The following is a 107,706-nucleotide window of genomic DNA, read 5'->3' as shown; positions in this document are numbered from 1 at the left end:
CATCCGCATGGCCTACGGCTTCCACCACGTCACCAACCTCATCAGCCTCGTCATGCTCAGATGCGGCGGACTCAACATCCAACTACCAACACCAGCAACCTAACCCACGAAAACAGCAGAAGCCTCGAAAATATCCAAGCGTATCCGGATTGAAGCGCAGCACGTCTGGCATTGGATTGGCGACAACATCTATGATTTGTGGGACTAGCAGGAATTGGTGCCATATAAATTAAGAGGCATTCGCCGGTATACATGTCAGCGAATGCCTCTTATTATCGTTGGGCTGGTTTGAGAAGCGGAGGCTGCGCCATGCCGTCGATGAGCTTGGCGAACATTGGGCATTGCGCACGCTTGAGATCTGAAACCATGCACGAATACGGTGTCTCATTGGGCTGTGCGTATTGCTCGAACCTGCTTGAATCGGAGTTCAGTATTTTGGACGGTATTGAGTCATCTTCCGTGAGTGAGTATGAGATTGTGCCGTGTTCGCAAAAACAAACTGTTGCGGACACGACACAATCTCATCCGATAATCCAGCGCCGGCGTCGCTGATAGGCGATGGGATCATCCCAGTCACGCATGTCATAGCCGTTGTTGGCGGCGATGGTTGCGGCATTGAGTGCTTCACGGACGCGATGATTGGCTCCATAGTCGGGAATCCAGTCATCTTCAATCCAGCGATAATCTCTCATGTGATGTGCGGGAATGTGTGCGTCGTAACCGACTGCGTAGGCGTATGCCGTTACATCAGGTACGAGTCTTATCTCCGATGCGTTACAGCAGGGGAGTGGCCAGTATCTGTTGCGCATATACCCGGCATGTTCGGCCTCGGCCTCCATGACTCGGTATGGTCGGTCCTTCCATGTTCTGGACATGGCGATGTTCCTTTCGAACTAGGCAGTGATTACCTAGTGGAAAGGTGCGGTGAGTTCATTGGTCATAAATGCTTCTGCCGTGTTCGATGAGGTTTCAATTGTTGAATATGAACTGCCGCTAGTTGTCTGCTAATGGCTTTTCCGAAGATGTTGCTCGTGGGAGCTCTTCGCTGATGATCGGATAACCGTCTTCGTCCACTTGGGGCTCCTCGGTGGGAAGGTGCGGTGCGGGCGCTACTTCACGTTCGTCTTGCTTTACTTTCCGCTGTTCCTCAAGTTCCCTCATGGCGGCGTTGTATGGCTTGAGATAGCGTTGTTTGTCGATATAGAGAAGACGATTGCTGTGTTCTTCCATGCATTCATCGCAGATGAGGGCGGCTACTTGTGTCCCATCGCAGGGATCGAAGAACGTGGTGCCGTAATGTCCGTATGAGCATAGCTCCATGGCTCCATTGGGTAAGAAGCTTCTATCGGTCAGATCCTGGGCAAATAGATCCGCTTCAATAAGACTGATTGTTTTGCCGCAGATCAGACATGTGAGCTCGAATGGTGCGGTCGTATCGTTCATCATCGTCCTCCGAGTGATGTGCTGGGTCGTCAATGGCCCGCTCAAGCCAACCGACTTGGGAGAACCGCACCAGAATACACCAGTGGCGGGCGAAGTACTAATTGTTGATTCGCTCGCTTTCGGACCATGATTTGATTACAAGACATATCCTTGCGATTGTCGTCGGCCTTTCGTTGCAGTGACGACGTTTTGGCGATGTTTGCGAGATTCGCTGAGTGTCTCTGATTTCACTGTTCTCAGGGGCATCGTGTTTGAATCATGTCTGGGCTACGGACACGATGACGAGCATCATTCCAACGGTTGAAGCTACCAGACGACTGGAAACACCTATTATGTCTGTTCCGCTTTGACATACATGGATAATGCATCATCGGTGCATAAGATCAAGCTATCAGGATCCCACCAGTTTTCAGTGACAATGCTGAATTTGGTCATCTCGTAACACTGGAATTGTGCACCGGAACTACCGGCAGAAAACGTCACACTTACCGATCGGGAGTAGGGCGTTTGGTCGGGCCGGCTGAAAATGGCTCACCGTGATGGTTGTCATTGCGGGGAAACGTGCCAGGTGAGACTATACAAGCCATATGCAGTCGATATATCACGGCAGGCATCGTTGCTCGGCTACAAGACGCATCGGCGGACGCTTCCGGGAAACCTTATGTACGGATACATGCGCCAATGCAAGTGTTTTCATTAATTCAGCGTCGAATGATGAGGGCGCAGTTTGCGCAGCCCGGGCACCCGTGACTGGCCGCGAATCCAGTCAGCGGCCTTCGGTTCGATGGTTCGAGCAATCCAATCCAGATTGGCATACTGTTCATCCAGATACTGGTTCTCGGCATCAAGATTATCGAGCACAATATGTTCCTGATGGGACAGACGATTGCGTAGGTCGCGCATCATCTTGACGTGGCTTTCAAACATGGCGCGTTTACGGGATGGGTAGTTCGGCATGCCGCCGTTCGCCGGGTCGCGCAGCGCTTTCCATACGGTTTGCTCCAATCTGGATGAAAGTAGGAAGCACCACGAGCCAAGTGACATGTCGGCGATCACACGTCCTGGTGTGACTGGCTTGCCCGCATGCCGTATCTGACGTTCTATCTCGTCAACCGAGTTCTCGAAGCGCCTTGTCCTGGATGAGTTGAACCGGAATCGTGTGTCATCCTTGTACCAATCGTCATGTCCGCAGGCTTTGGCGAGACGAACGGACATGAAGTTGCGTAACAGCACCTCCACGTGCGCGATGTCCTCAAGCAGCGCCTTGGAAGTTCGTCCGTTCCACACGTACAGGTCGACCGCATCGCAGCCGGTGGCTTTCGCAGAACGTACATAGGTGTCCATGCGCTCGGTGGAAAACCAGTGTTGCAATTCGTTGAGCGAGACGGATTGACTCTCGAGCCTCATGATGGCTATACTACTAGCGAATGCCCCGGAAAGTCACTCATGCGAAACATCATGAAACCCCGGGGATTTTCTTTTCGCGGTGTCGATGCGGGGAACGGGCGTCCGGACAGACTATCGTAAGTGATGAAGGCATTCCCTCATCACAAAGGAGTTATGACAATGTCCGAAACCACCGAACCAACCATCCCCGCTGAGGGCCGCGTTGCCGTTCTGACGGAGCCGAGGCACATTGACGTGCGCGCGCTGCCGTTGCCGGAGATCAATGACGACGAGGTGCTCGTCCGGGTCGAGGGCTGCGGCATCTGCGGCACCGACCAGTCCGAATACCGCTCCGACCCGTTCGGCTACGCGCCCATCGTGCTCGGCCATGAGGCCACCGGCGAGGTCGTCAAGATCGGCAAGAACGTCACCACGGATTACTCCGGCAAGCCGCTCAAGGTGGGCGACAAGATCGTCACCGGTCTGCGCCCGTGCGGCCACTGTGCCATCTGCAAGCGCCGCGCCGACATGATCCACCTGTGCGAGAACGGCGAGATCCACGGCCTGATGCCCGGCGAGGACCACTTCTTCAACGGCTGGTATTCCGACTATATGAAGTGCAATCCGGGCGCGGTGATCTTCAATGTCAACGACATGCCCGACCGTGACCTGCGCATTCTCATCGAACCGGCGGCCGTGATCGTGCACGCCGTGGAGGAGGCCAAGAAGATCTACGACTTCAAGCACGGCTCCCATGTGCTGGTCCAGGGTTGCGGCCCGATCGGACTGCTGTTGGTCGCGCTCCTCAAGACCTACGGCATCCGCAACATCGTGGCCGTGGACGCCAAGGAGGCCCGACTGGAGATGGCCAAGAGGCTCGGTGCAACCGCCACCGTGAACTTCTCCGACTACGATTCGGTCGATGCCGCGGCCGACGCCGTACGTGAGGTCACCGAAGGCCTCGGCGCGGAGATGGGCTTCCAGTGCACCGGCTCGCCCGCCGCGGCCGCCGCCCTGTTCAAGTACATCCGCCGCGGTGGTTCCTACTGCGAGGTCGGCTTCTTCACCAACACCGGCGACGCCACCTACAACCCGCATCTGGACGTGTGCCAGAAGGAGATCAAGCTCACCGGTTCCTGGACCTACCAGGCCGGCGACTGGCTCGAGGCGCAGGAATTCCTCAAGGAGTCCAAGGACCGCGGCCTGCCCGTCATGGATCTGGTCACCAACGTGTTCCCGCTCGACCAGATCAACGAGGCCATGGAATACGCGCTGAGCATGCAGGGTCTCAAGATCGAGGTCGTGCCCGAGCTGTGAGCGTGGATGCGGGTGCCTGTGATGTCCGCGGGTACCCGCACGGGCGATGAACCCGTATAAACCCGGCAGCGATTCAATCAAGCTTGGGCATGAACATGTCGTTTCCGGTTCCCGCAACAAAGGGGGCCGGAAACCGTCAATGTTGTTTGCGACCGACATGGTTCATTTAGGTTCGGCTGACCAAGGTTGATATGAATCGTACCGGTTTGCCCCTCAGTCGGCTTCGCCATCAATTCCTATGGCAGGGGGGCGAGAAAAAGACCGTATCGATTTGGTTGAACAGAGCCGAATCCATCGAAACAAAAGGAGTGATGATGACCGTACCGCAGCAGGTGCTTGACGTACTGCATTCCGGCGACGTATATCTCTGGGACGGCGAGCTGATGGACGCCGCGCAGCAGGAGCAGCGGGACATCATGCGCAAGACCAACGAGCTGCCCGCCGCCGACCCCGAACGGGCCGCGCTGCTGCGCGAATACTTCGCCGAAATGGGCAAGGACACGTGGATCGAACCGCCATTCCACGCCAACTGGGGCTGCTCGACCCATCTGGGCGATTACGTGTACGTGAACTTCAATCTGACGCTTGTGGACGACGGCGAGGTCTTCATCGGCGACCACACCATGATCGGCCCCAACGTCACGCTCGTGACCACCGGCCATCCGATCCGGCCGGACCTGCGCGTACGGCTCGCCCAGTTCTCCGAACCCATCCATATCGGACGCAACGTGTGGATCGGCGCGAACGTGACCGTGCTGCCGGGAGTCAGCATCGGTGACAATTCCGTCATCGGCGCATGCAGCCTGGTCACCAAGGACATCCCCGCGAACTCGGTGGCGGTCGGCAGCCCCTGCCGCGTCATGCGCGAGATCAACGAGCACGACAACGAGTACTACTGGCGAGACCGCCGCATTTCCGAGGATCTGTAGCCCCCGCCCACAGCTGGCCATCACCAGCAATAGTGCCGATGTGTGACCCGATCGATTGGTCTTCACCAATAGCTCTGTTAGACCAAAAATGACATGAATTCCACTGGACTACCCCTCAGTCGGCTTCGCCGACAGCTCATCCTGCAATTGAGGACGAACTTCGTTCGCAGTCCACTGGCTCGACTGTCGTCTCGCACATCGCCTGCAAACAGCTCTGCTGTTTGCATCACGGCGATGTCCTGACAAGGGGAGCCAAGAATAAGGGTCACGCCAATCATGGTTTAACAGAGCCTAGCCAATCGCCCTCAGTACGGTCGGGTAACGGCGGCGGCAGGAGACCACGGTCGCACCCATGACGGCCAGTCCGAAGACGAGCAGCACCACCAGCGACCACAGTCGGGAAACCGTGAACGTGAGCACCGTGAAGACCAGCATGGGCGCGGACGTCAGTATCGTCGCCAACGAGAGCGAGCCCATCGAACCGGCATGCAGGGCGAGGTACAGCTGTTCGGCGGCGAAGGCCAGCAAGGCCGGGGACGCCACGACATAGGTCACCTGCATCACGTTGGTCGAGGCGTCGAGCCCAGCCCAAACCAGATACCCCACATTGGTGAGGGTCATGAACTCCGCGATGATCACCGGCAACAGGCTCTTGGCCACGCAGTACGGCAGCATCGGACGGCCGGAGCCTCGCCAGTTCTCCAACGTGCCATCGGACCGCGGCACGGCACTGAAATCCATGGTGGCGGAATTGGAAAACAGCGTGCCGAACGCCAGTATCGAGGCGACGTATCCGTACCAACCGGCCAGTGCTTCCCCAAAGGACCATGCGCCGTCGGCCGTGGCGGCATCCTGCGGGGAACCGACGGCCAACACGGCGACCACAATCGGTACGAACAGCCACATTCCCACGGCAAACGCCATATACAGCCGGCTTTTGCGCAACAGCGTCCAGTCTTTCCACAATATCGCTCTCATGGCAACCTCCTATCTGCCGGGTTTCGCCCAGTCACCTGCTCAGTCCGAAATCGACGTGAGCGCGGCCGCGGCCAAGCGTGGCGGCCTGCTTGAAATCGTCGATGTCGGCGAAATCCACGATCCTGCAGTCCTTGATGAGATGCCTGTCGTCCAGGATGACCACGCGGTCGGTCACCTCCCAGCAGTAGTCGAGGTCATGCGTGATGGTCAGGATCGTGCGGCCGTCCGCCTTGAGCTGCTTCATCAGTTCGATGAGCAGCTGGCGGGTAATCGGGTCCACCGCATTGGTCGGCTCATCCAGCAGGATGAGACGCGGATCGAACAGCATGCCCGCCACGATGCCCGCCCGCTTCTTGAGCCCGCTGGAGAGGTCCCTGACCTTCTTGTCGAGATGCTCGCCGAGTTCGAAGGCTTGGATCATCGGCAGCTGGTCGAGATGCCGCAGGTCGATGGGGTGAGGGTCGTCGTGCGTGGCGTAGAGCATCGCACGGAACTTCAGGTTTTCGCGGATGGTCATCGTGGGGGAGAGGTTGCCTGAATCGGTGAGCTGGAACACCTCGCGCATGGAATGGAACACGTCGGCGTTGATGGCGGCGGAGCCTCCCTGCGGTCGCAGCAAGCCGGTGATGACGCCGAACAGGGTGGTCTTGCCCACGCCGTTGTAGCCGAGGATACCCAGCGACTGGCCCGCCGGTACGTCGAGATTGATGTGTTCGAGCACGGGCTTGTCACGTTTGTATCCGAAGGTCATGTCGGTGACTCGGATGGCGAGCGGCTGGTGCGAGGACGATGCGGCCGAATCGATAGTGGTGCCGGACGTGTCGGTGCCTATGGTTCCGGTCCGAGTATCGGCAGGGCCGTCGGCGCGCACGCCGGGAACGAGTGTGGTTGTGGTCATGATCAGTGCCTTTCCTTTGATGACAATCGACCAGCAATACAGGGCCAGTGCGGCCAGCGTCGGCGTGAAGGCCAGTACGACTCCCCGCGGTCCCGCGATGTTCGTGCGCAGTACGGGGACGTCGAAATACGCGAACGTCATCAATGCCAGCGAGAGCGCGGTGATGGGGATGATCGCGTACGCCAGTTGCGCCGTAAGATACTGCCGGAGCGGACGTCCGCAGGTATGCACCGCAACGATGGTGCCGTTGCCCAGGTCATCGCGGATCGCATCGAGTGACAACGTTGGCGCAAGCCCCATCGTGAGCGACAGGATGGCGAATCGCAGCATGGTGCCGCCCGTTTTCGCATCCAGTCCCATCGGCGCGATGATGGCGATGAGCAGCAGGGGCATCGCGATGCCGATGATGACGACGGCGAGCATCGCCCAGTTATGACGGACCTGTTGCAGGTCCTTGTAGAGTACGGCTTTCATGTCAAGCCTCGATTCGGGTAAGCTCGCGCCAGGTCATGCGCGAAAACACGATTTCGGGCATGGCTTACGCAAGGGGTGTGTGGTTGTGGGATTCCGGAGCGTCCGAAACTATCCAGAGTGGACGCGCCTCTAGCGAATTCCGGACGTCGAATGGTGAATTGGCGTCGGTTTGGTGCTAGAACAAGCTCTGTCCTAGCACCAAGCGGACGCAAAATGGCTTCTTCACGTCGGTTTGCTGCTAGGAAGAGCCGGTAACTAGCGTCAAACGGACGCTATCAGGCTGCCTGGCCGGCGACGATCTGCCGCAGCGCGGCCACATGCGACTGGAACGCGGCCTTGCCCTCACGGGTCAGCCTGACCCAAGTGACCTTATACGCCTTGCCGCCGTCGCAGGCCTTCTTGTCGAGTCGGACGTAATCGTGATCGGCGAGGGTCTTGAGATGCTTGGAACAGGTGGCGTCGCTGACGCCGAGCGTATCGCGCAGCACGTCGAACCGCACCGTGCCATAGGTGTCCAGCAACCCGCAGATACGAAGTCGCACCGGAGCGTGGATGACCTCGTCGAACACCGGTTCCGGACTATCCGATGCCATGGCGCACCTCCTCGTGTCCGGCGGGAACCGTGCGTTGCCTGAGTGCGCGAACCGTCGCATCAAGCTCCCAGTACTCCGCCAGCCCGTTGATCGCGGTGCCGATTGCGGTGACGGCCAGTGCGGACCACCATGCGTCGGTGACGTATCCCACGACCAGGGCGAGGACGGGCGGAATGAAGTTGAGGACGAACCGCACGGCAAGGATGGTCCGGTACCGACGGTTTGCGGCCACGGGCGCAGGCGGCAGCCATTGCACGGCGATGCCCTGCGCGTGGGCGGTGAGCGTCATCGCGGCGCACATCAACAGCATGGACGCCGCCAGCAACGCGAATATGATCCACGCGGAATTCCAAGGCAGGTGGAATCGGCCGAGATAGGCCTGCGGGATCATCCAATACGTCAGGGTGAGCAGACCGTATACCACGGCCACCCAGATGACGGTCGTGGCGCGCATCCGGTCATAGGAGCCGGCGAGCTTCGAACGGTCCGAGTCCAATGCGGTCAGGGCATCCAGCGCATCCAAGGCATCCGCCGTGTCCGCCATACCGAACCTGTCCTGCGCGTCCGAGACACCTTGCTTTCGCAGGGCGTCGACGTCGAGCCGGTACGACCCATGTGCTTCCTCGCCGGTGCCCGGCTGCGTAACCCGCATATCCGTCACGATGGCCTCCTTCGCCGGGTTCATGGCCGGAGTGCGGCACATGCCGCAACCAAACCTCTTTCCGTTACGGAAAACAATACCACTTTCCGAAGTGGAAACAAGTTACGTGACGGTGAATTCCTCACGGCACTACCGGATGCGCCAGTTGGAGCCGCGCTGGGTCATGATGAGACCGGCGCGGGTGAGCTTCTGATCGAGCGTGTACAGCGCGTTGCGCAGCAATCCCTGCTGCTCGAAATACGGGCCGCCCACCAGTTTGACCAGCTCGCGGGTGTTCACGAACGCGCCATTGGCCTTCACCAACGCCTCCAGCAGACTGAACTCCAGCCGCGAAAGCGTGATCGGACTGTGCGTGGAGGCGTAGTACGACCTGCGGTTGGTGGTGTCCAGCGTGAGATTGCCGCGGATGATCAATTCGGGGGAGTCGGCGGCCAGCGCCGCCACATAGGAAAGCAGTTCGGTGTCGGAGAACGGCTTCCTGAGCACCGCATCCGGCAGTCGGTCGTCATGGTTCGAAGGCCGGGCCGACGATTGGCTCGTTTCGCAGACATTCGTGCCTGTGCCCGGAGCGTCTGCGGCACCCGGATCGTCCGGGGAAGAAGCCGGGCCGTCATCCGTCGCCGTGCCGCGGACGGCCGGCACCGCATGCTCGATGGGCGCGTACTCGTCCGGCAGCGCCCGCCATCGATTGCCTTCGCCGGTCGCCTTGCTCATCGGCGTCGAGGTGAGCAGCAGGATCCTGATGTCCGGCCGCGCGTCACGCATCGATTCGATGACCTGCGCGATTGGTTCGCCCAGCAGTCCCTCGTCCAGCACGACAGCGTCGAACGCCTCGTCCTCGATGGCGTCCAGCGCCGCGCCGCCCGTGCCAGCCGACTCCACCTCATGGCCCGCGCCAAGCAGCGTGCCTCGAATCGCGCGGGACAATGGGTCATTGGATACGGCGACCAACAGCTTCATCACGCACCTCCTCAACGCTTCAAGTGTAGGCCGGGGCATGATGAAAGCCGGAGTCCATGTTGAAGATGGACTCCGGCTTCAGTCGATTGTCGTCGGCGGCTCCCGGCAGAAACGGCAGACCTATTAGCCGATGAAGGCGATGGGAGAGGCGAGATCCACGCCGGAACCATCGCGGCGCATATCCGGCTTGGGCAGCTCCACCGGACTGCCGGAGGAGGTCGAGGCACGCAGCGGGTAGAGGCCCACCCACGCCAGAATCAGCGTGTTCTGGCCCTTGAGGAAGCGCTGCGAGCGCACGCCGCCCGTGGCGCGGCCCTTGGTGGGGTACATCTCCAACGGCGTCACCTTGGCGGCGCCGTTCTCGGTGCCGGGCAGGGCGTCGGAGTCGCCGGCCACGGTGAGCACCACCGCGCCCGAAGCCGCGGACATGCCGTTTTCGCCCTCCTCGTAGGTCCATGCCACCTTGCCGGCGGGCACCACGTTGAACGCCATCACGCGGGCGCCGTCGGCGAGCTTGATGCCGGCCATGCCGCCCGCGGTACGGCCCTGCGGACGCACGTTCTTCGCGTCGAAGGTGAGCAGCGAGGAATCGGAGGAGACGAACACCAGACGGTCGTCGTCCTCGGCCACGGCCGCGAACACCACCTCGTCGCCGTCCTTCAGGTCGATGACCGACCAGGAGTCCATCGTGGTGGGCGCCTCGCGGTTCCAGCGCTTGACCACGCCGTTGCGGGTGCCGATGGCCAGCGACGGCAGCGGCAAGGCATCGCCGGAATCGCGCTCGCCATCCGCATCGGAGCCGTTCGGCTGTTCCATGGCGATCGCCGTGACCACATGCTCGCCCGGAATCGGGTCGGTCGATTCGGTCATGCCGATCAGTTCGTCGGCGGAAACCCCGCCCTTGGCGGACAGGATGTCGGAGGCGGGCAGCGCCGGCAGGTCGACCACATGGGCCAACACCAGTCGGCCCGCCGACGTGATCAGCGCGTACGTGGCCTGCGTGGACGTGGGGAAGATCGTGATGATCTGGTCGTCCGACTGGCGCTTGTCGGACGCGGACCGGGCATGGTACACGTCCATCGCGCTCGGCGTGGTGCGGGCGATCAGACCGGTGGCGCTCATCACCACCACGCACGGCTCGTCCTCGATCTTCAACGCGCCGGCCAGGGCATTCTCCTCGCCGCTCTTCTTCGCGGCCTTGGTGGCGGCCTCCACATCGGCCTGGGCGGAGGAGATCGTGGTGGCGGCCTTGACGGCCTCGAGCGCGGACTGGGAGACGCCGGAAGCGCCGGCACCGTGCGCGGCCACCGGGGTGAGCGTGCCATCCGGATCCACGTCCAGCAACACCGTGCGACGCGGCGAACCCCACTTGGCCACTGCCTGGTCCATCTCGTCGGTGACCACCTGATCCAGCGCCTCGGCGGAGGCAAGGATGCGGGTGAGCTCCTCGATGCTCTTTTTCAGGTCGTCGCGTTCGGCCTCGAGCTCGATGCGGTTCATCTTGGTCAGTCGGCGCAGACGCAGATCCAGGATGTACTGGGACTGGACCTCATCCAGGTCGAACACGGCCATCAGTCGGGTCTTGGCGGCGTCCGCATCATCCGAGGTGCGGATCACCTGGATCACCTCGTCGATGTCCAGCATGGCCAGCAGCAGGCCCTCGACCAGGTGCAGACGCTCCTGCGCCTTCTTCTTGCGGTATTCGCTGCGACGACGGATCACCACGCGGCGGTGGTCGACCCACACCTGCAGCATCTCCTTCAAGCCCATGGTGTGCGGTCGGCCGCCCACCAGCGCCACGTTGTTCATGGCGAAGTTATCCTGCAGCGGCGTGTGCTTGAACAGCTGCACCAGCACGGCGTGCGGGTCGAAACCGGTCTTGATCTCGATGACCAGTCGCGTGCCGTTATGACGGTCCGTCAGATCGAACGCGCCCGAAATGCCCTCCAGCTTGCGGTTCTTCACGCCGTCCGAGATGCGTTCGATCACCTTCTCCGGACCCACCATGTACGGCAGCTCGGTCACCACGATCGCCTGCTTGCGTGCGGTGATGTGCTCCACATGCGTGGCCGCGCGCGTGGTGAGCGTGCCGCGGCCCGTCTCATAGGCCTCGCGGATGCCGTCACGGCCGATGATCGTACCGCCGGTGGGCCAGTCCGGGCCCGGCACGTAGCGCATGAGCTGTTCGAGCGTGGCCTCGGGGTGCGCCATGAGGAACTTCGCGGCGTTGACCACCTCGCCGAGGTTGTGCGTGGCAAGGTTCGTGGCCATGCCCACGGCGATGCCCGAGCCGCCGTTGACCAGGAGATTCGGGATGGCGGCCGGCAGCACGGTCGGCTCCTTGAGCTTGTTGTCGTAGTTCGGCGTGAAATCGACCGTATCCTCGTCGATGTCCGCGTTCATGCCGAGCGCCGCCGGGGCCAGACGGGCCTCGGTGTAACGGGAGGCGGCCGGACCGTCGTCCAACGAACCGAAGTTGCCATGGCCGTCCACCAGCGGCAGGCGCATCGCGAACGGCTGGGCCAGGCGCACCATGGCCTCGTAGATCGCGGAATCGCCGTGCGGGTGGAGCTTGCCCATCACCTCGCCCACCACGCGGGCGGACTTCATGTACGGGCGGTCCGGATTCAGGTTCATCTGGCCCATCTGATAGACGATGCGTCGCTGCACCGGCTTCAGGCCGTCGCGCGCATCCGGCAGGGCTCGCGCGTAGATCACCGAATAGGCGTATTCGAGGAAGGACTTGCTCATCTCCTCGTTCAACGGCGTCTCGACGATATGCTCCTTGACCGTACGCGGGTCATAGGTCTGCACGGACGGTTTGCGGTGTGATGCCATGAAACTCCCTTTCGAACGCGCCCCAGTTTAGCGTGCCGCATGGAATGGGACGCACGGCCGCCGCCGTCACGTCGTTCGCGTGCGCGGAACCCAAGGTTGGGGGGTGCGACTTGAATAGCAGACTATGAGTGTTGAGACGCCGGATATGGACGAACTGCTGCGACTGGTGCCCACCGCGACCTACGGGGACGGCATCCCCGACCGTGCCGCCGATGGGCGTGGGGGAGCGCTGCACCTGTCCGCCGTGCTGCCCGCACTGTCCGCCGCCATCGGCCATCCGACGCCCACCAAGGTCCATACCGACCCCAAAGCCTGCCAGACCGCGCTCGGCCTGCCCTCCGTGACCTCCGCCATCGTGGTGCTCGTGGACGGGCTCGGCTACTGGAACCTCGCCATGCGCCTCGGCCATGCGCCCTACCTGCGCTCGCTCATGAACGAGACCGCCAACCAGCGCCCCATCACCACCTGCGCGCCCAGCACCACCGTGGCCGCCATGGCCGCATTCGGCACCGGCACCTGCCCGGGCCTGACCGGCATGGCCGGATACACGCAGCTCGAACCAGCCAGCCACAAGCTCATCCAGCTCATCCAATTCAAGGACGCGCTCGCCCCCAAACCCGCCAACCCGCACATCCCCGTGCCCGCCATGATCGACCCGCGCTCCCTGCAACAGGAGGAGACGGTGTTCGAGAAGCTCGCCGCCCAGGGCGTGCGCGTCACCAGTTCGGGCCTGCCCAAGTTCGCCGGCTCGCCCCTGACCGAAGCGGCGTTGCGCGGCACCGACTACCAGCCCAACGTGACCCCGCGCGACCGTGTGCTCGCAGCCGCCCGCGCCGCCCGCCAGCCGGGCCTGACCTACCTCTACATCCGCGACGCGGACAAGGTGGGCCACAACTACGGCTGGGATTCCGAGAACTGGGTGGCCACGTTCGAACACATCGACGCGCAGCTCGCCCTCCTGCACCGCAGCGCCCCCGCCGGCACGCTCATCGTGATCATCGCCGACCACGGCATGGTCCAGACCGACCCGGACGGCCGCGTGGACATCGCCGCCGAACCCGAACTCGCCCAAGGCGTGGAACTGGTCGGCGGGGAGCCGCGCTCGCTGATGCTGTACGCTTCGCCCGGTGAGAGTGCCGAGGCGATCGCCGGACGTTGGCGGAACCGTCTGGGGGATATGGCCTTGGTCCGCACGCGCGAGCAGGCGTTCGCGGATGGTCTGTTCGGTCCGGTGGCCGACCGCGTGAGGCCGATGATCGGCGACGTGATCGTGCAGGCCGCCGGTGCCGCGACGCTCGTGGATTCGCGCACGCAGAGCGACAAGGCCACCCGTCTGCCGAGCGTGCACGGATCGCAGACCATGCTGGAGATGGATATTCCCTGCCTGATCGATCTGGTGTGATCGGGCAGGAGGAATAGGACGGGATTCAGTCGCCGAAGAGGATTTCGTCCCAGCTGGGGACGGCGGAACGGCCGGAGCGGCGCTTGGCGGGTTTGGCCGGAGTCGTGTTCTCAGCCGTCTTGGTCTCGTCGGTGCTGGTCGCCGGGGCGGCGGTGATGCCTTCCACGGCGCCGGGCGCTGCCGGAGATCCTTCGTTGGCGGCCCCCACGGTGGTGGGGGAGATGGCGGGCATCGAACCGGTCGTGGCGAAATCGATGGGCGGCATCGAACCGGTGGGCGAGGACGGAACCGCACCGCCCGCGGCGCCACCGGCGACAGGCGTCGCGTTGCCGGCGGCTCCCGGAACTGCCGTGGCGCCGGCCTGAGCGTCCGTCGGATGGGAGGCGGGCGCCGAACCGATCGGCGCGGCCCATGCGGACACGGCCCGTTCGATGCGTGCCGAGCGCACCGAATCACCGGGCAGCTCGGCCGTCACGGGGCGCAGACCGGAATCGGCGGCGGGGGAACCGGGGTTCTGCTCGCCCAGAAGCTTGCGTGCCGCGTTGTTGAGGCACACCACGGAATTGTCGTGCATGTTCCACGTCCATTCGGCGTGGATCTCACGGCCCGCGGACGTGAAGATTGCCACGATGCGCCAGGGCTCCAAACCACGTCGCGTGGATTTCCACGTCACCGACTCCATGCCGATCGACGCGGACGCCAGCGTGCGCTCCACCAGTTCGCTGATCGTACGCACACGGCTGTCCTTCGGCGCGGGCACGGTGAGGAACTGCTCGATGGCATACTGCTTCTCGGTCTCCACGGCCGCGGAGAATCGGCGCACCAGCGTTTCGCTCAGATGGTAGCGTTCGGCCACGCGCGCGGGATCCGCACCGGCGCGGATCAGCGACTGGATCTGGGAGATGGGCAGCGTCGCCTGCTGATGCGGCTGCGGCGCGCGCTGCTTCTCGCTCCTGACCTGCTTGGCCTCCAGGATCGCACGTTCGAGCGTGTCGTCCACGCTGATGGAGAACTGTCGTCCGCCCACGGAAAACACGAGGTCTCCGGAGTCGCTGACGCGCACGAAACCGGCCTTTTCGGGCTGCTCACCAGGCATAGTCACACCGCTTTCCGTACCAAAACCAATACTTCTTTCAAGTATGCCCCACGTGTCGAACTTTACATGTATTTCAAATCGTGTACCCTATGGGCGAGTACGGGCGCTACCTTAGCGTCGCGACAATTGCGAACACCTACGAAAGGACCATCATGGCTCAGGATTATGATTCCCCCCGCAACAAGGACGAGGACGAGGAATCGCTGCAGGCTCTGGGCAAGTCCGCGCAGAACTCCTCAAGCGACATCGATGATGATGAGAACGCCATCGCCGAGGACTACGAGCTGCCGGGCGCCGATCTGAGCAACGAGGACTCCTCCGTCACCGTGATTCCGATGCAGGGCGACGAGTTCGTCTGCTCCCAGTGCTTCCTGGTCAAGCACCGCAGCCAGCTCGCCTACACGGACGAGGACGGCCAGCCGGTGTGCGAGGAGTGCGCCGCCTGATGGCGTTCGACGAGACCTACAACGAGCCCGAGTCCACCGAGGTCCTGGTCAAGTCCCTGGACCCCGACCACCCCGCCCAGCTGCACTACGCCCACGCGGGTGACGCCGGCGCCGACCTGATCACCACAGTCGACGTGACCTTGAAGCCCTTCGAACGGGCGCTCGTGCCCACCGGCGTGGCCATCGCCCTGCCCGCGGGCTACGTGGCGCTGGTCCACCCGCGTTCCGGTCTGGCCGTCAAGCAGGGCGTCACCGTGCTCAATGCGCCCGGCACCGTCGATGCCGGATACCGCGGCGAGATCAAGGTGCCGCTGATCAACCTCGACCCCGAGCACACCGCCGTCTTCCACGCGGGCGACCGCATCGCCCAGATGGTGATCCAGCGGTACGTCGAGGCCCGGTTCGTGCCGGCCGAGACGTTGCCCGGCTCCGACCGCGCCGAACGCGGGTTCGGATCGACCGGCGTCGCGTCCTGAGCCGCAGGATGTCCGCGAGGTTGCGTGCGGCCGGGTGATGACCGGCCGCGGACAGTCGCGCGCGCAATGCGCCGGTTCGCGGTTACAATGAACTTCACATGAGGGAGGTGACTGGCATGTCAGAGATTGATGGCGAGCAGTATGCCGCCCGCAAGCTGGGTTGTGAGATCAGCGCAGATCCTATCAATCCGCTCGAGCCGATCAAGAAGGTATGTGAGGCGCATCATCCGGGGGAGGACCTGTCCATCCTCGACCGTGCCTACCGTCGCGCTGTGATCCAGCATTCCGCGCAACGCCGCAAGTCGGGCGAGCCGTACATCATCCATCCGCTGGCCGTGTCCCAGATCCTCGCGGACCTGGGCATGGGCCCGGTGGTGGTGGCCGCGGGTCTCCTGCACGACACGGTGGAGGACACCGACTACACCCTCGACCAGTGCCGCGCCGAATTCGGCGACACCGTGGCCGGCCTGGTGGACGGCGTGACCAAGCTGAGCCAGCTGGAAGTGGGCGACTCGGCGCAGGCCGAGACCATCCGCAAGCTCGTGGTGGCCATGAGCCGCGACGTGCGCACCCTGGTGGTCAAACTCGCCGACCGCGTGCACAACGCCCGCACCTGGCGTTACGTGAAGACCTCCTCCGCCCAGAAGAAGGCGCGCGAGACGCTCGACGTGTACGCGCCGCTGGCCAACCGCCTCGGCATGAACGCCATCAAGACCGAGCTGGAAGAGCTCAGCTTCAAGGTGCTCTATCCGAAGATCTACAACGAGATCGTGGTGCTGGTGGCCCGTCGCGCCGGCCAGCGGGACGTGTACCTCAAGCAGATCCTGGCCGAGATCAACGAGGACCTCGACGAGCAGCACATCAAGGCGTACGTGACCGGACGCCCGAAGGACTACTTCTCCATCTACCAGAAGATGATCGTGCGCGGCCACGATTTCGCCAACATCTACGATCTGGTCGGCGTGCGCATCATCGTGGACACCATCCAGGACTGCTATGCGGCGCTCGGCGCCGTGCATGCGCGGTGGAACCCGGTCCCCGGCCGGTTCAAGGACTACATCGCCATGCCCAAGCTCAACATGTACCAGTCGCTGCACACCACGGTGGTGGGCCCCGGCGGCAAGCCCGTGGAGATCCAGATCCGCACGTGGGACATGCATCGCCGCGCGGAATTCGGCATCGCCGCACACTGGAAGTACAAGGAGAACGGCCAGGCCGGCCGTGCCCTGAGCTCCCCGGACAAGTCCGACCGTAAGCGCGATTCCGGCAACCAGGAACTGAGCGAGGCGGACAACCTCAAGTGGATCCAGCAGCTCGCCGACTGGACCTCCGAGACCCCGGACTCCAACGAGTTCCTCGGCTCCCTCAAGGAGGATCTGGGCTCGGCCGAGGTGTACGTGTTCACCCCGAAGGGCAAGATCGTCTCCCTGCCCGCCCATGCCACGCCCGTGGACTTCGCCTATGCCGTGCACACCGAGGTGGGCCATCGCACGATGGGCGCGCGTGTCAACGGCCGTCTCGTGCCGCTCGACACCACGCTCGACAACGGCGACACCGTGGAGATCCTGACCTCCAAGTCGGACACCGCCGGCCCCTCGCGCGACTGGCTGAGCTTCGTCAAGAGCCCGAAGGCTCGCAACAAGATCCGCCAGTGGTTCTCCAAGGAACGCCGCACCGAGGCCATCGAGGAGGGCCGCGACGAACTGACCCGCGCCATGCGCAAGCGCAACCTGCCGGTCAACTCGCTGCTGACCCCCGAGGCGCTGGTCGGCGTGGCGGACGACCTCAACTTCCCCAACGCGGACGCCGTGTTCGCCGCCATCGGCGACGGCCAGATCTCCACGCAGAACGTCATCTCGCATCTGGTCAAGGATGCGGGCGCCGACGAGGTGGACGAGGAGGTGGAGCAGGAGGTCCTGCCCCTCAAGCCCGCCGAACGCAAGTCGCCGAGCAGCTCCACCGGCATCGCCGTCAAGGGCGTGGGTGACGTGTGGGTCAAGCTGGCGCGTTGCTGCATGCCGGTGCCGGGCGATTCGATCATCGGCTTCATCACGCGCAACCAGGGCGTCTCCGTGCACCGCACCGACTGCCAGAACATGATCGATCTGAAGGCCAAGCAGCCCGAACGTGTGGTGGACGTCCAGTGGACCAGCACCAAGGGCCTGTTCATGGTCAAGATCCAGGTCGAGGCGCTGGACCGCCGCAACCTGCTCTCGGACGTGACGCGCGTACTCTCCGATCATGGCGTGAACATCATCTCCGGCAACATCGCCACCGGTTCCGACCGTGTGGCCACCAGCCAGTTCAGCTTCGAGATGGCCGATCCGCAGCACCTCAACACGCTGCTGGCCGCCGTACGCAAGATCGACGGCGTCTTCGACGTCTACCGCATCACCGGCGCCAAGGAATCCGCCGAACCGCGCCTCCGGAAGATGAAGTAACCGAGGCATTGGAGCGCGGTACCTGCCGGTAATTTTGGCTCCCCTCCCTGAGGGGAGCTGTCGCCAAAGGCGACTGAGGGGAGCGCTACTTGGAGTGCGTTGTTCCTCGGATATTCCCAAACGAACAAGGGGCTTCCGATGTCAGCCATCAGAAGCCCCTTAATTATCGTGAAAGAACCTTACTCGGCCACGTCCACGGACAGGATCACGGCCGGCTCGAGCGGACGGTCCATCGGATCGGTGGCCACGGACTCGAGCTTGTCCACGACCTTCTTGGAGGCGTCGTCGGCCACCTCGCCGAAGATGGTGTGGTGGCCGTCCAGCCACGGGGTCGGCACGGTGGTGATGAAGAACTGGGAGCCGTTGGTGCCGTGGATCTGGCCGTCGCGGCCGCGACGCAGGCCGGCGTTCGCCATGGCCAGCAGGTACGGGCGGTCGAACTTCAGGCTCGGATCGATCTCGTCGTCGAACTCGTAGCCCGGGCCGCCGGTGCCGGTGCCGAGCGGGCAGCCGCCCTGGATCATGAAGTCCTTGATGATGCGGTGGAAGGTCAGGCCGTTGTAGAACTTGCCGTGGGAGGGCTGGCCGGTGTACGGGTCCGCCCATTCCTTCTCGCCGGTGGCGAGGCCCAGGAAGTTGGCCACGGTGTTCGGGGCCTTGTCGTCGAACAGGTTGATGGTGATGTCACCTTCGGAGGTGCGCATGATGATAGTGCTCATAGTGCTCCAGTCTCTCATTGCCCCACGTCAAATCATGCGCGGCTATGACATTGAGGCCACGATTGACATGAATCTGGTATAACTACCCCTCAGTCGACTACGCCGACAGCTCCCCTGACAAGGGGAGCCCGAGATAGGAGAGCATGCCAATTTGGCTTGATAAAGCCAATGGAAAAGCCCGCCGGATCATTGGATCCGACGGGCCTGATGAGTGCCGTATCGTTTGGCTTCCGCGGCGTCTCAGCCGATGGCCTTGATGCCGGTGCCGCTGTCGCTGCCGGTGTTCGAGGACGTGCCGGAACCGGAACCCGTGCTGCCGGACGTGGAGCCGGTCGAGGAATCGGTGGATCCCGTGGTGCCGGAGTTCGTGCCGGAATCGGTGGTGCCCGAATCGGTCGAGCCGCTGTCCGTACCCGTGGATCCGCTGTTGGTGCCGGAATCGGTCGACCCGTTCGTTCCGGTGGATCCGCTGTTCGTGCCGGAGTTCGTGCCGTTGGACTCGGTCGAGCCGTCGGTGTTGGTCGACTCGGAGGAGTCGGTGCCGTCGGTCGAATCGGTGGATGTGGAATCCTTGGAGCTGTCCGTGCCCTGCTGGTTCGTGGAATCGTTGGGCGGGGTGGGCAGGTTCGTCTGCGTGTCGGTATCGGTGTTCGTGTCGGTCGGCGTGGTGACGGTCGGCGTGCTCCAGTCGCGCACCACGCTGTCCGTGCCTTGGCCGCGGGTGAGCAGCATCACGATGCCGGCGCTGATCGCGACGGCCAGCAGGCCGGAGACCAGCGTGACGATGACGGCCATGCGCTTGGGATTGCGCGGCTTGCGCGCGCGACGCAGCTCGGCCACCGAATAGGTGCGTCCGGATTCGCGGTTGGAGATGATCTCACGCGGCTTGCGCGCGGCGGCCTCGATGCCGGAGACCGTACGGGTCCGGTCGTCGGCATCCTTGGATTCGTCCGAATCGGCGCCGGCCTTGCCGTCTTCGCCGGATTCGTTGTGCTGTCCGGCATCTTCGGTGGATTCGCCGGACTTATCGGACGCCTGCTCGGCGGGTTCGTCGGCCGTTTGCTCATCGGACTGGCCGGAGTCGTCGGCATTGCCGACGCCGCTGACGGCCTGCAGCTTCTCGCCGGACGCCGTCAACACGTTCTTGTAGATGTTCGTGGCCACGGAGGACACGATGTAACTGATTGCAGCGCCGATCACGGAACCGGCGAGACCGATCTTCGCTGACAACAGGAACGAGGTGACGGCCGCAAGGGTGCCTGCCACGATCGAGGAGAGGGAAAGACCTTGGAAAAACTTCTTCACAATGATGAACCTAGACGTTTCCGCTCCAAAGTTCCTGAAGGCTCGATGAAAGCAACGGAATGCTTACACGAGACCTTCAAAACCTTCACAATCGGTATGAAAATGCCCGGATGAGCGGGGCTCATGCCCACACGAAATCGGCGTCGGCTGCCGCGAGCTCGAAATGCAGCTTGGCGATGCCCAGACCGATTTCGGCCTGCACGCCCTCCAATGCCTCGGCCTTCACCGTATGCCCGTCGGCCAGCAGCGTGAAACGGAACGGCTGCTTGCCCAAGGCGCTCGGAGCCAGCATCGCGGCCTCGATGCCATGACGGAACCAGGCGGGGGAGTCGGCGTACGTCCCCTGTTCCACGGCGGCCAGCTCATCGGCGGGCTTGCTGCGATGAGGCCGCCCCGGACGGGTGCCATGGCCGAGGGCGATGGCCGCGGGCATGCGTTCGCCTTCGCCGAGCGTCCACTTGCCGTCATGCGCATCCGTCTCATGCAGAACCACCCAGGAGGTGTCCAACCCGAGCGTCACGGCCGTGAGCGCCAGCAGCTCGCCGGCATGGCCCGCGCGTTCGTCCAGGTCGGCGGTGCCGTCGGCCTCATCCCTGCCGATCAGGGCGATGAGATTGCGCACGTTCCTGAATCGCCCGTAATGGGTCGGGCATCCGCCGAACGCATCCGGCACGTCGTGAATCAGCTGGATGTTCAGGCCGTGCGCCGCGTTCGCCTCGCCGATGGCGGTTTTGAGCGCGGCGATCTGATCGGCGGTCAGCGGCTCGTCGGTGTAGTCGCGCACCGCATGGCGCTCTTCCATGGCCTCAAGCAGATTCATGACAGTCCTTTTCATACATTGCCTATACGGATGCCCTCATGCGGGCGGATTCGTGCGGTTCCATACTAGCCGCGACCGGCCATGCGATGACGGCCGGCAATCAGTTGCGGTGCAGCGAGTGCTTCGTCGGTTTGATCACGGACATGAGCACGGCCGCGAAGATCAACGCGAAGCCCACCAGCGAGCTCCACATGATGCGTTCGCCCCAGAACAGCGCGGAGAACGAGACCGCGAACAGGCTTTCCGTGCACATGATGATCGAGGCCTGGGAGGCCGGCACATGCGCCAATCCGATGTTCTGCATGATCTGCGCGCTCATCGTGGCGCCGAGGAACAGGTACAGCACGCTGGCCACCACCGAGGGCGCCAGCCAGCCGGCGTTCGGCATCGGCTCGGTGAGCAGCGCGCCGACCAGGAACAGGACGCCCGCCACGCCGAACTGCACGAACGTCACGGCGATCGGGTCGAACCGCTTGGTGTACACGCCCAGGCATGTCAGGTTGAAGGAGAAGATGATGGCGGTGGCGATGGTCAGCCAGTCGCCGGTGCTCAGGGACAGCGACCCGCCGGGTTTCAGGGAGACGAAACCCACGCCGACCAGACAGATCACGCCGGCCACCAGGTTGATGGCCTTCGGGCGCGTCTTCGAGACGATCCATGTGGCGAACGGCGTCAGCACGCAATAGGCGGCGGTCAGGAACGCGCTGCGGCCCGGTTCGATGGTCTGCAGGCCGATGGTCTGCGTGACCATCGTGCCCCAATACGTCAGGCCCACCACCAGCGCCGGCACGATGATCTTCGGCGTCAGATACGGCACGATGTGCTTGTGGAACAGGGCCAGCATGCACAGGCATGCGCCGATCATACGCAGTCCCATGAGCCACTGCGGGGGAATCGCCTCCATGGCGAACTTGGCCAGCAGATAGCTGCCGCCCCACAGCGCCGCGCAAGCCAGCAGCATCAGACGGGCGAGATTCGGCGGAAACGAGCGTGACCAACGGCTGCGCAACGAGCTGAAACGGTCGGTCAATCCCATAATGCACCTCAAGATCTCTCGGATTTCTCGCCTCATAAGGGTACGGTGACGGCCGGTCAAAAACCGGTAGGACGCGCGGGCGTACGTGAGCATACTCACAGCGAACATCCGGCCGTGTCCGGCGGTATTCGACTAGGCTGGTACCGTCGGCAAAACGTTGCAAGAAAGGACCTGCACCATGGCAGTCATCACCCCGGAAATCAAGGAATTCATCGAGAACAACCTCGGCTGGGTCTCCACCATCTCCAAGGACGGCGAGCTGGACCTCGGCCCGAAGATGTCCCTGTTCGTGCTGGACGACACGCATATCGCCTACCATGAGCGCACCGCCGGCCAGGCTTACGAGAACCTCAAGAACGGCTCCCCGCTGGTCGTGGCCTTCGCCAACCTCGCCGAGAAGAAGGGCTACCGCTTCCGCGGCACCGTGACCCTGCACTCCGACGACGCCATCTACGAGGCCCAGGTCAAGGTGGCCGAGGAGAAGGGCACCAAGAAGCCGGCCGTGATCCCGGTCCTCGAGGTCACCGAGATCCAGGATCTCGCCTCCGGCCCGAACGCCGGCAAGACCATCGCCAAGGACTGATTGATTGAAAGGCATTCGGCGGTTGGCTCGTCGAATGTTCGTGGCTCTGCCGCATCGGCATTGGGTATCTGTTCCTGAGGGACTACCCCTCAGTCGGCTTCGCCGCCAGCTCCCCTGACAAGGGGAGCCGAGAAAGGAACGGATGGCACCGGTGTCAACGCGGCAGAGCCTTATTCGTTTCGTCAGGCCTTGACCGTGCGGAGGACGATGTGGCGGCCGGATCGGTCCGTGGTGGCGAACAGGTAGGCGTCGCCGCCGTCCTTGAGCTTGAGCTTCCTGCGCAGTTGGGCCACGGGTATCGGGAAGTTGCGCACGGCGATGTTAGCGTGCGTGAGCCCCTCCAGCAGCGACTTCAGTTCGCGCTTGTTCATGGTGCCCGTCCCCTCGATGCGGAACGAACGGCCCGGGAATCCTTTCACCGGCTCCGCCGAGACGAACAGGTGGCTGTTCGGGCCGACGGCCGTGACGCCGAACCGTCGCGCCAGCACGTCGAAGCAGCCGGCCTTCATGATCGAGGCGTTCGGTTCGTACAGATAGCGGCCCTGATCGGCGGCGATACCATCATCGTCGCCGGAAAAGTGCTGCGATACCACGGACGGGCCCGTCGCCATGGCGTCATCATCACTGGCGTTCCCGTCGTCCCCGTCCCGGTACGCCAGCTCCTGACCGTCGTTCACGCAGACCACCAGCGGATCGTCGCACCGGTCGCGCGTGAGCACCAGCAGCAGCTCCTTGCATTCGTTGCCCGTGGAGACGATATGCACCTCGGCCACCGCGCCCGCGAAATCGGCCACGGTCTTATGCCAGTCGAGCATGGGGGAGAGCTTGACCATCACCACCGGGGCCTTGCCCAGCAATCGCTCCCTGAGTGCGAGCACGTCCGGGGTGCAGTCGGCTATCGCATAGGTGCGCGCGCCGTGATCGTCGCGCCGGGCCGGATCGAGGAAGATCATCGAGGCCGTCGGCAGCGAATCCAGGACCTCGGCGGAATCACCGTTGACGACATCGGCATGGGCGAGCCCGAGCAGCGGAAGGTTATGTCGGGCGATATCGCAGAGGTTCGGCTGCCGTTCCACATAGGTGGCCCGGTCGAACACGCGGGCCATATACGAGAAGTCCACGCCGAACCCGCCGGTCAGGTCGATGAGCGAGGTCCGACACGATGCAATGGTGAAACGGGAGTCGTCGGCCTGGGCGGGGGAGACGGTGCCATCGCCCGCGGCCGGCCGCTCGCCATGGCCGCCGACGAGACGGGCGGCCAGTCGCGCCTTGTACCCCGCGGTGAACTGCGACGAGCACTGCTCCATCGGCACCTGCGGCGGGAAGACGAGCCCGTCGACCGCCGCCCAGTCGGGCAGCTTCACACGCGCCCGCTGCCATCCGGCGATCTGCTCCAGCGCGAACGTCACATCCACGCCGTCCCCGCGCCTGGCATGCAGGGCCAGGTCGCGCACGTCCTCGGTACGGTGGGCGGCGATGAACGCCCAGGTCTGCTCGTTGATTTCCACGTACGCCATTGTAGGGTACGCCATTGCGGGGGAGGGCGCGTCTCCATGGCTCGTGGTGAGATGGAACGAGCGTTACCATCCCGGCAACCGGAAGGCAGGGAACATGATCGACGAAGTGATGATGCTGCGCCACGGACGTACGCAATACAACCTCGAACACCGTCTGCAGGGGCAGATCGACGTGCCGCTCGACATCGTGGGCCAATGGCAGGCCGACCAGACCGGATACGCGCTCGCCTCGCGCTACTACTGGGCCAAGGTGAGCCGGCTGGCCGCCGATCCCGAAGCCATCGCCCAGCCGGGTCCCGAGGCCGCCGAACGCAGCGACGTACGCCAATGGCAGGAGGCGCCCGCCGCCGCCCGGCGCATGGTCATCCACTCCTCGGACCTGTTCCGCGCCCAGCAGACCGCCCATGCCTTCGCCGACCTGATGGGTCTCGACGTCACGCTCGACCCGCGGCTGCGCGAACGCAGCTTCGGGCAATGGGAGGGCCTGACCCGCGCCGAAATCAAGGCGCAGGACGCCGAAGCCTACGCCTCATGGAAACGGCACACCGGAGGGGAGACCCGGTACGGCGTGGAAAGCCGCGCGCAGGTGGGCGAACGCGGGGCCCGGGCGGTGCGCGACATCATCGCCACGGAGGACGCGACCTCGGGCGACACCCCCACCACGCTGATGATCGTGGGCCACGGCTCGTGGATCACCGCCACCGTCGGCACGCTGCTGGGGCTCGACCCGGACGACATGAACGCGCTCGGCGGCATGCGCAACGCCTGCTGGTGCCGGCTCAAGGTGCGCCACACCGTCAACGGACGAACCGTGGACGAGCCATTGTTCGAACTGGAGGAATACAACAAGGCGCCCGCCATCGCGGACACCGCAGACTGGGAAAACGGCCCGGCGGACCTGCGCGGCCCCCACACGCCCGACTGGCGGCCCATCGTCTGGTAGCCATCCCGGCGGCCGCGCCATGCCGAACCGCAAATTCGCCCGGTGGGTCTAGACTTATCTCGGTTTGACACCGTACAGCGATAGAACACTGGAAAGCGCGAAAGGCGGGTGAGCAACGTCATGCTGAGAATCTTCAGCTCGATCAACGGCCAAGTGGAGCAAATCGAAAAACCGGAGAACGGTTCCTGGCTCTGCCTGAGCGAACCCACCGACGTGGAACTCGCCACCGTGGCCTCCCAGACCGGCATCGACCTGGCCGACCTGCGTGCCCCCCTGGATGACGAGGAACGTTCGCGCGTGGACGTCGAGGACGACTACACGATGATCATCGTCGACATCCCCACCGTGGAGGAGCGCGGCGGCCGCGACTGGTACGAGACCATCCCGTTGTCGATCATCGTGACCGAGAACCTCATCATCACCGTCTGCATGCAGGACACGCCCGTGCTCCACCCGTTCATGGAAGGCACGATCCGCGGCTTCAACACGTACATGCGATCCCGCTTCATCCTGCAGATCCTCTACCGCAACGCCACGATGTACCTGCGCTACCTGCGCATCATCGACCGCGAAAGCGACAAGCTCGAACTCAAACTCCGCCACTCCATGCAGAACCGCGAGATCGTGATGCTCATGGAGCTGAGCAAGACCTTGGTGTACTTCACCACCTCATTGAAATCGAACGAAATCGTGATGGAGAAGCTCACCACCCTGCAGCGCATCAAGCAGTACCCGGACGACGAGGACCTGCTCGACGACGTCATCACCGAGAACAAGCAGGCCATCGAGATGGCCAACATCTACAGCGGCGTTCTCGCGAACATGACCGACGCCTTCGCCTCGATCGTGTCCAACAACCTGAACAACGTGATGCGCATCTTCACCATCATCTCCATCACGCTGTCGATCCCCACGCTCATCTTCTCCATGTACGGCATGAACTTCCAGGAAGGCATGCTCGGCATGCCCCTGAGCGACAAGCCGTGGGGATTCGTGGCCATCATCCTGATCTCCGTGGCGCTGTCCGCGGTGGTCACCTGGTTCCTCACCCGCTCCCGCATGTTCAAGTAGGACGCGCCCATGCCGCAGTACGTTCCCGACCGCCGCGCATCCACGCCGCCGGAACCATCCGCGTCGCCCGTGCGGCGGGCCCGTCGGCTCAAGCGTGCGACGGCCGCCGTCATCGCCGCGCTCGCCCCGGCACTGGCGCTCGCCGGCTGCGGTCAGGTGCGCGTGACCACGGTGTCCGGCGCCCCCGAAGGGCCGACCATCGCCATCGGCGTGGCGGCCGACGAGCCGGCCATCGGCGCATGGCATGACGGCGCATACGAGGGATTCGACGTGACCGTGGCCAAATACGTGGCCGCCAAGCTCGGCTACGCGAACAAGCAGATCGTCTTCAAACAGGTCCGCCCCGAGAACCGCGCCTCCATGCTGGACAACGGCCAGGTGGACATGGTGGTGGCCTCCTGGCCTGTGACCGATGAGTCCAGACAGCAGGCCGACTTCGCCGGGCCATACCTGGAGACCGGCGTGGGACTGCTGGTCAGGGCCAACGAACGCGCCACGTTCGGCACGGGGACCGGCGATGCGGGCGACGGCATCGCAGACGATCTCGCCGACCGCACCATCTGCACCGTCAAAGGCGACGAGACCGCGGCGATTTTCCGCTCCAGCCATCCCCAGGCCACACTGCAGGAGCGCGAAAGCTACGCGCAATGCGTCACCGCACTGCAGGTGGGATCCGCCGACGCCATCGCCTCCGACATGGCCGTGCTCTCCGGACTGCGTTCCGCGAACGGCCCGCAATACATGGCCGTGCTCGAGGATCGCGGCACGGTGCGCTACGGCATCGCCGTGGGCAAAGGCACCCCGCAGCTCGCGCAGAAGATCGCCGAAGCCCTCGAGGACATGGTCGAGGACGGCTCCATGGCCGCCGCGCAGGACACGCTCAGGGAGCGCACCGGGCTGGAAGCGACCCTCGTGGGCGATCCCGAAGCCATCGTCTCGGATGCTGACTCGGCGGCCGACTGAGGCGTGCGGCGTGTCCAGTTGCGCGGCTACCTTGCTTGTTTATGAGTGACAACGAGAAGAGCACGCAAACCGAAGAGCCCGACTTCCGCTACAACGCCGCGCTGGCGCAGGACATCGAGAACAAATGGCAGAAGTACTGGGACGAGCACGGCACCTTCTGGGCCGCCAACGTCAACGGTGATCTGAAGGACGGCAACGGCCGCAACGCCGAGGGCCGCACCGCCTACTTCGCCATGGATATGTTCCCCTACCCGTCCGGCAAGGGCCTGCACGTGGGCCATCCGCTGGGCTACCTGGCCTCCGACGTGGTGAGCCGCTACCACCGCATGAAGGGCGAGAACGTGCTGCACGCCATGGGCTACGACGCCTTCGGCCTGCCCGCCGAGCAGTACGCCGTGCAGACCGGCCAGCACCCGCGCATCACCACCGAGCAGAACATCGCCAACATGTCCCGCCAGCTGCACCGCATGGGCCTGAGCTTCGACAACCGCCGCACCTTCGCCACCATCGACCCCGGCTACGTGCGCTGGACCCAGTGGATCTTCTCGCGCATCTACGAATCCTGGTACGACGAGGACGCCACCAACCCGTCCGGCACCAAGGGTTCCGCACGCCCGATCAGCGAGCTCGTCGCCAAGTTCGAGAACGGCGAGAAGGCCATCCCCGGCCATGAGCACGACGGCAAGGCCTGGGCCGACCTCACGGAGGCCGAGCAGCAGGACATCCTCAACGACTTCCGTTTGGCCTACATCTCCAAGTCCCCGGTCAACTGGTGCCCGGGCCTGGGCACGGTGCTCGCCAACGAGGAGGTCACCGCCGAAGGCAAGTCCGAGCGTGGCAACTTCCCGGTCTTCCAGCGCGAGCTGCGCCAGTGGTCCATGCGCATCACCAAGTACGGCCACCGCCTCATCGAGGACCTCGACGGCATCAACTGGCCCGAGAAGGTCAAGCTCATGCAGCGCAACTGGATCGGCGAATCCCATGGCGCCTCCGTGCATTTCGAGGTCGAAACCCCGGCCGGCGTCAAGGACATGGAGATCTACACCACCCGTCCCGACACCCTGTTCGGCACCACCTTCGCCGTGGTCTCCCCGGAGCACCACCTGCTCGAGGACGTGCCCGCCGAATGGCCGGCCGAGACCCCGGAGGCCTGGAAGGGCGGCTATGCCACCCCGGCCGAGGGTGTGAAGGCCTACCGTCTGGCCGCCGAATCCAAGACCGCCAAGGACCGTGTGGACGAAGCCGGCGAGAAGACCGGCTTGTTCACCGGACTGTACGCCACCAACCCGATCACCGGCGTCAAACTCCCGCTGTTCACCGCCGATTACGTGCTTATGGACTACGGCACCGGCGCCATCATGGCCGTGCCGGGCGGCGACCAGCGCGATTACGACTTCGCCGTCAAGTTCGGTCTGCCGGTCATCTACACCGTCCAGCCGCTGCCCGAATCCGGCGACTCCCTGGACAACTACGAGGGCAAGGCCCCGTTCGTCTCCCATGACGGCATCGTGATCAACTCCGAAGTCGAGGCCACCAAGGCCAAGGGCGACGCGCTCTCCCTCAACGGCCTCAGGGTGGACGACGCCATCGCCAAGGTGAACGAGTGGCTCGAATCCGCCGGCGTGGGCAAGGGCACCGTGTCCTACCGTCTGCGCGACTGGCTGTTCTCCCGCCAGCGTTACTGGGGCGAGCCCTTCCCGATCGTCTACGGCGAGGACGGCACCCCGCACCTGCTGCCGGATTCCGCGCTGCCCATCAACCTGCCGGACGTGCCGGACTACGAGCCGCGCACCTTCGACCCGATGGACGCTGAATCCAACCCGGAAGCCCCGCTGAGCCGCAACGAGGACTGGGTCAAGGTCACGCTCGACCTGGGCGACGGTCCGAAGACCTACTACCGCGACACCAACACCATGCCGAACTGGGCCGGCTCCTGCTGGTACTACATGCGCTACATCGACCCGACCGACACGGCCCACATGGTCGAGAAGGACGAGTTCGACTACTGGATGGGCCCGAACCACAACAAGTACTCCGGTGACGAAGGCGGCGTGGACCTGTACATCGGCGGCGTGGAGCACGCCGTGCTGCACCTGCTGTACTCCCGCTTCTGGCACAAGATCCTCTTCGACCTGGGCTACGTGGACTCCGCCGAGCCGTTCCACAAGCTGTTCAACCAGGGCATGATCCAGGCCTACGCCTACACCGACGACCGCGGCCAGTACGTGCCGGCCGACGAAGTGGTGGAAGGCCCGGCCGGCCCCGACGGCGAGCCGACGTTCACCTGGAACGGCGAGCACGCCAACCGCGAGTTCGGCAAGATGGGCAAGTCCCTTAAGAACATCGTGACCCCGGACTACATGTACGAGAACTACGGCGCCGACACGTTCCGCCTGTACGAGATGAGTATGGGCCCGCTGGACGAGTCCCGTCCGTGGAACACGCGCAACGTGGTCGGCGGCATGCGCTTCCTGCAGCGTCTGTGGCGCAACGTGATCGACGAGACCACCGGCGAGGCGCACGTGTCCGAGGACACCCCGGACGAGAAGACCCTCAAGCTCCTCAACAACACGATCGCCGAGGTGACTGAAGAGATGGAGGGCATGCGCCCGAACACCGCCATCGCCAAGCTCATCGTGCTCAACAACCACCTGACCTCCCTGACGCCCGTGCCGCGTGCCGCCGTCGAGCCGCTGATCCTCATGCTCGCGCCGATCGCTCCTCACATCTGCGAGGAGATGTGGTCCAAGCTCGGCCACACCGAATCCCTGTCCGCGGCCCCGTGGCCGGTGGCCGACGAACGCTACGTGGGCCACGACACCGTGACCGCCGTGGTGCAGATCAAGGGCAAGGTGCGCGCCAAGCTCGAGGTGCCGGTGGACATCGACCCGGCCGACCTGGAGAAGCAGGCCCTCGAAGCCGTGGCCTCCCGCCTCGGCGGCAAGGAGCCGCGCAAGGTGATCGTCAAGGCCCCGAAGATCGTCTCCATCGTCCCCGCCGAATAAATCCCATCGTTTATGGCTCCCCTCGCTGAGGGGAGCTGTCGGCGGAGCCGACTGAGGGGAGTCGCGGAACTGTGGTTTCGTAGCCGTTGATTTCCGCCACTCGCCAAGCTGGAACCACATACCCCGTTCCGGCTGGACAAACGCCCATGAATCCTCCAGCGTGGATTCATGGGCGTTTCTCGTATTTCCAAGCATGTTTCCAGCACCGGGGCCGGGACGGTTGTCGGGCCTGCCCGTGGCTCCGATTCCGGCCCCGGCCACGCACGGTCCGCCGGCAATCGTCTGCGCGATCTCCACGGGCCGTTACGCGCCGACAGCCGCGTTGTTTCCGAACGGGTGCTGCGCACACGGCCCGCCATCGTGCCCGAATGGGACCGTCATGCCGCTCCCTCGCACGTGGTGCTGGCGAAGAAACGGTCATCGTCCCCGCAACGATGGCGTGACACCAGTGTTGGTGCGCCGCCTCCGCCGCCCGGGCATGCGCGCATCCGGGCGTTGCCGGCACCTTCCGGCGCCCAGGGCGCGAAGAAGCCGCTTTCCGAACTGATCGGCGTACGCCCGTCCGACGCCGCGGGCGAAACATCACGGCGCAAACGCGACAAGCCACGTCTTGTCTTCACCGTCAATCAGGCCCTGGTGGTGATTCTGCTGCTTATCGCCGCGCTCGGCGTGAGCCTGACGATGCTGGTGCAGCAGTCGATGAATCTCACGGCGTTGTCCGGCGGCGGCACCGCACTGACCTCCGACAACGACGACGGGGAGGCTGCCGCGCCATCCTCAGACAGGCAAGGAAAAACACAGGGGGATACGTCGGACAATGAAAATGATGGCGGCGATGATGTCGCAAACGGCGTATCGGCACATCCGAATGATTCCGAATTAGCGGAATCGGAACAAAACGCGGATGCAGCCACTACACCCGAACCGGATGATGGCCGCATCGATCTCAACACCGCCACCTCAGAACAATTGCAGACCATCAACGGCATCGGGCCGGTCACCGCCGAACGCATCATCGAACATCGCAAGGTCATCGGACGGTTCGTGTCTGTGGACCAGTTGCTTGATGTGAAGGGTATCGGATCCAAAACATTGGAAAAGATCCGCGACCAGGTGAAGGTGGGCTGATGGATTGGATGCTGCGCGAACAGGGCAGTCGTGATTGGCGTCTGCTGCCGGTGGCCCTGACCATGTGGGCTACCAGCCTTACCGCCCATCTTCTCTTTGACCGGTGGAGCGCGGCGGCCGAATCCATGACATCTGGCATGGTCGGTGGGGTCGGTGCATTCGTCAATGGCAGTGGCGAAGCGGTTCGCAATGCGGGTATGACGCCGTCGCTCGGGAATACGGGAGCTGCCGTCGCAGGCGCGACGATGCGTTCCATGTCGGTGACCATCGCCGTGCTGCTGCTGGCGATGTTGGGCGTCGCGCTCCGCTCGAGAATCCGATGGTCGGGCACGGTGGCCGTATGCCTTGCGGTGGCGTGCATCGGCGGCATCACCGCGACGGCTTCGGACATCATGGCCTGGCGTGACCCGGCTTCGATATGGGCGCGGACTCATGGCCGGACCACGCAGGTGAGCGCCACCGTCACCGCGCCCGTGGTGGCCTCCGACCAACGGGAATACGACTGTCAGGCGGACGCGCGGCTGGACGGCATCATCGCCGGGAATCTCGCCACGGACGTGCCTTCCGCGCGGAACGGGACAGCGACGGCCGCGAACGTTGGCACCCGGACCGGCGATGCTGCCTGGCTCCCGGACACGATGCTCAAATCCAATGCGAGGGTTCGCGTCTACGCCGAGGAACGGCATTGCGCGAAACTCAACAGGGGAGCGGTCTACCATCTGACCGGCACCCTTGAGCAGGCCGAATACGGTCGCATGCCGCTCTGGCTGCTGATCGAAGGCGAGGAACCGGTCATCCGGGTCAAAGGGCCGCCCTGGCATCGCGCGGCGGTGGAACACATGCAGCGGTCGTTCTTCCACGTCACCGAACGTCTGTCCGACCAAGGGCGTGTGCTGGTCCCCGGACTCACCATGGGCGTGCTCGGGCAGGATTACGTGAACGTGATGACGGATTCGACCGACGGCGCGACGACCGGGGAAACGGGGACGGAACATCGTGCGGCGGCCGTCAACGAAACCTACGCCTCCACCTTGGAGGACCGGTTCCGACGTTCCGGCATCATGCATCTCATGGCCGTCTCGGGCGGGCATTTCGTGCTGCTCGCCGACATGGTGCGCCGGCTGTGCATACGGTTCCTCGTCGGCCGGAAGCTCAGTGCGTCCCTGATGGCGTTCGCATACGTGCTGCTCGCCCTGCTCATGTTCCCCGGCGATTCGGTCACCCGTGCCCTCGTCATGGGATTGCTGGGTGCCGCCGCATACGGCATCGGACGGCGAACGCAATCATTGAGCGCCCTGAGCTGGACGGTGATCGGCGTGCTCGTCCTCGACCCTGATATGTCGCAAAGCTACGGGTTCGCGCTCTCCTCGGCCGCGGTGCTCGGCATCGTGCTGTTCGCCGGCGTTCTGGGCGGGATCCTCGCCAAGCTGCTGCCGGAGCCCATCGCACAGATGACGGCGATGACCGTGGGCGCGCAGGCGTTCACGTTGCCGATCCAGATACTGATGGAACCGGAACTCCCGCTGTTGTCCGTGCCGGCGAACCTGCTGGTCTCGCCGTTCGTGGGCTTCGCCACCGTCACCGGGCTCATGGCGTTGGCCTGCGCATGGTGCGTGCCATGGCTGGCGGGCATGCTCGCGTGGATCGCCTCGCTCGGCACGCTGGTCATGGAACGGGTGGCGATGCGGCTCGGCGGTGGCGAGTGGACCGCGGTGCCTTGGCCGGATGGCGTGATGGGAGCCCTGCTGATGCTGCTGGTGGAATTCGGTCTTGCCGCGCTCGCCGCGATGACGATGCGCTTCGTCCGCCACCGGCTCACGCGGGCCATAGGCATGAGAACGGCCGCTGATGCAAGGACCGTCTTGGATCCGGACATGGACGGCGTGCCCGGCGAACGGTTCGGCTCCGCACGCCGCGTGCGCATGACCCTCTGGTGGCAGGAGACCCTCCGGCTTCTTCATCCCGCCAAAGACTAGGGGACTGGGTGTTCCGGTTCTCCGCGACGAACGGAGGCGTCAGCCCAGCTTCTTCAGCAGCGATTCCACATGCCCCTTGGCGCGCACGTTGTAGCGGGCGAGTTCGATGGTCCCGTCCGCGCCGATGGCGAACGTGGAGCGCAGCACGCCCACATGCGTCTTGCCGTACAGCTTCTTCTCGCCGTATGCCGCATACAGTTTGTGCACGGCCAGATCCGGGTTGGACAGCAGCGGGAAGGACAGGCCGTCGCGCTCGCGGAAACGCTGCAGTTTGGCCAGCGAATCCTTGGAGACGCCGAGCACCGTGTAGCCGAGCGAGCCCAGGCGGGCCATGTTATCGCGGAAGTCGCAGGCCTCGGTGGTGCAGCCGGGCGTCATCGCCGCCGGATAGAAGTACAGGATCACTTTCTGCCCGGCGGCCGTCAGTTCGGACAACGTGACCGTCCCCTCCGTGCCGTCCGGCTCAACGGCAGGCAGGGTGAAGTCCGGTGCGGCCTGTCCCGGCTCAAGGCGGGCGGGCGGTTCGGTTTCGTTGACGTTCGCGGATTCGGTATCGCTCATACCGCCCATCGTACTTCCTCTGCCCGAGGCCATCGGTCCGGAGACCATCGGCGTACGTGACGATGAGGTGGTAGGGGAAACGAGGTGCGCGAGGCGCGGGCGTCACGTCGCCGAGTCCCGCGCGTCGGACGCTACAGTGGAACGTGACAGTCGGCCGGACAAAGGAGCAGGTCATGAAGTTCTCACGTAAGTTCCCGTACAATCCACTCGTCGAACCGTTCGCGCTGGCCCACGTGCGCGTCGTCACGGGGGACGGGGCCGGCACCGTGCGCAACAACATGACCATCCTGGTGGGTGCGAACGGTCGCATCGAACAGGTGGCACCCAGCATCGAGACCAGCATCCCCGAGGAATACCATTACCTGGACGGCACCGGCAAAACCGTGATGCCGGGCCTGATCAACCTGCACACGCACCTGTTCGCCCAAGGCAAGCCGCTCGACCCGCGCCTGGCCACGCCACAGGGCCAGCGCATGGTCTCCCGATTCGTGCATTCGCCGCTCGGCAGGCCGTACCTGGATACGACGGTCAAGGCCAATGCCGAAACGCTACTGGAATCCGGCGTCACCACGATCCGTACGCTCGGCGACGTGGGCTATGAGGTGGCGTCCCTGCGCGACCGCATCAAGGCGGGGGAGACGCCGGGACCGCGCATCCTGGCCTCCGGTCCGCTGCTGGCGATCCCCGAAGGTCATGGCGCGCCGTTGATCGCATTGACCAGCTCGACGCCCGAGGAGGCCAGAAAGACCGCCGCCGAGAACATCGCGCGCGGCGTGGACGTGTTGAAGATCGCGGCCACCGGAGGCGTGACCGACGCGCAGAAAGTCGGCGAAGCCGGTAGCCCGCAGATGAGCGTGGACCAGATGCGGGCCATCTGCGACGAGGCGCACACGCACGGCATCATCGTGGCCGCGCACGCGCAAAGCCCCGAAGGCGTACGCCGCGCGCTCGCCGCCGGCGTGGACACCATCGAACACGGCAGCGTATTGAACGATGAGCTGATCGCGCTGTTCCGCCACAATCCGAACGCATTGCGCGGCCACTCCGCACTGGTGCCGACACTGTCCGCCGGACTGCCGCTGACGCTGATCGGGCAGGACAGGACCGGCATCACGGACATCCAACTGGAGAACTCCAGAACCGTGGTGGAGGGCATGGTCACGGGCGCCCGGCAGGCGCACGAGGCCGGGCTTGTGGTCGGCGTGGGCACGGACACGGGCATGACGTTCGTGCCGCAGTACGCCACATGGCGCGAACTGGAGCTTCTGGTGCGTTTCGCCGGATTCACGCCCGCCGAGGCGATTCACGCCGCCACGCAGACGAACGCGTGCATACTGGGCGTCGACGGCGTGACCGGTGCGCTGGAGCCGGGCAAGTCCGCCGACCTGCTGGTGCTCGGGGACAATCCGCTGAAGGATCTGCATGCACTGGACCATCCGGTGTGGGTGGTCGCCGCGGGCCATCCGGTCTGGCGGCCGAGCCCGCGGCATTTCCCCGACATCGACGCCCTGCTCGACGAGGCATACGACTGACGACATGAATAATGGGGGTGTGCTTCCACCGATGGAAACACACCCCCCATATAACCACAGGTTCGGAAAGACCTGAACCGATGCTCAGCGCACCGCGACGGACTGCGCCAGCGTATGCGACTGGCCGGCCTCGAGCGTGATCATGCGCTCGCGGTTGGCCGCCGCCTCCACGCACACGAACTCACGCCATTCGCCGGTGGCGAGGTCGCCGATCGCGTTGCCGGCGGTCTCACCCGGATTCCACACCACGGTGGCGGTTGAACCTTCCGCCTCGATGGCGATCGTACGATCCAATGCCTCGTCGTGCACCTCTAGCGGACCGTTCGCCAGATAGATGCGGTCCACCATCGAGCCGTCGAACGCGACCGGGCCGGCCTGCCCGCACTCCGGGAAACCGGGTTGCGTGGCGTCCAGATAGCGCGCGCCGTCCAGTCCGATCACCTGCGAGCGCGTCACGTCGCCCACGTGGAAATACGTGTGCAGCGCGGCCTCATAGGAGAACGGTTCGTCACCCGTGTTGGTGACGGTCAGGGCCATCTTCAGCGTCTCGCCGGCCGTCACCTCGTAAGCTGCGTGGAAGCGGGGATTCGGGTTGCCGACGAACTGGGCAAGCGTCGCGGCGTCGATGGCCGAAGAGTCCAGCGTGTAGCGGATATGGTCGGCGGACAGCGAGTCGGCGTCCACCTGCCATGCCGAGACGCGGGCGAACCCGTGCTTCGGCTTCTTGTCGGCCATATGGCCGTCCTCATAGCCCTGGTTGAACCAGGGGAAGATGACCGGCACGCCGCCGCGGATCGCGGCATCCTCCCTGAACGTGATGGCGCGCGGCTGCCAGACCACGTCCGGCTGGCCCTGCGGCGCCCAGCGCAGCACGTGCGCGCCATGGTCGCTGACCGTGGCGGAGCCGCCCTCGTCGGCGAGGCTGCGAACGGTGAATGATGTGCTCATGATTCCTCCAAACTGCCGGAATTGGCGAGTGCGTCACCACCTATTATGCGCGCAGACGGCACGGGAATCCCGCATATCGATGCGCCGAGACGTTGGGGCCGCCGAATGCGCCGGCCGCCAACGCTTGTCCAAGCTGTGTGGGGAGATGGACGCATGGCCAAATCAGCAGCGAAGGCACCGGTGACGGTGGTGCCCGGGGGAGACTCGTACCTCAACGGCGAGCGCGTCAAGGAACTGTGCGTCGAGGCGCTCAAGGCCCGTCCGGATGCCGAACTCATCGAACTGGACGCCACCGGCGCCGACAGGTACGCCTTCGACGAGGCCGTAAGCCCATCGCTCCTTTCCGACGTGGCCGTGGTCAAGATCCTCAACCTCCAGAACGCGGACGAGAAACTCGCCGAATCAGTTGTGGCCTACACCAAGGAGGCCGCCAAGGACCCGGCGAACTCCAGCGTGGTGATCTGTCAGCATGAAGGCGGCGCGAAGGGCAAGCGCGTGCTCGACCAACTCGTCAAGGCGGGTGCCCGCAAGGAGGACGTGCCGGACTTGAAGAAGCCGGACGCGCAACTCAACTTCACCATCGCCCAGTTCGAGAAACGCGGCCGGCGCGTGGAGCCGATGGCCGCCCAGCAGCTCGTCTCCGTGCTTGGCGGCAAGACCGGCGAACTGGCCGCCATGTGCGAACAATTGTGTTTCGACTTCGACGACAACCCCATCGGCCTGGACCGTGTGAACCAGTACCTGACCGCCAACCCGCAGGTCACCGGTTTCGCCGTGGCGGACAAGGCCGTGGAGGGGCGCACCGCCGAGGCCATCGTGATGATGCGCTCGGCCGTGGAACAGGGCACCGACCCGATAGCGTTGATCGGCGCGCTCGCCATGAAGCTCAGGACCATCGCCAAGGCGTCCGCGGTGAAGGCCGGCACCATCTCGCAGGCCGAGGCCAAGACGAACCCGTGGGTGCTGAAGAACGCGATGCGCCAGCTCGGCGGATGGACCTCGCCGGGGCTCGCGCACTGCATCCGCATGCTCGCCTGGGCGGACGAGCAGAGCAAGACGAACGGCGGCGACCCCATGTACGCGCTGGAACGGTGCATCGAGGACATCGCCCGCAAGGGCCGGTAGCGGGGTCGGGGATTAATTAACGGAAAGGTTGTGAACATGAGTGTGGAGAACATCACGGTGGCGGTGCCGACCGGCGAGGATATGCAGGAACTGGGCCGGCGCGTGGCGCAACGGGTGCATGGCGGTGACGTACTGCTCCTGTCCGGGCCGCTGGGCGCGGGCAAGACCACGTTCGCGCAGGGATTCGGCGCGGGCCTGGCCATCATCGAACCCATCGTGTCGCCCACCTTCACCATCGCCCGTGAGCTCGACGGACGATTCGCGGACGGCACCCCCGCGCACCTGGTGCACGTGGACGCCTACCGTCTCGGCGGCTCCTCCTACGCGCCCGGACAGGACGCGGTCGGTCGGCTCCTGGACGAACTGGAGTCGCTGGGCTTGGACGAGGAGCTGGAGGATCCCGGCGAGCACACCGTGGTGCTCATGGAGTGGGGCGAGCAGATGGCCACCGCGTTGGCGCCGGAACGGTTGGAGATTCACATCGCCCGCCCGTTGGACGCCGCCGCGGTGACGGATGAGGGCGGTGAACTGACCGGCGACGGCGAGCGCACCGTGACCTTCGTGCCGGTCGGGCCGCGTTGGGCGTCGTTCGCGCTCTGATTCCTAGAGGACTGGTTGTAGACTCTTAAAGGCTTTTTCGCGGCCGGTGGCCGATGTGACGCAGGAGGATTGCATGGTGACGCATACGCTGGTGATTGACACCTCATTCGGTTCCACGGTCGGCGTGGCAGGGCATGAGCCCATCGTGGAGACCGATTCGCGCACCCATGTGGAGAAACTGCAAGGCAACATCGCCCGTGTGGTGGCGGACGCCGGCCTCAAGCCCTCCGACCTGGACGAGATCGTGGTGGGCGTGGGCCCGGCACCGTTCACCGGCCTGCGCGCCGGCATCGTGGCCGCCAAGGCGCTGGCCTTCGCCACCGGCGCGAAGCTGCTCGGCCAGAACGTGCTCGAACCGCAGGCGCAATGGAACCTCATCCGCCGCGGCAAGGCCGGCACGCTCGGTGATACCAGCACCTTCCACGTGCTCACGCTCGCCGTCAACGACGCGCGCCGCAAGCAGCTGTACTTCGAACTGTGCCCGAGCCCGGTCGAAGGCGCCGGCACCGACGGACAGGACATCGCCAAGCCGCTCATCGCCATGGACATCGACTACCCGGCCTCCATCGTCGAGCGCGTCAACGAAGCCGTGCGCACATACCGTCAGACCGTCGAGGGCGACGTGGTGGTGGACGTGATCGGCCACGGTGCCGAAAAGTACGCGGCCGTGCTGGACGGCATCGAATCGATCGGCGACATCACCGACTCCTCCGTCCTCGACCAGGGCGCGCAGGGACTCGGCATCTTCGCCACCGAAGCGGCACTCAACGCCGAACACGACCCGGACGCCCCGGTCGAACCGCTCTACCTGCGCCGTCCGGACGCCGAGATTCCGGCCCCGCTCAAGCACGTGCTCGGCCACGAGGGCGCGGAGCGTACGGCCTGATGATCATCGACCTGAACGAACTGGACCACGAACGGGCCGTCGCCGCCATGCGCGCGCTGGAGGTCGAACTTTTCGGCAACCACGCCTGGAGCGAGGCGTCCGTACGCCAGGAACTGACCATGCCGGGACGCACGTACGTGTTCGACATCGACGATGACGGTACCGGTGACACTGACGATGCGAACGACGCCGTCCGTGGATTCGCCGGCTACTGGTACGACGGCGAGGACGCGGAGATCATGGACGTGGGTGTGGGCCGCGACTACCAGAGACAAGGCATCGCCCGCACGCTGATGAGCGAACTCATCGCACGCGCCACGGCACAAGGCGCGCAACGCATGCTGCTGGAGGTCAGCGTGGTCAACGAACCGGCCATCGCCCTCTACCGCGGCTTCGGCTTCGAACGCATCGGCCTGCGCAAACGCTACTACCAGCCCGAAGGCATCGACGCCTACGTGATGGCGTTGGACCTCCAGCCGCGCGTGGTCGGCTTCCAAAGCGCGGCGCAGATGGCGGACGAGGCAGGCCGGACGAAGGAAACGGCCCCGGAAACGCAGGCCCCGGCATCATCGCAAACCACGACTACGGCAGACGAAACGCGGCAAGACAAGGAACAGGAGCGGCAATCATGAGCGAACCGATCGTACTGGGCATCGAATCCACCTGCGACGAGACCGCGGCGGCCATCGTGCGCGGCCGCGAACTGCTGTCCAACGTGGTGGCCTCCTCCATGGAGGAACACGCGCGATACGGCGGCGTCATCCCCGAAATCGCCTCGCGCGCGCACGCCGAAGCATTCGTGCCCTGCGTCTCCAAGGCGCTTGCCGACGCGAACATGACGCTCGCCGACATCGACGCCATCGCCGTGTCCGCCGGCCCCGGTCTCGCCGGCTGCCTCGCCGTGGGCGTCTCCGGAGCCAAGGCCCTCGCATGGGCGTCCGGCAAACCCCTGTACGGCATCAACCACGTGATCGGACACATCGCGGTCACCCAGCTGCAGTTCGGCGCCTTCCCGCCGGACACGCTGGCCCTCATCGTCTCCGGCGGCCACACCTCCCTGCTGCACGTGGAGGACATGCCCCGCAAGATCGACGTGGTCGGCACCACGCTGGACGACGCCGCCGGCGAATGCTTCGACAAGGTGGCCCGCCTGCTCGGCTTCCCCTACCCGGGCGGCCCGCACATCGACCGTCACGCCCAGCACGGAGACCCGCACGCCATCCGCGTGCCCCAGGGCCTGACTCAAGGCAAGGCCGGTGCCGCGCACCCCTACGACTTCAGCTTCTCCGGCGTCAAGACCGCCGTGGCCCGCTGGGTGGAAAGCGAACAGGCCGCCGGACACGAAATCCCCGTGGACGACGTATGCGCGTCCTTGGCCGACTCCGTGGCCACCGTGCTCGCCCGCAAGGCCATGCGCGGCTGCGAGCAATACGATTCCAACACGCTCATCGTGGGCGGCGGCTTCTCCGCCAACTCGCAGCTGAGGGCCAAACTCCTCGAATACGGCGACAAGCACGGCGTGGAAGTGCGCATCCCGCAGATCAAACTCTGCACGGACAACGGCGCCATGGTGGCCATGCTCGGCGTCAACCTCGTGGAGGCCGGCGTGGCCCCCAGCGCACCCGACTTCGCCATCGACTCGGCCATGCCCCTGACCAAGGTCAGCATGTAGCGGTGGGCCTCTACCCATCCGCTCGCCCCGCGGAGAGATCGCAGCGGTCGGGCCACACGCGGGACGTGACGGTATCATGGCCGGAACGCAGCAGGAACATCACAAGGAGAGACTCCCATGACCGGACTGTTCATCGGATCGCACCTGTCCGCCTCGGGCGGATGGAACGCGCTGCTCAAACGTTCGCACGACGAAGACGGCACCACCTTCGCGTTCTTCCCGCGCTCGCCGTACGGCAGCGTCTCCAAGTCGCTCACGCCCACGGGCGCGGCCGGATTCGGCGAACGACTGGTGACGGAAGGATACGGTCCGCTCGTCGTCCACGCGCCCTACGTCTACAACTTCGCCGCCAAGGACCCGGACAAACGCGAATTCGCCATCCGGGCGCTCGCCGAGGACATCCGACTGCTCGCCCCGATCAAAGAGGCCGGTCAGGAGGTCTACCTCAACATCCACCCCGGCTCCCACGTGGGGCAAGGCGCCGAAACCGGCCTGCGACTGATCGCCGACGGACTCAACCGGGTGTTCGACTCCACCGACGGCACCGACATCATGGTGCTGCTGGAAACCATGGCCGGCAAAGGCACCGAATGCGGACGCACCTTCGAAGAACTCGCCACCATCATGGACGGCGTGGAACAGGTCGCACGCATCGGCGTGACCATCGACACCTGCCACCTGCTGGACGGTGGCTACGACCTGACCGGCGACTACGACGGCGTGATGGACGAACTCGACCGCGTCATCGGCCTCGCCAACGTCAAGGCCATCCACGTCAACGACTCGCAGTTCGGTCTGAACTCGCACAAGGACCGTCACGCCAACATCGGCGACGGCCAGCTCGGCATGCCGTTCTTCACCCGGCTGGTCAACGACCCGGTGCTGTCCAAGCTGCCGATGATCCTGGAAACCAAGGAACAGACGCCCGCCACGCACCGCGAGGAGATCGCGCTGCTGCGCTCGCTGCGGAAAGACTAATGGCGAATCCGCGGGTACATTGAAAAAAGGGCCGATCCCGCGTAATTCCGTGCACGACATGCTTTGAGCGAGCGTGATTTGCATTTCCGCAGGAGACGTGTAATATACATGACTTGTGCGCGAGAGAAATCTTGGGCGCAATAATTATTCCTGCGTAGCTCAGTTGGCAGAGCATCCGACTGTTAATCGGACGGTCACTGGTTCAAGCCCAGTCGCAGGAGCCATACGAAGCCCCTTGGATACCAAGGGGCTTCGCTGTTTTTCAAGCGTGCTCATCCGTCCGACGCGCAGGAGCATCAGGACTCGGCTGGGATTTGCGTCTCTTCCTCAGCCATCCGGCCAACAGGAACGGTCCGGCGAACGCCGCGATATCCTCGAGCAGCAGCGCCAGTGTGATGGGGACGATCCAGCGGGCGTCGACCACCGGGATGCTGATGCCGGTCATGAGGACGATGATGAAGACGCAGAGCCACGTGACGAACGCCATGGTGGGCTCATCCTCGATGGGCTTTCTGGCCATTACGACCGTAAATGCCACGAACAGCATCAGGAACATGATCAGGGCCATGAAAAAGAGATGCAGGAACACCGTTTCGCCGGCATCATGCACGTTCACCGTGATGTTGCTGTCGTAATCGCCCTGATACAGGGTCGCCGTATCGCCCTGCAGCGTGATGCCTCCGGCGACGGCTTTCCCTCCATTCGTGAACCATATCGGGCCATAGCGGGATTCTCCTCCCAGATACGGGTACCCGGGGTCTTCGAGCCAGGCGAAGGTCATGCCGCCGTTCACGTGCAGATCCGATATGCCGCAAGCCCGCTCCAATGTATGTGGGGACACACCACGGTGCCATGAACCCATGGTCATGCCGACGGCTGTCGCGATGAACGTCTGGATCGCCGCGATGGCCGCATACCATGCCGCCGATTGGGGATGCGCACGCCACATGCCGGGCTTTCGGAAGAACCTGAGCGCCAGGGCCAGCGTGGCCATCACCCCGCCCGCGCCGACGCCGATCATGATCATCGGCTCGATGTTGCCCTGGCTGAACGGATTCACACTGAGCGGCACTTCGCAGACCTTCACTGGCTTCCCCTCTTGCGTCGTTGCGGCGATTCGTGCCGATGCCAGTCCTCATTATGCCATGCAGTCAGGGTAGGCGGCCGAAAATGACCGCCAAGCAGCGTTTATGGAACCGGCTCTGCTGATGTGGATAACTCTGCAAGCTCGAACCACATACCCCGTTTCGACTGGACGACGCTATCGGCCATGCCCCAGGGTGGAATCTGCCGGTACCGATGCCGGCACGGGGAGGCACGAACGGGCCGCTCCGGATTGCAGTGGTCTTCCATCAATGGGGAAGGGGCTTTGACATGAACATGTACGATTGGCGGCGCGACGAGGCGATTCGGGCGGCGAAACGGCGCGAATGGGAACGACTGCGGGACGAACGCAGACGGCGGCACGTCGATCTCGCGATCGCGTGCGCATCAGTCGCCGGATTGGTCTTGGCATTGGGAATCGGGATCGTGGACGCGAACGCCGGAGAGATGTCGGTGAATCCCGGCGCCGAGATCTCGCAATGCGAGGCTCCCTATGGCTGGCCCGTCGAGACGGTGGTCATCGAACAAGAGTTCGAACGTCCGTTGAACGCCTGGTCGCCAGGGCATCGCGGGGTCGACCTTGCGGCCGAAACGGGCACGGCCATACTCGCGCCGAAAGCCGGGACGGTGAGCTTCGCCGGCAAGGTAGCCGGCAAGGACGTGGTCAGCGTGCGGCACTCCAACGGCGTGATCTCCACCTTCGAACCGGCAGGCACCCACTTCGCGGTCGGCTCGAAGGTGGCGCGCGGGCAGGTCATCGGCACGGTCGAAGGCGAGTCGGACCATTGCGGGGACCGATGCCTGCATTGGGGTCTCAAACGCGGCGCCGCGGATTACATGGACCCGGAACACGTCACCGGAAACAAAAGAATCGCGTTGAAACCGGTGGGATAGCGGGAATCACAGGCCGGCGTCGGCGAGGGTGATGTAGCCGGGGTCGATGAGCGTGGCCTTGAGGTTGCTGGCGCTGACGGCCAGAAGCGGCTCGTTGATGGTCGGCACCTTCTTGACGCCGCCCACCTGGGTGTTGCGCACGGAAACCATGGATTCCAGTTCCTGGCCCTTGTTGAGCCTCGTGCAGGCCTCGGCGATGTCCGAGGCGAGCGCCTTGCGGTTTTCCATGCCGGTCATCCACTGCTTGCCGTTGACCACGGACGGGATGTTCGACACATATGCGCCATATCCGGTCACCAGCGGCCACTGCGCGTCCTTGGCCTTGTCCGTGGCGGTGGAGTCCTTGCCGCTGCCGGAGCTGTCCGACGTGTTGGCGTCGTCGTTCTCCGGGGACTTGATCGGATCCGGCACGGCCTGACGGCTCAGATCCTTCTTGCCGGTGATGTTGCCCACGATGCCGGAGATGGTGATCTGCGGGTTGATGTCCGCGGCTGAACCGGTGTATCCGAGATCGTCCAGTTCGGTGACCACTTCGGAGGCCACGTAGTCGTTAAGCGCGAGGACGGCGTCGATGCGCGTGGGGGAGTCGGCCCCGTCGTCCGTGGCCAGGCGTGCGGAGAGCGCTTTGGCGCTGGACCCCTCCTTGGAGGCGTCATATGCCACGAGCTGCCAGTCGTTCTCGGTGGTCTTGGCGTCCAGCGTACCCGAAGGCGATTTCACCACGCCCTTCTGGTAATACGCGCCGAGCACCTGCCAGATGCCACGGAACGCCTCGCGTGCGAACGTGGAGTCGCCCGCCGTGCCCTTGGCGTCCGCCGGGGTGTACGGCAGCAGCACCTCGATGTACTTGGGGTTGTCCTTGCTGGCCTTGGTGAGCTGCAGCTTGGCGACGATCTTCTCCGCCTGCAGACGGCCGATGGCCTGTGCGTCCGAGAATTTCGCGAAGGCGTCCGGCCGGTATCCCTCGATGCTGTTGCCCAGCAGCACCACATGCATGCCGGACTCCTTGGCCAGCTTCAGCGAGGAGACCAGACGGTCCACGGCCTCGGCCTGCGCGTCGTCCTCCGTGGCTTTGACGGTATTGGTGCCATCGGTACCGCCATCGGACGAATCGGCGGAGGTGTCACCCTTCGACGATGACTTGTCCGAACCGGACGAACTGGACGAACCGGATGAGGTGGATGAATCGTTCGTGCCGGCGGAGGCCCCCGTGTCGGTTTCTGCGTCGGCGGAGCCTTCGGTGGTCACCTCATCGCCGCTGGTGCTGAGCTCCTGGCTCACGTAATCGCCGTACTGGCGTGTGGAGGCGTCGGCTTCCACCACCGGGGCGACCAGCAGCGTCGTGTTCTCGGGGGTGATGGTGATGCCCGAATCGCTCGTCTCGCCCTTGCTGGACAGATGGTCGACCACGTAGTCCTGGATCGCGCGGCTCTGCTTGTCGAGCGAATCGGAGGTGGTGTGGGAGATGTCCCCCTTCTTGAATCCGGCGTCGATCAGCGCGTCGGTGATGTCGGGCGTGAGCTTGGCCCACTTGTTCAGCGGCGTCTGCTGGCTGAGCGTGATGCCGTCGGACGGGGTGAACAGGGCCACCGCCCCAAGGGAGGTGCTGGTGATCGTGGTGTCGCCGTCGGTGTCGGTCCGGTCGGAGTCCGAGGCGCAGGAGGCCAACGAAAGCGCCATCGCGCAGGCGGCGGCGAAGGCGGTGAGGACGGTGGCTGGACGGCGTGCGGACACCATAGGCGTACGGAACCTCCTTGGGATCCTGAAAACGGATGTCGGAAACGGACTGAATAACGATACTAGTCGCCGGTATATGAAAAGTCCCGGACACATGACGGGAAATCGTCACATATCCGGGAACGATCAGGGTGGGATTGCGAAATGAAGTCGGCCGGGAACCGCCGCAGACTACCCCTCAGTCCGCTTCGCGGCCAGCTCCCCTGACAAGGGGAGCCATGGGGACTGAGGAAACGATCAGGGTGGGAACGCGGGGTGGAATCAGTCGGCCAGGGCCTTCTGGAGGTTCTCGTCCAGCGCGTTCATGAATCCCTCGGTGTCGAGCCACGGCTCGTCCGGGCCGATCAGCATGGCCAGATCCTTGGTCATCTGGCCGCCCTCCACGGTGTCCACGATGACCTTCTCCAGCGTCTCGGCGAAGTGGCGCACCTCGGGGGTGCCGTCCAGATCGGCGCGGTGCTTCAGGCCGCCGGTCCACGCGAAGATGGAGGCGATCGGGTTGGTGGAGGTCTTCTCGCCCTTGAGCCAGCGGCGGTAGTGGCGGGTCACGGTGCCGTGCGCCGCCTCGGCCTCCACGGTCTGGCCGTCCGGGGTCATGAGCACGGAGGTCATGAGGCCCAGCGAGCCGAAGCCCTGCGCCACGGAATCGGACTGCACGTCGCCGTCGTAGTTCTTGCAGGCCCAGATGTAGCCGCCGTGCCACTTGAGGGAGCTGGCCACCATATCGTCGATAAGGCGGTGCTCGTAGGTGAGGCCCTCGGCCTCGAAGCGGTCCTTGTACTCGGTTTCGAAGACCTCGGCGAAGATGTCCTTGAACTGGCCGTCGTAGGCCTTGAGGATGGTGTTCTTGGTGGACAGGTACACCGGGTAGTGGCGCATGAGGCCGTAGTTGAAGCAGGCGCGCGCGAAACCGCGGATCGAATCGTTCACGTTGTACTGCACCTGGGCCACGCCGCCGTCCGGGCCGTAGTTGTAGACCACATGCTGGATCGGCTCGGAGCCATCGTCCGGCGTGAAGGTCACGGTCAGCTGGCCGGCGCCCGGAACCTTGAAGTCCGTGGCCTTGTACTGGTCGCCGAAGGCGTGGCGGGCCACCACGATCGGCTTGGTCCAGCCCGGCACCAGACGCGGCACGTTGCTCATCACGATGGGCTCGCGGAAGATGGTGCCGCCCAGGATGTTGCGGATCGTGCCGTTGGGGGACTTCCACATCTTCTTCAGGCCGAATTCCTTGACTCGGGCCTCGTCGGGGGTGATGGTGGCGCACTTGACGCCCACGTGATGCTTCTGGATGGCGTGGGCGGCGTCGATGGTCACCTGGTCGTCGGTCTCGTCGCGGTGCTGGATGCCCAGATCGTAGTAGTCAAGGTTCACGTCGAGATACGGCAGAATCAGACGGTCCTTGATGTCCTTCCAGATCACGCGGGTCATCTCGTCGCCGTCGAGTTCGACAACGGTGCCTTCGACCTTGATTTTGGCCATGTTCCCTCCCTGTAGATGGTGTGAAGATGGTTCAATTCATATCTCATGTTTGTAACGCCGGGCCGTGCGTGACGAGAATATGGACATGCCTTGCCCCGAGTCCGTCCCCGGCAATAGTCTTGAAGCCATGTCTCAGGAAATTGAAATCGGTTTGGGTAAAAAGGGCCGTCTCGGCTATGCGCTTGACGATGTGGCCATCGTTCCGTCCCGTCGCACGCGCGATCCCGAGGACGTCTCCACGTCCTGGCAGATCGACGCCTACGAGTTCGACGTGCCGGTGCTCGGCGCCCCCATGGATTCGGTGACCAGCCCGGCCACCGCCATCGCCATGGGCAAGATGGGCGCGCTCGGCGTGCTCGACCTGGAGGGTCTGTGGACCCGCTACGAGGATCCGACCCCGCTGCTGGAGGAGATCGCCGGCCTGCCCGCCGACGAGGCCACCGCACGCATCCAGCAGATCTACGCCGAGCCGGTCAAGCCCGAGCTCATCACGCAGCGCCTGCACGAGATTCGCTCCGCCGGTGTCACCGTGGCCGGCGCGCTCTCCCCGCAGCGCACCCAGCAGTTCTACTCCACCGTGGTGGATGCGGGCGTGGACCTGTTCGTGATCCGCGGCACCGTGGTCTCCGCCGAGCATGTCTCGGCGGGCCACACCCCACTCAACCTCAAGAAGTTCATCTACGACCTCGACGTGCCGGTCATCGTGGGCGGCGCCACCAACTACACCGCGGCACTGCATCTCATGCGCACCGGCGCCGCCGGCGTGCTCGTGGGCTTCGGCGGCGGCGCGGTCTCCGCCACCCGCCAGACCATCGGCGTGCAGGCCCCCATGGCCACCGCCATCGCGGACGTGGCCGAGGCCCGCCGAGACTACATGGACGAGTCCGGCGGCCGCTACGTGCAGGTCATCGCCGACGGCGGCATGGGCGACTCCGGCAGCTTCGTCAAGGCCCTGGCCCTGGGCGCCGACGCCGTGATGCTCGGCGCGCCGCTGGCCCGCGCCACCGAGGCTCTGGGCAAGGGCACCCACTGGGGCGCCGAGGCCCGTCACCAGACCCTGCCGCGCGGCTTCCGCACCACCGTGGGCACGGTCGGCTCCCTGGAGCAGATCCTGTTCGGGCCGAGCCACCAGGCGGACGGCAAGACCAACTTCATCGGCGCGCTCAAGCGTGCCATGGCCTCCACCGGATACGTGGACGTGAAGAACTTCCAGCGTTGCGGCATGGTGGTCAACCCCTATTCCGCACGCTAAGGGCTGCCGTATGTGAGCGCTAACCCTTGATTTCCAAGGAATGACGCCGATTCGAGGCGCGCTGGGTCGTTTGACTTGGCGCGCCTTTCGTGTTGTTGTTAGGGGGTATGGCCCGCGCATTGGGGGATGGGGCCATGCAACCTATCAGAAGGGGATAACCACCATGGATCACTATTTCTTCTTTACCCATGGGCGCAGGTACGATCCGTTGCCGGGTTTCAACGGGTTCATCGTCGTGGAGCTGTCCGACAGACCGGTCAGATACCACATCCAGCCCACCTTCATCGGCGGCATGAACGCCGATGAATGCCACACCATGGCCCTGGCCGCATGCCGGATCGCCTGCACGTCGGCGGACGCCGTCCGCGGCAAGCTCAGCGTGGACCGGCTGCACCGGGCCATGACCCAGCCCTGTCTCGAACGGCTGCGCACCATGCAGTACCTGCTGGACACGCACATGCTCACCCATCCGTCGGACAAGGCCAAGTTCTGCTATCTGCCCACGGTTCCCACGCTGATCGACGGCGTGATCGTCAGCCAGGAGACGCTGGAGATGGCGGTGTTCATGACCATCGGCCAGGAAGACGTCAGGGTGACGCTTCGCTTCAGATTCATCGGAAGCCGATGGATGTGCCAGTACGCCGATCTCGGCTGACACATTCCCCACGGATGTCCGATAGATGTCCGATAGACGATGACGGCTCGGCCCAAAGCCGAAGTCCGTCCGATTCGGCCCGCCGTGCCCGACTCTCGGCGCGGTGGGTCTTATAGTGTAAAGCATGCGTGAACATGTTGAAGCACCCAGGTATGTGACCGCCGACGAGGACACCGTCTTCTCGCTGCTGGTCAAGCGTGCCGCCCGCACTCCGGACGACACCATCGCCGAATGGCAGGATGACGAAACCCACCAATGGCACAGCGCCACCGCCTCCGAAATGCTCGCCCGCGTGCGCGAGATCGCCAAGGGCCTCATGGGTCTCGGCGTCAAGGCCGGCACGATGGTCCTCATCTATTCGCCCACCTGCTATGAGTGGGGTCTGGCGGACTTCGCCTGCGCGGCCATCGGTGCCGTGGTGGTGCCCGTCTACGAGACAGACTCGGCCAAGCAGACCGCCGCCATCGTGGAGGAGGTCAACCCCGTCATCGCCTTCGCCGGCGATTCCCAGCGCGCGCAGACGCTGGAGCAGATCCGCGTGAACCACCCGGGCATGAAGTACGTCTTCAACTTCAAGGCCGATGGTCTCGACGGCGTGGCCGACTTCGGCACCGGCGTGAGCGACGAGGCGCTCGACCAGGCCATCGCCCGCATCAAGGCGGACGACCTGCTCACCGTGGTGTACACCTCCGGCTCCACCGGCAAGCCCAAGGGCGCCATGCTCTCCAACCGCAACTACACGCACATCGTGCTCAACGGCTACGAGATCCTCAACGGCATGCTCTACCGGGACAACCGCCTGCTGCTGTTCCTGCCGTTGGCCCACTGCTTCGCCCGCTACATCCAGTACGTGGCCATCGGCGGCTGCGGCGTGGTGGGGTACATCCCCAACGCCAAGCACCTGCTGGCGGATATCCGCAGCTTCAAGCCCACCTATCTGCTGGGCGTGCCGCGCGTGTTCGAGAAGGTCTACAACGCCGCCTCCCAGAAGGCCGGCGCCGGCATCCAGGGCTACATCTTCGCCCAGTCCGTCAAGCACTTCGTCAAGTGGAGCAAGGACGAGCAGGACGGCAAGGGCCACTCGCCGATCGAGCGCATGAAGCATTCGTTCTACATGGCCACGGTGGGCAAGTCCATCCGCTCCGCCCTGGGCCCGAACCTGAGGTGGCTGGCCTGCGGCGGCGCGCCCCTCAACGTGGATCTGGCCCACTTCTTCAACGGCATGGACGACATCACCTTCATCCAGGGCTATGGCATGACCGAGACCGCCGCCCCGATGCTCGTCAACTGGGAGGACGACAACGAGGTCGGTTCGGTCGGCAAGCCCGGCCCCGGCATGGGCGTGCGTCTCGGCGAGGACGACGAGATCGAACTCACCGGCCCGAACGTGTTCCTCGGCTACTACAAGCAGCCCGAACTGACCGCCCAGGCCATGACCTCCGACGGCTGGATCAAGACCGGCGACCTGGGCCGCATCGACGACAAGGGCTTCACGTTCATCACCGGCCGCAAGAAGGACATCATCATCACCGCCGGCGGCAAGAACATCAGCCCGGCGCCGATGGAGGACATCATCGACACCTGCCCCATCGTGGCGCACGCCGTGGTGGTGGGCGACGGCAAGCCGTTCGTCTCCGCGCTCATCGAGCTCGACCCGGAGATGCTGCGCTCCTGGCTCGAGGGCCAGGGTCTGGACGCGGATATGACCCTGGGCGAGGCCAAGGAGAACGACGCGGTGCGCGCCTTCATCCAGCAGTACGTGGACCAGGCCAACGCAAACGTGTCCCGCGCCGAATCCGTGCGCAAGTTCGAGATCCTGGACGAGGAGTTCAACCAGGCCAACGGCACGCTCACCCCGAGCATGAAGGTGGTGCGTCCCAAGGTGCTGCAGCGCTACGCCTCGGTCATCGAGGACGAACTGTACGCCCCCAAGCCCTCCAACAAGCCGCTGCCGGCCACCGCCAAGATCATCGACAGCACCTCGGAAACCGTCAAGAAGGCCTCCGTGCAGGTCAAGCAGGCGTCGGAGCAAATGAAGCAGGCCTCCGAACAGATGCGCACCAGCGTGTCGGATTCGCTTGCTAGCGTATCGGTGAAAATCAAGAAGGCCAAGGCCGAGGCCGAGGACGGCGAGGATGGTGGCGAAAACGCCTCCGCAGCCGACGAGAACGGTGAGAACGGCCAGAGCCGCGACGAGAAGAACGAGGAGTAAATCAGTGGCCATCCGTGAGATCAGGGTCGTGCCCGATCCGGTGCTGCGCACCCCCTGCGACGAGATCAAGGAAATCACCCCGGCCGTGCGCCGCCTGGTCGACGACCTGCTGGAGACCGTGGACGATCCCGGTCGCGCCGGCCTGTCCGCCAACCAGATCGGCGTGAGCCTCAGGGCGTTCTCCTACAACATCGACGGCAAGATCGGCTACATCCTCAACCCGGTCATCGAGGAGACCTCCGGCGAGCAGTACGGCGACGAGGGCTGCCTGTCCGTGCCCGGCCTGTGGTACAAGACCCGCCGCGCGGACTACGCCCGCGTGTGCGGCATCGACCTGGACGGCAAGGAGGTGGTACTGGAGGGCCACGGCCTCATGGGCCGCATGCTCCAGCACGAATGCGACCACTTGGACGGCCACGTCTACCTCGATCGCCTCGAAAAGGAGGAGCGTCGCGCGGCGCTGAGGTATATGCGGAGCCGTTAGGCGGACAGTCCGGTGGACTGTCCGTAGGCGACGCCTGAGTGAGGCGATAGCCGAACGAAGGTGATATCGGGCCCGCCGAAGGCGGTCCGCTATTGCCAATCGTGGTAAGTGAGTCACGGCATGAGTCGGAAGGCCGGTACGTTGCGGGAAGCCGCAATAGTACCGGCCTTCTGTTATTCTGAAAACTTGTGTGCCACCCGGCAACGGACGCAGTCGCTGGCGTTCGGGGCCACCCCAATATTGTCAACCGGCACACGAAAAATTCGCGTCATGCTCGCGACGGCCTGTGTCGGTCGGTTGCAAGCCCGCATCAGGCGGGGGAGCGGCTGCACGCAGGTGCGCATGACCAGGCAAGAACCGACAAGAAAGGTAGTAATACCATGGCTCAGATCACTATGAGCGACATGCTGAAGGCCGGCCTGCACTTCGGCCACCAGACCCGCCGCTGGAACCCGAAGATGAAGCAGTTCATCCTCACCCAGCGCAACGGCATCCACATCATCAACCTGTTCAAGTCGCTCGACATGATCGACAAGGCGTACGACTTCATCAAGACCACCGTGGCCCACAACGGCACCGTGCTCTTCGTCGGCACCAAGAAGCAGGCTCAGGAAGCCGTCGCCAACCAGGCCACCCGCGTGAACATGCCGTACGTGTCCGAGCGCTGGCTCGGCGGTATGCTGACCAACTTCCAGACCGTTTCCAAGCGCGTGAACCGCCTCAAGGAGCTTGAGGAGATGGACTTCACCGACGTGCACGGCTCCGGCCTGACCAAGAAGGAACTCCTCCTGCTTGAGCGCGAGAAGGACAAGCTCAACAAGCAGCTGGGCGGTATCCGCAACATGAACCGCACCCCGTCCGCCATGTTCGTGGTCGACATCACCAAGGAGGCCCTGGCCGTCGAGGAAGCCCACAAGCTGGGCATCCCGGTCGTCGCCATCGTCGACACCAACGCCGATCCGGACATCGTCGACTACCCGATCCCGGCCAACGACGACGCCATCCGCGGCATCGAGCTGCTCACCAGCCTGATGGCCGACGCCGTCGCCGAGGGTCTGCTCGAGCGTTCCGGCGCCAACAAGGCCGCCGGCGAGACCGCCGAGCAGCCGATGGCCGCCTGGGAGAAGGAACTCCTGACCAACGAGGCTCCGGCTGAGGCCGCTCCGGCCGCCGCCGAGGGCGAAACCGAGGCCCCGAAGGCCGAGTGATGCTCTACGATGGGAAGTGCCTGAATACAGCGCTTCCCATCGTTTTTGGGTAAGCAATATTCTCAAGGAGAAAAATCAATGGCAGCAATTACCGCCGCACTGATCAAGCAGGTTCGTGAAGACACCGGCGCCGGCATGCTCGACGTCAAGAAGGCCCTGACCGAGGCCGAGGGTGACGTCGCCCGCGCCAAGGAAATCATCCGCGCCAAGGGCATCGCCGCGGCCGGCAAGCGTGAAGGCCGCAAGGCCCAGGAAGGCACCATCGCCTCCAAGGTCGTCGAGGGCGCCAACGGCGAGACTGGTTACGCCGTCGAGCTGAACTCCGAGACCGACTTCGTGGCCAAGACCCCGAAGTTCGTGGAGTTCTCCGAGGAGATCCTCGGCTACGCCGTGGAAGCCGACGCCAACTCCGCCGAGGAGCTGCTGGAGGCCAAGGCCGGCGATTCCACCGTCAAGGTGGCCATCGAGGAAGCCGCCGCCCTGTTCGGCGAGCACGTCAAGGTCGGCCAGTACGCCAAGGTCTCCGGCGAGCACGTCGAGATCTACGCCCACAAGAAGTCCGCCGAGATGCCGCCGAGCATCGTGGCCATGATCGCCACCGACAAGGCCGGCGCCGCCGTGGCCCACGAGGCCGCCCTGCAGATCTCCGCCATGGGCGCCAAGTGGCTGACCCGCGAGGACGTCCCGGCCGAGGTCGTCGAGTCCGAGCGTCGCGTGGCCACCGAGAAGTCCCTGGCCGAAGGCAAGCCGGAGAAGATCGTTCCGAAGATCGTCGAGGGCCGTCTCAACGCCTTCTTCAAGGAAGTCGTGCTGCTCGAGCAGCCGTTCGTCAAGGATCCGTCCAAGACCGTGGGCGACCTGTTCAAGGAAGTCGGCGGCTCCGCCACCGCTTTCGTGCGCATCGAGGTCGGCAAGGGCGAGGAGGAGTGAGTCTATAAGGACTCGCTCGCTTCCGCACCGGTCTGACCCAGTGCGTCCAGCGTGATCGCCCGGCACGGCATGCCATGTCGGACGGGGGGAAGCGCCATCCAACTTCAGGTTGGGTGGCGCTTTTCGTATGGTGCCGGGTGTCGCTGCATCGGGGTGTCGTCGTAAGCCGATACGCTTATCTACTGGATATTTTCAGGCACTTGTCGTTTTTGTAAGGAAAGGCACAACATGACTGAACAGGACAAGCCGCGCAGGGTGCTGCTCAAGCTCTCCGGCGAGGCGTTCGGCGGCGGCAAGGTGGGTATCGACACCCAGGTGATCCGCCGCATCGCCGAGGAGATCGTCCCCGCCGTCAAGCAGGGCGTCCAGGTGGCCATCGTGGTGGGCGGCGGCAACTTCTTCCGCGGCGCCGAACTGCAGCAGGCCGGCATCGACCGCTCCCGCGGCGATTACATGGGCATGCTCGGCACTGTGATGAACTGCCTTGCGCTGCAGGACTTCCTGGAGCAGGAGGGACAGGCCACCCGTGTGCAGACCGCCATCACCATGGGACAGGTCGCCGAACCGTACATTCCGCTCAAGGCCATCCGTCATCTGGAGAAGGGCCGCGTGGTCATCTTCGGCGCCGGCGCCGGTATGCCGTATTTCTCCACGGACACCGTCTCCATCCAGCGTTCCCTGGAAATCCACTGCGACGAGGTGCTTATGGGCAAGAACGGCGTGGACGGCGTGTACACGGCCGACCCGCGCAAGGACCCGAACGCCAAGCGCTTCGAGACGCTGAGCTACAACCGCGCCCTCGTGGACAACCTGGCCGTCATGGACGCCTCCGCGCTGTCCATGGCCCGCGACAACAAGAAGCGCATCCGCGTCTTCGGCCTCGAAGGCCAGGGCAACGTCACCCGCGCGCTGCTGGGCGACGAGATCGGCACGCTGGTCTCCACCGCCGAATCCCGCGTGGCCGACTGAGCCGCCTCCGGCAATCGCCTACAATCAGATACCAAGCGTTCATAGACGAACACCACCAATCAAAAGGAGTGAACATGTCCCTCATCGATCAGGCCAAGGAACAGATGGCTAAGACCGTGGAAAACACCAAGGAGAACTTCGCGGGCATCCGCACCGGTCGCGCCAACCCGGCCCTGCTCAACGGCATCATGGTCGACTACTACGGCGCCCCGACCCCGATCAAGGCCGTCGCCTCCATCGGCGTCCCCGAGCCGCGCACCCTGGCCGTCACCCCGTTCGACGCCTCCCAGGCCGCCGCCGTGGAGAAGGCCATCCGCAACTCCGATCTCGGCATCAGCCCGAACCGTGACGGCAACGTCATCCGCCTGACCATGCCGGAGCTCACCGAGGACCGCCGCAAGGAATACGTCAAGCTCGCCAAGGGCAAGGCCGAGGACGGCAAGGTCGCCGTGCGCAACATCCGCCGCAAGACCAAGGAAACCATCGACAAGTCCGTCAAGGACGGCGACATGGGCGAGGATGAGGGCGATCGCCTGCTCAAGGACCTCGACAAGGTCACCAAGTCCATCACCGACGAAATCGACGCCCTGCTGGAGACCAAGCAGAAGGAGATCATGGAGGTCTGATTCCCGGACCCGGTACGGAGCATTATGGAACGCAACGAACAACTACACGCAGAGGCCGAGGAGACCCTCGACCAGATCAACAAGAAAACCGGTCGCAACATGCCACAGGCCATCGGCACGGCCGTGATGCTCATCGCGATCATTCTCGGCTGCCTGCTGTTCAGCATCGACCTGTTCGTGCTGTTGGTCGTGGTGTTCATGATTCTGGCGCTGTGGGAGCTGAGGGTCGATTTCGCCACCGTGGGACTGCACATTCCGGTGCTCATGCTCTGGATCTGCTCGGCCCTCACACTCCTTGCCACCTACTATTCCCCGTACCATCTCATCACGATGTCGCTGAGCATCATCGTCTCGATCATCCTCGTGGCGATTTCCGCCAGCGCCAAACTCAGCTTCGGCAACCGCCTTTCCCTGGCGGTCGCCGGCAAGCTCTCCAACACGGACGCCAGCGCCCGTCTGGAATCGTCCTTCAACCATGAAGGCGGCGAGCAGCACCACTCACGGCTGAGCCATGTGGCCGTCTCCGTGCTCACCGTGCTGTACATCCCGCTGCTGGCAAGCTGCATCATCATCCCGCTCACGTTCAACGGCCATCCCGTCGCGCACGCCATCATGCTGGTGTTCATGCCCGCCCTGTCCGACACGGGCGGCCTGTTCGCCGGCGCATGGCTCGGCAAGCACAAGCTCAGCCCGCGCATCTCCCCGAAGAAATCGGTGGAGGGCCTCATCGGCTCCATGCTGTTCGCCATGGCCGGCGCATTCGCCGTGTTCGCCTGCACGTACGACGCCGCCACCTGGGCCACCCGCTGGTGGGTGCCGATCGTGGCCGGCATCCTCATCGGCGCGGTGGGCACCTTCGGCGACCTGTGCGCCTCCATGCTCAAGAGGGACATCGGCATCAAGGACATGGGCCACCTGCTCAAGGGCCACGGCGGCGTGATGGACCGCGTCGATTCCATCCTCATGAGCGCGCCGTTCACCTGCGCGCTGCTGTGGGTCACCGGACTGTGACGCGGCGGACGGTCGCAGGACAGTCACCAATCAATGCAAGATTCGAGAGCGAAGCGAACGTCATGACCAATCAGGAAACCGACACCCCGGAAACCGGCATCACCCCGGGCGGCACCGCGGGAGCCTTCCGCGACGTGCTGTCCAAGGACCACGCCCGCCGAGGCAAGCCGCCGCTGCATTTCGTGGACATGACCCCTGAGGAGCGCATCGAGCGCGCCGGCGAACTGGGCCTGCCCAAGTTCCGCGTCAAGCAGCTGGCCAACCACTACTACGGCCACTTCGACGTGAACGCCGCCGAGTTCACCGACTTCCCGGCCGCCAAGCGCGATGACGCCGCGGCCGCGTTCTTCCCGCAGCTCATCACCGAGGTCACCCGCCAGGTGGCTGACCAGGGCACCACCATCAAGACGCTGTGGAAGCTGTTCGACGGCTCCCTCATCGAATCCGTGCTCATGCGTTACCCGACGCGCACCACGCTGTGCATCTCCTCCCAGGTGGGATGCGGCATGGGATGCCCGTTCTGCGCCACAGGCAAGCTCGGCCTGACCCGCAACATGTCCGCGGGCGAGATCGTGGAACAGGTGCGCGTGGCCGCCAAAATGATGCGAGACGGCGAAGTGGCCGGTGGTCCCGGACGCCTGAGCAACATCGTGTTCATGGGCATGGGCGAGCCGATGGGCAACTACAGGTCCGTGCTGTCCGCCGTGCGCCAGATCTCCTCCATGCCGCCCGAGGGATTCGGCATCTCCGCCCGCAACATCACCGTATCCACCGTGGGCGTGGTGCCCGGTATCAGGAAGCTCACCGCCGAAGGCATCCCGGTGCGATTGGCCGTCTCGCTGCACGCGCCGAGCGATGAGCTGCGCGACGAGCTTGTGCCGATGAACAAGCGTTTCAACACCGAACAGGTGCTGGACGCCGCCCATGACTACTGGCTGGCGTCCAAGCGCCGCGTGAGCATCGAATACGCGCTCATGCGCGGCATCAACGACCAGGCCGAGCATGCGCGTCTGCTGGCCAAGCGGCTCAACCATTACGGCGACAACTGGGCGCATGTGAATCCGATTCCGCTCAACCCCATCGAAGGCTCCAAGTGGACGGCCTCCAAGCCCGAGGACGAGGCGCGGTTCCTGGACATTCTGCATGCCGCCGGCATCACCGCCACATTGCGCGACACCCGCGGCCAGGACATCGACGGCGCCTGCGGACAGCTCGCCGCCAAGGAACGCTGAGCATCGCTACTTGCGGGGAAAGGAATCGGCCTTCGGCCGATGCTACTGATTTTGCGCAGCTTTCGCTGCTTACTTCTCTCCTTCACCCGGCTTACGCCGGGAGCTCCCTCGTCAGAGGGAGCCAAGGACTATGACATATAGCCCAGCCTCCCTCTGACGAGGGAGGTGTCATCGGCGTAGCCGATGACGGAAGGAGAGAAGCGGCAGCAAAGCTGCGGAAGACACAGCATCGGACGAAGGCCGATTCCATACCGTGACGAGACGTGCTCGCGGGGCGCCTTTACTTCAGTGCGTCCTTGATCGCGCCCACGAAGTAGTCCAGATCGTCGGGCTTGCGGGAGGTGATGAGGCAGAAGCCGTTGGCGTCGTCCACATGCACCTGCTCGTCCACGTAGTGGCCGCCCGCGTTCTCGATGTCGGCCGCGATGTAGCGGCAGGGGGCCGCCGTCTTGCCGGCGATCAGCCCGGCGTTCACCAGCAGCCATGCGCCATGGCAGATGGCCGCGATCGGCTTGCCCTCATGGGCGAACTCCTGGGCCAGGGCGATGGCGTCCTCGTTCACGCGGATACGATCCACGTTGCAGGTGCCGCCAGGGACCACCAGCAGGTCGTAATCGGCGGCCTGCACATCCGACAGACGGGCGTCCGGGGTCAGCGTCTCGCCTTCGTAGCGGTCATGCTGCACGGTCTCGCACGGATCCAACGTGGTGGCGGCGAGCGTCACCTGCGCGCCGGCGGCCTTGAGATCGCGCAGCGGGCGCGTCAGTTCGGTCTCCTCGATGCCCCAGTTGTTCACGATGATCAGTACCTTGCTGTTCTCCACAGCCATGACAGCCTCCTTTGGATTGGCGGATGGTTCCATCGCATATTCTCCCACAGTCCACGCCTGAGCGCGGCCGTTTGCCGATGGTTCGCGGGGCGCGCAATCACGTCGATTCTCATATTCCAGAAACGCCCGCGGCCATGTAACGGGAGATAGGTAGGCTGAGGAGCGTTATCTGCAAAGCCGAACAGGGGAGTGAAGCATGTCGTTGGCGGTACGAGTCATCCCGTGCCTGGACGTTGACGCCGGTCGTGTGGTGAAGGGTGTGCATTTCGAGAACCTCAAGGATGCCGGCGACCCCGTGGAACTGGCCGCCGAATACTACCGGCAGGGAGCCGACGAGATCACCTTCCTCGACGTGACCGCATCCAGCTCGCACCGCGGCACCATGATCGACGTGGTCTCGCGCACCGCCGAGCAGGTGTTCATCCCCATGACCGTCGGCGGCGGCGTGCGCACGCCCGAGGACGTGGATTCCCTGCTGCGCTGCGGCGCGGACAAGGTCGGCGTCAACACCGCAGCCATCAACGACCCCTCGCTTATCAGCCGCGTGGCGGACCGCTTCGGCAACCAGGTGCTCGTGCTTTCCGTGGACGCCCGCCGTGAGAAGGGCGAGCAGCACACGCAGTCCGGTTTCGAGGTCACCACCATGGGCGGCCGCAAATCCACCGGCATCGACGCCATCTGGTGGGTCAAGCGCGCCGAGGAACTGGGTGCAGGCGAGATCCTGCTCAACTCCATGGACGCCGACGGCACCCAGGAGGGCTTCGATCTGGAAATGATCCGCGCCGTGCGCAAGGAGGTCAAGATCCCGATCATCGCCTCCGGCGGCGCCGGCAAGGTCGAGGACTTCCCGCCCGCCATCGAGGCCGGCGCGGACGCCGTGCTGGCCGCATCCGTGTTCCATTACGGCATCATGACCATCGCCGACGTCAAGGACGAACTCAAGAAGCACGGCTACACCGTGCGCTGAAACGAAGCAACCATACGAAAAAGCAAGAGGACATGACGAACACAACCACCGAAACCATCGCATACGACAACTCCGAAACCCTGGATCCGCGCATCGCGGAACGACTGAAGCGCGATTCCAAGGGTCTGGTCGCGGCCGTGATCCAGCAGTACGACACCCGTGAGGTGCTGATGGTCGGATACATGAACGACGAGGCGCTGCGTCGCACCCTGACCACCGGCCGCGTGACCTTCTGGTCCCGGTCCCGCCAGGAATACTGGCGCAAGGGCGACACGTCCGGCCATGTGCAATACGTCAAGGGCGTCTCGCTCGACTGCGACGGCGACGCGCTGCTGGTGGAGGTCGACCAGGTGGGCGCCGCCTGCCATACCGGCAAGCGCAGCTGTTTCCTCGAAGGCGGCCCGCTGCCCGTGGTCGAAGGCCACCGTCCCGCCGACCAGTGAGCCGGCTTCCCATCCGAACAGCTTTTCCCAAGGAGGATCGTATGAGCGAATGCAGCGTCAAGCACCTGAAGTGGGGTGCCACCTGGCCCAGCCGCGAACAGTTCCACGAGTTGGCCGATAAGGGATACCGTGTGATTCCGATCGTGCGCAGGCTGCTCGCCGACTCGCTCACGCCGGTAGGCTTCTACGAGCGTCTCGCCGGTGGCCGCAGCGGCACGTTCATTCTCGAATCGGCGGAATTCGGCGGCACTTGGAGCCGATACAGCTTCATCGGCGTCAACTCGATGGCCCAGCTGCGTTCCCATGACGGCCAGGCCGACTGGCTCGGCAAGGTGCCGGCGGGCGTGCCACGCACCGGCGACGTGATCGAAGTGGCCCATGCCACGTTGAAGACGCTGAAGGCCCCGCATGTGGAGGGTCTGCCGAACCTGACCAGCGGTCTGGTCGGCACGGTGGGCTGGGATGCGATCCGCCATTGGGAGCCCACCCTGCGCGCCGAGGCGCCGAACGAGACCGGTCAGCCGGAAACCGTGCTCGCCCTGGCCACGGACATCGCCGTGGTGGACCATGTATCCGGCTCCGTATGGCTCATCGCCAACGCGGTGAACGTGGACGACAAGCCCACCCGCGCGGATGCCGCCTACAACGAGGCCGTGGCCCGACTCGACCAAATGCAGCGCGACGCCGCCACGCCCACGCAGGGCGAGGCGCGTGTCAACGTGCTGGACGAGACGGTCGAACAGCCCGAACTGCGCTTCCGCACCGAGAAGAGCCATTACGAGCATGCGGTGGAGGAGGCCAAGCGCCACATCATCGACGGCGACGTGTTCCAGGTGGTCATCTCCCAGCGACTCGACATCGATTCGCCCGCCGACCCGTTCGACGTGTACCGCGTGCTGCGCACCCTGAACCCGAGCCCGTACATGTACTTCATGGCGCTCACCGACGCGCAGGGCCGTGACTTCAACGTGATCGGCTCCAGCCCGGAAACCCTCATCAAGGTGGACAACGGCCATGCCATGACCTTCCCGATCGCAGGCTCCCGCCCGCGCGGCGCCACCCCGGAGGAGGACGAGAAGCTCGCCAAGGAGCTGCTGGCCGATCCGAAGGAACGCAGCGAGCACATCATGCTCGTGGACCTGGCCCGCAACGACCTGAGCCGCGTGTGCGATCCGACCACGGTCGAGGTCGTCTCCCTTATGGACATCAAGCGGTTCAGCCATATCATGCATATCTGCTCCACCGTGACCGGTCGAGTGAACCCGTCCATGACCGCGTTCGACGTGTTCACCTCCGCGTTCCCGGCCGGCACGCTCTCCGGCGCCCCCAAGCCGCGCGCCATCGAGATCATCGATGAGCTGGAACCCGCCGATCGTGGCATCTACGGCGGCACCGTGGGCTACTTCGACTTCTCCGGCAATCTGGACATGGCCATCGCCATCCGCACCGCGTTCCTGCGCGACCATGAGGCGAGCGTGCAGGCCGGTGCCGGCATCGTGCTCGACTCCGTGCCCGCCACCGAATGGCAGGAGACGCGCAACAAGGCCGAGGCCAGCGTGGAGGCCGTGCAGATCGCCGCCCAGCTGCGCGAACTGTAGTAAATAAGACAATACGCTCCCTTGAAAATGGCTTTATTCCAACGTTTTCAAGGGAGCGCGTCTATATTGAGTGAGGCAACTGGGTCTTCCAAAATGGTGCCGAATTCAGGCCTGAACCGGCATTTGCGGGTTTCAGGGAAGCATGGCGGATCGGGGCGGAAAACATGGGCATGCGCCTGTGGGTTGAAGTTTGAGACAGCGTTCGAGCTGGATTCGCATCTGAAGCAGAAAGACGGCTCATGGCGGTGAAGCAAACATGCTCAATGCTCGATGGCCGGACTCGCGTAGCTGGCATGTTGCTGTGCAAAGAGTGCATGTCGCATCTCTCTAAGGCAGCTCAAACCATCGCCGTCAATGCGGTTCCACTCCACGGCTTGGCACTCCGCGAGTGGAAGACACCAAGCCGCGGCCACAGTCCGAGAAGCCCATTCGCGCCCGTTGCTGTGAACGTGGCCGCATGGGATGTGCTCAACGAGTGCGCGCAAACAGTGAGGCTCGCGGCTCGTGCGTGTGGATGCTCAGAGCTGAATGGAATCGGGTTTGCAGACCCATTTTTTGGTGGTCGCACCACAGCCAAGGTGATGAGCGTTGGCGAGAGCCTTCAGTTCCAAGCGTCGTGGATCGCAGGAAGCCCCGAGGGCTTGGCGCGTCGCCAGGATGTGATGATGTGGCTTCGCAAGCTTGAAGCGCTTGCCGCGAAAGTGGACTCCATTGTGAACCACAAGGAACGTGATTCGTCCCTCATCGGCTCATGTTCAGTGTGTGGCGGGCCGTGGGCTGAACATGGGTGCACCGGTTGGCGAGTGCAAAGAGTGCGGGCGGATGCAGTTGCGCTGCGAAGTCGGAGACCGCCTTATCGACCTATTGGCGAGTAGTGAGGTCACCGGAACCGCCTCTGAGTTAAGCAGAGAGTGCGCAAAGGCCGGAATCAAAGTACCAACGGCTACGATCCGCTTATGGGCGAAGCGCGGTGCATTGCATAAGGATGCAGAAGGAAAGTTCTCAATGTCAGATTTGGCACCGCTGTTAAAGCGGCGTGCTGAGGCTGGAGAGCGTTGGAGCTCGCGATCACAAGACATTTGATCAAGGAGTAGTTTTTGCATATGGCACCAAAGAATTTGCGTGAAACGCTTGGAATCGGTTGGTGAGAACTTCACCAAATGGCCAATGAAGGCGGACTTCCACCAGATGTGCGAGAAGCTTTCTTCGCTTGGTTGGAAAAGGAGTGCGACTCAATCAAAAAGAGTCCATGTACACCTACCCGTTGTGGATTTTTCGTGATGGCATCCGTTACCCGAAGGTTGATTGGAGCATGGGGTTTGACCGGTTCCACAACCGGATTAGGGGAAAGCTCTTTCTTCACCGCGTTGTCTGCGAAATCGCTCACGGGCCACTTGGAACACAGACCGTGCATCACATCTGCGCTAACCCTCAATGGGTCAACCCGGCACATCTTGAGCCCATTGTGGCGTTGATTGCACCAGCCTTCGTGCAGGCGTTCAAGAAATTCATCCCCGCCGAGGTCGTGGGACTGACTCCTCTCGCTGTTTCCTTGCTGCTTGGCGTCGTCGCCATCGCAGCCACCAACGGCTTCACAGGCCATTCGTGGGTGTCGTGCTCACCGCCGTTGTCGGTGTCGCTCAAGCCGTCTATGTGCTCGTAAACCAGGCTTTCGCAGGCAAGCTCTCCAAAGATGCGGTGGACGAACGCGCCATCGCAAAAGGGGAGTGAACCCCTCTCAACACAATGATTGCCCTCGCTTCAGCTTCGGCTGAGGTGAGGGCAATCTTTTTTAGTATCTCAGCGGAAAGCCGTGGCCAGAGTGGTACTCTGAAAGCAGGTCATCGAAGATCAAAGAGAGGGTAGTGATGGAGGATCATCAGACTATTCCGAACAGGGATCAATTGGCCCAGCTGGATTCGCTGTGGAGCCGAGTGGACAAGATTGATACCGAATCGCAGTCAATCCGGAATACGATTACTGCAATAAGGAACCGGAAAACACACTCGTTGATCTGGTTGATTGTTGGTGTCACCCTGCTGTCCGTTGCCGTAAGCATCTCTGTCGGCCTGTCTCGAAGTTGGCCGGCTTTTGTCTTCGGCGGATTAGGCCTTATTTGTTTGGGATGTGGACTATTCCTTTTCCTGGAATATCAAACTGCTGCTAAGGCAGTGAATGCTCACTGGCGGGAACTCGACGATTTGGCAGACCAGCGTCTGCAGAACACCTCGCGCATTCAGGAAATACTAAATCAATTCCCCGAGGTGTGTCGAACGAGAAAAGCAGTTGCCTTCATTGAGGAACAGCTTCGAGCCGGATGTGATGTTAGTGAGGCTGTCGAGCGATGGAACAACCTGCACAAAGAATCTCATTCGGTTTCTCCGATTGAGCAGTTCGCCAGAGATAATTATGCGACTTCACCTGCTGCTCCGGCTCCGGCGTCGCACTCAGAAGGAGGAATCATGTTTTGTCCGAAGTGTGGTGCGAAGCTGACCGCCGAAGGCCAGAGGTTCTGCATGAAATGTGGAGCCGAACTGCCTGATTCGCCTGGTTCAGAGGATGTTTCGCAAACCGTTGTCGAACCAGAGCAAACAAGAGAGAGACGCCCTCTGCCGGTCTCCGCGAATGCTCCGGCTGTCTCTGAGACTGTCCGCCCAGAGTGGAAGAAATGGATCGGCATTGCCTTCGTGGCCCTTTGTGTCCTGGTGTTCATTGTTGCTGCAGTGATCAATGGTGTAAAACAAGACTCCACCCCTTCTAAATCGCAGTCCGCTGATTCAAGTGAGGCTGGAGTGAAAGCGAATGCGGAGACTGCTTTTGCGGAGAACTGCCCGTCAAACCAATATGTTGATGTCAAAAAACCGCGAGGCAGCCTCATCAGCCTTTCCTTTGATGCTTATGATGGGAATGCTGCATATGCACCCGCTTTTGCGTGCATCGCAAAAGGCCTTGGCATTAGCAATGGCAACTATGCAAGCAGTGGTGCCTATTTGTATATGTTATTAACTCAAAATGGAATCGACAACAGCGCCAAGGGGGACAATCAGGCCGTCGACATCACGAACACATCTTCTGCCGTATGTACCGCTGACCTGTCATCCCAGTTGTACTCCTGCTTGATTCAGGTGAGAGACACAGGCTCCAGCTCGGATGATTCGGATTCCGCTTCTGACTCAGCGGACGCTGATTTTGGCAATTACGGTTCAGACTCAGATGATTCAGATTCGCCTGAAGATTTCGGTCAGCCGGAAGATGCGGTTGGCTATCAAGCATATGAGTCTTATCAGTGCGCAGCTGGTGTCACTGGAGCAATGACTTCATGCAGTAACATCTACTACGAGATGGGGAAGTCTAGTAAGTATGTTCCTTTTGGCATAGAGAACAAGCCTTCCGGTGGCGGTGAAGGGTCGTATATCCCTGTGGATGAGAATCAGAACGGCGTTATTGACCCAAATGAGTGATGCTAACAAGTGGAATGGTATGCCAAGTCGTCCCGGCCTTGGGTGCCTGTGAAGGGCTGGCATTGTCTTGTGCCGCCTTCTCTTCAAACAAGGATTTGGACGTCTGCACGCTAGTATCAAAGGACGTCGCTGCCAGTGATGCGGTGGATCCAAACTCGCTGCCTCAATAATGCAGTACGCATCAGTATGGAATGCCGCACGATTTTAATCAAAATTCAGCAAAGACTCTCATTGAGATGAAATCTCAAATGCGTTATCAGAGAACGGTTCTTCATTGTTGCCCTAAAACGCAAAAAGAGCCTCAAAACAGCCTTGTACAACTGCGCGAGTTGTGAGACACATGCTCTTGTGAGGGCTGAGCCGTGAAGCAAACAGTCCGGTGGACTGTTTGTAGGTGAGATGAGCGGCTGTGCCGCGAAGGCTCCCCTCCCTGAGGGGAGCTGTCAGCGAAGCTGACTGAGGGGAGTTCCGGTTTCAACGGCGGCTCCCTTCAGTCTCACTCCGTTCGACAGTTCTCCTCGGAGAGGGTAGCCTTCGTCTTTGATCAACGTGGTGTCTGATTTGTCTGTTATCTGCTTAAAACAACACGTTGTTTATTGAACTGATGGCGGAATCATACAGAAAACCTGTATGCGACGATGCATGACGGACCATGCCACATAGAGTGGAGCCAGTAATCGACCGGTACGGGCGGAGGCGAACCATGGTGCAGCATGTGAATGAGTCGGATGGGGATATCCTCCGGAACGATCATCGGCGGATCGGCCGATGGGCCGGGGCATGCATCTCCGCCCTGCTGGTCGTGGTGCTGGTCGCCGGGGGAGCGCTGGCCGTACGGCATATGACCGGCCTGCCATGGCGTTCGATGGGCGGCGCGCTTGGTAGGACCGTTACCACGTCCATCGCCTCGGTTACCGGCGGAAAGCAGCCCGACGATACGTCGGTCATGTCCAAGCAGGAAGCGCAGCGTCGATACCCGAGACAGGCCAGTCCGGTCGACTTCAACGGCAACGGCACTGACGACTACGCGGACATCCTCGACGGCGCGCTGCAGGACGCCGCGAACAAGCCCAAATATGACAGCGGCTACTATCAGGGCGGCTACCCGCCGGACGACCGCGGCGCCTGCACCGACGTCATCTGGCGCGCCTTCCGCGAGGCCGGCTACGATCTCAAGGCCATGGTCGACGCCGATATCGCGGCCGACCCCGCATCCTACGCCGCCGTGGCGCCGAATCCCGACCCGAACATCGATTTCCGTCGCACTGGCGTGCTCGACGTGTTCCTCGCCAAATACGCGCAAAGCCTGACCACGGACACCGACGACAAGGCCCAATGGCAGGCCGGCGACATCGTGGTGTTCGCGCACACCAAGCACATCGGCGTCATCTCCGACAAACGCGATGCAAGCGGACTGACCTACGTCATCCACAACATGGGTCAGGAACAACGCGAAAACGACTACTTTTCGTTCAAGAAACACATGACGGTCACCGGACACTACCGTTTCGACGCCTCTCGGGTGCCGGCCGGCGTACTGAAGGCCTGGCAGCGGTCCTGACGCAGTGTCCTGACGCAGCCAGGGCCGTCCGTCCGTCGATTCACCGTCTAGGCCCACGTCCGGCTATCATAGGGAGGTCCATCCGCGGAAACCCACCCATGACCAAAGGAGTTTGCAGGCATGTCGGACGACGGAAAGGCCACAGCCACCACCGGGGCTTCGAACGCAGACGGCGAGACCGGCTCGGCCACCGGCACCGGTCTCGAACGGAAGATGGAATCCCGCCATCTGACCATGATCTCCCTGGGCGGCGTGATCGGCACCGGCCTGTTCGTCTCCTCCGGATACACGATCCATCAGGCGGGTCCGCTGGGCGCGATCCTGGCGTATGCGGTCGGCTCACTGCTGGTCTACTGCGTGATGGTCTCGCTTGGCGAGCTATCCGTGGCCATGCCGTATGCGGGCAGCTTCCATCTGTACGCGAAACGGTTCATCGGTCCCGGCAGCGCATTCGTCATCGCCATCCTCTACTGGCTCAACTGGGCGGTGGCGTTGGCCAGCGAATTCACGGCCGCCGGCCTGCTCATGCAGCGCTGGTTCCCGGATTCGCCCTCATGGGTGTGGTCGGCCGTGTTCATCGCCGTGGTGTTCGCGCTCAACATCCTGTCGGTGCGGTTGTACGGCGAGGCGGAATTCTGGTTCGCCTCGATCAAGGTGTTCGCCATCGTGGCGTTCATCGTCATCGGCCTGCTTGCGATTTTCGGCGCGATTCCGATCTCCGGATACGACCATGCGCCCCTGTTCGGCAACTTCGTGTCGGACGGCTGGTTCCCGAACGGTTTCGCCCCCGTGTTCTCCACGCTGCTGACCGTGGTGTTCGCCTTCTCCGGCACCGAAGTGGTGGGCGTGGCCGCCGGCGAGACGAAGGACCCCGGCCGGGCCATCCCGAAGGCCGTGCACACCACGGTGTTCCGTCTGGCCATGTTCTTCATCGGATCCATCGCGGTGATGGCGGCGTTGATCCCCTGGCATCAGGCGGGCGTGGAAACCAGCCCGTTCGTGCTCGTGTTCCAGTCGATCGGCATGCCGTTCGCAGGCGACGTGATGAATTTCGTGGTGCTGACGGCCGTGCTCTCCGCCGCGAACTCCGGCCTGTACGTGTGCTCGCGCATGGTCTGGTCGCTCGCCAAGGAACGGCTCATCCCCGCCCGGTTCGCCAAGACCAACTTCCACGGCGTGCCCGTGTGGGCCGTGCTGTTCTCCATGGCAGGCTCCCTGCTCGCGCTGCTCTCCTCGGTGATCGCCGCGTCCACCGTGTACCTGGTGCTGGTGGCCGTCTCCGGTCTGGCCACGCTCGTGGTGTGGTTCTCCGTATGCGTGTGCCATATCCGCTTCCGCCGCGAATGGGCGAAGGCGGGGCATAGCGTATCCGAGCTCGGCTACCGGGCGCCCGGATTCCCGGTGCTGCCGTGGCTGGCCATCGCCATGTGCATCGGCGCGCTCGTGCTCGTGGTGCTCGACGAGACGCAGCGTTCCACGCCCTACTGCATGATTCCGTTCGTCGCCTGTTGCTACGCCGGCTACTACGCGCTGGAACGTCGCCGCAAGCGTGAGGAGTCCGCGGATTAGCGAGGATCGGGACGGGCATGTCATTGTCCGACATGCCTCGTTTCCCGTCTGTTCACCTTATCCACTACAATCTTCCGCCGAACCGTAACGAGAAGAGCGGAGGGACAGCCATGTTCATGGCAGAGAAAGAGACTGTGGATAAGGCCAGCGGCATGAAGCACTATGCCGGTCTGGCGGTATTCTCCTCGGCGGTCGGGCACGCGCTCGACGGCCTTGATCTGATGATTCTGGGCTTTGCGATGTCCGGCATCATGGCCAGCTTCAACATCGACAAGACCACGGCGAGCACGCTGACCACCATCACGCTGGCCGGCGCCTTCCTGGGTGGTCTGGTGTTCGGACGTCTGGCGGACAAGTACGGCCGCATCCGCGTGCTGACCTATTCGGTGATCTTCTTCGGCGTATTCACGCTGTTCTCGGCGTTCGCCCCGAACTTCTTCCTCATGGCGCTGTTCCGCTTCCTCGCCGGCGTGGGCATCGGCGCGGAATTCGGCATCGGCATGGCCATCGCCGCCGAGGCGTCCAGCCCGGCCAACCGCGCCAAGGCGACCTCCGGCGTGGGACTCGGCTTCCAGGTTGGCGTGCTGCTCGCCTCGCTGCTGAGCGCCCCGATCCTCACCGCCTTCGGCTGGCGTGGCCTGTTCGCCATCGGCATCGTGCCGGCCATCGTGGCCATCCTCATCCGGGTGTTCGTGCCCGAGCCCCCGTTGTACCTCAAGCATCGCCAGACGGCCAAGGAACACGGCTCGATCCGCCAGCTGTTCTCCACGCCCGAACGTGTGCGTTTCTCCATCGCCATCATCATCCTGTGCACCGTGCAGAACTGCGGCTACTTCGGCATCATGACCTGGCTGCCCAGCTACCTCAACACCGAGCTCAACCTGTCCCTGACCTCCACCGGCATCTGGACCGCCGTGACCGTGCTCGGCATGATGCTCGGCATCTCCGTGTTCGGCTTCCTCGCCGATCACCTCGGCCGCCGCCCGGCATTCTGGATCTTCCAGATCGGCGCGGCCATCATGGTGGTGGTGTACAGCCAGCTCAAGGACCCGAACGCGCTGCTCATCGGCGGCTTCTTCATGGGCATGTTCGCCAACGGCATGATCGTCGGCTACGGCGCGCTCATCTCCGAACTGTTCCCGACCGAGCTTCGCGCCACCGCGCAGACCGCACTGTACAACACCGGCCGCTTCATCGGCGGCGGCCTCGGCCCGGTCGTCATCGCGGCGATCGCCACCGGCCACGGTTTCGGCTTCGCGCTGGCCACCATCGCGTCCATCTACATCATCGCGTTCATCACGATGTTCTTCATCCCCGAGAGGAAGGGTGCGGCGCTCGAGTAACGGGCTTCCCGACACACCCCCAACGCCAGGCCGGCTTGGCGTTGCACACGCCGGCCGAATATGACTTGTGCGCATGCCTCGATATGAATCGGGACATGCGCACAAGTCATATTCGGCCATGATCGGCGGGCCGGCAATGGTTCATGATTCGTTATTCGCCGATGATGCCGCCAACGATGCCGGAGACGATCGACATGATGACCGAGCCGATCACCGACCACCAGAAGCCATCGATGACCACGCCCACGCCGAACAGGGAGAACGCCAGATACGAGGCGAGCTCCATGAACAGCCAGTTGAGAATCAACGCGAACAGGCCAAGGCTCAGGATGGAAATCGGCAACGCGAGCAGATGCACGACCGGTTTGATCGAGGCGTTGATCAACGCCATGAACAGGGAAAACGCGGCCACGCCGAGAATTGGCGGCTCGCCCACCGCCTCCATACCGGGCAATACGGCGACCATGACGGCCGCGGCGATCGTCAACACCAGCCAACGGGAAATGAATTGTCTCATACCTCCCGATTCTCCCAGCCCAAATGTCACCGGAATGTGATTACACGGATTACACGCAATCGGCGAAACGGATATCAATCATGCCGAAGCGGCATCCCGGACCGTTCGGCAAGCTGATCGCGGATCTCGGTGAGCAGGGCCACGGTTTGCGCTTCAGGCGTGATTTCCGGTGCCTTGGCCTTCTCTTCGGCTTCCTGCTTGATCTTGGCCTTGACCAGCAGCGCCTCGGACATGTCACGGAACTTATTTATTGGCACTAGAATGAAGCAATACACAGCCACGGCGATCACCAGGAAATTAAGCAATGCGCCTAGTACCGCGCCCAACGACACCGTGGCACCATTAAACGTGAACGCTAGCAGCCCACTCATATCCGGTTTGCCGAACACCATGGCGATCAGCGGGTTGATGAGACTGTTCACAATCGCGTTCACCACCGACGTGACCGCACTGCCCATCACCACGCCGACCGCCATGTCGATCATGTTTCCCCGTGAAATAAACTTCTTGAATCCATCGATCATTATTGCTCCTTTGGTATAGATGCGGTGTTGCGATTCCTGGATGGATCATGGTCTTCCGCAACCGATGAAAAATGAATGACGCAAGATCGTTGGATCGGAAGCCGACCCAGGTTCCGCTGATCAGTGGGCGAGGAAGTTCTCGACCAGCGCAATCATCGTATCTTTTTCCGAGGGCGAGGATAAAGCGATCATCAGCGTCATGGCGGTGAGCGCATTGCCTTCCACCAGAAGCTTTGCGTCATCTTTCAGAACGCCGTTCCGATCTAGAAAATAGACGAACAAAGCCGCGGCGCAGCGTTTGTTGCCATCCGAAAAAGGATGGTCCTTGACGATTTGATACAGCAGATTCGCGGCTTTGGATTGCGTTGAGCGATACAGTTCCTCCCCGGAAAATGTCTGATATAGACCATTTACGATACCTTGGAATGAGCCATTGCGCTCACGTCCGAACAGGTCGGATTGCCTATAGAACGGCATTGACCTGACGAACGATGCGGCATCTTCGTAAGTGAGCCGCCAGCAGGATTCGTCACCTTTCGGGGAGGTGACCGTGCCCATATCGTAATCGCTGAGCAATGTAAGGCTTGGCAGATATCGGTTCAGAATCTCGGCAGCCCCCGCGATTTCCGGTTCGTTGGACCGCTGCAATACTTTGACTACGGTGTGAAGCGCATCAAGGCGCCGCCGGTTGATGGTGTAACCTTCAAGCAGATGTTGTTTGAGCACTGAGTTGGCCCAACGACGGAAATATATGCCTTCCTTGGACTTCACGCGGTATCCGATGGAAAGAATCATGTCGAGGTTGTAATGGATGACTTGCCTTTCCACGGTTCGCTCGCCCTCATGCTGAACTAGTGCAAAATATGCACTAGTTGAAATTCCTTGCAATTCCTCGGCTTGCGCGACTTTGATATGTCTGCGGATGGTTGTCACATCGCGACCGAACAGCAGCGCCATCTGCTGTTGCGTTAGCCATACGGTGTCCTGGTTGACTTTCACATCGAGATGGACGGTGTGGTCCGCGCTCTCATAGAGCTCAATCTGCCGATTCGTTTCCGAGACCATGGTTTGCTCCTTCGCATAATGCGTATACATGCATTGCCATCGTTCGGCATATTCGCATGCTCTCCCGGAAGACACCCGATGACATGAATAAGCATAACACACAAATGGAACATATGTTCGAATTTTGTCGTGGAATCAGGTATTCTATGGAAGGACATGACATACGTGCGTTCGGGAGACAATCTCTGTCTCGGGTCCGCACAGGGGAGATGCCGACAAGACGGAAGGTGGGAAGACTGTGGCGACAACGCGGAATGACGCTGCGAGACGAACCAAAGGCAAAAGCGGCGAGGTCATTGTCGAAAAGGTGATGACCAGCGACTCGTTCCTGTCGCGGGAAATCAGGAAGGCGCCGCTCGTGGAGCATGACGGCTCGCTCGTGGCCGACATCTCGCACATCCCCAACGACCTCAAGATCACCATCCAGGGCGCTCGCGAACACAACCTCAAGAACGTTGATCTGGCGATCCCACGCAACCGCATGGTGGTGTTCACCGGTTTGTCCGGCTCGGGCAAATCCTCGCTGGCGTTCGACACCCTGTTCGCCGAAGGCCAGCGCCGGTACGTCGAATCGCTGTCCGCGTACGCCCGTCAGTTCCTCGGGCAGATGGACAAGCCCGACGTCGATTTCATCGAAGGCCTGAGCCCGGCCGTCTCCATCGACCAGAAGACCACGAACCGCAACCCTCGTTCGACGGTCGGCACCATCACCGAGATCTACGACTACCTGCGTCTCCTGTTCGCCCGCACCGGCGTGCCGCACTGCCCCGAATGCGGCGAGCCGGTGGCCTCGCAGACCCCGCAGCAGATCGTGGATACACTGCTCGGCTACCCGGAGCGCACACGATTCCAGATTCTGGCTCCCGTGGTCAAAGGCCGTAAAGGCGAATTCGTGGACATGCTCGAACTCCTGCGTTCCGACGGCTACGCCCGCGCGCTCATCGACGGCGAGATGAAACAGCTGTCCGACGACATCAAGCTCACCAAGCAGAAGAAGCACACCATCGAGGTGGTGGTGGACCGTCTTGTAGTCAAGGACGGCATCCGCCAGCGCCTCACCGACTCGGTGGAGACCGCGCTCAAGCTCGCCAACGGCAGCATCGTCATCGACTTCGTGGACGAGGAGGAAGGCAGCCCCGCCCGCCGTCAGCCGTTCTCCGAACACCGCAGCTGCCCCAACGGTCACACGCTCGAACTGGACGAGATCGAGCCGCGCACCTTCTCCTTCAACGCACCCTACGGCGCATGCCCGGCCTGCACCGGCCTGGGCTTCAAACTGGAGATCGACCCCGACCTCATCATCTCCGACCCGGACAAGTCCTTGGCCGAAGGCGTCATCGAGCCGTGGAGCGGCACCAAGATGACCTCCCAGTACTACGGCCACATCCTCGAAGGCCTGGCCCGCGAGATGGGATTCTCCATGAAGACCCCATGGAAGGACCTGCCCGAGGACGTCCGGCACGACATCCTGTACGGCCACGACTTCAAGGTGGACGTCTCCTACCGCAACCGCTGGGGCCGTCTGCGCGAATACTCCACCGGGTTCGAGGGCGTGGTGCGCACGCTCATGCGCCGCCATGACGAGACCGACTCGCAGTCCATGCGCGAATACTACGAGTCCTACATGCGTGAGGTGCCCTGCCAGGTCTGCCACGGTCGCAGGCTCAAGCCCGAGGTCCTGGCGGTCACCGTGGACGGCAAGTCCATCTTCGACGTATGTGACATGCCCGTGGTCCGTGAACTGGAATGGGTCAACGGTCTGAAGCTCGAAGGCGCCGCGCAGATGATCGCCGGCGAGGTGCTCAAGGAGATCAAGGCCCGCCTCGGCTTCCTCAACGACGTCGGCCTCGACTACCTGACGCTGTCTCGCGCCGCCGCCACGTTGTCCGGTGGCGAGGCGCAGCGCATCCGTCTCGCCACGCAGATCGGCTCCGGTCTGGTCGGCGTCATGTACGTGCTGGACGAGCCGTCCATCGGCCTGCACCAGCGTGACAACGAACGGCTCATCGAAACCCTGCATCACCTGCGCGACCTCGGCAACACGCTCATCGTGGTCGAACATGACGAGGACACGATACGTCAGGCCGATTGGGTGGTGGACATCGGCCCCGGCGCCGGCGAACACGGCGGAGAGGTCATCTACTCCGGCCCCGCCAAGCACCTCATCGAGGCGAAGCGCTCCATCACCGGCGACTACATCGCCCACCGGCGCGAGATCGCCGTGCCCGTCCATCGGCGCAAGGTCCACAAGACCAAGGTGCTCAAGGTAGTTGGCGCACGCGAGAACAACCTCAAGAACATCGACGTGAACTTCCCGCTCGGCGTCTTCACCGTGGTCACCGGCGTGTCAGGCTCCGGCAAATCCTCGCTGGTGAACACGATCCTCTACCCGGTGCTCGCGGACAAGCTCAACGGCGCACGCATCGTGCCCGGCAAGCACACGCGCGTGGAAGGCGTGGACCAGGTGCGCAAGGTGATCCATGTGGACCAGAACCCCATCGGGCGCACGCCGCGTTCCAACCCCGCCACCTACACCGGCGTCTGGGACAAGATCCGCACGTTGTTCGCCAAGACCCCCGAGGCGCAGGTGCGCGGATACGGCCCCGGCCGGTTCAGCTTCAACGTCAAGGGCGGCCGTTGCGAGGCCTGCCACGGCGACGGCACGCTGAAGATCGAGATGAACTTCCTGCCGGACGTGTACGTGGACTGCGAGGTCTGCCACGGCAAGCGGTACAACCGCGAGACGCTGGAGGTCACCTACAACGGCAAGACCGTGGCGGACATCCTCGACATGCCCATCGAGGAGGCCGCCGACTTCTTCAAGGCGTACACCGGCATCTCCCGGTACCTCAAGACCCTGGTGGACGTGGGCCTCGGCTACATCCGTCTCGGTCAACCGGCGCCCACGCTTTCGGGCGGCGAATCGCAGCGTGTGAAGCTCGCCACCGAACTGCAGCGCAGGTCGGACGGCAAGACCGTGTACATCCTCGACGAGCCGACCACCGGCCTGCACTTCGAGGACGTGAACAAGCTGCTCAAGGTGCTGCAGTCCCTGGTGGACAAGGGCAACACCGTGATCGTCATCGAGCACAACCTCGATGTGATCAAGGAGGCTGACTGGCTCATCGATCTGGGACCGGAAGGCGGAGATGGCGGCGGCACCATCGTCACCCAGGGCACGCCGGAACAGGTCGCCGAATGCGAGGATTCCTGGACCGGAAAATTCCTGAAGCCGATGCTTTAATCGCTTTCCTTATCCGGTCCGGTGTCCGCGTGGGGTCGGCATATACGATGTCCGACACGCTCCGGGCCGCTCAGGCCGAGTCTTTACGGTCTGACATCGTATATGCCGACCCCACGCTCGTACTGCGCATACGTTGCGGATGGATGAAAGATGACGAACGATATTGAACGGCATAGTCCGGATGAGTGGCGCAAGACCGCCATGGCGCTGATGGATGGCGCCACGACGGATGATGGCGGGACCGGGGATGCCGCTGCCGGGGGAGCGAAGTCGCGGGTCAACGTGAACGGAGCCCCATTACTGGGGGATTCGCGTGATCTGTTCCGGCCGAAGACCTCGGACATCCCTGCCAAACCGGGCGTCTACAAATGGCGCGACGGCGAAGGCCGCGTCATCTACGTGGGCAAGGCCAAGAACCTGCGCAACAGGCTCACCAACTACTTCCAGCCGCTGTATCTGCTGCATCCGCGCACGCAGACCATGGTGCTCACGGCACGCAGCCTGGAATGGACCGTCGTGGCCACCGAACTGGAATCCCTGACCCTGGAATACACGTGGATCAAGGAGTTCGACCCGCGGTTCAACGTGCAGTTCCGTGACGACAAGACCTATCCGTATCTGGCGGTGAGCACGGGCGAACGCATTCCCCGCGTCTGGGTCACCCGTTCGCGCAAACGCCGTGACACCCGGTACTTCGGCCCCTATGCGAAGGTATGGGAACTCAGGCACAGCCTCGACCGGCTGCTGCGCACCTTCCCGGTGCGTACATGCACCACCAACGTGTTCCACAAGGCCCAGCTCACCGGCCGCCCATGCCTGCTCGCCTCGATCGGCAAATGCTCCGCGCCGTGCATCGGCCGCATCGAAGCCGCCGACCACCGCAGGCTCGCCGAACAGCTGGTGGGCGTGATGACCGGCCGGCTCGGCCGCCCGTACATCGCCCAGCTCACGCGCGAAATGAAGGAGGCCAGCGCCGAACTCGAGTTCGAAAAGGCCGCGCGCCTGCGCGACCAGATCCAGATGCTCGAAACCGTGGTCCAGCAGAACGCCGTCGTCTTCGATCAGGACGTGGACGTGGACGTGTTCGGCTTCGCCAGCGACGAGCTCGAAGCCTCCGTCCACGCCTTCTACGTGCGGGCCGGATCGATCCGCGGCGAACGCAACTGGAGCGTCGAACGTGTCGAGGACATCGCGGACGGCGACCTCATGGCCGACCTCATCGTGCAGGTGTATTCGGACGCGACCGGCGCTGACGAACGCGCGGGGGGAGAGGGGGCCTCCATCTCAACCAGACGTGAGGCCATCGGCTCCACGCAGACCGTCACGGCGACCGATGCGTTGGCCCGCGCCAAGGCGACCCGCGAACGCAACACCCGTCAGGAGGTCACGGGCCGTGCCGATCTGCTTGCTCCCATCGCGCCCGTGCCACGCGAGATCATCGTGCCCGTCGAACCGTCCCGCAGCCAGGAACTCGAGAATTGGCTGACCGGACTGCGTGGGGGAGCGGTGACCATCCGCGTGGCCTCCCGTGGCGACAAGAAACAGCTCATGGACCGCGCGAACGAGAACGCAAACCAGGCGCTGGCCCGCGCCAAGATGAGCCGTATCTCGGACATGGGCGCCCGCACCCAGGCCATGAACGACGTGGCCGGGGCTTTGGGCCTGTCCGAGGCACCGCTGCGCATCGAATGCTACGACATCTCGAACACCGTGGGAGGCGCGTTCCAGGTCGCCTCGATGGTGGTGTTCGAGGACGCCATCGCCAAGAAGTCCGAATACCGTCGTTTCGCCATCCGCGGCAACGACGGCAAAGGCGCGGTGGACGACCTGTCGGCCCTGTACGAGACCCTGACCCGGCGATTCCGTCACGGCAACATCGCGGGCGATTCGGGCGAGAGCATGGATGCCGAGGAACGGGCGGCGCGGGCCGTCGCGGAGCGCAGACATGAGACTCCATCCGGAGGCGCGGGGGACACCGCGCATCCGGATGCGGCGCGGACGCCATCACCGGATGCGGACGTGCCGTCTCGGATGGAATCCACGGACCGGCAATCCTCTCCGGATGAGCCGGGCATGCTCGTCCAGCAGAACGCCAATCGACGCCATTTCGCCTACAAACCGAACCTCGTGGTGGTCGATGGCGGTCAGCCGCAGGTCATGGCCGCCGCCAGGGCGTTGCGTGACTGCGGTGTGGACGACGTGGCCGTCTGCGGTCTGGCCAAGCGGCTTGAGGAGGTCTGGGTGCCGGACGACGACTATCCGATCATCCTCAAACGTCAGTCCGAAGGCATGTACCTGCTGCAGCGCGTGCGTGACGAATCCCACCGGTTCGCCATCACCTACCATCGCCAGCAGCGGCGCAAGGGCGCCTTGCGCAGCGCGCTGGACGATATCCCCGGCATCGGCGAAAGCTACCAGAAGCGGCTGCTTGCGCATTTCGGCTCCGTCAAGGCCATGCGCGAAGCCAGCGTGGAGGACTTCGAGGCGGTCAAGGGCATCGGCCACGCCAAGGCCGAGACGCTGTACCACGCATTGCATGGGGAATCCTGACTTCGGCGCCGGTGGCTGTCCGCATACAGCCACCATCCAGACGATATTCGGCGATCGTCCATGAATGTAACGGCATCCATCCCGGAAGTCGGCTAGCATGGGGAGAGTCAACAAGGAGGGGATATGGTCAACCATCGCTGCGCGGTACTCGGCAAGCCCATCGCGCATTCGCTCTCGCCGGTGCTCCACAACGCCGCCTACGATTCGCTCGGACTGCACGACTGGTTCTACGACAAGCACGAGGTGGGGCAGGAAGACCTGGACGCCTTCCTCAAGGGGCTCGACCCCGCATGGGCCGGCCTGAGCCTGACCATGCCGCTGAAGAAGACCATCCAGCCGTACGGCACGCCCTCCAACCTGTGGGCCGAGGAACTCAAGGTGGCCAACACGGCCGTGTTCGACTGGAGCGAGCCGGACCGCAGCGACCCGGCATGGCCGAACGGCAGGCCGTCGATCAGGCTGTACAACACGGACGTCATCGGCATCCAGCTCGCCTTCGACCATGCCAACCGCGAGCTCGGCCTCCACCACACCGACCGCCGTGCAGGCGAAGCGCTTGTCATCGGCAACGGCAACACCGCCACCTCGGCCACGGCCGCCCTGTGCATGATGCCCGAGATCGGCCGCATCACCGTGGCCGCCCGCCATCCGGGCAAGAACCCCACGCTGAAGGCCGTGGCGGAGAAATTCATCAAATCCGACCGTCCCTATCGCGAGATCGACCTGGCGGACGAGGACGAGGTGCTCAAAGCCGCCGGCGAGGCCACTTACGTGATCAACACCATCCCCGGCCATGCGGCCGACGGTCTCGCCCGACTGTTCGCCGGCGCCGGGAGCGCGACCTTCGGCGGCCTGCTGCTGGACGTGGTCTACGACCCGCGCCCCACCTCGCTCATGCAGGCATGGCGTTCCCGCGCCGGCCACGCCATCGGCGGCGAGGAAATGCTGCTGTACCAGGCCCTGGTGCAGGTGCTGCTCATGACCGGCATCTGGGACGACGACCCGCCCAGCGACGCGGACCAGCGACTGCAGAACACCACCACCGAAGACGACCATCTGGAAATCGACATGCGCAGGGCACTTGAGGAGGCACTGTGATGGATCAACAGACCCCCACCGGCAACATCGCGCCGGCCGGCGACGCCGACCGCCGAAACCAGCGGAACAATGTGACGGCACAGACGCGGACGGGCGGCGACACCATGCCCAACCCGCTCGACTCCTTCGAGGTGCTGCTCATCACCGGCATGTCCGGCGCGGGCCGCTCCCACGCCGCCGACTGCGTGGAGGACATGGGCTGGTACGTGGTGGACAACCTGCCGCCCAAACTGCTCGTGCCCCTCGTGGACATGATGACCACCTCCGGCAAGGGCGGCGGTGTGCACAAGCTCGCGGCCGTCATCGACGTGCGCTCCCGCAGCTACTTCGACGACCTCGCCGCCGTGCTGGGACATCTCGACGACCTCGGCGTCAAGACCCGCATCCTCTTCCTGGACGCCAGCAACGAGGTGCTCATCAAGCGGTACGAATCCGTGCGCCGCCCGCATCCGCTGCAGCACGGCAACCGTCTCATCGACGGCATCAAGGAGGAGCGCCAGCTGCTCGTGGGACTCAAGGAGCGCGCCGACTGGGTGATCGACACCAGCAAGCTCTCCATCCACCAGCTCTCCACCCGCCTGTACGAGGCGATGCTCGGCTCCGGTCCCACCACGGTGGCCGTGCACATCTTCAGCTTCGGCTTCAAGTACGGCATGCCCATCGACGCCGACTTCGTGGCGGACGTGCGCTTCCTGCCCAACCCGTTCTGGGTGCCGAGCCTGCGCGAGCTCACCGGCCGGGACAAGCCGGTGGCCGACTACGTGCTCTCCAGCAAGGGGGCCAAGGAATTCCTCGATTCCTACGAAAAGGCCATAGAGATCGCGTTGGAGGGATACGCCCAGGAGGACAAGCACTACCTGACCATCGCCGTCGGTTGCACCGGCGGGCAGCACCGTTCGGTGGCCATGAGCGAGGAACTGGCCCGCCGCTTGCGCGCGCACGGTCTCAATGTGACCGTTTCCGCCCGCGAACAGCACAAGTCCCGCTCCTCCTGACGGCCGGATGAAGGTCGTAAGGATGACCACACTGCGAGAAGGAGAGGGCCGAAATACGTATCGAACGGGTTTAGTTGTCCACTAGATTAGGTATCACAGTAAGCCGATGGCTGCCGGCGCGTCACTTTCGTGTTGACGATTCGAAACGCCTGAAGCATTGGGAAGAACGGGACTGTAGGAGGTTGGATCTTGGCTCTTCTGGATGACGTTAAAAGCGAGTTGGCAGCCTTTGAGGGTGACTCCCCAGCCGCTATCAAGGCCCAGGCCGCGGCCATGATCCGTTTCGGCGGAGGCCTCCGCCCCGTGCAGAACACCTACGTGATCCAGGCGGTGTTCACCTCGCTGGATTCCGCCGAATGGCTCAGGAACACGCTGAGGGACGTGTTCGGCCATGAAGCCGAGGTCAATCATCTCACCCGCCAGACGCCGAACGGCCCCGTCGAGACCTATGTGGTGCTCGTCACCCGCAACGTCGTGGCCCTGGCGCTGCAGACCGGTCTGGTGGACCGCCGCAAGCAGCAGGTGCGCGGTCTGCCCGCCGAGGTGGTCAACGGCTCCATCGCCCAGATCAAGGCCGCATGGCGTGGCGCGTTCATGGCCCGCGGTTTCCTGTCCGATCCCGGCAAGGCCAGCTTCCTGGAGATCGCGTGCCCCACCGAGGAGGCCGCCATGGCCCTGTGCGGCGTGGCCCGCCGACTCGGCATCCAGGCCAAGCATCGTACGCTGCGCAGCTCCGAGCGCGTGACGCTCAAGGATCCGGACGCCATCGAGCGCATGTTGAAGCTCATGGGTGCCTCGCGCTCCGCCCGCGAATGGACCGGCAAGCGTTCCGACGGCGAGGCCCGCGGCAAGGCCAACCGCCTGGCCAATTTCGACGACGCCAACATGCGCCGCTCCGCCAAGGCCGCCGCCGAGGCCAGCGAGAAGGTGCAGCACGCCTTCGAGGTGCTGGGGGACAATATCCCGGACAACCTGCGCCAGGCAGGCCAGCTGCGCATCGACCACGTGGACAAGAGCCTTGAGGAGCTCGGCAAGCTCGCCGAACCGCAGATCACCAAGGACGCCATCGCCGGCCGCATCCGCCGTCTTCTGCAGCTTGCTGAGAAGACCGAGAAGGCGCGCGCCGCCGAAGGCAAGTGAGCGCTCACAACGCATCGCGTCCATCGTGACCACACTGTGTACGACACCGCATTCGTCTACTGGATGGAATGCGGTGTTTTTCTATAAATGCCTGTAATATGCGAAGTGGCAAAACTGGCCACTTTGACGTTTCCATTCGTCAAGGAAAGGAAATTATGAAGACACTCAAGGACCTTGGAGATCTCAAGGGCAAGCGCGTTCTGGTTCGCGCCGATTTCAATGTTCCGCTGGACGGCACCACCATCACCGATGACGGTCGTATCAAGGCCGCTCTGCCGACCATCAAGACCCTGCGTGAGGAAGGCGCCAAGGTCATCCTCATGGCCCACCTCGGCCGCCCGAAGGGCAAGGTCGTTCCCGAGCTGAGCCTGGCCCCGGTCGCCAAGCGTCTGGGCGAGCTGCTCGGCATCGAGGTCCCGCTGGCCAAGGACACCTACGGCGAAGACGCCCAGGCCAAGGTCGCCGCGATGAACGACGGTGACGTGGTCCTGCTCGAGAACGTGCGCTTCAACCCGGAGGAGACCTCCAAGGACGCCGCCGAGCGCGCCGCCTACGCCAAGAAGATCGCCGCCCTCGGCGAGGCCTTCGTGTCCGACGGCTTCGGTGTGGTCCACCGCGCCCAGGGCTCCAACTACGACGTGGCCGCCGATCTGCCGGCCGCCGCCGGCCTGCTGGTCGAGAAGGAAGTCAAGGCCCTGTCCAAGGCCACCGAGAACCCGGAGCGTCCGTTCACCGTCGTGCTCGGCGGTTCCAAGGTCTCCGACAAGCTCGGCGTGATCGAGAACCTGCTCGACAAGGCCAACCGCCTCGTCATCGGCGGCGGCATGGTCTTCACCTTCCTCAAGGCCAAGGGCTACGAGGTCGGCACCTCCCTGCTCGAGGAGGATCAGCTCGACAAGGTCAAGGGCTACATCGAGACCGCCGAGAAGAACGGCGTCGAGCTCGTGCTGCCGACCGACATCGTCGTGAACCCCGGCTTCCCGGCCGGCGACACCCCGGTCGCCCCGGAGGTCGTCCCGGCTGACGCTATCCCGGCCGACAAGATGGGCCTGGACATCGGCCCGGAGTCCCAGAAGCTGTTCCACGACAAGATCGTGGACTCCAAGACCGTGGTGTGGAACGGCCCGATGGGCGTGTTCGAGATCCCGGAGTTCGCCGCCGGCACCAAGGCCGTGGCCCAGGGCCTCGTGGACGCCACCGCTGCCGGTGCGTTCACCATCGTCGGTGGCGGCGATTCCGCCTCCGCCGTGCGTAACCTCGGCTTCCCGGAGGACGGCTTCTCCCACATCTCCACCGGTGGCGGCGCCTCCCTCGAGTTCCTTGAGGGCAAGGAGCTCCCGGGCCTGAAGGTGCTGGAGTAGTCCATACAGACACCGTCGATCACGGTTGTACCAGGGCTCCCCTCCTCATGAGGGGAGCCGTCTACGTTCAGGGAGGATTCGTTCATGGCGTCCAAGCGTATTCCGCTGGTGGCCGGCAACTGGAAGATGAACTTCGATCATCTGGAGGCCACCTACTTCGTGCAGAAGCTGGCTTGGCTGCTCAGGGACGCCCACTTCGACTTCAAACGGTGCGAGGTAGCACTGTTCCCCTCCTTCACCTCCCTGCGTAGCGTGCAGGTGCTCGTCGAGGCCGACCGCCTGCACCTGACCTACGGCGCGCAGTCCGTGTCCGTGACCACCCAGGGCGCCTTCACCGGCGACGTCTCCGCGGACATGATCGCCCACCTCGGCTGCTCGTACGTCATCGTCGGCCATTCCGAACGCCGCAAATACCATCCCGAGGACGACGCCAACATCGTCGATCAGGTGCGCGCCGTGCTCGCCGCGGGCATGCAGCCGATCCTGTGCGTGGGCGAAAGCTATGAGGAACGCCGCCAGGGCATCGAGCTCGACTTCGCCGTGGGGCAGGTCCGCGACGTCACGCGAGACCTGAGCGACGAGGAAGCCGCCAAGCTCATCGTCGCCTACGAACCGGTCTGGGCCATCGGCACCGGCATGGTGGCCACCCCGCAATCCGCGCAGGACGCCTCCGAGGCCATCCGAGCGGACCTCAAATCCACCTTCGGGCCGGAGGTCAGCGAATCCGTGCGCATCCTCTACGGCGGATCGGTCACCTCCAAGAACGCCGCGGAGCTCATCTGCCAGCCGGACGTGGACGGATTCCTCATCGGAGGAGCGGCGCTGGATGCCGACGAACTGTCCAGAATCGCCCGTCTCGCCCTGAAATCGACCCAATTACGGAAATAATGCGAGCGTATGCGGCGTTTTTCCGACGCCTGCGCTATGCTAGTCAACAGTTTGTTACACATCGGAGGTTACCTGTGACCGCTCTTAAGATCACGCTGCAAATCGTAGTCGTTCTGCTCAGCGCCCTGCTGACGCTGCTCATCCTCATGCACAAGGGCAAGGGCGGCGGTCTGTCGGATATGTTCGGCGGCGGCCTGACCCAGAACGCCGGCACCTCCGGCGTGGCCGAGAAGAACCTGAACCGTTGGACCGTGATCATCGCCCTGCTGTGGGTTGCCCTGATCATCGGCCTCGATATGATGACCAAGTTCAACCTCGCCTGATTCCACCAATCGTGAGTTCTGCGACCCATGACCCATCACCGGTCATGGGTCGCATTCGTTTGCGCGCGATTTCGCACGCCGAGTGCGGATATGCCAAGGTAATCCGCCGAAAAACCGAGTAAGTAAGGAGACAACAGACCCATGGTCACCATGAACCGCAACAAAGTTGTCATCGTCGGCACCGGCCAGGTGGGCGCCACCGCCGCGTTCGGCATCGTCACGCACGGCCTGTGCAACGAACTGGTGCTCATCGACCACTTCGCGGCCAAGGCGTTGGGGGAGGCGCATGACCTCGACGACGGCAGCGAATTCCAGGACCGCCACGTCAAGGTGCGCGCCGGCGACTACGCCGACTGCAAGGACGCGGACATCGTGGTCATCACCGTGGGCCGCAAGCCGCCGGCCAACTCCACGCGCCTCGCCGAACTTGGCTTCACGGTCGGACTCGTGGGCGAAGTGGTGGACAACGTCATGGCATCCGGCTTCGACGGCGTGATCGTCATGGTCTCCAACCCGGTGGACGTGATGGCCTGGTACGCCTGGAAACGCTCCGGACTGCCCCGTACGCAGGTGCTCGGCACCGGCACCGCGCTCGACACCTCCCGCCTCAAGACCATCATCGGCGAGGAGACCGGCCTCGACCCGCGCAACGTGGGCGGCTTCGTGATGGGCGAGCATGGCGACTCCCAGTTCACCGCATGGTCCACCGTCTCCCTCGGCGGCAAGCCGTTCGCCCGCTTCCTCGCGGACAACCAAGACCGTTTCGCATCCGTCTCCACCGCCGAGATCGAGGAGAAGACCCGCATGCGCGGCAACGAGATCGTGGCGGCCAAGGGCGGCACGAACTTCGGCATCGCCTCCACCGTGGCCGGCATCGTGCAGACCATCCTGTGGGACGAACGCCGCATCGTGCCCGTCTCCACGCTGCTTGACGGCGAATACGGCGAACACGACGTGTTCCTGGGAGTGCCCACCGAACTGCGCGCCAACGGCGCCAACGAAATCGTCGAACTCGAACTCAACGCCGAGGAACAGGCCAAGCTCCACCACTCCGCCGAGCTGGTCCGCTCCTATTGCGAGGGACTGCTGTGACGGGCGGCAATACCGGCGCAGGCGCCATCGGCTTCGGCGACGCCATGCGTCCTCGACTGCTGGTGGCCGATCTCGACGGCACCCTGCTGCACGACGCCGAGGTGTTCGAGGACCGCGACATCACCGCACACAGCATCGAAACCATCGAACGCGCCCACGACGCCGGCTACCGGTTCGCCATCGCCACCGCCCGCCCGGTCAGCACCGGTCTGCGGTTCGCGAAGCAGCTGCCGGTCGACGCCGTGATCTACCTCAACGGCGCGCTCATCGACTTCGATCCCGCGGCCAACTCCGATTTCGACCTGCTCACCTCCGCCGACCTGCCGGAGGACGGCAGCCTCGTCCAAATCGGCTTCCCGTCGTCCCGCGCCTGCGAGGTCTGCCTGATGCTGCTGGAGCGCATGCCGGACCTGAAGCTCGGCATCGTGATGAACGACGTGCGGTACACCAACTTCGACATCAGCGTGTACTGGAAGACCCAGACCTTCCGTTACACCGACTTTCACGACGTGCCCGACGGCGTGGCGGACAAGATCACCATCTTCCCCGAGGCCGACCAATGGGACGCGCTGCGCCCGCTGATTCCCGGGGACTTCGAGATTTCGATCAGCGAAGGCGTCATGTGGATGCTCATGAATCCCGAAGCCAACAAGGAGCATGCGCTGCGCCTGCTGTGCGAACGCATGGGCGTGGCTCCGGAGGAGACCGTGGCCTTCGGCGACGACCTCATCGACATCGCCATGATGCAGGCGGCCGGTCGGGGTGTGGCCGTGGCCAACGCCAACCCGCAGGTGCTCGCCATCGCCGATGAGATCTGCCCGTCCAACAACGAGGACGGCGTGGCCCAATGGATTGAGGCCCAACTACAGTAGGAGGCATGGTGAACAGTTCCATGCACGATCATGCCGTGGGCGCCCTGCTCGGGCTCGCCATCGGTGACGCACTGGGCATGCCCACGCAAAGCATGTCACCCGCACAGATCCGGGGCGCATACGGCGCCAAGCCGGTAGGCGCATTCGTGGACGCATGTCCGAACCAGCCCATCGCCCCGGACATGCGCGCCGGCTCGGTCACCGACGACACCGAACAGGCGTTGCTGCTGGCCGAACAGCTCATCGACGGCGACGGCGAGCTCGACATCCGCCAATACGCCTACGCGCTGCTCAATTGGGAGGATGACATGCGGGCCAAAGGCTCGCTCGACCTGCTCGGCCCCTCCACCAAGCGCGCGCTCGAACAGTTCAAAGCCGGCGTGGACGTGGAACGGACCGGCATCCTCGGCACCACCAACGGCGGGGCCATGCGCGCCTGCCCCATCGGCATCGCCAACCGGCCCGACCCGCATCTGGCCGAAATCGCCCGCCGCTCCACCATCGTGACGCACAACACCGAACAGGGCCTCGAATCTACGATGCTCGTGGCCGCCGCCGTCAGCTACGGCATCGAAGGCTCCGAACCGGTGGAGGCCATGCTCATGGCCTGCAATTACGTGACCGCCTATCTGGCCATGCGTCGGTTCGAAGGACATGGCGTGGGCCATTGGTCGCCCAAAGCCTCCGTACTGGCACGTACCCGCTGGGCCATCAACTGGGCCCGCGCCCACACCGGTGACGCCTCACCCGACCTCTACGACCATGACATGTTCGCAGAACAGCTGCGCGCCATCATTGGCACCAGCGTTGAGGCCAACGAATCCGTGCCGGCCGCGTTCGCCATCGCCACCCGATATGCCGGCCGTCCCTACGACGCGCTCGTCGTGGCCGCCAACCTCGGCGGAGACACCGACACCATCGCCGCCATGACCGGCGCCATCCTCGGCGCGGTCCATGGAGCGGACGCCTTCCCGGAAGCGATGGCCCGCACGGTCCAGGAAGTCAACGCGCTGGACCTCTCGTCCACGGCCGACCGGTTGCTGGCGCTGTCCGACAGGAGGAACGCATGAGCGTTGGGAACGCGGAACCGCGGCCGTACGAAACGTTGTCGGGGGAGAGCAGCTCGCAAAATGGCGCCGCTCGTGCCGCCGGCCGGGTGATCAGCCTGGGCCAGATGCTCGTGGATCTGACCATGCGCATCGACCGAGTGCCCGAACCGGGCGGCGACGCCTTCGCGGACGAGGCCGTGGCCCGCGTGGGTTCCAGCTTCAACATCCTGCACGCCGTGCGGCAGATGGGGGTCGCGGCCGCACATGGCGGCATCATCGGCACTGGCCCGTGGGCCACGCAGATCCGTGCCGCCCTGTCCGGCGACGGCATCGGACACATCGGTATGACCGATCCGGCCCGTGATTCAGGCATCTGCATCGCCATGACCGACGCCCGCGCCGAACGCACGTTCGTGACGGTGCGTGGTGCCGAAACCCAGGGCGACGAACGCTGCTTCGACGGCATCACGCCTGCGGACGACGACATCGTGCACATCAACGGATACACGTTCGCCCACCCCACGTCACGAGGACTGCTGGCTTTCCTCGAACGATACCGTTCGCACCGGTTCACCACGGTGTTCGACCCGTCGTCCGTGGCGGCCGGTGCCGAGGACAGGCTGCTCGGCGCGATCATCGACCACCGGCCGATCTGGTCGTGCAACTACGAGGAATCACTGGCGTTGGCCCGCAGGCTGGGATTGGGCAACGACTTCCATCGGTATGTCGGACGCTCCGGCATCGAGATCGCCGGTGACGGCGACGATATGCCATCGCCGCTGGGCGACGCCGGACTGATGTGCGCCGCGCTGAGCGAACGGCTGCAGGCTCCGGTGATCGTACGTTCCGGCGCGGCCGGCGCATGGGCGTGCCCCGAAGCGGGGGAGCGTGCCGAACTTGTGCCGTCCACCCATGTGCATGCCGTGGACACCAATGGAGCGGGCGACTGCCATGTGGGCGTGATGAGCGCCGAACTCATCCGCGGCGCGTCCCTGCTGGACGCGGTGCGCGTGGCCAACGTGGCCGCAGCCATTTCCGTGACCCGTCGCGGTCCCGCCACCTGCCCCGAACGCGGCGAAATCGAACCGATGCTGTGACCTTCTCGGCTACCTGGCTCCCTTTGCCGTGGGGAGCCATCGGTCGGCATCGGCCGAGAGACGGCTCCCGGATTGCTGCAGTCTCGCGTTGATCTCGACGGTGTAACCGAGAATGGTCCACCATCACACGCCGTAATTGAACTGTGTTTGAACCGGGCGTATGCTTTGAACCGTTGTTCAAAAAGGAAATTGAACTTCGGTTGGAGGCATGATGAGCGTATCGGTGTTCGCGGAACGTCTGCGCAATGCGATGAACAGCAGGGGACTGAAACAGATCGACTTGGTGCATGCGGCCGAACGCCGTGGCGTCAAAATGGGCAAAAGCCATATCAGCCAGTACGTGTCCGGCAAGACCATGCCGAGGGAGGACGTGCTGTCGTTCCTCGCCGATGAGCTCGACGTGGACGCGAATTGGCTGCGCGGCGAGGAATCTACCCCACAATTGAACCAGGATGCTCCCCGACCAGCGCATGACAACGATGTCACCAGCAATCGTGACAACGATATCATCACCATATCCGGAAGTGAGGCGTTGAAATTGAACCACAATGAACCCGAGGGAATCCATCCCGTCGAAAACGAAATCCCCGCCGGCCGCCGCCGCACCTTCGGTAAGTCCCATAAGCTGGACAACGTGCTCTACGACGTGCGCGGACCGGTGGTGGACGAGGCGGCCCGCATGGAGGCGGACGGCACGCACATCCTGAAATTGAACATCGGCAACCCGGCCCCGTTCGGTTTCCGCACGCCGGACGAGGTCGTCTACGACATGGCGCACCAGCTGACCGACACCGAAGGCTATTCGCCGTCCAAGGGCCTGTTCTCCGCACGCAAGGCCATCATGCAATACGCGCAGCTCAAGAACCTGCCGAACGTCACCATCGACGACATCTACACCGGCAACGGCGTCAGCGAGCTCATCAACCTGTGCATGTCCGCGCTGCTGGACGACGGCGACGAAGTGCTCATCCCCAGCCCCGACTACCCGCTGTGGACCGCCTGCGTGAACCTGGCCGGCGGTACCGCCGTTCACTACGTGTGCGACGAGCAGTCCGAATGGTATCCGGATCTTGACGACATCCGCTCCAAGATCACCGACCGCACGGTGGCCATCGTGCTCATCAACCCGAACAACCCCACCGGCGCGCTCTACCCGAAGGAGGTGCTGCAGGAGATCGTGGAGATCGCGCGCGAGCACCAGCTCATGATCTTCTCCGACGAGATCTACGACCGCCTGGTCATGGACGGTCTCACGCACACGTCCATCGCCTCGCTGGCGCCCGACCTGTTCTGCGTGACGTTCTCCGGCCTGTCCAAGTCGCACATGATCGCCGGCTACCGCGTGGGCTGGATGGTGCTGTCCGGCAACAAGCGCATCGCCAAGGACTACATCGAAGGCCTCAACATGCTGGCGAACATGCGCATCTGCTCGAACGTACCCGCGCAGTCGATCGTACAGACCGCGCTCGGCGGCCATCAGAGCGTCAACGACTACATCGTGCCCGGCGGCCGCCTGTACGAGCAGCGCGAATACATCTACAACGCCATCAATTCGATTCCGGGTCTGACCGCCGTCAAGCCGAAGGCCGCGTTCTACATCTTCCCGAAGATCGACGTGAAGAAGTTCAATATCCGCGACGACGAGCAGTTCGCCCTTGACCTGCTCCACGACGAGCGCATCCTCATCACCCGCGGTGGCGGCTTCAACTGGGGAGAGCCGGACCACTTCCGCATCGTCTACCTGCCGCGTATCGAAGTGCTCAAGGACGCCACCGCCAAGATCGCGAACTTCTTCAGCTATTACTGGCAGGCGTGAGTCGCAAGCGTGATTCGGTGATGGCTTTGCTGGACTGGGGGATGGCTTTTGGCTCCCCTCGCTGAGGGGAGCTGTCGTCGGAGACGACTGAGGGGAGTCTCTGGAGGTTGATCCGTTGACTCCCCTCAGTCCGCTTCGCGGCCAGCTCCCCTCAGAGAGGGGAGCCAGAAAATTTAGTCTTGCCACACCTCTTCCGCGATGGAACGCACCAGGGCGATTTTGGCCCATTGCTGGGATTCGGTCAGGTGGTTGCCTTCCTCGGTGGAGGCGAAGCCGCACTGCGTGGACAGGCACAGGCGCTCGAGAGGCACGTACTGCGCGGCCTCGGCGATACGCGCCTTGATGGCCTCGGGATCCTCAAGCTCCGGCTTCTTCGAGGTGATGAGGCCCAGCACCACCTTCTTGTCTCCGGACACCTTGGCCAGAGGCTCGAAATCGCCGGAACGGTCGTCGTCGAACTCCAGATAGTAGGCGGCCACGTTCTCCTCGCCGAAGAGCACGTCCGCCACCTGGCCGTATCCGCCGGCGGAGAACCACTGCGACTGGTAGTTGCCGCGACAGATATGCGTGGTGACCACCATATCCTCCGGCACGGCGGCGATCACCGCGTTGTTCACGGCGGCGTACTGGCGCTGCACGGTCTTGGCGTCCACGCCGAACACGGTGTCCTTGAAGTCGGCGGACACGAACGCGCCCCACGTGCAGTCGTCGAACTGCAGCGTGCGGCAGCCGGCCTCGTACAGATCGTGCGCCACTTGGATGTAGGCGTCGGCGATGGCCTGGGCCAGCGCATCGTTGTCCTTGTACGGGTTCACGGCCTCCTCGGCGATGCCCTGCTGAAGCACGAACAGCGTTTGGGCGGGGGAGGGCACGGTCTGCTTGGCGATGGTGTTCTCATCCTCCAAGGCCTTGACGAAGCGGTAATGCTCCACGAACGGGTGATTCTCGCCGCTGATCTCGCCGTCCACGCCGGCAGCCTCGACCACGGCGGTGCCGTCCGAACCCTTGAACTGGATGGGAGCGGTGCCACGGCGGACGCCCTGCAGTCCCCACATGAAATCGAGATGCCAGTAGGCGCGGCGGAACTCGCCGTCCGTGATCACATGCAGACCGGCGGCCTTCTGCTTGGCCACCAGTTCGGTGATGGCCTTGTCCTCGACGGCCTTGAGCTCGGCCGCGTCGATGCGGCCCGCCTCGAAGTCGGCGCGTGCGGCCTTGAGCTCGGCCGGGCGCAGGTAGCTGCCCACCACATCCGCGCGGAACGGGGCGTTATGCTGATAGGTCATGTGACTTGCTCCTTTGTCTGTGCGCGGCATGCCGTGGCGCACGATGGTGGTGCGTGATGCGGCATTGCCGGCGATTGCGGTACCGACGTCGGCCCGCGAACGTGCAATCCTTGCGCGAAGCGAACAGACGCATACGTTGGGTACCTTAGCAGCGCGCCGGGCATGCCGCCCGTAGCCGTCTCACGGAATGTGAGGCAGGGGTTCGCCTAATGAACACCGAGCGTCTGCGGCATGATGCGAGTCATGCCTGACGCTTATGTCTGGCGCTGCGATTCAGGTATTTGACCGGAATCGGACGGATCCATACGCTGAAAAGCGATTAATGACTGGGCTAAGCCAGCATTGGCATGGACCGTCCTCGGTCGGCCTCAACGACAACTCCCCGGACAAGGGGAGTTGGGGACAACGCCATGCCAATCCCGGCTGAACGGCCTACGACCTAACGCAGTGAAGCCAACCATGGGGCTGCCTTGAATGGGAGGAACGCAATGTCCGACAATCACAATGACGAATCGCTGTTTGCAGGCACCACAATCGGGGCCACTGACCCTGAGTTCGCAGAGTTTTTCGGCAACTTCGTGGACGATGAGGTACGGCACGAACCCGGTGCGAATCATCCGGACCTGGATGCGCCTACCCGATGGATGGCAATCCTCGCCGCTTTGCTCGGATGCCAGGGCCGGGAAGCCTTCGCACTGGTGACGCCCAAGGCGCTGGAGGCCGGTCTGACGCCGGTCCAGCTCAAGGAGATCGTCTATCAGGCCGCCGCCTACCTCGGTTTCGGCCGTGTGCTGCCGTTCCTCGGCATCGTCAATCGCGTCCTTGCCGATCGCGGCGTGCGCCTGCCGTTGGACGGACAGTCCACCACCACGCCGGAGACTCGTGCCGCCGCCGGCGAGCAGTCGCAGATCGACATCTTCGGCGAGCATATGCGCGGATTCGCGCAATCCGGCCCGGAGGAGACCCGCCATATCAACAAGTGGCTGGCCGACAACTGCTTCGGCGACTACTACACGCGCGGCGGTCTCGACACCCGCCAGCGGGAGATGATCACGTTGTGCTTCCTTGCCGCGCAAGGCGGCTGCGAACCACAGCTGACCGCCCATGCCGCAGCCAACCTGCGTGTGGGCAACGGGAAGGCGTTCCTCATCGCCGTCGTCTCCCAGTGCATGCCCTACCTCGGCTATCCGCGCACGCTCAATGCCATCCGCTGCATCAACGAGGCCGCCGCCAACGCCGCGTGAGGTCTCTGAACACGTGATGGCGTATAGAAAAACTGGCTCCCCTCGCTGAGGGGAGCTGTCAGCGAAGCTGACTGAGGGGAGCACCGACCTATCCGGAAACTCCCTCAGTCTCACTGCGTTCGACAGATCCCCTCAGCGAAGGGAGCCGCAAGAATACGCTAACGCCGCGAACGCGCCAGCGAATCGACGACGCCGATCACCATACCGATGACCGCGGGCGTCAGCCATCCAAGCTCCTTGCTCTGCAGTGGCAGCAGATTCAGCATGGTCTCCAGCCACGGCAGCGATCCTCCGAACACGGCGACCAGCGATGCCACGCACCCGGCGAACGCCACAACACCGACCAGCAGCACTGTCCAGAAATACACGCGCGGGAATCGCGCGGCGAACACATGATGGGTCAGGGCAAGCAACACCAGCACGATCGCCATCGGATACAGCGCCGAAAGCACCGGCACGGATACCTTGATGATGAGGCTCAATCCGGCGTTCGACACCACGAAACTGAATACGGTGAACGCCACCTGCCAAGCCCGGTAGCTCACCTCACGTCCCGCCACAGTGGGGAACTTGGTATGGAAATACGTGGCGCACGTGCAGATCAGACCCGTGCACACATTGAGGCAGGCGATGACGAACACCACGCCCAGAAACGCCGTGCCTTCCGCACCGAACACCGACGACGTGAGATTGGTCAGCACGGTTGCGCCCGTGTCATGCTCCGGATCGATGGCGGCGATCGAGCCGGACACCACGCCCACATAGCTCAACGCGCCATAGATGAGAACGAGCAGCACGCCCGTGCCCAGTCCCGCGAACGCGGTCTCGCGCTGAACCTGCGGTTCGTCCTCGACCCGCAGCGCGCGAACGTTCGCGGAAATCACGATGCCGAAGTACAGCGCCGCCAGAAGATCCATGGTCTGGTAGCCGTCCAGGAATCCGCGCGCCATCTGATTCGACCGGTAATTGCCGGCCGGAACGGCCGCCGTGCCGATGCCATGCACCAGGCAGGCTACGAACAGCACCGCGATGAGCGTCAGCAGCAGCGGTCCCATGAACCGGCCCAGCACCTTGGATAGTTTCTCGGGATGCTGGGCGAACAGGAACGCCAACGTGAAGAACACCAGCGAATAGACGAGTTGCGCGAGCCATGCGGAACCATCCGGCACGAACGGGGCCACCATCATCTCGAACGAGGTGGTGGCCGTACGCGGGATGGCGAAGCACGGGCCGATCGTCAGGATGATGGCGAGCCCGAGCAGCAGCGCGAATCCGGGGGAGACGCGCCCGGCGAGCTTGTCGAAGCCGCCGGCGAACGTCACCGCCAGCACGCCCAGGATCGGCAGGCCCACCGCGGAGACGATGAACCCGATGGCGGCCGGAAGTGTGGCGGCCCCTGCCTGGGCGCCCACGAACGGCGGGAAGATGAGATTGCCCGCACCGAAGAACATCGAGAAGAACGTGAACGTCATCAGCAGACGTTGGCGTGCGGTCAGTCGTGCTAGCGGATTGGGCATGGTGCGGTCATCCCTTCGAACGTCATATGGAACCAGTCGTGAACGTACCAGTCCGGGCAGGCCGAGGTCAAGGCGTCCCGGTCTCTGCGGCATATCCGCACTCACGTTGTGGTCATTTGCGGACATTTGCGGACATCGTGGACGTCGGGTGCCGTCCGAGTCGCCCGAACAAGCGTGGGCAATCGCGTGTGGCCGAAACACGATGCGGTTAGAATGCGGGACTACTTGCCATCCATCGCAGTGTCGGAAGGGGTTTGGGGGATGCCTGCTATTTCACGTCGTGCGCAGGAGGCGCTGTATCCCAGCGTGCGTGAGATGTTCGAGTTGGCGGCCGGAGTGCCGGATACGATTTCGTTCGCCGTGGGGGAGCCCGGTTTCGATACGCCGAAGCCGATGATCGACGTCGCATATCAGGCGGCGATTCATGGCGACACGCATTACACGCCCAATCGTGGCACGGCGGCGCTTCGTGAGGCATGGTGCCGGTATCGCGCGAAGCAGGACGGCACCGACTATGATCCGGCCGGCGAAATCATCGTGACCACCGGAGGCATGGAGGCCGTGTATCTGGCGATGATCGCCACGTTGGACGCCGGAGACGACATCCTCATCCCGGATCCGGGCTATGCGAACTATTTCGGCCAGGCGCAGATGGCGCAGGCGAACGTGGTGCCGGTGCCGTTGTACGAACAGAATGGATTCCGCATGCGGGCCGCGGACGTCGAGGCGGCGATCACGCCACGGACGCGGGCGCTGCTGTTGAACTCACCGTCGAATCCCACCGGAGCCGTCATCGATCCAGATGAGCTGGCCGCCATCGCCGATGTGGCGTGTCGGCACGATTTGTGGGTGATCAGCGACGAGGTGTACCGGGCGTTCGTGTACGATGACCATGTGCGATGTCTGTCCATCGCGGCGATGCCGGGCATGAAGGAGCGTACGATCATCATCGATTCGTTCTCCAAGACCTTCGCCATGACCGGTTGGCGCATCGGTTGCGCGTTCGGGCCGAAGCCCGTCATCGACCAGATGACGGTGATGCAGGAGAACGTCGTCTCCTGTGTGCCGGGTGCGTTGCAATGTGGTGCCGTGGCCGCTCTGGAAGGCGCTGCGGACATCCTGTCCACGATGAAGGCGGCCTATCGGGCGAATCGTGACATGGTGGCCCAGGCGGTGGCCGACATGCCGTTGGTGAGCTGCAATGTACCGGATGGCGCGTTCTACATTCTCATCAATGTCACGGCCACCGGCATGAACGATCATGATTTCGCCGTGCGATTGCTGAATGAGGCCCATGTGGTGGTAACCCCCGCATCCGGCTTCGGCTCGCGCGGCCGAGGATATGTGAGGCTTTCCTACGTCGGCTCCGCCGAGGACACGGCCGAGGGGCTGCGCCGTATGAAGGCATGGCTGGAAAGGCTGTGACGCTTCGACTCTGATTGCGGGAGAAAGCCGCACACATGCGAAAAGGGTTCCAACCATTACGGTTGGAACCCCTTTCAAGACTCACCGATATGCCATAAGGCACATCAGCTCAATCAGTCTCAGGCGTTCACGCGATCGATGCCGGACTGCACGTCGGCCAGCACGGAATCCCAGGACTTGATGAAGGCGGCGACACCGTCGGCCTCCAGCTTGTCGGTGACGTCCTTGAGGTTGATGCCCAGCTCAGCCAGCTTGTTGATGATGGCGTGGGACTCCTCGTAGGTGCCCTCGATGGACGGGGCGCCGTTGCCGTGATCGGCCAGGGCGTTCAGGGTCTTCTCCGGCATGGTGTTGACGATGTGCGGGGCAACCAGCTCGTCGACGTACTTGCAGTCGGAGTAGGCCGGGTTCTTGGTGCCGGTGGAGGCCCACAGCGGACGCTGGACCTTGGCGCCCTTGGCGGCCAGGTCGGCCCAGCGCGGATCCTCGGCGAACTTCTTCTCGAACAGCTCGTAAGCCAGGCGAGCGTTGGCCACGGCGGCCTTGCCCTCCAGAGCCTTGGCCTCATCGGAGCCGTTGGCTTCCAGCAGCTTGTCCACAGCGGTGTCCACGCGGGAGACGAAGAAGGAAGCGACGGAGCCGATGTGCTTCAGGTCGTGGCCGTTGGCGGCGGCCTGGGCGATGCCCTCGATGTAGGCGTCGATGACCTGCTCGTAGCGCTCGAGCGAGAAGATCAGGGTGACGTTGACGGAGATGCCCTTGGCCAGGGTGGCGGTGATGGCCGGCAGACCCTCGAGGGTCGCCGGGATCTTGATCATGGCGTTCGGACGGTTGACCTTCTCCCAGAGCTCGACGGCCTGCTTCTCGGTGGCCTCGGTCTCGTGGGCCAGACGCGGGTCGACCTCGATGGAGACACGGCCGTCGACGAAGTCGGTGGCCTCGGCGATCTCGCGGAAGATGTCGGTGGCGTTGCGCACGTCGGTGGTGGTGAGCTCACGCACGGCGGTCTCGACGTCGACCTTGCCGAGCTCCTTGAGCTGCTCGTCGTACGGGCCGACCTGGCTCAGGGCCTTCTGGAAGATGGACGGGTTGGTGGTGACGCCGACCACGTTCTTGTTGGCGATGAGGTCCTGCAGGGAGCCGGACTCGATGCGGGAGCGGGACAGATCGTCCAGCCAGATGGACACGCCGGAATCGGACGTACGCTGAGTTGCTTCAGTCATATTGTTTTTCTCCTTGTTTAGTGGCTCCCCTCATCGTGGAGGGGAGCCAACAGATTGCTATTGAATTATGAATCGACCAGCGATCAGGCGTTGGCCTCGGCGATGGACGCCTCGGCGGCCTCGACCACGTGCTCGGCGGTGATGCCGAGGTCAATCATGTTCTGAGCGCCGTCACCCTGCAGGCCGAACTGCTCGATGGACACCGGCTTGCCGTAGGTGCCGAGGTACTTGTACCACGGCATGGCCACACCGGCCTCGACGGAGACGCGGGCCTTGACGGAAGCCGGAAGCACGGCCTCCTTGTACTCGGCGTCCTGCTCCTCGAACCACTCCATGGACGGGAAGGAGACCACGCGGGCCTTGACGCCCTTCTCGGCCAGGGTCTTGGCGGCGGCCACGGCCCACTGGACCTCGGAACCGGAGGCCATGATGATGACGTCCGGGGTGCCCTCGGTGTCGACCAGGATGTAGGCGCCCTTCTTGACGCCGTCCTTGGCCTTGGCGGCGGTCTCGGCGAGCACCGGCACGCCCTGACGGGTCAGCACCATGGCGCCCGGCAGCGTGTTCTTCTTCTCGAAGAAGTAACGGTAGGCCTCGGCGGTCTCGAAGGCATCGGCCGGACGGATGACCTCGAGCTGCGGGATGGCGCGGAAGGAGGCCAGGTGCTCGACCGGCTGGTGGGTCGGGCCGTCCTCGCCCACGGCGACGGAGTCGTGGGACCAGATGTACAGGTTCGGGATCTCCATGAGGGCGGCCAGACGGACGGCGGAGCGCTCGTAGTCGGAGAACATGAAGAAGGTGCCGCCGAACGGACGGGTGTGGGAGCCCAGCAGGATGCCGTTGGTGATGCAGCCCATGGTGAACTCGCGCACGCCGAAGTGCAGCTGGCGACCGAACTCGTTGCAGTTCGGCCACTGCTTGGTGGCGCACTCGGCCGGGGCGAAGGTGGCGGCGCCCTTGAGGTCGGTCTTGTTGGAACCACCGAGGTCGGCGGAGCCGCCCCACAGTTCCGGCATGACGGCCGCGATGGCGTTGAGGACGGAGCCGGAGGCGCCACGGGTGGCGACCTTCTTGCCCACCTCGAAGGTGGCCTCGAGGTCGTCCAGGGCCTTGTCGAAGCCTTCCGGCAGCTCGCCGGCCTTCAGACGGTCGTACAGGGCGGCCTTGTCCGGGTTGGCCTTGCGCCAGGCGTCGAACTTCTCGTCCCATTCCTTGTGGGCCTCCAGGCCGCGCTCGGCGACCTTGCGGGCGTGGGCGAGGGCCTCCTCGTCGACGTGGAAGGACTCGGCCGGATCGTAGCCGAGGGCTTCCTTGAGGCCGGCGACGGCCTCGGCACCCAGCTTGGAGCCGTGGGAGGACGGGTCGTTGGTCTTGCCCGGGGTCGGCCAAGCGATCAGGGAGTGGACCTTGATGAGCTTCGGCTGGTCCGGAGCTTCCTTCTCGGCCTTGGCGATGACCTCGGCCAGGCCCTCGATGTCCTCCTTGTAGGAGCCATCGGGCTGGATGAAGCTGAACTCATCGGTGTACCAGCCGTAGGCCTGGAAGCGCTTGAGCACGTCCTCGGCCAGCACCAGGTTGGTGTCGCCCTCGATCTGGATGCGGTTGGCGTCGAAGATCACGGTCAGGTTGCCGAGCTTCTGGTTGGCGGCCAGGGAAGCGGCCTCACCGGAGATGCCCTCCTCGATGTCGCCTTCACCGCAGATGGCCCAGATCTTGTGGTAGAACGGGGACTCCTCCTTCGGGGTCTCCGGGTCGAGCAGGCCGCGCTGGAAACGCTCGCCGTAGGCGAAGCCGATGGCGGAGGCGAAGCCCTGGCCCAGCGGGCCGGTGGTCATCTCGATGCCCGGGGTCAGGCCGTACTCCGGGTGGCCCGGGGTGCGGGTGTCGGCGCCGCCGCGGAAGTGCTTGAGGTCGTCCAGGGTCAGGCCGTAGCCGGAGAAGTACAGCTGAACGTACTGGGTGAGGGATGCGTGACCGCCCGAAAGGATGAAGCGATCGCGGCCTTCCCAGTTGGGATCGTTCGGATCATGCTTGATGAAGTGCTGGTACAGGGTGTAGGCGACGGGCGCCAGGGAGATGGGGGAACCGGGGTGGCCGGAACCGGCATTCTCAACCGCGTCGGCCGACAGGACCTTGGCCATCTTGATGGCGCGCTCGTCCAGTTCGGTCTCCTTGAATTCGGTCATGGATTACTTTCCTTCCAATTGGTCGGGCCGCGTATCCGGCTTGTGCCGAGCGCAAGACGCCCTCACATTGCGTATTCCATGCTAGCGTCGGTTTGCGACGTAGTGATGCAATTTTGGCGTGTTTTGGTAACTTGTGTTCTGTTAGCGTTCACAATTAACGTTTCTTCGCTACGAATGAACGGATTAGCACTCGAAACAGGGGAGTGCTAATACAATAAGTTACGGCGTGTCTTGCCCGCATGACGTAGTCGCGCGTCCGAATCGGCGTTTTCCGCCCGTTCGGCCGTGTACCTGCGCGGGGTGGGCGAACGCGCGCCGGACACGCCATGAACTGTTCGTGAATTCTTGCATATATAAAGGAGGCGCGCATGACGCAATCAAGACGCATGCTGGTGCTGCGCGCCGTGGTGGAGGACTACATTCGCTCTCAGGAGCCGGTCGGATCCACGTCGCTGACCAAGGAACACAATCTGGGTGTGAGCTCCGCCACCGTGCGCAACGACATGGCCGCCCTTGAGGACGAGGGCTATCTGATTCAGCCGCACACCTCGGCCGGCCGCGTGCCCACGGAAAAGGGATACCGGTACTTCGTGGACCGTCTGGCGACGGTGGTCCCGTTGAGCGAGGCGCAACGCCGCGGCATCAACAGCTTCCTCGCCGGGTCGGTGAGCCTGCAGGACGCCCTGCAGCGTTCGGCCCGGCTGCTTTCGGAGATCACCGGCCAGGTGGCCGTCGTGGCCTCGCCGTCGCTGGCCAAGGCCACGTTGCGTCATGTGGAGATGGTGCCCGTGGCGATGGGCACGTTGCTGGCCGTGGTGATCACCGATACCGGTCGCGTGGCGCAGCATGGACTGTCCGTCGCGCCCATGCCCTCGGCCGACAGCATCGCGCGGCTTTCCGGTGCGGTCAACGAGCAGTGCGCCGGGCTGTCGCTGTCGAAATCCGCCGAAACGGTACGTGCGATCGGCGCATCCGCCGGATACGAGGACGTCCGCGGGGTCGCCGAATCGCTGGCGGACGCCTTCGCCTCGATGGCGCTGGACGAACGCGCCAATGAACTGTACATGTCCGGAGCCTCGCGTCTGGCCCACTCCCACTCCCACTCGCTGTCCGATCTGGCGCCCCTGTTCGACGCGCTGGAGGAACAGGTGGTGCTCATGAAGCTCATGAGCAATCTGAGCGAGGAGACGAACGCTGCCGGCGTGGGCGTGTCCATCGGCTCCGAAAGCCATACGCCCGAGCTCCTGCATGCCTCGGTGGTCAGTAGCGGGTACGGCCGGGCGGCCTCGGACCCCGACCAGGGCGATGACGGCTCGGTGCAATCCACGCGGGAGGCCGGCGAGCCGATCGCCTTCGTGGGATCCATCGGACCCACGCACATGGACTACGCCACCACCATGGCCGCGGTCAAGGCGGTGGCCCGTTACCTCACCGCGTTCGTCAGCGAACGGCGGACCCAGGACTGACCGCGGGATATGGCACAATAACCCGCGGACCAAACGAACAAAAGGAACAAGTAAGTGGCAGATTATTACGAGACGCTCGGCGTTGACCGCAATGCCAGCGACGACGAGATCAAGAAGGCCTACCGCAAGCTCAGCCGTAAATACCACCCGGACATCGCGGGCCCGGAGTTCGAGGACAAGTTCAAGGAAGTGAACAACGCCTACGACGTGCTGTCCAACCCGGACAAGCGCCGCATGTACGACTCCGGCGTGGATCCCAATAACCCCAACAGCGGCGCCGGCGGGTTCTCCGGCGGTTTCGGCGACATGGGCGACGTCTTCTCCACGTTCTTCGGCTCGGCGTTCGGCGGCGGCTCGCAGGGTCCCGTCCCGCGCACCCAGCCCGGCCGCGACGCGCTGGCCTCCGCGTCCATCGATCTGAAGACCGCGGTGTTCGGCGGCACCGCCCATGTGAAGATCAACACGTTCTCGCTGTGCCAGGAATGCGGCGGCTCCGGCGCGCAGGGCGGCGCCCAGCCGGTCACCTGCCCGGACTGCCACGGACAGGGCTTCATGCAGAAGGTGGTCCGCACCATGCTGGGCCAGATGATGACCTCCGCGCCCTGCGAACGCTGCGAGGGACACGGCACCATCATCACCAACCCGTGCCCCAGCTGCATGGGCCACGGCCGCGTGCGCGCCACGCGCAACGTGGGCGTGACCGTGCCGGCCGGCATCAACGACAACGCGCGCCTGCGCCTGGCGAACCAGGGCGAGGTGGGCGAAGGCGGCGGTGCCGCCGGAGACCTGTACATCGACGTCCGCATCCGCGCGGACAAGCAGTTCACGCGCGACGGCGACGACCTGCACTGCTGGATCCAGGTGCCGATGAGCTGGGCCGTCCTCGGCCACACGCTCACCATCGACACGTTCGACGGTCCTCAGGACGTCACCATCCCGGCCGGATGCCAGCCGGAGGACACCGTGACCCTCAAGGGCCTGGGCGTCACCAACATCCGCAACAACGACGAACGCGGCAACCTCGTGGCCCACGTGAACGTGCTCATCCCCACCAAGCTCAACGACTCCGAGCGCGGGCTCATCGAGCAGTTCGCTGCCTCCCACGACGCGGACGCCTCGCACGTCTCGCAGGCCTCCAGGCCCCAGACCGGCCAGAAGAAGAGCGGGTTCTTCTCGAAGCTCAAGGACGCTTTGAGCTGAATCTTCCACCCCCTGGCTCCCCTTGTCAGGGGAGCTGTCGGCAGAGCCGACTGAGGGGTAGTCGCAGGAGATTGGTTTTGCGCAAGTTCGCAATTCTCCAATGACTACCCCTCAGTCATCTTCGATGACAGCTCCCCTGACAAGGGGAGCCAAGCAAGGCTCCCTACTTCAGCAGCGAGCGGCACATGGAGCGGTATTCGCTCACGTAACCGCCGCCGAAGAACACGCAGTGGCCGGCGATGGGGTAGAGCTGCCACAGCGTGATGCGCTCCTGCCAGCCGGCCTTCAACGGATGCGCGGACTGGTAGCCCTCCGTGATCTGGCTCAGATAGCTCATGCCGAACAGATGCAGCATGGCCAGATCCTCCTCGCGGTGGCCACCGTGGGCCGCCGGATCGATGAGCACGGCCTCCGAATGGCCGGAATCCGCCGTCCACATCACATTGCCGCTCCACAGGTCGCCGTGGATGCGTGCGGGCTTGTCGTCGGCCGCGCGGCCCATGATGTCCGGCAGCGCGTCGATCACCTTCTCCGTGAGCTCAACGTCGCGCTTGTCCAGTTCGCCGCGGCGTACGCCGAGATCGACCATCGGGCGTAGACGGCCGTCGGCGAAGTAGCTGATCGGGTCGGTCCACTCGCCGGTGTCCATCTTCACCGGATCCTGCAATGGTCCGAAATAGCATGTACCGTCGTAGCCGGCCGGTGCCGAGCCGAAATAGGGCGCCCCGGCGTCGTGCATGCGGGCCAGCGCCGCGCCGAAGTCGAATGCGGCCTTGGCCGTGGGGGAGGAGCTGGACACCCGTTCGATGTCCAGATAGTCCTTGCCCCAGTCGTATACCTCGACCACGCGGGGACCGCCCTGCGCATGCGCCTCGCCGAGCCACTTGAGGCCGCAGCCCTCGCACTCGAAGAATCCCTGCGGCGCGAACGCCCTGCTCTTGCGATACACGGACATAACCGCTCCCTTCAATTCGTCAATATGAGGTGTCCATTGATGGATGTTCGCCTTCATTGTAGAAGGCGTGCAGTTGTTGCGCCCGTTTTCGTTTGCTTAGTGTTGTTCTACGCACCCTTGGGTAGGGTGTTCATGGTCATAACGAATTTGCATGTCAAGAAACCAGAGGGGTTATGAATTTCTTCCAAGCGCTATTCATGGGTTTGGTTCAGGCGCTCACCGAATATCTGCCGGTATCGTCCAGCGCGCACATTCGCATCATCGGCGACCTGATGATCGGCAAGGATCCGGGCGCGGCCTTCACCGCCATCATCCAGCTCGGCACCGAGCTGGCCGTGATCCTGTATTACCGCCGGGACATCATCCGCATTCTCGGTGCGTGGTTCGGTTCGCTCTTCGGCAAGGAGGGCAAGGACCTCAAGAGCCGTCTCGGCGCCCATAATCCGGACACGCAGATGGGCTGGTTCATCATTATCGGCACCATGCCGATCCTCATTGCCGGCCTGCTGTTCAAGGACGCCATCGAGACCACGCTGAGGAACCTGTGGATCACCGTGACCGTGCTTGCCGTCTTCGGCGTGCTGCTGTGGGTGTTCGACGCCCGTTCCAAGCAGGTCAAGACCATGAAGCAGATGACGTGGAAGGATGCGCTGCTGTTCGGCGTGGGCCAGATGCTCGCGCTGATCCCGGGCGTCTCCCGTTCCGGCGGCACCATCACCTTCGGCCGTGCGATGGGCTACACCCGTGAGGCCGCCGTGCGCGTGAGCTTCCTCATGGCCATCCCCGCCGTGTTCGGCGCCGGCATCCTGGAGGCCGTCTCGGCGGTCAAGGACGTGAGCGCCTGCTCCGCGGGCGACGCGGCCTCCTGCACGGCGATCGGCGCGTTCCCCGGCTGGGGTGCCACGCTTGCGGCCACCGTGGTGGCGTTCTTCGTGGGCTACGTGGTGATCATCGGCTTCCTGAAGTTCGTCTCCACGTTCTCCTACAAGGCCTTCGCCATCTACCGCATCGGTCTGGCCGTGGTGGTGGCCCTGCTGCTCATCACCGGCGTGCTGCCGGCCATCGACCCGTCCGTGGCCGCCGCCGCGTAACGCCGGGCGAGTCGAGCGCAGATCCATAAACGTATATACGATTATACGATTAAGGGGCATCTCCTGATATGGGAGATGCCCCTTTACGTTTGTCCTGTTGCCGTGCGTTTCGTCGTCGATGATCATTGATCGGAACCGCGATGCGGCGCCTCCGGAAGACATATGCGTCGGCGGTTCACTCGCCCATCTGCCTCAGGAACGCCTCGGCCTCGCGCACCAGCTGTTCGCACTGCGGCGTGCCCAGGCCGGCTTCCTCGTCCGCCTTGCACTTGAGGTCGTAGTCGCGCTCCAGGTGCTCCACGTATTCGCCCAGCTGGTCGTTGCAACGCACCAGCACGGAGGCCTGCGCCTTCCACTGCTCGGCCTTGCGCCTGAGCTCAGTCGTGTCGAACGTGAAGCCGATGCGCTTGCCCAGCGCGTCCAGCAGACGCATGGTGCCGGCCGCGCAATCGTCGCTGCCCAGGTACTGCGGGATGGAGACCCACATGGATGCGTGGGCGAAGCCGCGATCGGCGGCCGCCATATCCAGCACGGTGGGGATGCCGACCGGGCCGTTGTACTCGCGGTCGCATTCGCACTGGCTCTCGCCGTCGCTCACGGCGACAGGCAACGGCCGGGCATGCGGACAGTCGGAGAACATGGCACCCATCGTGACCACCTGCGAGACGTCCAGCTCCTCGGCGATGTGCAGGCTCTGGCTGCAGTACTCCATCCAACGGTAGTTCGGTTCCGGGGCTATCTGCGCGTAGAGATGGCGTCGGGCGTCCAGCGTGATGTCGTAGAACGTGGTCTGCGGCCACACCAGGTTCGCGCGGCCGGAAACGTGGCACAGCATCGGACGGGCCACCTGATAGTCGTAGAACCCATCGCAGTCGATATGCCGGATCTCGCGGGACTCGTACCGCTTGACCAGATAACGGACCACGTTCGTGGCGGCCTGACAGGCGTCGTTCCAACCTTCGAACGCGGCGATCATCACCGGTCCCTGGACGTTCGCTTCTTCACTCATACTTCAAGGGTAACGTGGGGAAACGCCCTTGCGCGCCGGCTTCAGCCATCAGCGAGCGGGGCCATGACCCGTCGAAAACCCAGCTACCACAAGGCGACACGCCGTGACTGGACGGACTGGAGACATGTGTGTATAGTAATCACTCGTGCTTCGGCGAGACACCTTCCTGGTGACTGCCGGACAGACACACGCGGACATAGCTTAGTTGGTAAAGCGCAACCTTGCCAAGGTTGAGACCGCGGGTTCGAGTCCCGTTGTCCGCTCTAGGTCCGACGAGTTGACAGACCTTACGGTGGGTTAGCCAAGCGGTTAGGCAGCGGCCTGCAAAGCCGTATAGACGAGTTCGACTCTCGTACCCACCTCTCAGGACCGCGGAGCAATCCTCGGATTGAGAAGCGGACCCGGGCGGTTGGCGCAGAGGTAGCGCACTTCCCTGACACGGAAGGGGTCACAAGTTCGAATCTTGTATCGCCCACACAGACAGATTCGTTCTGTTGACAATAACTGAACACCGATTGATTTCGGGCGATTGGCGCAGCGGCTAGCGCACTTCGTTCACACCGAAGGGGTCGTAGGTTCGATTCCTACATCGCCCACTGGAATCCGATTCTCACGTCGGAATCTCTGCGGACATAGCTTAGTTGGTAAAGCGCAACCTTGCCAAGGTTGAGACCGCGGGTTCGAGTCCCGTTGTCCGCTCTAGGTAAAGCCTCACCACAGCGGTGAGGCTTTTTCGTTACCGCACTTGCTGCATCACTTGTATCCGTCCCACAATGGCGAAGGGAACAGCGTCTTTTCGCATTCGCTCCACATCTCACGTAAGCTGGAGTTCGGTTCCCTCAGCCAGCGTAACTGCACGCCGTCCATGGCGCAATGGCATGCGTGAATGGTTGAGATAAGATCCACGCCGTCTGGCAGCAGCCATTCGACGCCAGCGTCGCCGGCGGTGGTTATGGCTTCTCTGCGACTGAAGTAATCGTGCGCGGGATGGGATGGGTTCAGGCTTTCCACAGACAACATCGCAAACATGCGCACATAATTGGGCCGTGACTCGTTGATCGCGGCATTGAGCCGGAAGTAGTCGGGGAGTAGGGGAGGATGTGCTCGCCGTTCCTCTTGGCTCATGGCGTTCAATCGATCCTGATAATCCAGGAGCTCCTGTGGGCGGTCATAGCGTTGTTCGATGAGCATGCTCATCAGTGTCTGTTTGTTTTTGATGTAGTACAGAAGATTTTGTTTGCTCATGCCAGTGGCTTCGCCTATGCGCTCGAGCGAAGTGCCGTAATACCCGTATGCGCCGATGAGCTCTGTTGCCGCATTGAGTATGGAGTCGATTTTCTCGTTGCGTTTGGTCATGGTCAAGTCGTACTCCCGATTGTGCTGTATCGAATTCTGTAGTGCTTCTGCTCGGCACCGTTTCCCATCATACATTTTTGACCTTCTGGTAAACACGCCGGTATTGCAATTTTTTACCGTTCGGTATATTTTTTACCTAACGGTAAGTTTTACCGTTAGGTAAAAAAGATGGGTCACGTTTCGCGTCGCAAAGGAGGGCGCATCATCATGACGAAAGCAACCGAACCGCAAGAACCAAGAGATGCGGCACATGCCAGAGCGCACAACATTCAGGAGACCAGCGAGGCGATGTCGGAACCAGGCATGACAGTGCTGCAGCGCATCCGTTTCCTTATAGGCTTCCTGTTGTGTGGCATACTCTGGTATGCACCATTCGCGGCCGTTATCGGCATTCTGTTACCACAGCGTTTCCTTGACGATGGGGTGGCGGATCCCACCGCATTGGTTGCGCAGCTTAACTCGATCGGTGCATTCGTGGCGTTGTTCGCCAACCTTCTGTGGGGCACTTTATCTGACCGCTCCCGTTCCCGCTTTGGCAGACGCACTCCCTTCATCGTAGTGGGCGCCGTCTTGGCCGGCCTGTTCCTGTGGCTGACTTCCGTAGTGAACGGCGCTCCGCTGATTATTCTCTGTTGGTGCGGGGCCCAGCTGTTCCTCAATATGCTGTTGGCGCCGTTCTTCGCAGTGCTGTCCGATCGCATACCGGAAAACAACCGTGCCAGTATGTCCGCCATCTACGGCCTTGGTGTCACCATCGGGCAATCCGTCGGCCAAATTCTCAGCGCCGCGCTGCTCACCAATGTGGCGTTCGGCATCCTTCTGGCCAGCGTCTGTCTGGCGATTTGCGGCCTGCTTACCGTAATCGTCTGGCCGAAGGAGCCGTCTGCCGCGAGTCTGCCGGCAGCTCAACGGGGGCAGGGCGTCTTCTCGGTGATCAGGGCGTTCACACCGCCGACCAAGAATTGTCGTGATTTTTACCTTGCCTTGTTCGGCAGGCTGCTAATCACGATCTCGATCTACATGATCGTCAACTATCAGCTGTATATATTCCGCGAGTACATCGGATTGGATACCGCCCAAGCCAGCGCCTCTCTTTCGGTGGCCGCAGTGATCATCATGGTCGCATCGCTGGTCGCATCGGCGATCGCCGGTCCGCTCTCCGACTTCCTGCACCGTCGCAAGCCTCTTGTGATCGCATGTGCGTTGATCATTGCGTTCGGATTCCTGATCCCGGCGATGATTCCCAGCGTATGGGGCATGTATGTGTGGGCCGCATTCCACGGGTTCGGCGTCGGCGTCTACAACGCATGCGACCAGGCATTGAACGTCGACGTGCTGCCGAACAAGGAGGAAGCCGGCAAGGATCTCGGCATTCTGAATCTGTCCAACACCGTTGGGCAGATGATCGGACCGGTCGCCACGTCGATGATCGTCATCGTTTTCGGCAGCTATCGTCTGGCCTTCCTCATCGGCGCGATCGTCCTTGCGTGTTCGTGCGTGTTCATCGGACTTATTCGCAAGGCCAAGTAGCTCCGGCGGCACTTGCCGACTCTCGGGCTCCGCGCTATCGGCGCATTATTCAATTTCAATTTCACAGGTTTCCGTTAGGAGAACGATCATGACCACCATTCACGACCTCACGCTCGAAGACAAAGCCGCACTCACTTCAGGTGCGGACGCCTGGCATCTTCAGGGGATTCCGGACAAAGACATTCCCGGATATATGATCACCGATGGACCGCACGGCCTGCGCAAGATGCGCGACGGCGGCCAATACTACGACACCGTGCCTGCCACCTGCTTCCCGCCGGCTGCCGGTCTGGCCAACGCATGGAACCCCGAATTGGCACGCCGGGTCGGCGTCGCGATGGGTGAGGAGTGCGTGCAGGAGAAGGTCGCCGTCATTCTGGGTCCGGGAATCAACATCAAACGCAACCCCCTCGGAGGCCGCTGTTTCGAATACTGGTCCGAAGACCCATGTCTGGCAGCTCATCAGGCCGCAGCGCTCGTCGAAGGCGTGCAATCACAGGGCGTAGGCACCTCGTTGAAGCACTTCGCCGCCAATAATCAGGAAACCGACCGTATGCGCGTCTCGGTGCGTGTCAGCGAACGGGCGCTCCGGGAGATTTACCTTTCCGCATTCGAATATGTCGTCAAACATGCCGATCCCTGGACGATCATGTGCTCCTACAACCGTATCAACGATGTGTACTCGTCGGAGAATACGTGGCTGCTCACCGACGTGCTGCGTAACGAATGGGGGTATCGGGGTCTGGTGATGAGTGATTGGGGAGCGGTGCACGACCGTGTTGCCTCGATCAAGGCCGGTCTGAACTTGGAAATGCCGCCATCCGACACCGATGAGGATGTGGTGATCGCCGTACGCGATGGACTGCTGGATGAGACACAGCTCGACAATATGGCGAACGGCGTGCTGTCTTTGCTCGATAAAGTCCGTCCGGCGATGGAGCGTGAAGGATTCGTCTACGATGCCGCCGCGCATGATCGGCTTGCACGACGCGCGGCTCAGGAATCCATTGTGTTGTTGAAAAACGAGAACGGGATACTGCCATTGTCCGCGGACGACCATATTGCGGTCATCGGCGAATTCGCACGTACGCCACGCTACCAAGGTGGTGGCTCGTCGCATATCACGCCGACCCGGTTGACATCATTCCTTGACTCCCTGCATGGCCGTGGCATCAATGCTGTTTTTGGAGGCTTCTGCTGTTTTCGTGGGTTAGGTTGCTGGTGTTGGTAGTTGGATGTTGAGTCCGCCGCATCTGAGCATGACGAGGCTGATGAGGTTGGTGACGTGGTGGAAGCCGTAGGCCATGCGGATGG

General features: G+C 63.4%; 89 protein-coding genes, 6 tRNA genes and 1 pseudogene. 65 read left to right on the top strand and 31 right to left on the bottom strand.

The features are described from left to right. Positions 1–521: 521 nt before the first annotated feature. The 3 genes from KIH81_RS08555 to KIH81_RS08545 all read right to left on the bottom strand — a co-directional run bounded on the left by KIH81_RS08555 (position 522) and on the right by KIH81_RS08545 (position 2,850). A complete protein-coding gene (locus KIH81_RS08555) occupies positions 522–875 on the bottom strand; it encodes a hypothetical protein (protein WP_214304970.1) in 354 nt (117 codons plus the stop codon). A gap of 118 nt (positions 876–993) precedes the next feature. Further along, the gene (locus KIH81_RS08550; RefSeq protein ID WP_214304969.1) at positions 994–1,446 is read right to left on the bottom strand and encodes a hypothetical protein; all 453 of its coding nucleotides are present in this window, start codon (positions 1,444–1,446) and stop codon (positions 994–996) included. A gap of 693 nt (positions 1,447–2,139) precedes the next feature. Next, positions 2,140–2,850, bottom strand: coding sequence for an Abi family protein (locus KIH81_RS08545; RefSeq protein ID WP_214304968.1), 711 nt, complete (start codon positions 2,848–2,850; stop codon positions 2,140–2,142). A gap of 159 nt (positions 2,851–3,009) precedes the next feature. On the opposite strand from KIH81_RS08545, the gene KIH81_RS08540 reads away from it, so the two are divergent. Beyond that, positions 3,010–4,146, top strand: a complete 1,137-nt coding sequence (locus KIH81_RS08540) for a zinc-dependent alcohol dehydrogenase (protein ID WP_214304967.1) — start codon at positions 3,010–3,012, stop codon at positions 4,144–4,146. Positions 4,147–4,460: 314 nt separating this feature from the next. Continuing rightward, positions 4,461–5,075 (top strand): sugar O-acetyltransferase, encoded by a 615-nt coding sequence (locus KIH81_RS08535; RefSeq protein WP_214304982.1) that lies wholly within the window; start codon positions 4,461–4,463, stop codon positions 5,073–5,075. 291 nt (positions 5,076–5,366) lie between these two features. Here the strand turns inward: KIH81_RS08535 and KIH81_RS08530 are convergent, their stop codons facing one another. The 6 genes from KIH81_RS08530 to KIH81_RS08505 all read right to left on the bottom strand — a co-directional run bounded on the left by KIH81_RS08530 (position 5,367) and on the right by KIH81_RS08505 (position 12,477). Then, positions 5,367–6,053, bottom strand: a complete 687-nt coding sequence (locus tag KIH81_RS08530; protein WP_214304966.1) for a hypothetical protein — start codon at positions 6,051–6,053, stop codon at positions 5,367–5,369. A 31-nt stretch (positions 6,054–6,084) separates the two neighbouring features. Next, positions 6,085–7,425, bottom strand: a complete 1,341-nt coding sequence (locus KIH81_RS12115; RefSeq protein WP_236029456.1) for an ABC transporter ATP-binding protein — start codon at positions 7,423–7,425, stop codon at positions 6,085–6,087. Positions 7,426–7,700: 275 nt separating this feature from the next. Continuing rightward, positions 7,701–8,018: a transcriptional regulator gene (locus KIH81_RS08520; RefSeq protein ID WP_214304965.1), complete on the bottom strand. Its 318-nt coding sequence runs from the start codon at positions 8,016–8,018 to the stop codon at positions 7,701–7,703. Next, positions 8,005–8,721: a hypothetical protein gene (locus tag KIH81_RS08515; protein ID WP_214304964.1), complete on the bottom strand. Its 717-nt coding sequence runs from the start codon at positions 8,719–8,721 to the stop codon at positions 8,005–8,007. The genes KIH81_RS08520 and KIH81_RS08515 overlap by 14 nt, the downstream gene beginning before the upstream one ends. An 87-nt stretch (positions 8,722–8,808) precedes the next feature. Beyond that, on the bottom strand, positions 8,809–9,639 hold the full coding sequence (locus tag KIH81_RS08510; protein ID WP_214304963.1) for a response regulator transcription factor: 831 nt from the start codon (positions 9,637–9,639) through the stop codon (positions 8,809–8,811). Positions 9,640–9,762: 123 nt separating this feature from the next. Next, positions 9,763–12,477 (bottom strand): DNA gyrase/topoisomerase IV subunit A, encoded by a 2,715-nt coding sequence (locus KIH81_RS08505; RefSeq protein WP_214304962.1) that lies wholly within the window; start codon positions 12,475–12,477, stop codon positions 9,763–9,765. Positions 12,478–12,601: 124 nt separating this feature from the next. Here KIH81_RS08505 and KIH81_RS08500 point away from each other — a divergent pair, with 124 nt between their 5' ends. Further along, the gene (locus KIH81_RS08500; protein ID WP_214304961.1) at positions 12,602–13,879 is read left to right on the top strand and encodes an alkaline phosphatase family protein; all 1,278 of its coding nucleotides are present in this window, start codon (positions 12,602–12,604) and stop codon (positions 13,877–13,879) included. A 25-nt stretch (positions 13,880–13,904) separates the two neighbouring features. On the opposite strand, the gene sepH is transcribed toward KIH81_RS08500, so the two are convergent. Continuing rightward, a complete protein-coding gene (sepH, locus tag KIH81_RS08495) occupies positions 13,905–14,975 on the bottom strand; it encodes a septation protein SepH (protein WP_214304980.1) in 1,071 nt (356 codons plus the stop codon). A gap of 152 nt (positions 14,976–15,127) precedes the next feature. On the opposite strand from sepH, the gene KIH81_RS08490 reads away from it, so the two are divergent. From KIH81_RS08490 to KIH81_RS08480, 3 genes are all read left to right on the top strand, one after another. Continuing rightward, positions 15,128–15,421, top strand: coding sequence for a DUF4193 domain-containing protein (locus KIH81_RS08490; RefSeq protein WP_109057341.1), 294 nt, complete (start codon positions 15,128–15,130; stop codon positions 15,419–15,421). Beyond that, positions 15,421–15,897: a dUTP diphosphatase gene (dut, locus tag KIH81_RS08485; protein ID WP_214304960.1), complete on the top strand. Its 477-nt coding sequence runs from the start codon at positions 15,421–15,423 to the stop codon at positions 15,895–15,897. Before KIH81_RS08490 ends, dut begins: the two co-directional genes overlap by 1 nt. Positions 15,898–16,013: 116 nt before the next feature. Then, on the top strand, positions 16,014–18,338 hold the full coding sequence (locus KIH81_RS08480) for a RelA/SpoT family protein (protein ID WP_214304959.1): 2,325 nt from the start codon (positions 16,014–16,016) through the stop codon (positions 18,336–18,338). Positions 18,339–18,517: 179 nt separating this feature from the next. Here KIH81_RS08480 and KIH81_RS08475 read toward each other — a convergent pair whose 3' ends face one another. The 4 genes from KIH81_RS08475 to KIH81_RS08460 all read right to left on the bottom strand — a co-directional run bounded on the left by KIH81_RS08475 (position 18,518) and on the right by KIH81_RS08460 (position 22,218). Next, positions 18,518–19,057: a peptidylprolyl isomerase gene (locus KIH81_RS08475; RefSeq protein WP_214304958.1), complete on the bottom strand. Its 540-nt coding sequence runs from the start codon at positions 19,055–19,057 to the stop codon at positions 18,518–18,520. Between the two features lie 240 nt (positions 19,058–19,297). Continuing rightward, positions 19,298–20,362, bottom strand: coding sequence for a hypothetical protein (locus tag KIH81_RS08470; protein WP_214304957.1), 1,065 nt, complete (start codon positions 20,360–20,362; stop codon positions 19,298–19,300). Positions 20,363–20,483: 121 nt separating this feature from the next. Next, positions 20,484–21,182 carry a nitroreductase family protein gene (locus KIH81_RS08465; protein ID WP_214304956.1) on the bottom strand — a complete coding sequence of 233 codons (699 nt, stop codon included), beginning with the start codon at positions 21,180–21,182 and terminating at the stop codon, positions 20,484–20,486. Between the two features lie 100 nt (positions 21,183–21,282). After that, positions 21,283–22,218 (bottom strand): DMT family transporter, encoded by a 936-nt coding sequence (locus KIH81_RS08460; RefSeq protein ID WP_214304955.1) that lies wholly within the window; start codon positions 22,216–22,218, stop codon positions 21,283–21,285. A 178-nt stretch (positions 22,219–22,396) separates the two neighbouring features. On the opposite strand from KIH81_RS08460, the gene KIH81_RS08455 reads away from it, so the two are divergent. Continuing rightward, the gene (locus KIH81_RS08455; protein ID WP_214304954.1) at positions 22,397–22,801 is read left to right on the top strand and encodes a pyridoxamine 5'-phosphate oxidase family protein; all 405 of its coding nucleotides are present in this window, start codon (positions 22,397–22,399) and stop codon (positions 22,799–22,801) included. A 182-nt stretch (positions 22,802–22,983) separates the two neighbouring features. Here the strand turns inward: KIH81_RS08455 and KIH81_RS08450 are convergent, their stop codons facing one another. Continuing rightward, positions 22,984–24,309, bottom strand: a complete 1,326-nt coding sequence (locus tag KIH81_RS08450; RefSeq protein ID WP_214304979.1) for a class I SAM-dependent methyltransferase — start codon at positions 24,307–24,309, stop codon at positions 22,984–22,986. Between the two features lie 103 nt (positions 24,310–24,412). Between KIH81_RS08450 and KIH81_RS08445 the strand changes: the two genes are divergently transcribed. From KIH81_RS08445 to KIH81_RS08420, 6 genes are all read left to right on the top strand, one after another. After that, positions 24,413–25,261, top strand: a complete 849-nt coding sequence (locus KIH81_RS08445) for a histidine phosphatase family protein (protein ID WP_214304953.1) — start codon at positions 24,413–24,415, stop codon at positions 25,259–25,261. Between the two features lie 120 nt (positions 25,262–25,381). Then, positions 25,382–26,332: a magnesium transporter CorA family protein gene (locus KIH81_RS08440; protein ID WP_214304952.1), complete on the top strand. Its 951-nt coding sequence runs from the start codon at positions 25,382–25,384 to the stop codon at positions 26,330–26,332. Between the two features lie 9 nt (positions 26,333–26,341). After that, positions 26,342–27,295 (top strand): glutamate ABC transporter substrate-binding protein, encoded by a 954-nt coding sequence (locus tag KIH81_RS08435; RefSeq protein WP_214304951.1) that lies wholly within the window; start codon positions 26,342–26,344, stop codon positions 27,293–27,295. Between the two features lie 41 nt (positions 27,296–27,336). Next, positions 27,337–30,300 (top strand): leucine--tRNA ligase, encoded by a 2,964-nt coding sequence (gene leuS / locus KIH81_RS08430; RefSeq protein WP_214304950.1) that lies wholly within the window; start codon positions 27,337–27,339, stop codon positions 30,298–30,300. A 168-nt stretch (positions 30,301–30,468) separates the two neighbouring features. Further along, on the top strand, positions 30,469–31,428 hold the full coding sequence (locus tag KIH81_RS12110; protein WP_236029454.1) for a ComEA family DNA-binding protein: 960 nt from the start codon (positions 30,469–30,471) through the stop codon (positions 31,426–31,428). Continuing rightward, positions 31,428–33,404, top strand: a complete 1,977-nt coding sequence (locus KIH81_RS08420) for a ComEC/Rec2 family competence protein (protein WP_214304949.1) — start codon at positions 31,428–31,430, stop codon at positions 33,402–33,404. Before KIH81_RS12110 ends, KIH81_RS08420 begins: the two co-directional genes overlap by 1 nt. Before the next feature lie 39 nt (positions 33,405–33,443). Here KIH81_RS08420 and KIH81_RS08415 read toward each other — a convergent pair whose 3' ends face one another. Then, entirely contained in the window at positions 33,444–33,974 is a 531-nt protein-coding gene (locus KIH81_RS08415) for a peroxiredoxin (protein WP_214304948.1), read from the bottom strand. A gap of 164 nt (positions 33,975–34,138) precedes the next feature. Between KIH81_RS08415 and KIH81_RS08410 the strand changes: the two genes are divergently transcribed. Then, on the top strand, positions 34,139–35,497 hold the full coding sequence (locus tag KIH81_RS08410; RefSeq protein WP_214304947.1) for a metal-dependent hydrolase family protein: 1,359 nt from the start codon (positions 34,139–34,141) through the stop codon (positions 35,495–35,497). Positions 35,498–35,581: 84 nt separating this feature from the next. On the opposite strand, the gene KIH81_RS08405 is transcribed toward KIH81_RS08410, so the two are convergent. Next, positions 35,582–36,445 (bottom strand): D-hexose-6-phosphate mutarotase, encoded by an 864-nt coding sequence (locus KIH81_RS08405; RefSeq protein WP_214304946.1) that lies wholly within the window; start codon positions 36,443–36,445, stop codon positions 35,582–35,584. Between the two features lie 153 nt (positions 36,446–36,598). Here KIH81_RS08405 and holA point away from each other — a divergent pair, with 153 nt between their 5' ends. From holA to KIH81_RS08370, 7 genes are all read left to right on the top strand, one after another. Then, positions 36,599–37,570: a DNA polymerase III subunit delta gene (holA, locus tag KIH81_RS08400; protein WP_214304945.1), complete on the top strand. Its 972-nt coding sequence runs from the start codon at positions 36,599–36,601 to the stop codon at positions 37,568–37,570. 36 nt (positions 37,571–37,606) lie between these two features. Then, positions 37,607–38,170, top strand: a complete 564-nt coding sequence (gene tsaE, locus KIH81_RS08395) for a tRNA (adenosine(37)-N6)-threonylcarbamoyltransferase complex ATPase subunit type 1 TsaE (RefSeq protein ID WP_214304944.1) — start codon at positions 37,607–37,609, stop codon at positions 38,168–38,170. A gap of 73 nt (positions 38,171–38,243) precedes the next feature. Further along, the gene (tsaB, locus tag KIH81_RS08390; RefSeq protein ID WP_217624902.1) at positions 38,244–39,056 is read left to right on the top strand and encodes a tRNA (adenosine(37)-N6)-threonylcarbamoyltransferase complex dimerization subunit type 1 TsaB; all 813 of its coding nucleotides are present in this window, start codon (positions 38,244–38,246) and stop codon (positions 39,054–39,056) included. Beyond that, complete coding sequence (rimI, locus tag KIH81_RS08385) at positions 39,056–39,688, top strand: ribosomal protein S18-alanine N-acetyltransferase (RefSeq protein WP_214304943.1); 633 nt, start codon at positions 39,056–39,058, stop codon at positions 39,686–39,688. Before tsaB ends, rimI begins: the two co-directional genes overlap by 1 nt. Beyond that, positions 39,685–40,728 (top strand): tRNA (adenosine(37)-N6)-threonylcarbamoyltransferase complex transferase subunit TsaD, encoded by a 1,044-nt coding sequence (tsaD, locus tag KIH81_RS08380; RefSeq protein WP_214304942.1) that lies wholly within the window; start codon positions 39,685–39,687, stop codon positions 40,726–40,728. Before rimI ends, tsaD begins: the two co-directional genes overlap by 4 nt. Before the next feature lie 117 nt (positions 40,729–40,845). Then, entirely contained in the window at positions 40,846–41,706 is an 861-nt protein-coding gene (locus KIH81_RS08375) for a deoxyribonuclease IV (RefSeq protein ID WP_214304941.1), read from the top strand. A gap of 148 nt (positions 41,707–41,854) precedes the next feature. Continuing rightward, positions 41,855–41,930, top strand: a tRNA-Asn gene (locus KIH81_RS08370). A 38-nt stretch (positions 41,931–41,968) separates the two neighbouring features. Here the strand turns inward: KIH81_RS08370 and KIH81_RS08365 are convergent. Continuing rightward, positions 41,969–42,793: a hypothetical protein gene (locus KIH81_RS08365; protein WP_214304940.1), complete on the bottom strand. Its 825-nt coding sequence runs from the start codon at positions 42,791–42,793 to the stop codon at positions 41,969–41,971. Between the two features lie 287 nt (positions 42,794–43,080). Between KIH81_RS08365 and KIH81_RS08360 the strand changes: the two genes are divergently transcribed. After that, on the top strand, positions 43,081–43,704 hold the full coding sequence (locus tag KIH81_RS08360) for a M23 family metallopeptidase (protein ID WP_214304939.1): 624 nt from the start codon (positions 43,081–43,083) through the stop codon (positions 43,702–43,704). A gap of 6 nt (positions 43,705–43,710) precedes the next feature. On the opposite strand, the gene KIH81_RS08355 is transcribed toward KIH81_RS08360, so the two are convergent. Then, the gene (locus KIH81_RS08355; RefSeq protein WP_214304938.1) at positions 43,711–45,441 is read right to left on the bottom strand and encodes a substrate-binding domain-containing protein; all 1,731 of its coding nucleotides are present in this window, start codon (positions 45,439–45,441) and stop codon (positions 43,711–43,713) included. A 261-nt stretch (positions 45,442–45,702) separates the two neighbouring features. Then, entirely contained in the window at positions 45,703–46,923 is a 1,221-nt protein-coding gene (locus KIH81_RS08350; RefSeq protein ID WP_214304937.1) for an NADP-dependent isocitrate dehydrogenase, read from the bottom strand. Positions 46,924–47,050: 127 nt separating this feature from the next. Here KIH81_RS08350 and KIH81_RS08345 point away from each other — a divergent pair, with 127 nt between their 5' ends. The 10 genes from KIH81_RS08345 to rlmN all read left to right on the top strand — a co-directional run bounded on the left by KIH81_RS08345 (position 47,051) and on the right by rlmN (position 57,502). Continuing rightward, entirely contained in the window at positions 47,051–48,175 is a 1,125-nt protein-coding gene (locus KIH81_RS08345) for a GuaB3 family IMP dehydrogenase-related protein (RefSeq protein ID WP_214304936.1), read from the top strand. A 163-nt stretch (positions 48,176–48,338) separates the two neighbouring features. After that, positions 48,339–48,830, top strand: coding sequence for a hypothetical protein (locus KIH81_RS08340; RefSeq protein WP_236029450.1), 492 nt, complete (start codon positions 48,339–48,341; stop codon positions 48,828–48,830). A 124-nt stretch (positions 48,831–48,954) separates the two neighbouring features. After that, complete coding sequence (locus tag KIH81_RS08335; protein WP_214304935.1) at positions 48,955–51,042, top strand: AMP-dependent synthetase/ligase; 2,088 nt, start codon at positions 48,955–48,957, stop codon at positions 51,040–51,042. Positions 51,043–51,046: 4 nt separating this feature from the next. Continuing rightward, positions 51,047–51,526, top strand: a complete 480-nt coding sequence (gene def, locus KIH81_RS08330; protein ID WP_214304934.1) for a peptide deformylase — start codon at positions 51,047–51,049, stop codon at positions 51,524–51,526. Positions 51,527–51,906: 380 nt separating this feature from the next. Continuing rightward, positions 51,907–52,734: a 30S ribosomal protein S2 gene (gene rpsB / locus KIH81_RS08325; protein ID WP_214304933.1), complete on the top strand. Its 828-nt coding sequence runs from the start codon at positions 51,907–51,909 to the stop codon at positions 52,732–52,734. 78 nt (positions 52,735–52,812) lie between these two features. Next, positions 52,813–53,664: a translation elongation factor Ts gene (gene tsf / locus KIH81_RS08320; RefSeq protein ID WP_214304932.1), complete on the top strand. Its 852-nt coding sequence runs from the start codon at positions 52,813–52,815 to the stop codon at positions 53,662–53,664. A 228-nt stretch (positions 53,665–53,892) separates the two neighbouring features. Then, positions 53,893–54,633, top strand: coding sequence for a UMP kinase (gene pyrH / locus KIH81_RS08315; protein WP_109056041.1), 741 nt, complete (start codon positions 53,893–53,895; stop codon positions 54,631–54,633). Positions 54,634–54,707: 74 nt separating this feature from the next. Continuing rightward, positions 54,708–55,259, top strand: a complete 552-nt coding sequence (frr, locus tag KIH81_RS08310; protein WP_214304931.1) for a ribosome recycling factor — start codon at positions 54,708–54,710, stop codon at positions 55,257–55,259. Between the two features lie 24 nt (positions 55,260–55,283). After that, positions 55,284–56,270, top strand: coding sequence for a phosphatidate cytidylyltransferase (locus KIH81_RS08305; RefSeq protein WP_214304930.1), 987 nt, complete (start codon positions 55,284–55,286; stop codon positions 56,268–56,270). 62 nt (positions 56,271–56,332) lie between these two features. Next, entirely contained in the window at positions 56,333–57,502 is a 1,170-nt protein-coding gene (gene rlmN, locus KIH81_RS08300) for a dual-specificity RNA methyltransferase RlmN (protein ID WP_214304929.1), read from the top strand. A gap of 280 nt (positions 57,503–57,782) precedes the next feature. Here the strand turns inward: rlmN and KIH81_RS08295 are convergent, their stop codons facing one another. After that, positions 57,783–58,331, bottom strand: a complete 549-nt coding sequence (locus KIH81_RS08295; protein ID WP_214304928.1) for a type 1 glutamine amidotransferase domain-containing protein — start codon at positions 58,329–58,331, stop codon at positions 57,783–57,785. 196 nt (positions 58,332–58,527) lie between these two features. On the opposite strand from KIH81_RS08295, the gene hisF reads away from it, so the two are divergent. The 8 genes from hisF to KIH81_RS08250 all read left to right on the top strand — a co-directional run bounded on the left by hisF (position 58,528) and on the right by KIH81_RS08250 (position 69,273). Further along, positions 58,528–59,298, top strand: coding sequence for an imidazole glycerol phosphate synthase subunit HisF (gene hisF / locus KIH81_RS08290; protein ID WP_214304927.1), 771 nt, complete (start codon positions 58,528–58,530; stop codon positions 59,296–59,298). 32 nt (positions 59,299–59,330) lie between these two features. Further along, positions 59,331–59,741 (top strand): phosphoribosyl-AMP cyclohydrolase, encoded by a 411-nt coding sequence (hisI, locus tag KIH81_RS08285; protein WP_214304926.1) that lies wholly within the window; start codon positions 59,331–59,333, stop codon positions 59,739–59,741. Positions 59,742–59,782: 41 nt separating this feature from the next. Continuing rightward, the gene (locus KIH81_RS08280; RefSeq protein WP_214304925.1) at positions 59,783–61,339 is read left to right on the top strand and encodes an anthranilate synthase component I; all 1,557 of its coding nucleotides are present in this window, start codon (positions 59,783–59,785) and stop codon (positions 61,337–61,339) included. Between the two features lie 1,249 nt (positions 61,340–62,588). Continuing rightward, a complete protein-coding gene (locus KIH81_RS12290; RefSeq protein ID WP_338024749.1) occupies positions 62,589–63,002 on the top strand; it encodes an HNH endonuclease in 414 nt (137 codons plus the stop codon). Positions 63,003–63,207: 205 nt separating this feature from the next. Then, on the top strand, positions 63,208–64,800 hold the full coding sequence (locus KIH81_RS08265; RefSeq protein WP_214304924.1) for a zinc-ribbon domain-containing protein: 1,593 nt from the start codon (positions 63,208–63,210) through the stop codon (positions 64,798–64,800). Positions 64,801–65,605: 805 nt separating this feature from the next. After that, positions 65,606–66,361 (top strand): DUF1287 domain-containing protein, encoded by a 756-nt coding sequence (locus tag KIH81_RS08260; protein WP_420829139.1) that lies wholly within the window; start codon positions 65,606–65,608, stop codon positions 66,359–66,361. A gap of 213 nt (positions 66,362–66,574) precedes the next feature. Further along, positions 66,575–67,930 (top strand): amino acid permease, encoded by a 1,356-nt coding sequence (locus tag KIH81_RS08255; RefSeq protein ID WP_214304974.1) that lies wholly within the window; start codon positions 66,575–66,577, stop codon positions 67,928–67,930. A gap of 116 nt (positions 67,931–68,046) precedes the next feature. Next, positions 68,047–69,273: an MFS transporter gene (locus KIH81_RS08250; RefSeq protein WP_214304923.1), complete on the top strand. Its 1,227-nt coding sequence runs from the start codon at positions 68,047–68,049 to the stop codon at positions 69,271–69,273. 151 nt (positions 69,274–69,424) lie between these two features. Here KIH81_RS08250 and KIH81_RS08245 read toward each other — a convergent pair whose 3' ends face one another. From KIH81_RS08245 to KIH81_RS08235, 3 genes are all read right to left on the bottom strand, one after another. Then, positions 69,425–69,790, bottom strand: coding sequence for a phage holin family protein (locus KIH81_RS08245; protein WP_214304922.1), 366 nt, complete (start codon positions 69,788–69,790; stop codon positions 69,425–69,427). 74 nt (positions 69,791–69,864) lie between these two features. Continuing rightward, on the bottom strand, positions 69,865–70,314 hold the full coding sequence (mscL, locus tag KIH81_RS08240) for a large conductance mechanosensitive channel protein MscL (protein WP_214304921.1): 450 nt from the start codon (positions 70,312–70,314) through the stop codon (positions 69,865–69,867). Positions 70,315–70,434: 120 nt separating this feature from the next. After that, positions 70,435–71,379 carry a virulence RhuM family protein/type II toxin-antitoxin system death-on-curing family toxin gene (locus KIH81_RS08235; RefSeq protein WP_214304920.1) on the bottom strand — a complete coding sequence of 315 codons (945 nt, stop codon included), beginning with the start codon at positions 71,377–71,379 and terminating at the stop codon, positions 70,435–70,437. A 310-nt stretch (positions 71,380–71,689) separates the two neighbouring features. On the opposite strand from KIH81_RS08235, the gene uvrA reads away from it, so the two are divergent. The 13 genes from uvrA to KIH81_RS08170 all read left to right on the top strand — a co-directional run bounded on the left by uvrA (position 71,690) and on the right by KIH81_RS08170 (position 88,904). Then, positions 71,690–74,623 (top strand): excinuclease ABC subunit UvrA, encoded by a 2,934-nt coding sequence (gene uvrA / locus KIH81_RS08230; protein WP_214304919.1) that lies wholly within the window; start codon positions 71,690–71,692, stop codon positions 74,621–74,623. A 210-nt stretch (positions 74,624–74,833) separates the two neighbouring features. Beyond that, a complete protein-coding gene (gene uvrC / locus KIH81_RS08225) occupies positions 74,834–77,173 on the top strand; it encodes an excinuclease ABC subunit UvrC (protein ID WP_420829138.1) in 2,340 nt (779 codons plus the stop codon). A 123-nt stretch (positions 77,174–77,296) separates the two neighbouring features. Continuing rightward, the gene (locus KIH81_RS08220) at positions 77,297–78,271 is read left to right on the top strand and encodes a shikimate dehydrogenase family protein (RefSeq protein WP_214304917.1); all 975 of its coding nucleotides are present in this window, start codon (positions 77,297–77,299) and stop codon (positions 78,269–78,271) included. Then, positions 78,271–79,266 carry an RNase adapter RapZ gene (rapZ, locus tag KIH81_RS08215; RefSeq protein WP_420829137.1) on the top strand — a complete coding sequence of 332 codons (996 nt, stop codon included), beginning with the start codon at positions 78,271–78,273 and terminating at the stop codon, positions 79,264–79,266. Before KIH81_RS08220 ends, rapZ begins: the two co-directional genes overlap by 1 nt. A gap of 189 nt (positions 79,267–79,455) precedes the next feature. Beyond that, entirely contained in the window at positions 79,456–80,406 is a 951-nt protein-coding gene (gene whiA, locus KIH81_RS08210; protein ID WP_109056056.1) for a DNA-binding protein WhiA, read from the top strand. A 155-nt stretch (positions 80,407–80,561) separates the two neighbouring features. Next, entirely contained in the window at positions 80,562–81,767 is a 1,206-nt protein-coding gene (locus tag KIH81_RS08205; RefSeq protein WP_214304916.1) for a phosphoglycerate kinase, read from the top strand. A gap of 84 nt (positions 81,768–81,851) precedes the next feature. After that, positions 81,852–82,655: a triose-phosphate isomerase gene (gene tpiA / locus KIH81_RS08200; protein ID WP_214304915.1), complete on the top strand. Its 804-nt coding sequence runs from the start codon at positions 81,852–81,854 to the stop codon at positions 82,653–82,655. A gap of 74 nt (positions 82,656–82,729) precedes the next feature. Further along, positions 82,730–82,978, top strand: a complete 249-nt coding sequence (secG, locus tag KIH81_RS08195; RefSeq protein ID WP_214304914.1) for a preprotein translocase subunit SecG — start codon at positions 82,730–82,732, stop codon at positions 82,976–82,978. Positions 82,979–83,119: 141 nt separating this feature from the next. Further along, positions 83,120–84,070: an L-lactate dehydrogenase gene (locus KIH81_RS08190; protein WP_109056060.1), complete on the top strand. Its 951-nt coding sequence runs from the start codon at positions 83,120–83,122 to the stop codon at positions 84,068–84,070. 44 nt (positions 84,071–84,114) lie between these two features. After that, entirely contained in the window at positions 84,115–84,942 is an 828-nt protein-coding gene (locus tag KIH81_RS08185; RefSeq protein WP_214304972.1) for an HAD family hydrolase, read from the top strand. Between the two features lie 5 nt (positions 84,943–84,947). Continuing rightward, entirely contained in the window at positions 84,948–86,012 is a 1,065-nt protein-coding gene (locus tag KIH81_RS08180; protein WP_214304913.1) for an ADP-ribosylglycohydrolase family protein, read from the top strand. Further along, positions 86,009–87,088 carry a PfkB family carbohydrate kinase gene (locus KIH81_RS08175; protein WP_214304912.1) on the top strand — a complete coding sequence of 360 codons (1,080 nt, stop codon included), beginning with the start codon at positions 86,009–86,011 and terminating at the stop codon, positions 87,086–87,088. The genes KIH81_RS08180 and KIH81_RS08175 overlap by 4 nt, the downstream gene beginning before the upstream one ends. A 211-nt stretch (positions 87,089–87,299) precedes the next feature. Further along, entirely contained in the window at positions 87,300–88,904 is a 1,605-nt protein-coding gene (locus KIH81_RS08170) for an aminotransferase class I/II-fold pyridoxal phosphate-dependent enzyme (protein ID WP_214304971.1), read from the top strand. A 173-nt stretch (positions 88,905–89,077) separates the two neighbouring features. On the opposite strand, the gene KIH81_RS08165 is transcribed toward KIH81_RS08170, so the two are convergent. Continuing rightward, positions 89,078–90,190: a 5-methyltetrahydropteroyltriglutamate--homocysteine S-methyltransferase gene (locus KIH81_RS08165; RefSeq protein WP_214304911.1), complete on the bottom strand. Its 1,113-nt coding sequence runs from the start codon at positions 90,188–90,190 to the stop codon at positions 89,078–89,080. Positions 90,191–90,678: 488 nt separating this feature from the next. Between KIH81_RS08165 and KIH81_RS08160 the strand changes: the two genes are divergently transcribed. Beyond that, the gene (locus tag KIH81_RS08160; protein WP_214304910.1) at positions 90,679–91,434 is read left to right on the top strand and encodes a carboxymuconolactone decarboxylase family protein; all 756 of its coding nucleotides are present in this window, start codon (positions 90,679–90,681) and stop codon (positions 91,432–91,434) included. 158 nt (positions 91,435–91,592) lie between these two features. Here the strand turns inward: KIH81_RS08160 and brnQ are convergent, their stop codons facing one another. Next, positions 91,593–92,951 (bottom strand): branched-chain amino acid transport system II carrier protein, encoded by a 1,359-nt coding sequence (brnQ, locus tag KIH81_RS08155; protein WP_214304909.1) that lies wholly within the window; start codon positions 92,949–92,951, stop codon positions 91,593–91,595. A 261-nt stretch (positions 92,952–93,212) separates the two neighbouring features. Here brnQ and KIH81_RS08150 point away from each other — a divergent pair, with 261 nt between their 5' ends. After that, a complete protein-coding gene (locus KIH81_RS08150) occupies positions 93,213–94,376 on the top strand; it encodes a pyridoxal phosphate-dependent aminotransferase (RefSeq protein WP_214304908.1) in 1,164 nt (387 codons plus the stop codon). 119 nt (positions 94,377–94,495) lie between these two features. Here the strand turns inward: KIH81_RS08150 and tal are convergent, their stop codons facing one another. Beyond that, entirely contained in the window at positions 94,496–95,599 is a 1,104-nt protein-coding gene (tal, locus tag KIH81_RS08145) for a transaldolase (RefSeq protein WP_214304907.1), read from the bottom strand. 83 nt (positions 95,600–95,682) lie between these two features. After that, positions 95,683–97,785 (bottom strand): transketolase, encoded by a 2,103-nt coding sequence (gene tkt, locus KIH81_RS08140; protein ID WP_214304906.1) that lies wholly within the window; start codon positions 97,783–97,785, stop codon positions 95,683–95,685. 368 nt (positions 97,786–98,153) lie between these two features. On the opposite strand from tkt, the gene hrcA reads away from it, so the two are divergent. Together hrcA and dnaJ are read left to right on the top strand one after the other, a co-directional pair. Then, positions 98,154–99,251, top strand: a complete 1,098-nt coding sequence (hrcA, locus tag KIH81_RS08135; RefSeq protein WP_214304905.1) for a heat-inducible transcriptional repressor HrcA — start codon at positions 98,154–98,156, stop codon at positions 99,249–99,251. Positions 99,252–99,305: 54 nt separating this feature from the next. After that, the gene (gene dnaJ, locus KIH81_RS08130) at positions 99,306–100,451 is read left to right on the top strand and encodes a molecular chaperone DnaJ (protein WP_214304904.1); all 1,146 of its coding nucleotides are present in this window, start codon (positions 99,306–99,308) and stop codon (positions 100,449–100,451) included. A 163-nt stretch (positions 100,452–100,614) separates the two neighbouring features. Here dnaJ and KIH81_RS08125 read toward each other — a convergent pair whose 3' ends face one another. After that, on the bottom strand, positions 100,615–101,406 hold the full coding sequence (locus KIH81_RS08125) for a fructosamine kinase family protein (RefSeq protein WP_214304903.1): 792 nt from the start codon (positions 101,404–101,406) through the stop codon (positions 100,615–100,617). A gap of 173 nt (positions 101,407–101,579) precedes the next feature. Between KIH81_RS08125 and KIH81_RS08120 the strand changes: the two genes are divergently transcribed. Then, the gene (locus KIH81_RS08120) at positions 101,580–102,497 is read left to right on the top strand and encodes an undecaprenyl-diphosphate phosphatase (RefSeq protein WP_214304902.1); all 918 of its coding nucleotides are present in this window, start codon (positions 101,580–101,582) and stop codon (positions 102,495–102,497) included. A 175-nt stretch (positions 102,498–102,672) separates the two neighbouring features. On the opposite strand, the gene KIH81_RS08115 is transcribed toward KIH81_RS08120, so the two are convergent. After that, entirely contained in the window at positions 102,673–103,506 is an 834-nt protein-coding gene (locus KIH81_RS08115; RefSeq protein WP_214304901.1) for a PAC2 family protein, read from the bottom strand. 190 nt (positions 103,507–103,696) lie between these two features. Here KIH81_RS08115 and KIH81_RS08110 point away from each other — a divergent pair. The 5 genes from KIH81_RS08110 to KIH81_RS08090 all read left to right on the top strand — a co-directional run bounded on the left by KIH81_RS08110 (position 103,697) and on the right by KIH81_RS08090 (position 104,205). After that, positions 103,697–103,769, top strand: a tRNA-Gly gene (locus KIH81_RS08110). 28 nt (positions 103,770–103,797) lie between these two features. Then, positions 103,798–103,868: transfer RNA gene (locus KIH81_RS08105), tRNA-Cys, on the top strand. Between the two features lie 41 nt (positions 103,869–103,909). Then, positions 103,910–103,981 (top strand) — tRNA-Val (locus tag KIH81_RS08100). Between the two features lie 48 nt (positions 103,982–104,029). After that, a tRNA-Val gene (locus KIH81_RS08095) sits at positions 104,030–104,102 on the top strand. Positions 104,103–104,132: 30 nt separating this feature from the next. Continuing rightward, a tRNA-Gly gene (locus tag KIH81_RS08090) sits at positions 104,133–104,205 on the top strand. Positions 104,206–104,259: 54 nt separating this feature from the next. On the opposite strand, the gene KIH81_RS08085 is transcribed toward KIH81_RS08090, so the two are convergent. Beyond that, positions 104,260–104,862: a TetR/AcrR family transcriptional regulator gene (locus KIH81_RS08085; RefSeq protein WP_214304900.1), complete on the bottom strand. Its 603-nt coding sequence runs from the start codon at positions 104,860–104,862 to the stop codon at positions 104,260–104,262. 207 nt (positions 104,863–105,069) lie between these two features. Between KIH81_RS08085 and KIH81_RS08080 the strand changes: the two genes are divergently transcribed. Beyond that, positions 105,070–106,392 carry an MFS transporter gene (locus tag KIH81_RS08080; protein WP_214304899.1) on the top strand — a complete coding sequence of 441 codons (1,323 nt, stop codon included), beginning with the start codon at positions 105,070–105,072 and terminating at the stop codon, positions 106,390–106,392. Positions 106,393–106,480: 88 nt separating this feature from the next. Next, positions 106,481–107,578: pseudogene (locus tag KIH81_RS08075) on the top strand (glycoside hydrolase family 3 N-terminal domain-containing protein); the annotation flags it as partial. Between the last annotated feature and the right edge of the window lie 128 nt (positions 107,579–107,706).

Source organism: Bifidobacterium miconisargentati (assembly GCF_019331675.1).
Classification (GTDB): domain Bacteria; phylum Actinomycetota; class Actinomycetes; order Actinomycetales; family Bifidobacteriaceae; genus Bifidobacterium; species Bifidobacterium miconisargentati.
Note: the sequence above shows the minus strand (reverse complement) of the source record. Positions and strands in the feature narration are given on the sequence as shown.

Excerpts from the sequence above, each read along its gene's own strand:
- leuS (WP_214304950.1), top strand. The coding sequence starts at position 27,337 with ATGAGTGACAACGAGAAGAGCACGCAAACCGAAGAGCCCGACTTCCGC.
- KIH81_RS08175 (WP_214304912.1), top strand. The coding sequence starts at position 86,009 with ATGAGCGTTGGGAACGCGGAACCGCGGCCGTACGAAACGTTGTCGGGG.
- KIH81_RS08185 (WP_214304972.1), top strand. The coding sequence starts at position 84,115 with ATGCGTCCTCGACTGCTGGTGGCCGATCTCGACGGCACCCTGCTGCAC.
- sepH (WP_214304980.1), bottom strand. The coding sequence starts at position 14,975 with ATGCCTGGTGAGCAGCCCGAAAAGGCCGGTTTCGTGCGCGTCAGCGAC.
- KIH81_RS08515 (WP_214304964.1), bottom strand. The coding sequence starts at position 8,721 with ATGTGCCGCACTCCGGCCATGAACCCGGCGAAGGAGGCCATCGTGACG.
- KIH81_RS08085 (WP_214304900.1), bottom strand. The coding sequence starts at position 104,862 with ATGACCAAACGCAACGAGAAAATCGACTCCATACTCAATGCGGCAACA.
- brnQ (WP_214304909.1), bottom strand. The coding sequence starts at position 92,951 with ATGCCCAATCCGCTAGCACGACTGACCGCACGCCAACGTCTGCTGATG.
- KIH81_RS08190 (WP_109056060.1), top strand. The coding sequence starts at position 83,120 with ATGGTCACCATGAACCGCAACAAAGTTGTCATCGTCGGCACCGGCCAG.
- KIH81_RS08455 (WP_214304954.1), top strand. The coding sequence starts at position 22,397 with ATGGCAGTCATCACCCCGGAAATCAAGGAATTCATCGAGAACAACCTC.
- KIH81_RS08440 (WP_214304952.1), top strand. The coding sequence starts at position 25,382 with ATGCTGAGAATCTTCAGCTCGATCAACGGCCAAGTGGAGCAAATCGAA.
- KIH81_RS08415 (WP_214304948.1), bottom strand. The coding sequence starts at position 33,974 with ATGGGCGGTATGAGCGATACCGAATCCGCGAACGTCAACGAAACCGAA.
- rpsB (WP_214304933.1), top strand. The coding sequence starts at position 51,907 with ATGGCTCAGATCACTATGAGCGACATGCTGAAGGCCGGCCTGCACTTC.
- KIH81_RS08545 (WP_214304968.1), bottom strand. The coding sequence starts at position 2,850 with ATGAGGCTCGAGAGTCAATCCGTCTCGCTCAACGAATTGCAACACTGG.
- hisI (WP_214304926.1), top strand. The coding sequence starts at position 59,331 with ATGACGAACACAACCACCGAAACCATCGCATACGACAACTCCGAAACC.
- KIH81_RS08345 (WP_214304936.1), top strand. The coding sequence starts at position 47,051 with ATGTCTCAGGAAATTGAAATCGGTTTGGGTAAAAAGGGCCGTCTCGGC.
- KIH81_RS08335 (WP_214304935.1), top strand. The coding sequence starts at position 48,955 with ATGCGTGAACATGTTGAAGCACCCAGGTATGTGACCGCCGACGAGGAC.
- KIH81_RS08480 (WP_214304959.1), top strand. The coding sequence starts at position 16,014 with ATGTCAGAGATTGATGGCGAGCAGTATGCCGCCCGCAAGCTGGGTTGT.
- KIH81_RS08205 (WP_214304916.1), top strand. The coding sequence starts at position 80,562 with ATGAAGACACTCAAGGACCTTGGAGATCTCAAGGGCAAGCGCGTTCTG.
- dut (WP_214304960.1), top strand. The coding sequence starts at position 15,421 with ATGGCGTTCGACGAGACCTACAACGAGCCCGAGTCCACCGAGGTCCTG.
- KIH81_RS08465 (WP_214304956.1), bottom strand. The coding sequence starts at position 21,182 with ATGAATCTGCTTGAGGCCATGGAAGAGCGCCATGCGGTGCGCGACTAC.
- KIH81_RS12290 (WP_338024749.1), top strand. The coding sequence starts at position 62,589 with ATGTACACCTACCCGTTGTGGATTTTTCGTGATGGCATCCGTTACCCG.
- pyrH (WP_109056041.1), top strand. The coding sequence starts at position 53,893 with ATGACTGAACAGGACAAGCCGCGCAGGGTGCTGCTCAAGCTCTCCGGC.
- KIH81_RS08410 (WP_214304947.1), top strand. The coding sequence starts at position 34,139 with ATGAAGTTCTCACGTAAGTTCCCGTACAATCCACTCGTCGAACCGTTC.
- uvrA (WP_214304919.1), top strand. The coding sequence starts at position 71,690 with ATGACCAGCGACTCGTTCCTGTCGCGGGAAATCAGGAAGGCGCCGCTC.
- KIH81_RS08405 (WP_214304946.1), bottom strand. The coding sequence starts at position 36,445 with ATGAGCACATCATTCACCGTTCGCAGCCTCGCCGACGAGGGCGGCTCC.
- KIH81_RS08235 (WP_214304920.1), bottom strand. The coding sequence starts at position 71,379 with ATGGTCTCGGAAACGAATCGGCAGATTGAGCTCTATGAGAGCGCGGAC.
- KIH81_RS08555 (WP_214304970.1), bottom strand. The coding sequence starts at position 875 with ATGTCCAGAACATGGAAGGACCGACCATACCGAGTCATGGAGGCCGAG.
- KIH81_RS12110 (WP_236029454.1), top strand. The coding sequence starts at position 30,469 with ATGGGCGTTTCTCGTATTTCCAAGCATGTTTCCAGCACCGGGGCCGGG.
- KIH81_RS08150 (WP_214304908.1), top strand. The coding sequence starts at position 93,213 with ATGCCTGCTATTTCACGTCGTGCGCAGGAGGCGCTGTATCCCAGCGTG.
- KIH81_RS08375 (WP_214304941.1), top strand. The coding sequence starts at position 40,846 with ATGACCGGACTGTTCATCGGATCGCACCTGTCCGCCTCGGGCGGATGG.
- mscL (WP_214304921.1), bottom strand. The coding sequence starts at position 70,314 with ATGATCGATGGATTCAAGAAGTTTATTTCACGGGGAAACATGATCGAC.
- KIH81_RS08180 (WP_214304913.1), top strand. The coding sequence starts at position 84,948 with ATGGTGAACAGTTCCATGCACGATCATGCCGTGGGCGCCCTGCTCGGG.
- frr (WP_214304931.1), top strand. The coding sequence starts at position 54,708 with ATGTCCCTCATCGATCAGGCCAAGGAACAGATGGCTAAGACCGTGGAA.
- KIH81_RS12115 (WP_236029456.1), bottom strand. The coding sequence starts at position 7,425 with ATGAAAGCCGTACTCTACAAGGACCTGCAACAGGTCCGTCATAACTGG.
- KIH81_RS08445 (WP_214304953.1), top strand. The coding sequence starts at position 24,413 with ATGATCGACGAAGTGATGATGCTGCGCCACGGACGTACGCAATACAAC.
- KIH81_RS08490 (WP_109057341.1), top strand. The coding sequence starts at position 15,128 with ATGGCTCAGGATTATGATTCCCCCCGCAACAAGGACGAGGACGAGGAA.
- KIH81_RS08160 (WP_214304910.1), top strand. The coding sequence starts at position 90,679 with ATGTCCGACAATCACAATGACGAATCGCTGTTTGCAGGCACCACAATC.
- KIH81_RS08115 (WP_214304901.1), bottom strand. The coding sequence starts at position 103,506 with ATGAGTGAAGAAGCGAACGTCCAGGGACCGGTGATGATCGCCGCGTTC.
- tsf (WP_214304932.1), top strand. The coding sequence starts at position 52,813 with ATGGCAGCAATTACCGCCGCACTGATCAAGCAGGTTCGTGAAGACACC.
- tsaD (WP_214304942.1), top strand. The coding sequence starts at position 39,685 with ATGAGCGAACCGATCGTACTGGGCATCGAATCCACCTGCGACGAGACC.
- rapZ (WP_420829137.1), top strand. The coding sequence starts at position 78,271 with ATGGATCAACAGACCCCCACCGGCAACATCGCGCCGGCCGGCGACGCC.
- KIH81_RS08245 (WP_214304922.1), bottom strand. The coding sequence starts at position 69,790 with ATGAGACAATTCATTTCCCGTTGGCTGGTGTTGACGATCGCCGCGGCC.
- KIH81_RS08265 (WP_214304924.1), top strand. The coding sequence starts at position 63,208 with ATGGAGGATCATCAGACTATTCCGAACAGGGATCAATTGGCCCAGCTG.
- KIH81_RS08080 (WP_214304899.1), top strand. The coding sequence starts at position 105,070 with ATGACGAAAGCAACCGAACCGCAAGAACCAAGAGATGCGGCACATGCC.
- KIH81_RS08295 (WP_214304928.1), bottom strand. The coding sequence starts at position 58,331 with ATGGCTGTGGAGAACAGCAAGGTACTGATCATCGTGAACAACTGGGGC.
- KIH81_RS08350 (WP_214304937.1), bottom strand. The coding sequence starts at position 46,923 with ATGGCCAAAATCAAGGTCGAAGGCACCGTTGTCGAACTCGACGGCGAC.
- KIH81_RS08475 (WP_214304958.1), bottom strand. The coding sequence starts at position 19,057 with ATGAGCACTATCATCATGCGCACCTCCGAAGGTGACATCACCATCAAC.
- holA (WP_214304945.1), top strand. The coding sequence starts at position 36,599 with ATGGCCAAATCAGCAGCGAAGGCACCGGTGACGGTGGTGCCCGGGGGA.
- KIH81_RS08280 (WP_214304925.1), top strand. The coding sequence starts at position 59,783 with ATGAGCGAATGCAGCGTCAAGCACCTGAAGTGGGGTGCCACCTGGCCC.
- rlmN (WP_214304929.1), top strand. The coding sequence starts at position 56,333 with ATGACCAATCAGGAAACCGACACCCCGGAAACCGGCATCACCCCGGGC.
- KIH81_RS08530 (WP_214304966.1), bottom strand. The coding sequence starts at position 6,053 with ATGAGAGCGATATTGTGGAAAGACTGGACGCTGTTGCGCAAAAGCCGG.
- rimI (WP_214304943.1), top strand. The coding sequence starts at position 39,056 with ATGATCATCGACCTGAACGAACTGGACCACGAACGGGCCGTCGCCGCC.
- KIH81_RS08435 (WP_214304951.1), top strand. The coding sequence starts at position 26,342 with ATGCCGCAGTACGTTCCCGACCGCCGCGCATCCACGCCGCCGGAACCA.
- KIH81_RS08125 (WP_214304903.1), bottom strand. The coding sequence starts at position 101,406 with ATGTCCGTGTATCGCAAGAGCAGGGCGTTCGCGCCGCAGGGATTCTTC.
- KIH81_RS08120 (WP_214304902.1), top strand. The coding sequence starts at position 101,580 with ATGAATTTCTTCCAAGCGCTATTCATGGGTTTGGTTCAGGCGCTCACC.
- KIH81_RS08500 (WP_214304961.1), top strand. The coding sequence starts at position 12,602 with ATGAGTGTTGAGACGCCGGATATGGACGAACTGCTGCGACTGGTGCCC.
- KIH81_RS08505 (WP_214304962.1), bottom strand. The coding sequence starts at position 12,477 with ATGGCATCACACCGCAAACCGTCCGTGCAGACCTATGACCCGCGTACG.
- tsaE (WP_214304944.1), top strand. The coding sequence starts at position 37,607 with ATGAGTGTGGAGAACATCACGGTGGCGGTGCCGACCGGCGAGGATATG.
- KIH81_RS08420 (WP_214304949.1), top strand. The coding sequence starts at position 31,428 with ATGGATTGGATGCTGCGCGAACAGGGCAGTCGTGATTGGCGTCTGCTG.
- tpiA (WP_214304915.1), top strand. The coding sequence starts at position 81,852 with ATGGCGTCCAAGCGTATTCCGCTGGTGGCCGGCAACTGGAAGATGAAC.
- KIH81_RS08535 (WP_214304982.1), top strand. The coding sequence starts at position 4,461 with ATGACCGTACCGCAGCAGGTGCTTGACGTACTGCATTCCGGCGACGTA.
- KIH81_RS08340 (WP_236029450.1), top strand. The coding sequence starts at position 48,339 with ATGGATCACTATTTCTTCTTTACCCATGGGCGCAGGTACGATCCGTTG.
- KIH81_RS08550 (WP_214304969.1), bottom strand. The coding sequence starts at position 1,446 with ATGATGAACGATACGACCGCACCATTCGAGCTCACATGTCTGATCTGC.
- tsaB (WP_217624902.1), top strand. The coding sequence starts at position 38,244 with ATGGTGACGCATACGCTGGTGATTGACACCTCATTCGGTTCCACGGTC.
- KIH81_RS08255 (WP_214304974.1), top strand. The coding sequence starts at position 66,575 with ATGGAATCCCGCCATCTGACCATGATCTCCCTGGGCGGCGTGATCGGC.
- KIH81_RS08360 (WP_214304939.1), top strand. The coding sequence starts at position 43,081 with ATGAACATGTACGATTGGCGGCGCGACGAGGCGATTCGGGCGGCGAAA.
- KIH81_RS08220 (WP_214304917.1), top strand. The coding sequence starts at position 77,297 with ATGGTCAACCATCGCTGCGCGGTACTCGGCAAGCCCATCGCGCATTCG.
- KIH81_RS08460 (WP_214304955.1), bottom strand. The coding sequence starts at position 22,218 with ATGGGATTGACCGACCGTTTCAGCTCGTTGCGCAGCCGTTGGTCACGC.
- KIH81_RS08540 (WP_214304967.1), top strand. The coding sequence starts at position 3,010 with ATGTCCGAAACCACCGAACCAACCATCCCCGCTGAGGGCCGCGTTGCC.
- KIH81_RS08305 (WP_214304930.1), top strand. The coding sequence starts at position 55,284 with ATGGAACGCAACGAACAACTACACGCAGAGGCCGAGGAGACCCTCGAC.
- tkt (WP_214304906.1), bottom strand. The coding sequence starts at position 97,785 with ATGACCGAATTCAAGGAGACCGAACTGGACGAGCGCGCCATCAAGATG.
- tal (WP_214304907.1), bottom strand. The coding sequence starts at position 95,599 with ATGACTGAAGCAACTCAGCGTACGTCCGATTCCGGCGTGTCCATCTGG.
- KIH81_RS08520 (WP_214304965.1), bottom strand. The coding sequence starts at position 8,018 with ATGGCATCGGATAGTCCGGAACCGGTGTTCGACGAGGTCATCCACGCT.
- KIH81_RS08510 (WP_214304963.1), bottom strand. The coding sequence starts at position 9,639 with ATGAAGCTGTTGGTCGCCGTATCCAATGACCCATTGTCCCGCGCGATT.
- KIH81_RS08355 (WP_214304938.1), bottom strand. The coding sequence starts at position 45,441 with ATGGTGTCCGCACGCCGTCCAGCCACCGTCCTCACCGCCTTCGCCGCC.
- KIH81_RS08250 (WP_214304923.1), top strand. The coding sequence starts at position 68,047 with ATGGCAGAGAAAGAGACTGTGGATAAGGCCAGCGGCATGAAGCACTAT.
- KIH81_RS08170 (WP_214304971.1), top strand. The coding sequence starts at position 87,300 with ATGAGCGTATCGGTGTTCGCGGAACGTCTGCGCAATGCGATGAACAGC.
- uvrC (WP_420829138.1), top strand. The coding sequence starts at position 74,834 with ATGGATGGCGCCACGACGGATGATGGCGGGACCGGGGATGCCGCTGCC.
- hisF (WP_214304927.1), top strand. The coding sequence starts at position 58,528 with ATGTCGTTGGCGGTACGAGTCATCCCGTGCCTGGACGTTGACGCCGGT.
- hrcA (WP_214304905.1), top strand. The coding sequence starts at position 98,154 with ATGACGCAATCAAGACGCATGCTGGTGCTGCGCGCCGTGGTGGAGGAC.
- KIH81_RS08165 (WP_214304911.1), bottom strand. The coding sequence starts at position 90,190 with ATGACCTATCAGCATAACGCCCCGTTCCGCGCGGATGTGGTGGGCAGC.